The 115,343-nt window shown below is 36.4% G+C and carries 104 protein-coding genes and 1 pseudogene (1 of these 105 running past the window's edge); 54 read left to right on the top strand and 51 right to left on the bottom strand.

All coding sequences use genetic code 11. The features are described from left to right. A protein-coding gene (locus LC418_RS09945) for a PhzF family phenazine biosynthesis protein (protein ID WP_223558969.1) crosses the window boundary here: on the bottom strand, nucleotides 1-561 show its 5' portion. The gene continues 228 nt to the left of window position 1, outside the view; the window shows 561 of its 789 coding nt (coding positions 1-561); it begins with the start codon at nucleotides 559-561; its stop codon lies off the left edge, out of view. Nucleotides 562-886: 325 nt separating this feature from the next. Here LC418_RS09945 and LC418_RS21105 point away from each other — a divergent pair. Beyond that, a pseudogene (locus LC418_RS21105) lies at nucleotides 887-1,075 on the top strand (AraC family ligand binding domain-containing protein); the annotation flags it as partial. 9 nt (nucleotides 1,076-1,084) lie between these two features. On the opposite strand, the gene LC418_RS09935 reads toward LC418_RS21105, so the two are convergent. The 4 genes from LC418_RS09935 to LC418_RS09920 all read right to left on the bottom strand — a co-directional run bounded on the left by LC418_RS09935 (nucleotide 1,085) and on the right by LC418_RS09920 (nucleotide 5,080). Continuing rightward, nucleotides 1,085-2,590, bottom strand: a complete 1,506-nt coding sequence (locus LC418_RS09935) for a tetratricopeptide repeat protein (protein WP_223558968.1) — start codon at nucleotides 2,588-2,590, stop codon at nucleotides 1,085-1,087. A gap of 180 nt (nucleotides 2,591-2,770) precedes the next feature. Continuing rightward, complete coding sequence (locus LC418_RS09930; protein WP_223558967.1) at nucleotides 2,771-3,913, bottom strand: glycosyltransferase; 1,143 nt, start codon at nucleotides 3,911-3,913, stop codon at nucleotides 2,771-2,773. Between the two features lie 81 nt (nucleotides 3,914-3,994). Continuing rightward, complete coding sequence (locus LC418_RS09925) at nucleotides 3,995-4,429, bottom strand: transposase (protein WP_223558966.1); 435 nt, start codon at nucleotides 4,427-4,429, stop codon at nucleotides 3,995-3,997. Nucleotides 4,430-4,450: 21 nt separating this feature from the next. Further along, nucleotides 4,451-5,080 (bottom strand): LysE family translocator, encoded by a 630-nt coding sequence (locus LC418_RS09920; protein WP_223558965.1) that lies wholly within the window; start codon nucleotides 5,078-5,080, stop codon nucleotides 4,451-4,453. A 905-nt stretch (nucleotides 5,081-5,985) separates the two neighbouring features. Here LC418_RS09920 and LC418_RS09915 point away from each other — a divergent pair. From LC418_RS09915 to LC418_RS09880, 8 genes are all read left to right on the top strand, one after another. After that, the gene (locus LC418_RS09915) at nucleotides 5,986-6,810 is read left to right on the top strand and encodes a hypothetical protein (protein ID WP_223558964.1); all 825 of its coding nucleotides are present in this window, start codon (nucleotides 5,986-5,988) and stop codon (nucleotides 6,808-6,810) included. An 11-nt stretch (nucleotides 6,811-6,821) separates the two neighbouring features. Then, nucleotides 6,822-7,682: a hypothetical protein gene (locus tag LC418_RS09910; protein ID WP_223558963.1), complete on the top strand. Its 861-nt coding sequence runs from the start codon at nucleotides 6,822-6,824 to the stop codon at nucleotides 7,680-7,682. Nucleotides 7,683-7,700: 18 nt separating this feature from the next. Further along, a complete protein-coding gene (locus LC418_RS09905) occupies nucleotides 7,701-8,468 on the top strand; it encodes a hypothetical protein (protein ID WP_223558962.1) in 768 nt (255 codons plus the stop codon). 35 nt (nucleotides 8,469-8,503) lie between these two features. Beyond that, on the top strand, nucleotides 8,504-8,839 hold the full coding sequence (locus LC418_RS09900) for a helix-turn-helix domain-containing protein (protein WP_223558961.1): 336 nt from the start codon (nucleotides 8,504-8,506) through the stop codon (nucleotides 8,837-8,839). Nucleotides 8,840-9,804: 965 nt separating this feature from the next. Next, nucleotides 9,805-10,638 carry a helix-turn-helix domain-containing protein gene (locus tag LC418_RS09895; RefSeq protein ID WP_223558960.1) on the top strand — a complete coding sequence of 278 codons (834 nt, stop codon included), beginning with the start codon at nucleotides 9,805-9,807 and terminating at the stop codon, nucleotides 10,636-10,638. A gap of 74 nt (nucleotides 10,639-10,712) precedes the next feature. Continuing rightward, nucleotides 10,713-12,167 (top strand): serine hydrolase, encoded by a 1,455-nt coding sequence (locus tag LC418_RS09890; protein ID WP_223558959.1) that lies wholly within the window; start codon nucleotides 10,713-10,715, stop codon nucleotides 12,165-12,167. Nucleotides 12,168-12,417: 250 nt separating this feature from the next. Next, nucleotides 12,418-12,576, top strand: a complete 159-nt coding sequence (locus LC418_RS21100; protein ID WP_223558958.1) for a universal stress protein — start codon at nucleotides 12,418-12,420, stop codon at nucleotides 12,574-12,576. Between the two features lie 45 nt (nucleotides 12,577-12,621). Next, nucleotides 12,622-12,771, top strand: a complete 150-nt coding sequence (locus LC418_RS09880) for a hypothetical protein (protein WP_223558957.1) — start codon at nucleotides 12,622-12,624, stop codon at nucleotides 12,769-12,771. 444 nt (nucleotides 12,772-13,215) lie between these two features. Here LC418_RS09880 and LC418_RS09875 read toward each other — a convergent pair whose 3' ends face one another. The 9 genes from LC418_RS09875 to LC418_RS09835 all read right to left on the bottom strand — a co-directional run bounded on the left by LC418_RS09875 (nucleotide 13,216) and on the right by LC418_RS09835 (nucleotide 27,749). Next, nucleotides 13,216-13,746: a hypothetical protein gene (locus LC418_RS09875; protein WP_223558956.1), complete on the bottom strand. Its 531-nt coding sequence runs from the start codon at nucleotides 13,744-13,746 to the stop codon at nucleotides 13,216-13,218. Between the two features lie 76 nt (nucleotides 13,747-13,822). After that, on the bottom strand, nucleotides 13,823-18,064 hold the full coding sequence (locus LC418_RS09870) for a DUF8202 domain-containing protein (protein ID WP_223558955.1): 4,242 nt from the start codon (nucleotides 18,062-18,064) through the stop codon (nucleotides 13,823-13,825). 287 nt (nucleotides 18,065-18,351) lie between these two features. Continuing rightward, nucleotides 18,352-19,344, bottom strand: a complete 993-nt coding sequence (locus LC418_RS09865) for a hypothetical protein (RefSeq protein ID WP_223558954.1) — start codon at nucleotides 19,342-19,344, stop codon at nucleotides 18,352-18,354. 308 nt (nucleotides 19,345-19,652) lie between these two features. Then, entirely contained in the window at nucleotides 19,653-20,591 is a 939-nt protein-coding gene (locus LC418_RS09860; protein ID WP_223558953.1) for a helix-turn-helix transcriptional regulator, read from the bottom strand. A 1,019-nt stretch (nucleotides 20,592-21,610) separates the two neighbouring features. Continuing rightward, nucleotides 21,611-22,996 (bottom strand): tRNA uridine-5-carboxymethylaminomethyl(34) synthesis GTPase MnmE, encoded by a 1,386-nt coding sequence (gene mnmE / locus LC418_RS09855; protein ID WP_111959387.1) that lies wholly within the window; start codon nucleotides 22,994-22,996, stop codon nucleotides 21,611-21,613. Between the two features lie 282 nt (nucleotides 22,997-23,278). Further along, nucleotides 23,279-23,854, bottom strand: a complete 576-nt coding sequence (locus tag LC418_RS09850) for an NAD(P)H-dependent oxidoreductase (protein WP_223558952.1) — start codon at nucleotides 23,852-23,854, stop codon at nucleotides 23,279-23,281. Next, nucleotides 23,851-24,873: a saccharopine dehydrogenase family protein gene (locus LC418_RS09845; protein WP_223558951.1), complete on the bottom strand. Its 1,023-nt coding sequence runs from the start codon at nucleotides 24,871-24,873 to the stop codon at nucleotides 23,851-23,853. The genes LC418_RS09850 and LC418_RS09845 overlap by 4 nt, the downstream gene beginning before the upstream one ends. 60 nt (nucleotides 24,874-24,933) lie before the next feature. Next, nucleotides 24,934-25,500 carry a Crp/Fnr family transcriptional regulator gene (locus tag LC418_RS09840; RefSeq protein WP_223558950.1) on the bottom strand — a complete coding sequence of 189 codons (567 nt, stop codon included), beginning with the start codon at nucleotides 25,498-25,500 and terminating at the stop codon, nucleotides 24,934-24,936. Nucleotides 25,501-25,979: 479 nt separating this feature from the next. Further along, nucleotides 25,980-27,749: an aminopeptidase P family protein gene (locus LC418_RS09835; RefSeq protein WP_223558949.1), complete on the bottom strand. Its 1,770-nt coding sequence runs from the start codon at nucleotides 27,747-27,749 to the stop codon at nucleotides 25,980-25,982. A gap of 204 nt (nucleotides 27,750-27,953) precedes the next feature. On the opposite strand from LC418_RS09835, the gene LC418_RS09830 reads away from it, so the two are divergent. From LC418_RS09830 to LC418_RS09800, 7 genes are all read left to right on the top strand, one after another. Beyond that, nucleotides 27,954-28,391 (top strand): DUF6526 family protein, encoded by a 438-nt coding sequence (locus LC418_RS09830; RefSeq protein ID WP_223558948.1) that lies wholly within the window; start codon nucleotides 27,954-27,956, stop codon nucleotides 28,389-28,391. A gap of 23 nt (nucleotides 28,392-28,414) precedes the next feature. Continuing rightward, complete coding sequence (locus LC418_RS09825) at nucleotides 28,415-28,582, top strand: phosphatidate cytidylyltransferase (protein WP_111959374.1); 168 nt, start codon at nucleotides 28,415-28,417, stop codon at nucleotides 28,580-28,582. Between the two features lie 9 nt (nucleotides 28,583-28,591). Next, complete coding sequence (locus LC418_RS09820; RefSeq protein WP_223558947.1) at nucleotides 28,592-29,698, top strand: DNA topoisomerase IB; 1,107 nt, start codon at nucleotides 28,592-28,594, stop codon at nucleotides 29,696-29,698. Between the two features lie 196 nt (nucleotides 29,699-29,894). After that, nucleotides 29,895-31,520 (top strand): L-glutamate gamma-semialdehyde dehydrogenase, encoded by a 1,626-nt coding sequence (gene pruA / locus LC418_RS09815; protein WP_223558946.1) that lies wholly within the window; start codon nucleotides 29,895-29,897, stop codon nucleotides 31,518-31,520. 273 nt (nucleotides 31,521-31,793) lie between these two features. Next, nucleotides 31,794-32,006 (top strand): cytochrome C551, encoded by a 213-nt coding sequence (locus LC418_RS09810; protein ID WP_223558945.1) that lies wholly within the window; start codon nucleotides 31,794-31,796, stop codon nucleotides 32,004-32,006. 23 nt (nucleotides 32,007-32,029) lie between these two features. Then, a complete protein-coding gene (locus tag LC418_RS09805) occupies nucleotides 32,030-33,304 on the top strand; it encodes a thioredoxin family protein (RefSeq protein WP_223558944.1) in 1,275 nt (424 codons plus the stop codon). A gap of 118 nt (nucleotides 33,305-33,422) precedes the next feature. Further along, nucleotides 33,423-33,632 carry a hypothetical protein gene (locus LC418_RS09800; RefSeq protein ID WP_223558943.1) on the top strand — a complete coding sequence of 70 codons (210 nt, stop codon included), beginning with the start codon at nucleotides 33,423-33,425 and terminating at the stop codon, nucleotides 33,630-33,632. Between the two features lie 561 nt (nucleotides 33,633-34,193). On the opposite strand, the gene LC418_RS09795 is transcribed toward LC418_RS09800, so the two are convergent. Beyond that, complete coding sequence (locus tag LC418_RS09795) at nucleotides 34,194-35,786, bottom strand: helix-turn-helix domain-containing protein (RefSeq protein ID WP_223558942.1); 1,593 nt, start codon at nucleotides 35,784-35,786, stop codon at nucleotides 34,194-34,196. Between the two features lie 317 nt (nucleotides 35,787-36,103). Here LC418_RS09795 and LC418_RS09790 point away from each other — a divergent pair, with 317 nt between their 5' ends. Continuing rightward, nucleotides 36,104-37,264: a thioredoxin family protein gene (locus LC418_RS09790; RefSeq protein WP_223558941.1), complete on the top strand. Its 1,161-nt coding sequence runs from the start codon at nucleotides 36,104-36,106 to the stop codon at nucleotides 37,262-37,264. A 56-nt stretch (nucleotides 37,265-37,320) separates the two neighbouring features. On the opposite strand, the gene LC418_RS09785 is transcribed toward LC418_RS09790, so the two are convergent. Both LC418_RS09785 and LC418_RS09780 read right to left on the bottom strand, forming a co-directional pair. After that, nucleotides 37,321-38,607 (bottom strand): hypothetical protein, encoded by a 1,287-nt coding sequence (locus tag LC418_RS09785; RefSeq protein ID WP_223558940.1) that lies wholly within the window; start codon nucleotides 38,605-38,607, stop codon nucleotides 37,321-37,323. Nucleotides 38,608-38,752: 145 nt separating this feature from the next. Beyond that, nucleotides 38,753-39,775, bottom strand: coding sequence for a 3-oxoacyl-ACP synthase III family protein (locus LC418_RS09780; RefSeq protein ID WP_223558939.1), 1,023 nt, complete (start codon nucleotides 39,773-39,775; stop codon nucleotides 38,753-38,755). 73 nt (nucleotides 39,776-39,848) lie between these two features. On the opposite strand from LC418_RS09780, the gene LC418_RS09775 reads away from it, so the two are divergent. The 6 genes from LC418_RS09775 (at nucleotide 39,849) to LC418_RS09750 (ending at nucleotide 46,030) form a co-directional block, all read left to right on the top strand. Further along, a complete protein-coding gene (locus LC418_RS09775; protein WP_111960599.1) occupies nucleotides 39,849-40,748 on the top strand; it encodes a magnesium transporter CorA family protein in 900 nt (299 codons plus the stop codon). Between the two features lie 24 nt (nucleotides 40,749-40,772). Next, nucleotides 40,773-41,021 carry a hypothetical protein gene (locus LC418_RS09770; protein WP_111960601.1) on the top strand — a complete coding sequence of 83 codons (249 nt, stop codon included), beginning with the start codon at nucleotides 40,773-40,775 and terminating at the stop codon, nucleotides 41,019-41,021. 89 nt (nucleotides 41,022-41,110) lie between these two features. Continuing rightward, entirely contained in the window at nucleotides 41,111-42,697 is a 1,587-nt protein-coding gene (locus LC418_RS09765) for a patatin-like phospholipase family protein (protein ID WP_223558938.1), read from the top strand. 24 nt (nucleotides 42,698-42,721) lie between these two features. Next, nucleotides 42,722-45,037 (top strand): AAA family ATPase, encoded by a 2,316-nt coding sequence (locus LC418_RS09760; RefSeq protein ID WP_223558937.1) that lies wholly within the window; start codon nucleotides 42,722-42,724, stop codon nucleotides 45,035-45,037. Between the two features lie 11 nt (nucleotides 45,038-45,048). Beyond that, entirely contained in the window at nucleotides 45,049-45,549 is a 501-nt protein-coding gene (locus LC418_RS09755; protein WP_223558936.1) for a DUF2199 domain-containing protein, read from the top strand. Between the two features lie 19 nt (nucleotides 45,550-45,568). Beyond that, nucleotides 45,569-46,030 carry a hypothetical protein gene (locus LC418_RS09750; protein ID WP_223558935.1) on the top strand — a complete coding sequence of 154 codons (462 nt, stop codon included), beginning with the start codon at nucleotides 45,569-45,571 and terminating at the stop codon, nucleotides 46,028-46,030. Between the two features lie 46 nt (nucleotides 46,031-46,076). Here the strand turns inward: LC418_RS09750 and LC418_RS09745 are convergent, their stop codons facing one another. Continuing rightward, complete coding sequence (locus LC418_RS09745; protein ID WP_223558934.1) at nucleotides 46,077-46,607, bottom strand: NAD(P)H-dependent oxidoreductase; 531 nt, start codon at nucleotides 46,605-46,607, stop codon at nucleotides 46,077-46,079. Between the two features lie 92 nt (nucleotides 46,608-46,699). On the opposite strand from LC418_RS09745, the gene LC418_RS09740 reads away from it, so the two are divergent. Together LC418_RS09740 and LC418_RS09735 are read left to right on the top strand one after the other, a co-directional pair. Beyond that, nucleotides 46,700-47,092, top strand: a complete 393-nt coding sequence (locus tag LC418_RS09740; protein ID WP_111960615.1) for a winged helix-turn-helix transcriptional regulator — start codon at nucleotides 46,700-46,702, stop codon at nucleotides 47,090-47,092. Between the two features lie 250 nt (nucleotides 47,093-47,342). Next, complete coding sequence (locus LC418_RS09735) at nucleotides 47,343-47,852, top strand: hypothetical protein (protein WP_223558933.1); 510 nt, start codon at nucleotides 47,343-47,345, stop codon at nucleotides 47,850-47,852. Between the two features lie 39 nt (nucleotides 47,853-47,891). Here the strand turns inward: LC418_RS09735 and LC418_RS09730 are convergent, their stop codons facing one another. Then, nucleotides 47,892-48,440, bottom strand: coding sequence for a DNA-3-methyladenine glycosylase I (locus tag LC418_RS09730; protein ID WP_223558932.1), 549 nt, complete (start codon nucleotides 48,438-48,440; stop codon nucleotides 47,892-47,894). Further along, complete coding sequence (locus LC418_RS09725; protein WP_116013507.1) at nucleotides 48,437-48,757, bottom strand: nucleoside triphosphate pyrophosphohydrolase family protein; 321 nt, start codon at nucleotides 48,755-48,757, stop codon at nucleotides 48,437-48,439. The genes LC418_RS09730 and LC418_RS09725 overlap by 4 nt, the downstream gene beginning before the upstream one ends. Nucleotides 48,758-48,912: 155 nt before the next feature. On the opposite strand from LC418_RS09725, the gene LC418_RS09720 reads away from it, so the two are divergent. The 3 genes from LC418_RS09720 to LC418_RS09710 are packed head-to-tail and all read left to right on the top strand — an operon-like array spanning nucleotide 48,913 to nucleotide 51,306. Continuing rightward, nucleotides 48,913-49,827 (top strand): alpha/beta fold hydrolase, encoded by a 915-nt coding sequence (locus LC418_RS09720; protein ID WP_223558931.1) that lies wholly within the window; start codon nucleotides 48,913-48,915, stop codon nucleotides 49,825-49,827. Nucleotides 49,828-49,865: 38 nt separating this feature from the next. Next, nucleotides 49,866-50,225, top strand: coding sequence for a hypothetical protein (locus LC418_RS09715; protein WP_223558930.1), 360 nt, complete (start codon nucleotides 49,866-49,868; stop codon nucleotides 50,223-50,225). 52 nt (nucleotides 50,226-50,277) lie between these two features. Beyond that, nucleotides 50,278-51,306, top strand: coding sequence for a TQO small subunit DoxD (locus LC418_RS09710; RefSeq protein ID WP_223558929.1), 1,029 nt, complete (start codon nucleotides 50,278-50,280; stop codon nucleotides 51,304-51,306). Between the two features lie 221 nt (nucleotides 51,307-51,527). Here LC418_RS09710 and LC418_RS09705 read toward each other — a convergent pair whose 3' ends face one another. The 5 genes from LC418_RS09705 to LC418_RS09685 all read right to left on the bottom strand — a co-directional run bounded on the left by LC418_RS09705 (nucleotide 51,528) and on the right by LC418_RS09685 (nucleotide 57,649). Beyond that, the gene (locus LC418_RS09705; protein WP_111960629.1) at nucleotides 51,528-53,105 is read right to left on the bottom strand and encodes a DHA2 family efflux MFS transporter permease subunit; all 1,578 of its coding nucleotides are present in this window, start codon (nucleotides 53,103-53,105) and stop codon (nucleotides 51,528-51,530) included. A gap of 133 nt (nucleotides 53,106-53,238) precedes the next feature. Beyond that, complete coding sequence (locus tag LC418_RS09700; protein ID WP_223558928.1) at nucleotides 53,239-54,348, bottom strand: HlyD family secretion protein; 1,110 nt, start codon at nucleotides 54,346-54,348, stop codon at nucleotides 53,239-53,241. A 16-nt stretch (nucleotides 54,349-54,364) separates the two neighbouring features. Next, the gene (locus LC418_RS09695; RefSeq protein ID WP_223558927.1) at nucleotides 54,365-55,684 is read right to left on the bottom strand and encodes a TolC family protein; all 1,320 of its coding nucleotides are present in this window, start codon (nucleotides 55,682-55,684) and stop codon (nucleotides 54,365-54,367) included. Continuing rightward, nucleotides 55,668-56,294: a TetR/AcrR family transcriptional regulator gene (locus LC418_RS09690; RefSeq protein ID WP_223558926.1), complete on the bottom strand. Its 627-nt coding sequence runs from the start codon at nucleotides 56,292-56,294 to the stop codon at nucleotides 55,668-55,670. The genes LC418_RS09695 and LC418_RS09690 overlap by 17 nt, the downstream gene beginning before the upstream one ends. A gap of 236 nt (nucleotides 56,295-56,530) precedes the next feature. Further along, entirely contained in the window at nucleotides 56,531-57,649 is a 1,119-nt protein-coding gene (locus LC418_RS09685; protein WP_111960637.1) for a DNA polymerase III subunit, read from the bottom strand. A 245-nt stretch (nucleotides 57,650-57,894) separates the two neighbouring features. On the opposite strand from LC418_RS09685, the gene bamG reads away from it, so the two are divergent. From bamG to LC418_RS09670, 3 genes are read left to right on the top strand one after another with little or no spacing between them, the layout of a single operon-like run. Continuing rightward, a complete protein-coding gene (gene bamG / locus LC418_RS09680; RefSeq protein WP_223558925.1) occupies nucleotides 57,895-59,196 on the top strand; it encodes a BamG family beta-barrel-assembly machinery protein in 1,302 nt (433 codons plus the stop codon). A gap of 1 nt (nucleotide 59,197) precedes the next feature. After that, nucleotides 59,198-59,794, top strand: coding sequence for an LPS export ABC transporter periplasmic protein LptC (gene lptC / locus LC418_RS09675; RefSeq protein ID WP_111960641.1), 597 nt, complete (start codon nucleotides 59,198-59,200; stop codon nucleotides 59,792-59,794). A gap of 1 nt (nucleotide 59,795) precedes the next feature. Further along, nucleotides 59,796-60,839: an anhydro-N-acetylmuramic acid kinase gene (locus tag LC418_RS09670; RefSeq protein WP_223559403.1), complete on the top strand. Its 1,044-nt coding sequence runs from the start codon at nucleotides 59,796-59,798 to the stop codon at nucleotides 60,837-60,839. A gap of 29 nt (nucleotides 60,840-60,868) precedes the next feature. Here the strand turns inward: LC418_RS09670 and LC418_RS09665 are convergent, their stop codons facing one another. Next, nucleotides 60,869-61,258, bottom strand: a complete 390-nt coding sequence (locus LC418_RS09665) for an SRPBCC family protein (protein WP_111960645.1) — start codon at nucleotides 61,256-61,258, stop codon at nucleotides 60,869-60,871. A gap of 40 nt (nucleotides 61,259-61,298) precedes the next feature. Between LC418_RS09665 and LC418_RS09660 the strand changes: the two genes are divergently transcribed. Next, complete coding sequence (locus tag LC418_RS09660) at nucleotides 61,299-61,910, top strand: NUDIX hydrolase (protein WP_111960647.1); 612 nt, start codon at nucleotides 61,299-61,301, stop codon at nucleotides 61,908-61,910. Here LC418_RS09660 and LC418_RS09655 read toward each other — a convergent pair. After that, nucleotides 61,903-63,174, bottom strand: a complete 1,272-nt coding sequence (locus tag LC418_RS09655; protein ID WP_223558924.1) for a UDP-N-acetylmuramoyl-tripeptide--D-alanyl-D-alanine ligase — start codon at nucleotides 63,172-63,174, stop codon at nucleotides 61,903-61,905. The genes LC418_RS09660 and LC418_RS09655 overlap by 8 nt on opposite strands. Before the next feature lie 64 nt (nucleotides 63,175-63,238). Next, nucleotides 63,239-64,840 carry a gliding motility lipoprotein GldJ gene (gldJ, locus tag LC418_RS09650; protein WP_111960651.1) on the bottom strand — a complete coding sequence of 534 codons (1,602 nt, stop codon included), beginning with the start codon at nucleotides 64,838-64,840 and terminating at the stop codon, nucleotides 63,239-63,241. A 164-nt stretch (nucleotides 64,841-65,004) separates the two neighbouring features. On the opposite strand from gldJ, the gene porU reads away from it, so the two are divergent. From porU to LC418_RS09635, 3 genes are all read left to right on the top strand, one after another. Continuing rightward, nucleotides 65,005-68,904 carry a type IX secretion system sortase PorU gene (gene porU / locus LC418_RS09645; RefSeq protein ID WP_111960653.1) on the top strand — a complete coding sequence of 1,300 codons (3,900 nt, stop codon included), beginning with the start codon at nucleotides 65,005-65,007 and terminating at the stop codon, nucleotides 68,902-68,904. A gap of 60 nt (nucleotides 68,905-68,964) precedes the next feature. Next, nucleotides 68,965-70,128 (top strand): type IX secretion system outer membrane channel protein PorV, encoded by a 1,164-nt coding sequence (porV, locus tag LC418_RS09640; RefSeq protein WP_111960656.1) that lies wholly within the window; start codon nucleotides 68,965-68,967, stop codon nucleotides 70,126-70,128. A 327-nt stretch (nucleotides 70,129-70,455) separates the two neighbouring features. Beyond that, entirely contained in the window at nucleotides 70,456-72,720 is a 2,265-nt protein-coding gene (locus tag LC418_RS09635; protein WP_223558923.1) for an FUSC family protein, read from the top strand. On the opposite strand, the gene LC418_RS09630 is transcribed toward LC418_RS09635, so the two are convergent. Both LC418_RS09630 and LC418_RS09625 read right to left on the bottom strand, forming a co-directional pair. Beyond that, nucleotides 72,701-73,315 (bottom strand): 4'-phosphopantetheinyl transferase family protein, encoded by a 615-nt coding sequence (locus LC418_RS09630; protein WP_111960660.1) that lies wholly within the window; start codon nucleotides 73,313-73,315, stop codon nucleotides 72,701-72,703. The genes LC418_RS09635 and LC418_RS09630 overlap by 20 nt on opposite strands. A 195-nt stretch (nucleotides 73,316-73,510) precedes the next feature. Then, nucleotides 73,511-74,041 (bottom strand): HugZ family pyridoxamine 5'-phosphate oxidase, encoded by a 531-nt coding sequence (locus LC418_RS09625; protein WP_111960663.1) that lies wholly within the window; start codon nucleotides 74,039-74,041, stop codon nucleotides 73,511-73,513. Nucleotides 74,042-74,207: 166 nt separating this feature from the next. On the opposite strand from LC418_RS09625, the gene ahcY reads away from it, so the two are divergent. The 3 genes from ahcY (at nucleotide 74,208) to LC418_RS09610 (ending at nucleotide 78,319) form a co-directional block, all read left to right on the top strand. After that, nucleotides 74,208-75,524 (top strand): adenosylhomocysteinase, encoded by a 1,317-nt coding sequence (gene ahcY / locus LC418_RS09620; RefSeq protein ID WP_111960665.1) that lies wholly within the window; start codon nucleotides 74,208-74,210, stop codon nucleotides 75,522-75,524. Nucleotides 75,525-75,635: 111 nt separating this feature from the next. Continuing rightward, nucleotides 75,636-76,439 carry a hypothetical protein gene (locus LC418_RS09615; RefSeq protein WP_111960667.1) on the top strand — a complete coding sequence of 268 codons (804 nt, stop codon included), beginning with the start codon at nucleotides 75,636-75,638 and terminating at the stop codon, nucleotides 76,437-76,439. Between the two features lie 260 nt (nucleotides 76,440-76,699). Continuing rightward, nucleotides 76,700-78,319 carry a BspA family leucine-rich repeat surface protein gene (locus LC418_RS09610; RefSeq protein WP_223558922.1) on the top strand — a complete coding sequence of 540 codons (1,620 nt, stop codon included), beginning with the start codon at nucleotides 76,700-76,702 and terminating at the stop codon, nucleotides 78,317-78,319. 48 nt (nucleotides 78,320-78,367) lie between these two features. Here LC418_RS09610 and purE read toward each other — a convergent pair whose 3' ends face one another. Beyond that, entirely contained in the window at nucleotides 78,368-78,871 is a 504-nt protein-coding gene (gene purE, locus LC418_RS09605; protein ID WP_223558921.1) for a 5-(carboxyamino)imidazole ribonucleotide mutase, read from the bottom strand. A 198-nt stretch (nucleotides 78,872-79,069) separates the two neighbouring features. Here purE and LC418_RS09600 point away from each other — a divergent pair, with 198 nt between their 5' ends. The 4 genes from LC418_RS09600 (at nucleotide 79,070) to LC418_RS09585 (ending at nucleotide 83,120) form a co-directional block, all read left to right on the top strand. Then, nucleotides 79,070-79,210 carry a bacteriocin-like protein gene (locus LC418_RS09600; RefSeq protein ID WP_157963416.1) on the top strand — a complete coding sequence of 47 codons (141 nt, stop codon included), beginning with the start codon at nucleotides 79,070-79,072 and terminating at the stop codon, nucleotides 79,208-79,210. 145 nt (nucleotides 79,211-79,355) lie between these two features. Further along, on the top strand, nucleotides 79,356-80,261 hold the full coding sequence (locus LC418_RS09595) for a DMT family transporter (RefSeq protein ID WP_223558920.1): 906 nt from the start codon (nucleotides 79,356-79,358) through the stop codon (nucleotides 80,259-80,261). Nucleotides 80,262-80,421: 160 nt separating this feature from the next. Beyond that, complete coding sequence (locus LC418_RS09590) at nucleotides 80,422-80,988, top strand: hypothetical protein (RefSeq protein WP_223558919.1); 567 nt, start codon at nucleotides 80,422-80,424, stop codon at nucleotides 80,986-80,988. Between the two features lie 8 nt (nucleotides 80,989-80,996). Then, entirely contained in the window at nucleotides 80,997-83,120 is a 2,124-nt protein-coding gene (locus LC418_RS09585) for a cation:proton antiporter (RefSeq protein WP_223558918.1), read from the top strand. A gap of 62 nt (nucleotides 83,121-83,182) precedes the next feature. Here the strand turns inward: LC418_RS09585 and LC418_RS09580 are convergent, their stop codons facing one another. From LC418_RS09580 to LC418_RS09570, 3 genes are all read right to left on the bottom strand, one after another. Then, complete coding sequence (locus LC418_RS09580) at nucleotides 83,183-83,377, bottom strand: bacteriocin-like protein (protein ID WP_146897209.1); 195 nt, start codon at nucleotides 83,375-83,377, stop codon at nucleotides 83,183-83,185. A 410-nt stretch (nucleotides 83,378-83,787) separates the two neighbouring features. Next, on the bottom strand, nucleotides 83,788-84,900 hold the full coding sequence (locus LC418_RS09575; protein ID WP_223558917.1) for a 5-(carboxyamino)imidazole ribonucleotide synthase: 1,113 nt from the start codon (nucleotides 84,898-84,900) through the stop codon (nucleotides 83,788-83,790). A gap of 42 nt (nucleotides 84,901-84,942) precedes the next feature. Continuing rightward, complete coding sequence (locus tag LC418_RS09570) at nucleotides 84,943-85,494, bottom strand: DUF1543 domain-containing protein (RefSeq protein ID WP_223558916.1); 552 nt, start codon at nucleotides 85,492-85,494, stop codon at nucleotides 84,943-84,945. Between the two features lie 85 nt (nucleotides 85,495-85,579). Here LC418_RS09570 and LC418_RS09565 point away from each other — a divergent pair, with 85 nt between their 5' ends. Then, nucleotides 85,580-86,410: a sulfite exporter TauE/SafE family protein gene (locus tag LC418_RS09565; RefSeq protein ID WP_111960971.1), complete on the top strand. Its 831-nt coding sequence runs from the start codon at nucleotides 85,580-85,582 to the stop codon at nucleotides 86,408-86,410. Next, nucleotides 86,410-86,793, top strand: coding sequence for a DUF1634 domain-containing protein (locus LC418_RS09560; protein WP_111960970.1), 384 nt, complete (start codon nucleotides 86,410-86,412; stop codon nucleotides 86,791-86,793). Before LC418_RS09565 ends, LC418_RS09560 begins: the two co-directional genes overlap by 1 nt. Before the next feature lie 6 nt (nucleotides 86,794-86,799). Here the strand turns inward: LC418_RS09560 and gloA2 are convergent, their stop codons facing one another. Further along, complete coding sequence (gloA2, locus tag LC418_RS09555; protein ID WP_223558915.1) at nucleotides 86,800-87,177, bottom strand: SMU1112c/YaeR family gloxylase I-like metalloprotein; 378 nt, start codon at nucleotides 87,175-87,177, stop codon at nucleotides 86,800-86,802. Between the two features lie 67 nt (nucleotides 87,178-87,244). Further along, nucleotides 87,245-87,685, bottom strand: coding sequence for a nuclear transport factor 2 family protein (locus LC418_RS09550; RefSeq protein WP_223558914.1), 441 nt, complete (start codon nucleotides 87,683-87,685; stop codon nucleotides 87,245-87,247). 129 nt (nucleotides 87,686-87,814) lie between these two features. On the opposite strand from LC418_RS09550, the gene LC418_RS09545 reads away from it, so the two are divergent. Next, the gene (locus LC418_RS09545; RefSeq protein ID WP_223558913.1) at nucleotides 87,815-88,897 is read left to right on the top strand and encodes an endonuclease/exonuclease/phosphatase family protein; all 1,083 of its coding nucleotides are present in this window, start codon (nucleotides 87,815-87,817) and stop codon (nucleotides 88,895-88,897) included. A gap of 87 nt (nucleotides 88,898-88,984) precedes the next feature. Here the strand turns inward: LC418_RS09545 and LC418_RS09540 are convergent, their stop codons facing one another. Then, the gene (locus LC418_RS09540) at nucleotides 88,985-90,271 is read right to left on the bottom strand and encodes an adenylosuccinate synthase (protein WP_111960966.1); all 1,287 of its coding nucleotides are present in this window, start codon (nucleotides 90,269-90,271) and stop codon (nucleotides 88,985-88,987) included. A 214-nt stretch (nucleotides 90,272-90,485) separates the two neighbouring features. On the opposite strand from LC418_RS09540, the gene LC418_RS09535 reads away from it, so the two are divergent. Continuing rightward, nucleotides 90,486-91,418 carry an alpha/beta fold hydrolase gene (locus LC418_RS09535; protein WP_223558912.1) on the top strand — a complete coding sequence of 311 codons (933 nt, stop codon included), beginning with the start codon at nucleotides 90,486-90,488 and terminating at the stop codon, nucleotides 91,416-91,418. Nucleotides 91,419-91,554: 136 nt separating this feature from the next. Continuing rightward, complete coding sequence (locus LC418_RS09530) at nucleotides 91,555-92,145, top strand: hypothetical protein (protein ID WP_223558911.1); 591 nt, start codon at nucleotides 91,555-91,557, stop codon at nucleotides 92,143-92,145. A 353-nt stretch (nucleotides 92,146-92,498) separates the two neighbouring features. On the opposite strand, the gene LC418_RS09525 is transcribed toward LC418_RS09530, so the two are convergent. After that, on the bottom strand, nucleotides 92,499-94,088 hold the full coding sequence (locus tag LC418_RS09525) for an ABC-F family ATP-binding cassette domain-containing protein (protein WP_223558910.1): 1,590 nt from the start codon (nucleotides 94,086-94,088) through the stop codon (nucleotides 92,499-92,501). A gap of 414 nt (nucleotides 94,089-94,502) precedes the next feature. Here LC418_RS09525 and LC418_RS09520 point away from each other — a divergent pair, with 414 nt between their 5' ends. The 6 genes from LC418_RS09520 to LC418_RS09495 all read left to right on the top strand — a co-directional run bounded on the left by LC418_RS09520 (nucleotide 94,503) and on the right by LC418_RS09495 (nucleotide 99,543). After that, on the top strand, nucleotides 94,503-95,057 hold the full coding sequence (locus LC418_RS09520; protein ID WP_223558909.1) for a phosphoribosyltransferase: 555 nt from the start codon (nucleotides 94,503-94,505) through the stop codon (nucleotides 95,055-95,057). A gap of 126 nt (nucleotides 95,058-95,183) precedes the next feature. After that, nucleotides 95,184-95,762 carry an adenylate kinase gene (locus LC418_RS09515; protein ID WP_111960962.1) on the top strand — a complete coding sequence of 193 codons (579 nt, stop codon included), beginning with the start codon at nucleotides 95,184-95,186 and terminating at the stop codon, nucleotides 95,760-95,762. 67 nt (nucleotides 95,763-95,829) lie between these two features. After that, on the top strand, nucleotides 95,830-96,813 hold the full coding sequence (gene obgE / locus LC418_RS09510) for a GTPase ObgE (RefSeq protein ID WP_111960961.1): 984 nt from the start codon (nucleotides 95,830-95,832) through the stop codon (nucleotides 96,811-96,813). A gap of 3 nt (nucleotides 96,814-96,816) precedes the next feature. After that, a complete protein-coding gene (locus tag LC418_RS09505; protein ID WP_223558908.1) occupies nucleotides 96,817-97,608 on the top strand; it encodes a hypothetical protein in 792 nt (263 codons plus the stop codon). 63 nt (nucleotides 97,609-97,671) lie between these two features. After that, on the top strand, nucleotides 97,672-98,160 hold the full coding sequence (locus tag LC418_RS09500; RefSeq protein ID WP_223558907.1) for a DUF6438 domain-containing protein: 489 nt from the start codon (nucleotides 97,672-97,674) through the stop codon (nucleotides 98,158-98,160). A gap of 87 nt (nucleotides 98,161-98,247) precedes the next feature. After that, nucleotides 98,248-99,543, top strand: coding sequence for a DEAD/DEAH box helicase (locus tag LC418_RS09495; RefSeq protein WP_111960958.1), 1,296 nt, complete (start codon nucleotides 98,248-98,250; stop codon nucleotides 99,541-99,543). Nucleotides 99,544-99,827: 284 nt separating this feature from the next. On the opposite strand, the gene LC418_RS09490 is transcribed toward LC418_RS09495, so the two are convergent. The 8 genes from LC418_RS09490 to LC418_RS09455 form a co-directional block, all read right to left on the bottom strand. Then, nucleotides 99,828-100,982 carry a hypothetical protein gene (locus LC418_RS09490; protein ID WP_223558906.1) on the bottom strand — a complete coding sequence of 385 codons (1,155 nt, stop codon included), beginning with the start codon at nucleotides 100,980-100,982 and terminating at the stop codon, nucleotides 99,828-99,830. A 9-nt stretch (nucleotides 100,983-100,991) separates the two neighbouring features. Then, the gene (locus LC418_RS09485; protein ID WP_223558905.1) at nucleotides 100,992-101,756 is read right to left on the bottom strand and encodes a TatD family hydrolase; all 765 of its coding nucleotides are present in this window, start codon (nucleotides 101,754-101,756) and stop codon (nucleotides 100,992-100,994) included. 4 nt (nucleotides 101,757-101,760) lie between these two features. Beyond that, on the bottom strand, nucleotides 101,761-102,288 hold the full coding sequence (locus tag LC418_RS09480; protein ID WP_223558904.1) for a DUF4269 domain-containing protein: 528 nt from the start codon (nucleotides 102,286-102,288) through the stop codon (nucleotides 101,761-101,763). After that, a complete protein-coding gene (locus LC418_RS09475; RefSeq protein ID WP_223558903.1) occupies nucleotides 102,281-103,240 on the bottom strand; it encodes a GSCFA domain-containing protein in 960 nt (319 codons plus the stop codon). Before LC418_RS09475 ends, LC418_RS09480 begins: the two co-directional genes overlap by 8 nt. An 86-nt stretch (nucleotides 103,241-103,326) precedes the next feature. Then, a complete protein-coding gene (locus tag LC418_RS09470) occupies nucleotides 103,327-104,298 on the bottom strand; it encodes a polyprenyl synthetase family protein (RefSeq protein ID WP_223558902.1) in 972 nt (323 codons plus the stop codon). 103 nt (nucleotides 104,299-104,401) lie between these two features. Continuing rightward, complete coding sequence (locus LC418_RS09465) at nucleotides 104,402-105,544, bottom strand: inorganic phosphate transporter (RefSeq protein WP_111960952.1); 1,143 nt, start codon at nucleotides 105,542-105,544, stop codon at nucleotides 104,402-104,404. A gap of 19 nt (nucleotides 105,545-105,563) precedes the next feature. Further along, nucleotides 105,564-106,202 carry a DUF47 domain-containing protein gene (locus LC418_RS09460; RefSeq protein ID WP_040998750.1) on the bottom strand — a complete coding sequence of 213 codons (639 nt, stop codon included), beginning with the start codon at nucleotides 106,200-106,202 and terminating at the stop codon, nucleotides 105,564-105,566. A gap of 149 nt (nucleotides 106,203-106,351) precedes the next feature. Then, the gene (locus LC418_RS09455; protein WP_223558901.1) at nucleotides 106,352-108,061 is read right to left on the bottom strand and encodes a DEAD/DEAH box helicase; all 1,710 of its coding nucleotides are present in this window, start codon (nucleotides 108,059-108,061) and stop codon (nucleotides 106,352-106,354) included. Between the two features lie 503 nt (nucleotides 108,062-108,564). Between LC418_RS09455 and LC418_RS09450 the strand changes: the two genes are divergently transcribed. Beyond that, entirely contained in the window at nucleotides 108,565-109,227 is a 663-nt protein-coding gene (locus LC418_RS09450; RefSeq protein WP_223558900.1) for a DUF2461 domain-containing protein, read from the top strand. Between the two features lie 249 nt (nucleotides 109,228-109,476). Here LC418_RS09450 and LC418_RS09445 read toward each other — a convergent pair whose 3' ends face one another. The 5 genes from LC418_RS09445 to LC418_RS09425 all read right to left on the bottom strand — a co-directional run. After that, complete coding sequence (locus LC418_RS09445) at nucleotides 109,477-110,535, bottom strand: diphosphomevalonate decarboxylase (protein ID WP_223558899.1); 1,059 nt, start codon at nucleotides 110,533-110,535, stop codon at nucleotides 109,477-109,479. A gap of 182 nt (nucleotides 110,536-110,717) precedes the next feature. Next, the gene (locus LC418_RS09440; RefSeq protein WP_223558898.1) at nucleotides 110,718-112,487 is read right to left on the bottom strand and encodes an AMP-dependent synthetase/ligase; all 1,770 of its coding nucleotides are present in this window, start codon (nucleotides 112,485-112,487) and stop codon (nucleotides 110,718-110,720) included. After that, nucleotides 112,484-113,497, bottom strand: coding sequence for an NAD-dependent epimerase/dehydratase family protein (locus tag LC418_RS09435; protein WP_111960947.1), 1,014 nt, complete (start codon nucleotides 113,495-113,497; stop codon nucleotides 112,484-112,486). The genes LC418_RS09440 and LC418_RS09435 overlap by 4 nt, the downstream gene beginning before the upstream one ends. A gap of 8 nt (nucleotides 113,498-113,505) precedes the next feature. Continuing rightward, nucleotides 113,506-114,450 (bottom strand): BPSS1187 family protein, encoded by a 945-nt coding sequence (locus LC418_RS09430; protein WP_223558897.1) that lies wholly within the window; start codon nucleotides 114,448-114,450, stop codon nucleotides 113,506-113,508. Between the two features lie 114 nt (nucleotides 114,451-114,564). After that, nucleotides 114,565-115,343: ATP-grasp domain-containing protein (locus tag LC418_RS09425; RefSeq protein ID WP_223558896.1), on the bottom strand; the 779-nt coding region annotated here is incomplete at its 5' end.

The following is a 115,343-nucleotide window of genomic DNA, read 5'->3' as shown; positions in this document are numbered from 1 at the left end:
AAAATCACTGTCAGTACCTGCTGCTGTTACAATAACGCCTCCCGGGTCCAGATTGATAAGGTCAAAAACAGATCTTTCAATTTTGATTTTTTTTATCTCCTCCTCAGATTCGTATACCAGAACATAGTCTCTTGATTTGAAGACTTCCTTAGGCTGGATATTGAGAGATTGGGTGATAATATCCGGAAGAGCAGATTCTTCAGGCATTCTTGACGGGAAATCCATATAATAAAATCCATCTTTTACTTCGACTGTTAATTCACCGCTTTTAGTTTGAAAAACCATTCTGTTACTCTGATGGTTTAAGATGGAAACTAAGCAATGAGCCGCGGCAAGAGTAGCATGCCCGCACAGGTCCATTTCTATTTCAGGGGTAAACCATCTCAGGTGAATGGTATTGCCATTATCAATAAAGAAAGCTGTTTCTGCCACAGCATTTTCACTGGCTATTTTTAAAAGTATCTCATCAGGTAACCAGTTTTTTAACAGAACAACACAGGCAGGGTTCCCATGGAAGATCTCATCTGTAAAAGCATCTATTTGATATAATTCTAACTTCATGATAGACAAAATTTAGGTCTATAACAAAGATAATTTATTTCCTGAACCTGAACCCAATTGAGTTTATATAAAACATGAAGCTCAACATCGATGGTATCTAACCTTCCAAAAATTTCAATACAAAATTTTGCTTTTTTGATTTGAATATTTTGAGGTGTCTTGCAAAAATTGTAAGTTATCGAACTCATTATTTGATCAACATCCTATGTTTAAAATTTATAATATTGAAGATTTTAAGTCTGAGAAATCTATAGATAACGAATTCATGTTTGAAAGATTTGAGGATCTTAATCGCCCTCCTGATCTACAATAGCCTCATAAACATAGTTTTTATGAGATACTGTGGCTTACTTCAGGCAGTGCTGTCAATAGGGTTGATTATCACCAAACAGAAATTGGGCCCAATACTTTATTTTTTATTTCACCTGGCCAGCTTCATCAGATGTCAACGACAAAAAAAGTGAAGGATAATTTCCTTCACTTTTTTTGTTTGCAGTTATGTGAGATGCTATGAAAATAGTGATCAGATAACTTTCAGCATCCAGGTATAGATATCAATATTGGTAGGGATATTGAGTTTTTTCCTTAACCTGTATTTCTTACTCTCAACAGAGTTTATCGTAACATTTTTGTACTGTGCTATTTCTTTTGTTTCAAATTTTAATTTCATTAAAGCACAATACTCCAGATCTGAATGGGTAAGTGTCGGATTTATTGTCAAAAGCTTTTGATCAAATTCAGGAAATGCTTCAGAAAATTTTAAATGAAAAGATTTATCCTTACTCTGGACTAGTTCAATAAGCTCTCTTAAGATTTGAACCTCTTTTTCAGGTTTTTCTTTTCCCTGTTGAGAAGTTTCGTCAGAAAAATAAGATTTTTCATCGGCAACTGGTAATTCATTATTTTTGCTTGCTTTACCTTTAGTTTTTTGCCTCTCGACAAAAATATAAAGTATGCTGGCTGCTATTAATACTAGGACTACAGCAATAATATAATTGTAATTTTTACTACTTTGTGTCTCTTTTATACTTTTGTTTTGGGTAGATATTGCATTATTTAAGATTTTTTTTTCAGCAGTAGAAATACTGTCCGTAATATTCTGAACTTTTGAAAGGTATAATGCCTGATTTTTGAAATCATTAAGACCTAGATATGATTCCGCCATCCCCTTATATACATCTTTTAATTCTCGTGAGAACAATTTATACTCATGGATAAGTTGCAAAGATCTCTTAAAATATTCTATAGCTTCGGTATAATTCTTCTTTTTATTTTCTATAAGACCCTTAAGATTATAAAATTGAATAAAAAATGATTTATCTTTTTCATTTTTCATGATAAGCTCAAACTCATTAATAAATTTTTCTGCTTTTCCAATATCATTTCTTTCAACATATATTGATCCCAAATTCAAAGCAAATGTGGCCACACGAAGGTTTCTATATATATACTTCTTTTCTATTTTTTTTGATTCGACATAAGCCTTATGTAAATAAAAAACCATTGAATCATTATTTGCTTTCGGGGCAGTAGAAAAGTTTATTGCTATCGATTCATATATTGTTGATACTATAAAATGTCTATCATCTTTGACTGAAAAATTATTTACGATGTATAAGCTTTTATCCAAAGCTTCACGTGATCTTTTGCTATATCCTAAATTTGAATAGATAACTCCTTCAATCATAAGGAGTTTAGCCCACCATTTGTAGTCTTTAGATTCCTCAGCTAAAGTTAAACCTTCCGGAATTCTTTTTAAAGCTTCTTCATAATTCTGTTCATCAGCATAAATTCCACCCATTCCATAAATACTACTCAATATACCGTTATTATAATCAATGCTTTTCGACTGATAATATATCTCCGTACATAATCTTAGCATTTCTTTAGTTCCTTTATTAACAATAGCATTTTTGTCAGCTACAATTGCTATAAGACTGTCTATACTTTTTTGCTGTTGTATTTTATCTTGTGAATAGAATAAATTGCTAAAAAGGATAAGTATTAAAAATAAAATTTTAGTTTTCATTAGCATAGATTTTTGAAATAAATCCAAAAATTCGAGATTTCTCTTTAGGTACTAAACCTCTATGCATTAATCTAAGTTCACAACCCATTTATTTGCATTTTTACAATATAAATTTACAAATTAATTAGGTTTGGTGCATTTTAAAATAAAAAATTAAAGGATAGACGCAAAAAAAATACTTTATGATAGGATATTTTGTACTTTTTGATAGATTTGTTCATTATGCACATCAAAATCAAATTTCGTTTGATTCTTTTTGATGTACTCTACCAATCCCTTTTGCTCAATAAAAGATTTCATGGCTTCTTTTAAATCTTCTTTTGAAAAATTTACAATCAGGCCAGTCTCATTATGTATAATCATTTCCCTTATACCCCCTGAATCCGTACTTATGATAGGTTTATTAAGGGCTAGGGCTTCACCTATAGCCAAAGGATAAGCTTCGTAGCGAGATGGTTGGATGTAATAATCCGCAGCTGCCATATAAGGATAAGGATTTTCTTGATTGCCGAGCAGGATAAATGTACTATCTACCCTTTTTGTACTTATTTTTTCTTTTAATTTTTCATAATCAATGCCCTGTCCCACTATAAAAATATAATGGTCAACACCCTCCTTAATAAGTTCGGTATGAGCTTCGAGGAGTACATCATACCCTTTTTGGAAAACCAATCTCCCAGTAGATACAAAGATATGCTTTTTACCCATTAGCATTTTATAATCAGAAACTGATTCAGCTGCTTTCGATATAATCTTTTTATAATCAATTATATTATAGATACATATTCCATTAGAAATAGCATTGTTAGAATATAGTTCTACATTTTGATAAGTTGTTTCAGACACAAAAACTGAAATATCACATTGTTTCATATACATAATGATATTTTCCGCCTGTTTTTTGGATCTAAAAAAACGAATATCTGAATGAAACCAGTTAATTTTTTTTGAAGATTTAAAGGGACTATTAACAAGGCCTGGCAAATTGAAATGCATAAAAGCAATCTCTATATCTGGAACGTTGTTTAGTTTATTTCTTAATAGAATGGGGAAAAAATTATATAATTCAAGAATAAACCTTCTCAATATAAGCTGAAAAAAAAATAACACTCTACAATTGGATAGTTCTTCTCGTCCTTTTGTTATATAATATAAATTAATATGAGATGGAATTTCTTTCTTCAGATCCCCCTGATTAATGTTAAGTAATAAGGAAATATCAAATTTATCTTTATCTAACCGATTCAAGAGTTCTAGTAATACCTTTTGCACACCCCCCATTTCCATCGAGCGTAACCTGAATAAAATTTTCTTTTTTTTCATAAATGACAATTTAATAAAGAAAATAATTTTTAATAAAATTTTTAGGATAGTTCTTATCTGCTTTATGCTTATTCAACATACTTAAAAACCATTGTGATACTTGCTGATCCATTTATATAAAGTTGTTTTTGGGATTTTATATTCTTCTATAACCTGGCGCTTGGTTTTTTTTCCGGAACTGATAAGTTCAAGTATAAAATCAATAATTTCCTTGGTATAAAGACTCTTCTTTTTGAACTGTGGAAGAGATACTTTTTTATCAGAAATAGTAGAGCTAAGCTTGCTTGGGGGAGCATACAATATCAGATATTGGGAATAAATTCTAAAAAAATCATATTCAAGCAAAATACTGAATCTTAATATTAGATCACTCCCCAGAAATTCTCTGGAGAGTATTACTGCCAATTCTTCATCCGTACATTTGATGAATTTACAAACACGATCTGTTTCTATTTCACGGCCTTCAATGAGATGCTTAATTAAAGAGCCTATATGAATATTTTTAAAATCAGTCACGGTATTATTGTAATATATCTGTTATTTTTTTGATAATAATAAGGCCATACCTAAACTTGAAAGAACACCCACTTTGCTCCATTTGGTAATTTTCCAAAATTTATTATCATTTACATATTTTGTAAGTCTGCTCGCTAATATTGAAATTATGAAAAAGACTAAAAAAGCCTGTAGCGCAAAAATAATTCCCAACAGAAACATTTGTAATGTGATGTTAAAACCATTTTTACTAATAAACTGAGGTAAAAAAGCAATGAAGAATAAGGCAACTTTTGGATTTAAAACATTCATTAAAAAGCCCTTTTTAATTAAATAAGCTACATTGTTTTTATTTTGTACTTGATCATCAACCAGAGTCAATTCAATTTTTTTTTCTTTTAAAGACATAAAAGCCAGATAAAACAAATAAGCAGCACCTATATATTTAATAATGGAAAATGCCATCGCTGATTTTTGAATAATAATGGACAAACCAGTTGCAGCAGCAGCAGTATGCACTAAAACTCCCATTGCTAAACCTAACGAAATAGCAATTCCGTTTTTTTTACCTTTCGTTATACTTTCTGTTAAAACAAATATATTATCCGGACCTGGAATAATTGATAACAGTAATGATGCAGTCAAAAAGGAAATAATTAACTGTACTTCCATATGTAGTGTTTTTAATTTAATTTTTAAAAGTTAATATACATGCCATCTGATTTCAGCTTTCTTACAATAAGCAAAAGTGAGGCTCATTAGCTTGTCGATATACCTATCTGAGCTCAATATATTGTCATCACTGCAAATCTGTGATCTTGACTGCAAAATTACAAGAAACCTCCTGTCCTAAACGAAAAACAACACCATCGATTATCATCGATTATCATCACATATCCTATTTTCAAACTATTTTTAAAAGTTTCAGAACCTTTTAAAGTAAAGACTATTCAGTCACTTTTATTTTTAAGTTAACCATATATTTTAACGCAAAGCAAAAGTTCTGTTAAGACCAACCTTGTTTTCTTCAATTGTATTATATCATCCTGAACAATAAATTATTGGATCACAATTTTCAATGATTTTTAAATGAATCTCTTATTAACATACAAATCAAAAGGATAGTTATAATTTATGTATCTTAAATTTTAAACCTTCCCAAATATTTTCATTTAATAATCCGCATTATTAATTAAAATAACCCATTCTGATGATTTTCGACGACCATCAACGACTTATAACAACCCTATTATATAGACAGCTAGATACATTTAAGATAATTTTGTACAAGAATCAAATGATTAATGAAATAATTGCTAAAGCGTACTTATTAATACTGAAAGTTTAAAGGCTTTTTTATAAATCACCATTTAGCAGGTTTCGATTCTATTAACACAAATGTTAGTATATTTTGAAGGAAGGATATTTTCCCTCATATCCTTTCCTTCTAAATAATAACAACAAAGAATGTGATACAATGTCTCTCTTTGAAGGTGTTATGTTATATGTAAAGAATAGTCATCGTTTATAAAGCAATAGACTAATAAAATATATAATAACAATGTAAAAATTACACGATGAAAAAAACACATTACATTTTATTTTGCCTGCTGGCAATAGAAGGATATGGCCAGGTAGCTGTATCCAACGATCCCACAGATCATGAACCGCACCCCAATGCTATACTTGATGTAAAATCCACAGTTCCTGCCAAGGCCGTCCTGATACCTTCTGTATCCCAAATAAGCAATGCAGCAAACCCTTCAGGAGACAGTACATTTAAAGGAGCATTACTATACAGTAAGAATAATGCTTCTGTTTATGAACACGATGGAACACAATGGAAAAGTACCTATGATTATATCGTTGAAACCAAACCGCAATATCTTGCCCATTTTTCCAGACCTTCCAACGTTACTTTGTCATGTACCATTCCCTTTCTTGGAACAAATTGTACAGTACCTAACATAGCAATTCCTATTAGCAATTCGGGAGGTTCCAATTTTCAGGGTACTAATATCAACCTGTCACTTACCTCTAATATTATTACGGTAAATGAGGTAGCATTATATAGAATCACCTACAGATCCTATGCAGTATTAGGATCCTCCGCTCCTGTTGAAGTACGTTTAAAGCTTCAAAAAGCAAATGCAGCTACCCCAACTGTCTTTACAGATATTGATTCTCAATCATTTACTTCTGACAATGCCCGCCTAGGATATAATCCGGTTTTTAACGGGTCAATTGTTATCCTGCTCAATACGGGTGATAAAATTTCCCTGTCGGGCTATATGCAGTACTCTCCTACTGTTCCTGTTCCTGGGCTTTCAGCATCAGCAACCTTTCAGAACAACGGAACGAACGGTACCGGAGAACTCATTTTTGAAAAAGTAATCCTTTAATTATACAAATAATGAAAATACAAATATTGACCTTCCTTTTTTCCGTACTGCTTAGTATTTCAGCTTCTTCACAGGTTCTGATTTCCAAAACAGGAGGCAGTCCACACGTCAATGCACTACTTGATATAAAAGATCCTGTAAAAGGACTCATACTAACTAAGACTAATGGTATAGCAACTTTTCCATTATATAATACCTCAACAGAAGACCTTTTTGATGATCTCCCTTCTCTGGAAGGAGCTCTTCTATACAATAAAGAAGATAAACAGTATTACAAATATGATGGAACTGTATGGATCCCTGCATTACAACTGGGTGGATTTTACAATCCCTTTGAAACCCGTACAAAAGCAAGTGGAGCTCAAAACTGGACATGCGTTTCGATCCTAGGTATTAACACCTGTGCATTATCCCAATTGTTTGGAAGCAATAACAGGCAAACTATCCCTGTTTCAAATGCAACCAGCAGACCACAGCTACTTGTGAATAATTTAAATGCCCTGGTTGGAACTGATTATATTGTTATTCCTGCTGCAGGACTGTACCACGTTTCAGGTGTAGTAGGTTTTGCTGGAACAAGTTTACTGGGGTTTGGACAGGATGTATCGTATTGGGTAAATCTGGACGTAAGCTATGATAACGGAGCAAGCTGGTCTACCCTCGCCTTCAAGGAAACAAACCAAAGTGGAGGGATATTTCTGGACCTCGGACAATCAGGAAATAAAAGCGCCAGTGTATCTTCTACCATTACACTTCCTGCCAACAGCAGAATCAGATTGGCTGCGGCTGTATCGACAAGCTCTCTTATTTCTACTTACTCCAACTCTACCAATCATACTGATACATTTATTAATGTACAAAGAATAAAATAACTTTTACAAAGAAAAACGATGAAAAATTATATATTATTGTTCTTTATTCTGGGCGGTGCTTTTACAAACGCACAGGTAATAATAGGCGGAAGTACTTTACAAACTCCCTATACTCAATTAGAACTGCAGAATACAACAGGCCAGAAAGTACTCATTCAGCCTACAGCAAATGACAATACGACCCTGCCTAAGTATAATCCGGCACAAATTGATAGTTATGATGATGATCCTACTATGGATGCCATGCTTATGTACGATAAAAATGCATCTGTTTCCAAAGTATATGATGGCTCAACATGGAAACAGGCATTCATTCCACAAGGAAAAGCCACCACTTGGACCCGTGCAAGAATAGAGCCGTCCACTGCAGTATGCCTAAGTTTCTTCTGTACTTCAGGAAATCTTCCTTTATCGATCCCAAATAACAGCAATCAGTTTTCTGATTATCTGTCTGTCTTCAGGCCATCAGATACTTTCCGTATACGTCAGAAAGGGTTGTATAGAATCAACTTCAATATGCTTTTCAATGGAGGAAACATAGGTTTTGCAGGAGTAAAAGTAAATATAGCGATTGCTGTCAATGGAGTACAAAAAGCGTATATGTCAGCAAATGCTGCTTTTATCAGTTCAAATAGCTTTTCAGCTTCCGCAGACACCGTTTTGTTTCTTGATGTGAACAATGATGTCAATTTCAGGGTTAATATTAATACACCCGGATTATCCATTGCTGCCTTTACATTCGGAGGAACACCGGAAAGTACTGTCAGCCTAGAAAGAATATTGTAAAAAAAATATTCCTCGAATGTACTAATGATTAAATAATGAATAATCCAAATTACAAGAAAATTTATACAGATATTATTAAATATAAATATCCTTTGAAAGCAAAAACCTGTGAGTCCATTCTAAAAAAAGAAAGTTTAACAGGAATGGATGTTATTACTCTTAACAATCTTATTTTTGGATCACAAAGCAGTCACGAAACTAATCAATTTAACCAAAGACATCGTTTTTACGATAAACAATCAATACAACAAATATTAGATTATCAGAACAAGCATCAATTAAATAATACTCAAGTTGCTCAAAAATATAAACTCAGTAGAAATACTGTTGCCAAATGGAAAAAGCTAGACTTAGCTCAAGAAACTGAATAATTTTTTTTCATAGCGTACTTTACGCAATTTGTGTTTTTCACAGCCTTCTTATATTATGAGGGCTGTTTTCTTAAAATGTGTATTGTCTCTTTTATTCACACACAAAGTAGTCCTCCTGATCATTTAAGTAATCTTAATTATAATGTGAATACCAGTGGAAAGTTCTTTTTGACTTCATTCTTAGTGGTCAATTTAATCAGGAATTAAGTGGTCAATATCACTGGAATTTGCAGTATGGCAAAAGAAGAGCCCACCAAATAATATTATTATCTAGTTATGAGTAAAAAAGGATTTCCATAATACTTTAATTTAATATTAGGAATTGCTTTTGGGAATATTAGTTTTTTTATACAAATATTTAGAATTTAACATTCTAAGTATAATTAGAATAAAAACCATTATCTCCAATTGATAAAATCCAAACCTTAGACAGGCCATATCAAATAAACAGAGTCTGCGGATTTCTGGGGTTTGGATTATTCGATATATTTACAATTTCTTAAGCTCCTAAAATATGGTAAAACTATCAAATTGAGATTTCTATTTTTCTACAATGTCTCATTATCTCCATCTTCTAAAGTAACCAATATATTTTCATCATCTAATTGATCCTGAACTTTTTCCAGAAGCTTCGAGTTTACTTTTGGAGATACAAAAATATGATGATGAGGAGAAATTGATCCAAAATTAAGCCTGACCTAATTATGTATTAAAAGATGAAAATTGAAAATTTATTAGTTTTAACATTACTTCTTTTTATAAATTTGTAATTCTTGACCTTGATAAATACTTTGGTGCTAATATACTTGAATGTATCATAGTTAGAACGGATTAAAATCAAGAATTATACTTAATAAATGTTACTTAGTATTTCGTAAATTAAAAGTTCATTTTGTTATAGTTGGTACACACAAATATATAGTTACCCAAACAGTTAGTTGGGCCCTAACGTTCAATGACAGCCTATGAAAATAAAAGTTTATTCCCCTTCCAATCCTTTACTTAAAAAATATATAGAGTGTATTTATATACTCACACATACCTCTGAAGAAAAACCCGCCAAATACATCACCTTCCCATCTATTTTCACCATTGTTTCAAGCAGTGAAAGATCAAAATCGATCAATAAAGAAAATCAATTGATCATCGGTCAATGCGATGACAATGAGGTGGCGACCAATTTGGTATCTGATTTCAATAAGCCAGTGTATGTCCAGTACGAAGGGAAAATAAACGAAATTACGATCTATTTTAAACCGTTGGCTATTAATTCATTTTTGGAGCACGAATTAAACCATTACAACAGTTCAAGCTTTTCTGAATTTTCACCTTTTAAAGATTATAGAAAAGCTATGATCGAAATTCTTTCTTTGCAAAATGATACCGAAAAAATTGAAGCTGTTGAAAGGTATTGGTTATCAAAATTAGGTGGGTTTCAGCATCATTTCCTTGAAACTGTTTTGTCTGAAATGATGTGTGAAGAAAATGATGCTTTAACCATTACAGAACTATGCAAAAAAAATGCTATTTCGCGTACAACATTGAACAAACACTTTGACCGACATATCTGCAAAACACCATCTCAATTCAAAAAGATATTAAGATTTAGAAATGCGGTTAACAAATACTCATCAAATAAGGCAAGAAATAACTTAACGGATATTGCATATGGTGTTGATTACTTTGACCAGTCTCATATGATAAAAGAATTCAAATCAGTTACAGGGTTCTCTCCCAAAGTTTTTTTTAATAAAACGACTGCGCTGGAAAAAAAACAAATTCATTGGCTGTTTTTATAGATAGGTTTACAATTGTACAATTTTTCCTTTTCTGCTTAAAGTAGTTTTGTCGTTTAATCATAAATGAAACCCCTATGACCATCCGTCAAATTAATTTTATTACAGTTGTCTTTTTGATAGCTCTTTTGCAACCTATTGTGGCCCAATCACAAAATTCGAAAAATATTGTTGCTCCGATAAGGTCTCACTTAAAAAATCTTGAAAAAGAAAATAACTTAAGCGGGGTCGTTCTCATTGCAAAAGACGGCACGCCAATCTATAGAGAAGCCTTTGGTTTTGCCAATTTGCAGGACCGTGTTAAAAATAAACCGAACACGAAGTTCAATTTAGCTTCTATCAACAAGATGTTCACCGCAATAGCTATTATGCAATTGGTGGAATCCGGGAAAATTTCGCTTCAAGATAAAGTGGGCCAACATCTTTTAGATTATCCTAATAAAACTGTTGCGGACTCTGTGACAATCTACCAACTATTAACGCACACTTCAGGAATGAACAGTTTTTGGGAGGAATACGATAAGCTTGCAAAAGAAAAATTCAAAACAGTTTCTGATTACCTTCCATTGTTTGTTGATAAAAAACTAGCCTTTGATCCGGGTAGTGACTTCTTGTACAGCAACTCCGGATATATGGTTTTAGGATTAATTATTGAAAAGGTGTCGGGTCAAAATTATTTTGATTTCGTAAAAGAACATCTATATCAACCTGCAAAAATGATTAATACTGATGCTTACGAATTGGATAATGTGATTCCAAATTTAGCGACTGGTTATACAATGTCATTGGAAGAACCGGGACAATGGAAAAATAATATTTTATCGAATTTAGCAAAAGGAACTCCTGCTGGCGGAGGCTATTCCACAGCTGACGATTTGTTGAATTTCGCCAATGCTCTACAAAACAATATTTTACTTAGCAAAGAGAGTCTAACTCTTTGTACATCAGGCAAAGTTAAGTATAGAGAAGGAATGTACGGCTACGGGTTTGAAGAAAACACAATCAACGGACACCGCATCTTTGGACACACCGGTGGACACGATGGTATTGCTTGTGAAATAATGATTTATCCGGATTTGGGCTATACTGTTGTTATCCTAACCAATGGAGAAGTCGAAAATTATTGGGAAGTGAGTAATTTGATTAAAAAACAATTAGTGGGTTCAGCACCATCAATTGACAATTTCTTTTATACTAAAGATATAATTAAGACCGTATGCAATAAAGGTTACGAAGCTGGAATTAAGGAAATAGAACAAAATTCAAAGAAATATTCATTAAGAGAAAAGCTTATTGAAAGATATGGTTACAGGTTATTGTTCGAAAAAAAGACCAATCAGGCAATAGATTTATTTAAGTTAAATACTCACCTTTTCCCAAACTCAACCTATGGCTATTATCATATAAGTGAGGCATATAGGGTTTCAGGTCAAAAAAAACAAGCGATTGAATATCTAAAGTTATACCTTGAAAAAGAGCCAGAAGACAATGATGCTAAATTAAAATATAAACTGCTAATGAAATTTCTATAAGTGAAATTTTTTTCTTTATAATTTGTAAAGATAAACATTGCTTTATAATGTAGACATTGAATTTTTTGCGAACTAACAAAATTAAAGTGTGAAATGTATTTTATTGTATATGAAACGATTTCTCCGACACTTTACATTTTAACACTACAATTCCACAATTCAACCGCCTATTTTCCCGTGTGACTTAGATTCTTCAACTACTAAGCATAGTTCATCTTTATTTTTGCGAGGATTTTAAATTCTAGTAGTTATGAAAAAAATAATGATATGTATAGATTTTTCTCCCGAAGCAAAAAATGCAATGCATTATGGGGCTGCTTTAGCTAAAGAAAAAGGCTCAGATGTTTTGCTGTTCTCATTACAAAATACACGTACAAAATGCACAGTTGTCCGGCGAATATTTTTATGATCAGATACTCATCAAAAAAGACAACTGCTTGTTGAAGCTACTGCATTGGCCGGAGAATATCAGATTAATGTAGAATATCATTTAGCTTCAGGAAGCTTTTTTGAAGAAGCTCAAAAATCTATCACAGATAACGAGATCGATTTAGTGGTAATGGGTATGGGCGTAAAAAGCTTTGACCAAAGTTTATTGGGGTAATACCACTACAAAGGCAATTCATCGTTTTAAACCAATTCTAGTAATCCCCCCTGATATAGAATATGTAATCATTAAAAAAACTCTTTTTGCATATGATGCTCATAACGATCTGAACTGGCCGGTTTTGAATACCTTATTAATCAGTCACACTCTTTATTAAAATTGATCCTTCATTATCAGCTTTAAAGTTTGTCCATCATTTACAAATATTCTCTTTCATTATAGCCCAACTTAGTGACCAAGGTTCCTAAGGTACGTTAAGCTGATTCACAATAAAAGGTACTAAACTTAAGGTTTATTGCTAAAAGAAAATATTATTGTTCTAAGAAAAAATTAAGTTTGTACATCAATTTTTTACATAAAAAAACACAATAAACAATAAGTTTATTGTGTTTAAAGATGTGTTAAATAAGATAGAGAATCTCTTTCAAAACCATTATAGAATTAAGGTTTCCAGAAGGTCCAGACCTTTCCGTTATAAACAGCTAATTGTTTTTTAACCGTATCATACACCAGCATGCCAGCACTTGGCTCGATAATATTTAAGTGTGGACTTACTACTTTGGGTAAAACCATCGCCTTATTATCATCCGCAAGAACTAATATTCCTTTTATTGTATTTGTAGCACCTGCTATTGTTGTACTGATAGAAACTTTAGCTCCCGGCTGCTCTGCCCTATCACTTGCCTGAATGCTGAGATCTGCGGTTCCTGTTGTATCCACACTCAAATCAAACCATGTGTTTGTGTCTTTTAAATATTTCACTTTATTGTCCGAAGTATCAAAAAGAACAGTTCCGTTTTCTGTAATTCCTGTTTTATCTGTGACATACGGCAGCAAAAGACCTTTGTTTTCTGTGTCTCCAAACTGTAGAGATACTGATCCATTGCTTACGCTTTCCCGACTTATTCCTATTTGTGCGGACATTAGATTAGCCATCAAAAAGCCGCCTATTATTACTGTATTTTTAATCATTTCTATTAATGTTTTAATGAATACTGAGAACATGAATGAATGGATGATTCAATATTCATGTTCTCAAAAATTGTTATTACTCCGGACAGGTCTGTGTACTGATGCAGAACCATCCAAATGTACTTCCATTGTCCTGTGAAGTATACATTTTTAAACATTTATTTGTTGTATCATACACCAGCATTCCCTCAACAAAATCTGCAGGCGGAATGCTAACAGGGTTTCCTGAAGCATTAAAAGACATTCTGTTGACAACAAAACCTTTTGTTCTGGCTTCCAGTACCAGCCATGCTCCTTTACGTACTGCCGGCCAGTTATCAGCATTCTGAATTCCAGCTCTTGTTAATGAAGTGATTCCTACTTTACTGACCAATGCAGGATTTTCTGTTGTAGAAATTGCTCCCGGTTTGTAGCAAACCGTATTTTCAAGTGTGGCGAATGTGATGTAACGTTTTGAGTTTTCTGTGTTAAAATTATGATCAAAAACCCATTTACCTGATATTTTTGTGCCCTGAACCAATATTCTGTTAACTGTAAAATTAGCATCATCAGCTATAACCATATACGTTGAGTTAGGGTTATAAAACTGGCTTTCGTAGGTTGACAGATCAGCCTGGAAGTATACATCATCGGTGGTTCCGGTTCTTTGCAAAAGCCATTTTCTCTGAATAATTTTCGCATTGCCATTTCCAAAATTAATAGACTGCATTGGAACAGCTGAAATATTATTATCTCCCGCAATCAAAAATTCCTGATCATCAGAAATAGTTGGTCTGGATACCGCAAGGTTTTCCGAAATAAAATCATTATTAGTGGCCATTGTAAGGATAGTTCCAGCATTTACACTATTGGATACTTTTTGATGCAAGGCCGAAATATCATCACGTCCGATCCCGAAAATATTGTTGTTAAATATTGTATTTAATGTACCATCCCAAACAATCGCTTCTGTTGATGATAAGTAAGGGTTGATAGCTACACGTCCTAAAGTAATACCATATTTAATGGCCATATATGAATCTACCCTTCTTCTTTCTGTTTCTGTAAGATTGCCACCTGTACCATAAATAATAGTTTCACCAATATTTCCTAAAAAACTGTCATTATCACTTCCATTCCCCGAAAATATTGTAGAACCAAAAGCATGCCCCCCATTTAAATACCCCATTGCATGATGCGTACCGATGGCACCATTCATATTACCATTAAGCCCCTTAGATACTGAAGTATCATTATATCTATGATACATAATACTTGGAATAGTGGTTGAAAAGCTAATACCTCCGGTGTTGTTAATATATCTTCCTGCGTAATTAACATCCACTCTTTCAATTTCATCATTTGTATTAGCAAATCTTTTATTAATACCAATTCCATCCCAATATCCTATATTTCCTGATTGATTGGCATTATTTACCAGTGAGCTGAAAATTCTACAGTTATTACCGTTTCCAGGAAGAAGTCCTTCTTTTGTGAAAGTAAAAATATCATAGTTTAATTCTGATACTGTACGGACGTTAACATTGCCTAGAGACTGTTTAGCATTTGTAAAATTAATTCCCGGATTAAAATTAAAATAATTAGCAGCTCCAACTACATATTTTGGAAGCGGATTTGTCCCTAACTGAGTAGAAACTACTCCTGAAGCATAATCTTTCCAAGAAGTAACATCTGTATTATTTCCCGTATTTACAGCGTCTATATCCGCTCTATACCAATAGTTTAGCCCCTTAACAACTCCACCTGGAGCATGACCAAAAGCGCCAAAAGTAAAAAATTGCCCATTTGATAAAGTAACATCTGCATAGTTATAAACAACACCATTAACAGTAATAGTGTTTGCACTCATATCTGTGGATGGATCGGTTGCATCAAAAGTTTCGTCATCACTCTGCAGCAGTTTTAAATTTTGCAGACCTTTTGGCCATGCAATTCGTACTGTTCCTGTAGAATTAGTATTTTGTACTTTCCAGATCGATTCAAAACGATAATTAATATTGGCTATTCCACTGATTGCAACTGAAAGATTTTGTCGTAATCCGTTGTCTCCCCAAATTAAATATTGGTCATTTGCAAGAGAAACTGAGTTCAACAAATTCGTATTTGCTAATCCAGTCGTTCCGATAATTAACTTTTGACCTAGATTAACACTGATGGATTGTTTTTGATCTAGAGCTGAAGCAATATCATGGGCAATCCCTGCAATATTATTATTGTAAGCACTATTAATAGTACCATTCCAAACAATATTACTTTTTGAAGCAAGATAATGTTCTGCAGCTGTACGCTCTAAAGTAATCCCGTATTTAATTGCTAGATAAGAATCTACTCTTCTTCGTTCTGCTGCTGTAATACTTCCTGATCCGTAAATAATTGTTTCCCCAATATTTCCAATAAATCCCCAATCATCACCATTAGGTGGATTGACACCACCGTTAGCTCCGAAAATATGTCCACCAGTTACTGATCCAATAGCACCATGAGTGGCAGTTAATGCATTGCTTGTTCCATTCATACCTTTGCTTAGAGAGGTATCTGTAAAGTTATAATACATAATGCTCGGAATATTAGGGTCAAACGCTAAAGCTCCTGGATTAGCCAAATAAGACAACCCACCTGCATTATTCCGTCTTGCAATACGGCCATCATAGTATAATCCCGGTGAATCCCAGTTTGCTCCATCCAGAATAGTATTGTTTCGACCTATATTTAAATATCTGCTCGTTCCTTCGCCTGTCATTCCTTCTTTGGTAAGGGTGAAGATATCATAGTTAAGACTACTCAATGTTTGAACGGAAATATTCCCTATCATCTGCTGAATTGCTGTAAAGTTTACACCGGGATTAAAGTTGAAATAATTAGTAGCCCCAACTTTATATTTAGGCAAAGGGGCTGTAGATATTCTTGAAGATGAAATACCCGAAGTTTGATCCGTCCACGATGTAACATCCGTACCATCTCCTGAATTTATCGCTTCTTTATCTGCCCTGTACCAGTAACTTAAACCATTAACAACTCCACCAGGGGCTTGAGCATATCCTGCAAGTGTAAAATAGTCTCCACTACTGAAAGTAATCGTTGCTGTATTATAAACTACTCCGTTAATCGTCACCTCTGAAGTCATTGGAACAAAATCATCAGATGTATCGAAAGTTTCATTTGTAGAACGAACTAAATTTAAATTTATAATTCCTTTAGGCCATGCTACAATTACGCTACCTGTGTTGCCTGTATTCTGAACCTTCCATACAGAAGCAAATCTATAGTTGACTTCTCCTCCTGCTGCACCGGGATAAGGTAATGAAACAGATAAAGATTGTTTTAATCCGTTGTCTCCTGCTACAAGAAACTGACCGTTCGTAAGACTGTTCGTATTAGCTGAGTTCATATTAAATAATGAACTTCCGGTTCCGATAATTAATTTCTGATTATCATTAACGCTTTTTGATTGTTTTTGATATAAAGCGCCTGCATCATCACGGCCAATTCCAAAGACATTGTTGTGATATGTACTATTCGCCATACCATTCCAGACATTGACACTTGTTGATGAGAGATAATCAAATGTACCGGAATCAACCCCGCCTGTACGAAGCGTAAGACCGTATTTAATTCCCAAATAACTGCTGATTCTTTGATTTTCGTTGCCCGATTTTGGATTTGTATAAACAATAATCTCAGGAACCAGGCCTCTCCATGGCTGATTAACAGAGTTAACAAAATCATTACCTACAACAAAATTTCCTGCTGCAGAACTTTGATTTCCTCCTGTCCGGGCAGCAAATCCGTTAAGCTCAATACGGGCTGTACCTGCCGTTGCATGCTGCCAATGCCCTGACATCAGATAAGGTTTGGACATAGTGATGGCAGGATTATCAGCACTTCCGTATAAACTGGTATACATCATGAAAGTAGCATTTGGATAGGCTCCAAAATGCGGATTATCTCCGTTTGCCCCAATTCCTATCAATGTATTGGCTCCCGAATTCGTTTCAAGAGAGGCCACTGAATACAGTGATAAGCTGTTATTGACTCCACGGTTTGCCACCTGGTTATTACCCATTGCTTTATTGTCGAAATTGACAGCCGGGTTAAAATTAAATTTATCCGTGGTATTTACTAAAACAGGCTGTAAGCCTGCTGTACCTTGGGTAAGATGATAACCATTACCCGATTTATCTGACCATAATGAGGGCGTAAAGCCATCATCTGCCTTTACCCATAACCCTAAATCTGTACCTACTCCGCCCGGAGATTGTCCGTATGCTGAGAAAGAGCCAATAACTAAGACTATAAGAAATAGTTTAATTTTTTTCATTATTTAATTTAGATGTCTATTATTGATTTTACTGAATATTTTATGCCTGAAAATTTGAAGTTGTACAAAAGCTTACTGCAAAACTCCCCAACCCTCTGATATGATTCTTTATTTCTCTTCATAAGAGTGCTGGGACGAGTTTTCCAGCTTTTATATAGGACATTTATTATTTGCTTATCTAAACCTTTTGGAGTGACAAAATATTTATGTAACCTTCTGCGTTAAATGAATCTTACAAACTAAAAATATTTACTTCTTCGGTTTGGAAAATTTCTATTTCCCTATAACTACAGGTTCAATTTATCTAATGCGTATGCCATTATATTATGAAGATATTTTTCCTGGTCAGTATCTATATAGGTACTTGAAATGCTGGGATGTCTAAATACCCCTTCATCCCAGAAAAAGATTACTCTTCCGCCGGCTCCCGTAAGCCAAATACCGGCCTGGGTTGATGCTGTTCCCCCTTCTTTGGCCAAAATTTCAGAACCTGGAGCCAGTTGAGAATTTGACACTCTTCCTGCCGTTTGCGCCCCGGTAATAGGTGAATTTCCGGATACACTACCAAACACGCCATCGGAACCAGTAGTTCCTGCAACTGAATAAGAAACTCCGGTTCCGGATATCACATTTCCTGTTCCTCCAAAACCTTGGAGTGCCGTGGTATTTCTGTTAGCATCAAGCACAACAATAACTACTCCTCCGAGATCTGTAAAGTCTTTTATTTTTGCAATTGTAGATGCGCTTAAATCTACACCTACCTGGAGACCAATACAAAATACATCCACAATGCTTTTCAGCTGGGCTCCGGAGTAATTATCCAGCTGAGCTGTCTCAAACTGTAAAAAGTCGATCCCCTCTACTTTATTATAAATCCCGTGCGTTCCATAATTAAGCTTACTTTGAAGCTGAGAATTAAATGTTGGGAATCCTGTACCCCCAAGTGCATAGAGATTTCCATCCCATAATCCGGCCCAATATCCTATTGTAACTCTTTTGGATGTAGAAGGTGTTGTATTCGGAAGCCCATCCACGTATCCTAAAACGCCATTGGCATCTGCAACTACTATTCTGGAAGCATTGAAGGTCTGATCTTTATTATCCGATTTTGTACCGTCGGGTTTTGTAAAGATGGCATTAACAGCTCCATTTTTAGGAAGCTCTCTCACTCGTTCAGTGCCATTAACGTCAAGTACTTCAGTGGGAACGCTAGTTTTAATCCCAACTTGACCCGAAACGGTTATGGATAATAAAACCACAATTAAATTAATTTTTTTCATTTTTTATATTAAAGGTTAATGATTCAGGAGAGTTATGTATTTATAAATGTGTTTTAAAAACATCAAATTATAATTCAATTCTTTCCTCATAAGAGAGCTGGGAAAAATCCCAGCATTCCTATTATATAAAGACATTTGTGTAATAAGTATTTCTTAGAAACTCATCAATAGGGTACATTGAGTTTCTAATGGCTCTGCAATATTAAATACAAATTTTAAAGGAGGCTAAAAAAAAGCATTTCAGATATACTTTACTACCTACTTACATCTACTCAAAGCGTATATTGTACTATTAATCAACCTTTTATTTAAAATGAATTTATCATATATAAGTTTAAATCTGTTTCAGAAGGCAGATTAAATTTTCTGCGTATCCTGAATTTTTTATTCTCAACAGCCCGAACTGTAGTATTGGTTGCCGTGGCTATTTCCTTAGTACTGAGGTTTAATTTCAACAATGCACATATCTCCAATTCCGAAGAAACAAGGTTGGGGCAGGATTCTAAGATTTTATCAAAATAATCCGGAAATTGAGATTTAAAATAAGTTATAAATAATGAGTTTTTGCTCATTGCAAGTTCATATAATCCATCGGAGAAATTTATTTTATCTGTTTTGTTTATGAAATCATTTAATCTTTCTTTTTCTACGTAATATTTAATGATCATTTTTTCTTTTCTGTGGATAAAATACATCCCTACAAAAGTGCAGAAAGCTATTTCCATTACTTTATACACTCTTATATACCATTCCTTTACCGGTGAAAGATGCTGATGAAGAGAAGGCATCAGGGAATAATCTGTAATAATATTTATGAAGAAAAATGCTACATAAATGCTGACAAGTGTAAGAACAATGTATCTGTCTTTATCATAATCAAAAAAAAATGCTACAGCTACTGTTAATGATATATAGCTTAAATAGTTCATCACATTTTTTCCGCTTATTATGTCGCAATAGAAAATAACTGTTCCCAAAAACATAAAAAGCAGCATCAGTAAGTGTTTGTTGAACCTTATTCTGTCCGGCCATAAGATCGTGCAAAGCATAAACAGCCCTATCCCCAAAAAGACGACTGCATAAATGGGCTGTTCAAGGAAAACCATATTTAATAAAAAATTACAGCCTAAAATAAACACAAGAACAAGTGTATAAACGTCAAACAAAATGCTTTTTTCGTATTCTATTTCATCCTTTGCCAATTGCCTTTTCTCTGATATATAGGCAGAAATATATTTTATTATCATCAATATATTTTTTAATTGAGTTTGAATTTCATTTGATAAGAGACTATATTTAGATCAAAACTTGATTTTTCCGTTTCATTTACATCAATATTATAGACTACTTTATCTAAGATCAAGGTCTGCTGCTATTGACTGTTGTAAAGCTTATAGAAATACCAACTTGGGCATAAAATCAAAAAAATAATAATAAAAGCTTTCCATTTTCAGTTTTTTAAAAGACTCATTGAAATAAATACTATTTGTTTTTCAAAAGCAATACCCTCCGATTATTTAAACTTTACCTGTCTTTTATAAAACTTTAAGTATATAAAATAAAAGACTAAGCTCAATAATTTTATTGAACCATAGTAATATTAAGACTTTTTAAAAATTATTAAAAATAATGAAGGTTGTGAATTCGGAAATACTTACATATAAAAAAAAATAATATCTATATCATTATCAACTAAATACAAAAAAATTAAAGAAATCTATATGTTTGAATTTGAATTTTCAGAAAAATGATACACCAAATTAGGTTATAATTTCAGAATTACATATCTCCAAGCAAGAAGTTCAATGCTAACGATTTAGAATATGAAATAACTTGGCTGAAACGTTTTATTTTTGAAAAACAAAAAGCTTCAGCCGGCTTTTACGATGGCAAAGATTTTATGCTTAAGCATAATGCCGAAGCCGGAGTAGGTATAAATAAAACATATAACAATTCCAACAAACCTTATTACAGTTTAATATTCAATTCTGATATGAAATGTTATAATATTTATTTTAGAGGAGTTCAAACTTCACTTTAGATGCAATAAGGTACATTAAGGTACATTAAGGTACAATAAGATACACTAAGCGAAGTAATCTCTCCTTCATTTCAAAAAATAAATTATTATCAGTTTGAGGGACAAATGGGGGACAACAAATAAAAAAACAAACCAAAATAACAATAACCAATACAAAACTGAAAGTTTCGTAATTAGTTAATTATTAGATATTTGGTTTGTTTGAGTTTGTTTTACCTATCATATCTATTTCCCGATACAGAACTTGGAAAAAATATTCCCCAGCACCTCATCATTCGTCACCTCACCGGAAATTTCACCAAGATGTTCTAAAGCATTTCTCAGTTCATAGGCCAGCAGCTCTGTAGAAATCTGGAAAGAAATGGCTTCTTTTACTTTATGGGTGGCCTCCAAAGATTTCCGAAGGGCTTCAAAATGTCTTTGGTTGGTAATAACCACATTATTTTCCTGAGACTTTAACTGCTCAACGTAGGAAGACAGTTCATTTTTAAGGTCCTGGATATTTTGGTTTTCTACGGCGGATATTCTGATAAAATCAAATTCTTGGGTAATTTCATTTCTGAAAATGTCTTCTACAGCTTCATATTTCGGAGGCAGTACTTCGTCAATTTTTGTGGCACAGATAATCAGCTTCAGATCATCTCTCTGTAAAGATTTTATCATTTCAATATCCTCAGAATAATCTTCTGTAGCAGCATCTGCAAGGTAAACCAGAATATTAGCATTCTCCACTTTTTCCTTCGCTTTTTTCACTCCTATTGCTTCAATTTCATCCTGGGTTTCACGAAGTCCGGCCGTATCAATCAAACGAAATGCATGACCTTTGATGTGCAGTACTTCTTCGATGGTATCCCTTGTGGTTCCGGCAATATTACTGACGATCGCCCTTTCTTCTTTCAATAAAGCATTTAATAAGGTTGATTTTCCAGCGTTTGGTTTTCCGATGATGGCAACTGCTGTTCCGTTTTTGATGGCATTTCCATATTGGAAACTTTCAATAAGAGAGTCTAATTTTAATTCGATCTTATCCAGCAGTCCGTTAAGAGCCGATCGGTCAGCAAATTCTACATCCTCTTCAGCAAAATCCAGTTCGAGCTCAATCAGGGAAACAAAATTCAGAAGATCTGTTCTCAGGATCGATATTTCATTGGTAATTCCTCCTTTCAGCTGATTGATCGCTACTTTTCGGGAAGCTTCATTTTCAGACGCAATCACATCTGCAATGGCTTCCGCCTGCGAAAGATCTATTCTTCCGTTGATAAAGGCACGGAGGGTGAATTCTCCTGCTTTTGCCATTCTTGCCCCGTTCTTAGTCAGAGTTTCCAAAATACGTTTTCCGATATGCGGTGAGCCGTGAAAAGCTATTTCCACAGAATTTTCTGTAGTAAAACTTTTCGGAGCCAGAAAAATAGAAAGCATCACTTCATCAATAGCTTCCTCACCATCCATAAAATACCCGTAATGGATGGTATGAGACTTCTGCTTTTCCAGTTTTTTGCCCGGAAAACTCTTCTGGACAACCGGTAAAGCATCGTTCCCTGAAACTCTGATAATCCCTAAAGCTCCTACTCCATTGGCTGTGGCCAGCGCGCAAATCGTATCGTTATTCATGGTGCAAATTTACGTTTTTTCAGGCTAATTTCTGATGGAGTATTTTATACAGATTGTCTATGACTTTGATTGGAATTATTGGAGTTTTCAAGTCATTGCGAGGAACAAAGTGACGAAGCAATCTCAATTCGTGATCATTCGTGCTAAACATTTTATATTATTTGTGTTGAGATATCAATAATTCTGCAAAAACAAAAATCCTGTGTAATTAGTCTCCGGGAGATTAAAACATTCCCTTTTTAAAATAAGGCTACTCCGCCACTTGTTCCTTGCAATGACAACTTACTGTCTTCTTCCCAATTCCTTCACTTTCTGAAGCCATCCGACACGCTGTATCTCGGTAGAATTTCGTATAATACCTATATAAGTGACCTTCACCGGTTTTACACCACAGAATTCCAGCGTTGATTTTTTTAGCTGATTAATGCTCGGCCTTCCATAAAAAAGCCGGTAATACCATCCCGGCTGATCCAGTGTTGTAATGATGTGGGCGGTTTTCCCTTTCAGCAGCTTATCCCACCAAACTGAATTTTCTCTGTAGCGGTAGGCAAATCCCGGAAGAAAAAGTCTGTCAATAAACCCCTTCATCAGGGCAGGCAAACCGCCCCACCAGACCGGATGGATCCAGACCAGATGATCTGCCCACTGGATAATTTCCCAAGCCTTCAACAGATCGGGCTCCAGTTCCATTCTTTTCTGGTACCCAAAGTGAAGAACAGGATCAAATTCCAATTCTGCTATTATGATTTCTCTGACTTCAGCTCCTGATTGCTCGGCTCCTCTCTTGTAAGCTTCTGCCATTCCAAAATTGAAGGAATCCTTGTTGGGATGCCCGTTAATAATGGCTATTTTCTTCATCTTGATGTTTTTATATGTATGGATTCATAAGCTTTAAGCTTCTCCAGAAGTAAGGATGGCTGATGCAGCTGGTGGCTGAAATACGTATTATTTTCATGGAAATTATTCAATAGCTCTTCCGTATGAAGCACCGCAGAAAGCGCCGTTAATTCTGCCTGTCCCTTTGTGCTTTGAAGGCTTAGTTTTTCATTCCCGGATTTAGTTTTTATAATCATCTCAAATACGCTCTGATCGCCATTTCCACTTGACCCGAAAATCATTCTCCGTTCCTTAAGTGATAAAATATTGAAAATCCTCACCTTTTGAAATGCCCCTAAAAGCCATGTGATGAACTTCGAATTATAAGTCATCTTCACACTCACATTAGGTATGTTTTCTATCTGATTGAGAATATATAAATCCGGTACATCAAAGTTATAAGCTTCTCTTTTCCCTATTCCAAACGAAAAGTTAAAATCTTCGGAATCTAAAAAATGTTTTATGGGAACCTGTCGGTTATTTTCATACCTGATAAAAGGCTTAGCTACATTTTCAGCCATAAAATGCGCTGAACTTTCTCCTGCAAGGTCTTTCACGGAATAGTATACAAAAAGTTTCACTTCCTGAATATCGTCCGTATTACCTGAAAGTGTTTTTACCAATCCGTTGACAATACCTCCCATCCATCCTGAACTGAAAACAATCCTGCTATGGACATCTCTGTTTTTAGCAATTGCATAGGCTTTGACAAGATCGGGAGTCGGTTTGGTGATATCCAGATAATCTATTTTATTTTCGATGGCAAAACGAAGAATATGATCCTCTTTATCATTCACAGAAAGAATGACCAGATCTATTTTCTTTTCCAGAATCACCAGAAAAGTCCCGGGATCAGTAACATCAATTTTAAGATGATTGCCTGCTCCTCCCTTTCTTCCGCCAACGAAGATATTAACATGTGGATTTCTGGACTTTAAAATCCGGATAATTGTTTTACCTACAAGACCGTTTCCTCCAACGACCAGAATATTGTGCTCCATAATATTTTTTTACAAAATTATAGAGCTGTAATGCCGTGGCGTAGGACAAATGTCTAAAAATTATATGACCGTTTCTTTTCTGATTCTGCTGAGATGTCTCTGTGTAATTCCTAAATAAGAGGCCAAATACTGCAGAGGAATTTTCTGAACATAATCGGGCTGATTGCCAAGCAGCGTTTCATACCGCTGTGCTGCACTGTCTCTTTGGAGCTGAAAAAATCTTTTCTCGAGCTCAAGATATTCCTGTTCAGCTATCATCTTTAAAAATTTCGTCCAGTTGAGATCATCTTTTATCAGATCATCTATTGCATCTTTTTTTAAAACCAGCAAATCGGCATCGGTAATGGCCTGCATATTTTCCCTGCTGGGACAATCTGAAATAAATGAGGAATAACTGGCCATAAGCTGATTGGGAAACCTGAAGCAGTAAGTCATATCCTTTCCATTATCCGAAATATAATAGGAACGGAAAATTCCCGATATAATAAATGCTATTTCCCTGCATTTGTCACCTTCCTGCACAAAAAAGTCATTTTTATACACTTTTCTGGCTTCAAAAAGCTGTAAGAAATCTTTAATCTCATGGTCTGAGAATATATCAAAGCTCCGGAAATAGTTTTCTATCATATTTTTCAAATTGTACTTAAAACTCTGAAAGTTTTTCTTCAGCTTTGTTTTTTTACAAAATTAAACAAATACAAAAGCGGCTGCAAGCCTTTTCTTTGATGCTTATTTTAACTTTAGTCTTTTAAGTATGATTATATTCAAAATTTGAATGTACTCAACTACCTGTTAGAAATCTTATCCGATGATGAAAAATAAAACCATTTCAGAACGAAATGGTTTTACCTGCTTTGAATTTAATAAGTATATGAAGATATGAATGATGTTTTTATTGACACAAAGATAGATGGTCCCGTAAGATGTTCTGTCAGGGGAATCCCTAAAATTATATCCGTAAAAATACGGTTGTAGATATAAAAAAGCCCTGCGGATTTCTCTGCAGGGCTTCAGAATTATCTAACAATTATTAATGTTCAAAGTATGGAATTCAATGTTTAAAGTCTAAAATTGACCATTGACCATTGACTATTCACATTTACCTATTAAAGCGGACTTACCAAATCAAGGAACCATGTTTTAATGTCTCCCTCAAGGTAAGGCCCAATTTTTTCTTCACATGTTCTGTGATAGTCATTCAGCCATTTAATTTCTTCTTCTGAAAGAATTTCTTTTACAATAGTATCCTTAAAGAACGGGCAGAACGTAAGGGTTTCAAACTCATAGAAAGTTCCGTGAATTGTTTTTTCCGCTTCTTTTACAGCAATCAGGTTTTCGTGTCGGATTCCATATTCTCCTTCAAGATAATATCCGGGCTCATTGGAACATACCATTCCCGGTAGAAGATCCTGTGGATTCATATCTTTTCTGATGCTCTGCGGGCCTTCATGAACGTTCATGAAGCTTCCTACTCCATGGCCAGTTCCATGATTGAAGTCCTTTCCTTCCATCCAAAGTGGAAGCCTTGCAATGGCATCAAGGTGAACCCCTTTTGTTCCTTTCGGGAATTTCACCATGGATAAACGGATCAGACCCTGAAGCACTAAAGTGGAGTTTCTTTTGAACTCATCGGAAACAGCTCCTAACGCCAGGGTTCTTGTAATATCGGTCGTTCCTTCCAGGTACTGCCCCCCTGAATCTACCAGGATACTTGCATCGTTGGTAACATCTTTACTTCCTTCACTTTTTGCTGAATAGTGCATGATAGCTCCGTTATCCTTATATCCTACAATGCTGCCGAAGCTTTCCCCAACGAAGTTTTCTCCTTCTGCACGGAAGCCTCTCAGTTTTTCACCGATAGAATATTCGTTCATACTTTCTTTTCCTGCAGTATGGGTTAGCCAGTAAAGAAATTTCACCATGGCAACACCATCCCTTACCATTACTTTTCTGAACCCTTCCAGCTCGGTTTCGTTTTTCTGGGCTTTCATCAGGTTACCGGGAACCGGAGCTTTTATAAACTGGTTGTTTTCTTTTAAAGTTTCAATGATCATCTGGTTACTGTTTGGAGAAACCAGGATTTTTTCATTTTTGAATGCTTTCAGATAATTGTAAAACTCTTCATAAGGCATCATTTTTACAAACGAGTCATCCATTTGTTTTCTTGCCTCCACTTCCAGCTTTTCAAGATCTGTGAACAGTACTGCATCATTTTTGGTAATGACAACATATCCTAAAAACACAGGATTGCTCTGTACATCGCTTCCCCTTAAATTCAGTGTCCATGCTACATCATCAAGACTGGAAATAATATGAACAGTAGCTTCCTGGTCTTCCATTTTCTGACGGATAGCTCCCAGTTTATCTGTAACAGATTGTCCGGCTCTCTCTACAGGATGTACGAAAATAGGATTTTTTGAGGGTGTACCTCTGTCTTTCCAGATCTCTTTTAATAACGGAAGATCTGTTAAGGTAATATTTTTTGACTGCAATTTTTGTGAAATCAGCTCCCAATTGGCATTGGAAGTGGCAACAGCATTAACGGCTACTTTTCCGCCTGCAGGAATCTGGGAAATAATCCAGTCAATATAATTGGGTGTTCCTTCCATTCCGTCTTTGAAAAGATCGATTCCTGAACCTTCCAGCTCTATGGCAGCCTGAGTAAAGTATCTTCCGTCTGTCCAAAGCCCTGCTTTGTCTTTTGTAATTACCACAAAACCTGCAGAACCTAAAAACCCTGACAGCCAAGCTCTTTCCTGCCATTCTTCAGGTAAATATTCGCTCATATGCGGATCTGCAGAATATATTATAAATGCATCAACATTATTCTTTTGCATTTCTTCACGAAGTGCAGCCACTTTTTCCTTTGAAGTCATTCTTTTCTTTTTTAAACACCGAAAGTTACAAAAAAATTGAGGTTCAAAAGTGTATTCCATCCTGTATTTTCGTTAATAATCTGTTATTTTTTCTTTCATATGCATTAATCCTTAAAGGCAATAATATTTATAATTACATACCACAAAAACAACATTATTGCTAAACATATAAAGTTTTGGAGAGATTATTGCTATTATTCTGGCATGAGAGAGCAGAATTATAAAAATCACAGGAAATTTTATCCTCCCCATCATTTTATTTATCTTCCGCTACTGATCGTGCTGGAAATTCTTGGAATTTATAAAATCTGGGACGATCCTGAAAATAAGCTGATATGGATATTATTTTCAACCGTGATATTTCTGCTTTTCTACCTGGCTTTTATGACAAGACAGCATTATGCGCTGGGACTTCAGAACCGTATGGTAATGCTTGAATTTAAACAGCGGTATTTTGAAATTTTCGGACAGAGATCTGATGAAACGGCCTATAAGCTGAGATTTGACCAAATTGCAGCGTTAAGGTTCGCCTATGATGATGAATTCAGGGAACTTCTGTACCGGGCACTTCACGAAAATATATCAGGAGACGAGATCAAGCGTTCTATCAAGAACTGGAGAGCCGATCACCAGAGAATCTGATTTAACACCAAAAATATTATATCATGAGAAAGTTAACTTTATACAGTATGATCGTTTTCACATTGCTAACGTTAACAAGCTGTGAAGCAATTGAAACTATTTTTAAGGCTGGAATGTGGTGGGGAATTATCCTGGTCGTTGCAGTAGTAGTAATCCTTTTTCTAATCTTTTCGAGGGGTAAGAACTCTTAACCATTTTTTATGGAGAAGAATACGGATCTGGAAATTATTTCCCACTTAAAGCCTTCAAAAATTATCAAGATCATGAAGGATCCCGAAGCCTCCGCAAAGGCGGTACACCTTGTATATACCACCGATGCGGAAACTGCCGGGATTACCCGTAAAAAAACGGGAAAAAAGTATTCTTATTACAAAAACGGAGAAAAACTTAAAGATAAAGATGAGATTTCCAGAATCAATAAGCTGGTGATACCTCCTGCCTGGGAAAATGTATGGATTTGTGCATTGGACAATGGTCATCTTCAGGCCACAGGTTTTGATATAAAAAAAAGAAAACAATACCGGTATCATCCCTTATGGAATGCTTTAAGAAATCACACAAAATTTTACAGAATGCTTCAGTTCGGGTATGCATTGCCCAATATCCGGCTTCATGTGGAACAGGATCTCGCTTTAAGAAATTTTGAGAAGAGAAAAATCCTGGCATTAATTGTAAGTTTAATGCAGCATACGAACATCCGTATCGGTAATAATGCCTATGAAAAGCTATATGGCTCTTTTGGTTTAACGACCCTGAAAGGTAAACATGTGAAAATTAACGGTCAGAAAATTTCCTTTTCGTTTAAAGGGAAGAAAGGGATTATGCATAATATTGATCTCAAAAGTCGAAGATTATCAAGGCTTGTGCAGAAATGCAAGGATATTCCAGGAAAAGAACTTTTCCAGTATTTTGATGATGAAGGAAACCGTCATTCGATAGATTCGGGGATGGTAAATGAGTATATTAAGGAAATAAGCGGGGAAGATTTTACAGCCAAAGATTTCAGAACATGGTCGGGAACAGTAAGTGCTTTAATTGCTTTTAAAGAGATAGGCTACGCCGAAAATAACAGTCAATATAAAAAGAAAGTAAAGGAAGCCTTGGATATGGTTGCAGAACACCTGGGGAATACCAGTACGGTCTGCAGAAAATACTATGTGCATCCGCTGGTGATCAATCTTTATGAGAATAATTCGATCAAAAAATATCTTGATGAACTGGAACAGATCGAAGAAAATGACGGAAAAGCAGGCCTCACCCAGGAAGAAAAGCTAGTCCTGAAAATTCTGGAAAATGAAAAGATGTAAGTTGCCGATAAGAATTTAAAGATCAACAAGAAAACACCATATCTACTCATTTTGAATCATCAAAAAATAATATTTTTTGAATTTAAAACAGTATTAAATTTTATTTTATAAAGATGAGCTGCTTTTTTTCTTTGCGTTAATTATTGTAAATTTGTATACCAACATATTTATCAATTTTAAAATAATATAACATAATATGTCAAAAGCAATTTCGCAAGTACCATTTGCAGTAAACGAGCCGGTAAATTCTTACGTACCGGGATCTCCAGAAGTTAAAAGCCTTATCACTACTTACAAAAAGATGTGGGCTGAGAAGACAGAAATTCCAATGATTATCAATGGCAAGGAAGTAAAGTCTGATGAGAAAGTTCAGCTTCAGTCTCCTCAGGATCACGCTCACGATTTCGGGTTTTACTATAAAGGTACGATGCAGCATGTAGATGACGCTATCAACGCGGCACTGGCAGCTAAAAAAGAATGGAACGAACTGGGCTGGGAACAGCGTGCAGCTATTTTCCTGAAGGCAGCTGACCTTTTGGCCGGACCTTACAGAGACGTAATCAACGCAGCAACCATGATCGGACAGTCTAAAAACGTACACCAGGCTGAAATAGATTCTGCCTGTGAATTCATCGATTTCTTAAGATTCAATGTAGAATTCATGACTGAAATGTATTCTGAACAGCCGGTTTCCGACAGCGGAATCTGGAACCGTGTAGAGTACAGACCACTGGAAGGGTTCTGTTTTGCAGTAACTCCATTCAACTTTACAGCGATTTCCGGAAACTTACCTACTTGTATGGCAATGCTTGGAAACGTTGTCGTTTGGAAGCCTTCTGACAAGCAGGTTTATTCTGCTAAAGTAATCATGGATGTATTAATTGAAGCGGGTCTTCCTGCAGGCGTTATCAACATGGTTTTCACAGACGGAAAAGAAACTGCTGAGAAAGTATTGGCACATCCTGATTTTGCAGGTCTTCATTTCACAGGTTCTACGAAAGTATTCCAGGGAATGTGGAAAATGATCGGCGATAATATCCATAATTACAGAACATATCCAAGAATTGTTGGGGAAACCGGAGGAAAAGACTTCGTGATCGCTCATCCTTCTTCCAATGTGGAGGCCGTGGCTACTGCTTTGGTAAGGGGATCTTTCGAATATCAGGGACAAAAATGTTCTGCAGCTTCAAGAGCTTATATTCCTAAATCTCTTTGGGCTGATGTGAAAAAAGTAATGGAAACTCAGATGAATTCTATCAAAATAGGTTCTCCTGAAGATCCGTCAAACTTCGTTAACGCAGTTATTGACAAAAATTCTTTCGAAAAGTGTAAGGGATACATCGACAGAGCAACTGCTTCCGGTGAGGCTGAAATAGCAATTGGTGGAAAAGTTGATGATTCTAAAGGATGGTTTGTACATCCTACCGTAATTGAAACTACGAATCCTCATTACGAAAGTATGGTAGAAGAAATCTTCGGACCTATCTTATCTGTATATGTATATGAAGATCAGGACTGGAAAGAAACTTTAAAATTAGTAGATTCCACTTCTCCATATTCATTGACAGGTTCTGTTTTCTCACAAGACCGTTATGCAATCAATGAAGCCTTCAAAGCGTTGGAAAATGCATCAGGTAACTTCTATATCAATGACAAACCGACAGGTGCGGTAGTAGGCCAGCAGCCTTTCGGAGGAGGAAGAGCTTCCGGTACCAATGATAAAGCAGGTTCTAAAATGAACTTATTAAGATGGACCTCCGTAAGAAGTATCAAAGAAACTTTTGTTTCTCCAAAAGATTACAAATACCCATATCTGGGATAAAAGTTATAGTTATAAATTGTGAGTTATAGATAAAATAATCAGTAATAAGCAATGAATAATAATCATAGAGCCCCGAAATATAATTTCGGGGCTTTTTTATTAATGATCAGACCTAATTCATCACTCACAGCTTTCTTCTAATCATCTATAATCTTTTACCATTGTTTTTTTTCTAACAAAGTTTAACAAAGTTTATCTATGTTTTAATATTTTGAACGACCGGTTAGGAATAATTATTGAACTTTAAATAACAACATCAAAAATAAAATATTTATGAAAAAGTTTTTGTTAGCAGCCATAGGTTTAGGAATAATAGTTGTGAGCTGCGGAACCAAAGAATCTTCTATGTCATCCAACATTAAGGATTCCACTGCAGTAAGCAATACCCAAACCGTAACGCCTAGTGCAAAGGATTCAACAAAGATGACTACTGATACGGCCAAGATCAAAGTAGATTCGTCGGCAACCGTACCTCCATCTAAATAGATACAAACAAGTTTAATCCAAAAATGGAAAATCCGCAGATGAAAGCTCTGCGGATTTTTTTTGCTTTTTTCACAATGTCATTTCATTATCTTTGTAAAAACAAAACAAAAACAATGATAAAAAAACTTTTATATGCCGCTACTCTTGTAGCAGGTTCCTTTCTATTTGGACAGGGTGTCAAATTTGAAGAAGGTAAATTTTCCGAAATACTCGCTAAAGCAAAAAAAGAAAACAAATTGGTGTTTATTGATGCCTACACTTCTTGGTGTGCTCCCTGTAAGCTTATGGTTAAAAATATTTTTCCATTACAATCTGTTAGTGATTACTATAATACCCATTTCATTAGTGCAAAAATTGACATGGAAAAAGGTGAAGGTATTCAGTTAGCAAAAAAATATAAGGTAAATTCCTATCCCACTTATTTATTTATTGATGGAAATGGCGAAGTTATTCACCGAGGTTTAGGTTATTTTGAAGAAAAGGATTTTATCCAGCTCGCGAAAGATGCTGATGATCCCAATAAGAAGCTAGCTGTTTTAAAGAAGAAATTTGAAAAGGGTGAGAAAAGTCCAGAATTTCTAAACAGTCTTGCTTCACTTGCAGATTCTTATGGTGACAAAGAACTCGCAGTAAATGCATTAAGAAGATATTTTGAGGCTAAACAAGGAAAATATTTTACAGAAAAAGACTTTAATTTTATTTTGTTTAATACTAAAACTACGGATGCTCCCACCTATATCATTTTTCAAGAAAGAAAAGATGACATTCTTCAATATATTTCAGAAGAAGAATACAACAAATCAAATAACCGCTTCAAATTAAACACTATTTCTAAAAAATCCTATAATCAAGATACCAAATTATTTGATGAAAAATACTTTTTATCTGAAGTTGGAAAAATAGTTGGAAACGCAGAGGCAGAAAAATATCTTCAAAAAGAAAAAGCAGAAAAAGCACTAAAAAATAAAGATTTTGCTACCTATGAAAAAATCTCTTTAGATTTATATAAAGATCCTTCAAAAGAAGATTCCGGAGAACTGGCTATGGCTGCATGGAATTTCTATGAAAAGGCAACAGATAAATTTTCTCTGGAAAGAGCAACTCTTTGGGCTCAGGAAGCTGTGAACAAGGGTGAAGACCCTATGAATACAGGTACTTTAGCAAACCTTTACAATAAAATTGGAGATAAAAAAAATGCTAAAATCTGGGCCGAGAAATCTATAGAGATAGCTACTAAACAATACGGAAAGGAAGCTGTAGATCCAGATATGATAAAGCTATTAGACAGTTTAAAATAATAAAAGAATGCAGAAATTCATAGAACTATGGATTTCTTTATTTCGAAAAATATGTTTCTTTAAAATTGCACTAGGATTTCTTATATTTGATTAATACTAAACAATTAAAAGAATTACTATGAAAAAATTATGGATAGGAACTGCTCTCGGAATATTATTTTTAGGAAGCTGCGCCCAAAATAAAGAGAAAAGAGAAGCGTTTAAAGATGAGCACAATAAAGATTCACTGAGAAACAATATGGGAGATTCAGCGGTTGCCAACTCTGAGCCGGCTCCAGTAACTAAAGATACTGCCAAAGTAAAAGCCGACAGTCTGAAAACAAAATAAAAAAACAAATCCGCAGCATACTGCGGATTTGTACTTAAAAAAACTTGACTGAAAAAAACCGGGCAATCAACCCCGATTGTATTATAAATAATTATTGCACCAAGTCAGATTACTAATTCTGATCAATAAAAAAATATTTACTATTTGTTACAAGAAAGCTTGAAGAAATTCTCTCAGCTTTGGATCCGTTGTTTATTATAAATGATGCCGAGACCGCAACCGGCACAGCTGTATTGGATTCCTATCTTTTAAAAGTGTTGATAGAAAATATAAATTCCAATACGGCCGCTGAAGTTGCCATCCGTTTAATTTTTACTAGCTTAAAAGTTTTCATGGTTAGCATAAAAATCAGAGATATTTACACTTCTAGTAATTTTAGTGTTTAAATTTGAGCGCTGTTCTGCTTTATCGGAATGAAGATTAAAATATGAGTGACAAACCGCAGTATGTCTATTCCCATGAAGCTGGCGCAAAGATATAGATGTGAAGGCCTTACGTAAAACAATAGGTTAGCCATTTTCATGAAAATGAAAAGACAGAATACGTAAAAACATCTGCTTTTTAATTGTTTTCAGGAAAATGGGTATTTTTATCTGATTGATTTTCATCCAGATATTTAATATAGGCTGAAGGAGAAAAATCGGTCACCGCCTTAAATACTGAAGCGAATTTGCTGTGTGAGGAAAAACCGCATTCTTCAGCAAGGATACTTATTTTATACTGCCTGTATTTATCATCATTGATGAGCTTGTCTACAATATAATTAATTCTTAAACGGTTAACATATGTTTTGACATCCGTACATTTATGTCTATTGATCACATAGGACAGATACTTTGTATTGGTATTGAGTTCCGCAGCCAAAAATGATAAAGACATATTTTTGTTGTTGTATAACTCACCTTTTTCAAATTCCTCCAAAAGTTCCAGGAGCTTTGATTCGGTTTCGGAAGTCATCAGAGAGTCACTTCTTCGTTTATCACTTTCCCCTGCCCTGTCATCTACTTCCTCCACAGAAATATTTGGAAAATCAGAGTATTCCCTTTTTAAAGGTAAAGGCTCACTGCGTACACTGATCATCCGGAGTTGGGTCCTAATAATATTCCTGAATTTTGCACGCTGCTTTTTCTGTTTGGTTCTGAAGAAAACAACAATGGCAATCAGAGCCGCAAAGAGTACAATAATTGCTGCATTTTTAACAATACTGATCCGGGCACTTTTTTTACTGGGCTTAACTAGAATTTCTGAGCTTTTAAATGCAAACTCACGGTTTTTTGCGGTAAGGCTGTCATAGGCTCTTACATATTTTATGGCATACAGGGAAGCTTTAACGTTATCGCCTGTCCCTTCATAATAATCATTAATATTGGAATATACGGCTTTCTTAAGCTTAAGACTGCGTGAACTGTCCGCTATATTTTCTGCTTTTTTTAGATATATTTCAGCATCTTTCCAGTTTTTCTGCCTTAAGCGGATGCCGCCCAATCCATTATATACCAAACCCAGAACACAGCATTTATCTTTAAGGATTGATTCTGCTTTCCGGTAATTCTTTTCAGAAGTAACGTAATCTTTAAGCTTAAAATATATATCACCAAGAACTTGGTAAGAGGCTGCTACAGCCCGTTCATTATTCTGAATATTATCTTTTCCGAAAGAGTGTAATGAGTATTCGATATAATTAATGGCATCGGAATAATTCCCCTGTTCGATTTCATAATAGGCCATTTCCTGATTCAGCAGCCCCATTACCTCTCCTCTTTTTTGAGTATCGCTTATGCTTTTCGCTGCTTCCATACCCAGCAGCGTATATTTTTTCGATCTTTCAAAGAGACCAACCAGCCGGTACTCTTTAGCCAAAAACTCATTGACACGACAAAGCCATTCTGCATCATCAATCTGCCTGAGCAGGGAGTGAGCATTTTCACCATAACATATGGACTTTTTGAATTCACCCGCTGAGTGATAAAGTTCGGCAGAAAGTAAAAGGCTTTTCACTTTGTCCAGAGGTTTCAGCGCCTTCATGTATAAGGAATCTGCTGTTTTTAAAGCTTTGGGAATATCTTTTTGTGTCACCTGAACAGATGTTCTTTCACAGATCTGGTCAAAATTGTATTTTTTCTGTGCCCAGATGGGGACAGCGGTAATGAACAAAAACAAAAGTTTTAGCAGACTCCTGGACATAAAAAAATAAATTATTATTTTGACTTTATAATAATTCATCATTCTCATGGGGTGTCTTTTTGTTTTTACAAAGCTACTAATATTTTATATTTTATTAAAATATTCTTCTATTATTTAATTTTTTAAACTAAAAAGTTTAAAACTATTTATTTTAATAACATTTCATCAATGATTTTCACTTTAAATAGACTTATTACATTTTAAAATAAAATATCCGTAACTATTTTCTTTATACGCCGACTTATTTGTTAGCATAATTATTACATTTGTAATCAATAAAAAGTTTTATGAAAAAATTAGCACTATTTTCTTCTTTATTTATAGGAGCTCTGGCATTGGCGCAGGGAATTAAATTTGAAGACAGCAATTTTGCGGCTATCCTGGCAAAAGCAAAAAAAGAGAATAAACTGGTATTTGTAGATGCTTATGCATCATGGTGTGGGCCTTGCAAACTGATGGTAAAGAATATTTTTCCGCTTCAGACAGTTGGAGATTTTTATAATTCCCACTTCGTGAATGCAAAAATAGATATGGAAAAAGGTGAAGGAATAGGTCTTGCCAAGAAATACAATGTAAAGGCATTCCCAACTTATCTTTTCATCAACGGTGACGGGGAGGAAGTACACAGAACACTAGGCTATGTAGAGGAAAAAGATTTTATCCAGTTCGCTAAGGACGCTGAAGATCCGAATAAAAGGCTTACCGCATTGAAGCAAAAGTTTGAAAATGGAGAAAAAGATCCTGAGTTTTTAAAAAATCTTGCAGGATTGACAATCTATAATGATTCTGAATTTGCAGGAAAGGTACTTGACCGTTATTTTCAGCAGAAAACAACACTTGACCAGGAAGATGTACAAATGCTTCTTTCAGGAACACAAAGCACAGAAAGCCCACTATATAAAATATTCCAGGCAAAAAAATCTGAAATTATCAAGATTTTCCCGGAAGAAAAGTATGCAAAATTCGACAAAAATATTAAACTTAATACCGTTCTTAAGAAGTCTTACAATGCAGATACAAAATCCTGGAACGACAACTATTTTCTAGCTGAATCTCAAAAATTCATGACGAAAGATGAAGCTGAGAAAATATTAAAAAGAGCAAAAGCAAGCAGAGCTTTAAAGGATAAGGACATTCCGACCTACGAAAAATTAATGCTCGAGCTGTATAAGGATTCTTCTGCAGCCAGTTCTGAAGAATTAAATTCCCTGGCATGGAACTTTTTTGAAAACGTGAGCAACAAAGCTTCTCTGGAAAAAGCGGTAGCCTGGGCTCAGGAATCTGTAAAGAAAGATGAAAATTATGCGAATACAGATACTCTAGCTAATCTTTACAACAAAATCGGAGATAAGAAAAATGCTAAAATCTGGGCTGAAAAATCTGTTCAGCTGGCTAAAAGTACAGGACAGGATTCTACGGATACTGAAAAGTTATTGAAAAGCCTTTAATACAAAAAAGAATCGCCAGTAAAAACTGGCGATTCTTTTTTATCTATACTGTTTATTTAGTTATTGTATACTAAAACCTGCATTTTGGTAAGCATCGCTTCCGTATCGCCGTTATATCCTGCATAACTGGAAGGAACAAAGTTTACAGTAGCATTCCCACTCCATGCACTATATTGCACCTTAAAAGTGTATGTTCCGGCAGGTAAAGTAACAGACTTAAGAAAAGTTACCGGAACCGGCATACTGGATAAAGTAGTTCCCCCAGGGAAATTTCCGGCTTTAGAAGCAAAAGCCGAAGATATTTTAACCCCGTTTTGCAGTAAAGTAAATACGCCCTGAGAAGAATTCCCATCAACCAGGGTGGCATATCCTAAAATAGTAAACAAGAAAGTTTGAGTGAGCCCTGTCGGAACCGTCAATGTTATAGTAGCTCCCGGTACATCCGCGGTAGTTCCCTGATTGATTGTTAAAGCAGTAGTTCCCTGAACATAGTTGGCTGAAGAAATAGTTCCGCTGGAGGTATTCAATGTATTCCAAGTAGGTGCGGCGCCTGCTCCGTTGGATGTAAGAATCTGTCCCGTAGTCCCTGCACTTCCCGCTGTGTTTGTAGTCCCGCCCACATTCAGTTCGTTTGTGATCTGTAATGCTCCGTTAACATGCAGTTTTTTTTGTGGCGTTTGAGTTCCTATTCCTACATCACCAGTTCCGGTCACCGTCATTCTGTTGGTATTATTGGTCAATAAGTTGATAGGATTTGCTAAAATAGTATTCAGATTCATACTTGTACTATTTCCGGATGTGGTAATCTGAGCAGCTGAAGCATTATCTACAAACATATTTAAAACAGCTGAACCGCCGTTTGCCTGAAATGCTCCTCTTGAAGAGCCCGTTGCCGATACAAGCCCCATGGTTCCAGTAGTGCCAATTATTACACTATTTGTTCCGTTAGTGAAAGAAAGTTGATTTCCTGCCGTTGTTACGATTCTGCTTGTTGCAAGGGTACCATTAGAAGTATAAATATTAACAGGGGTATTTAGTTTAGTCCAGACCGTACCATCGTAATAATAATATCCTACAGCATCAATATTTGCAGCGGTTCCAGCTTGCGTTCCCGTTGCAATACTGTTCACATAAATTAACGTGGAAACAGGAGTTCCCGTCATACTTTGCGCTCTTTGCCTGTCAACTCTTGGAACCAGTAATCCATCCACTTCAGCAGTGGTACCGGTAGCATTTTTGGCTGTTATATCGAGGGTTGAAGCAGGATTTGGGGTATTTATCCCCACTTGTGCATAATAGAATAAGGGCAATAGAAAAGCCCCAGATAATAAATACTTTTTCATTTGTTTTTGTTTATAGTTAAGTATCTCAAAGCTAATAAAAAAAAATCAGTTTTTCTTATTTTTCAAACAAAACCAATATTATATTACTAAAAACAGAAAGCAGGTAGAAAACCACCTGCTTTTATTCACTTATAATTGAAAAACATTAATATTCAAACAATACACTCCCCCACGTAAATCCGCTTCCGAAAGCTGAAAGAAGGACAAGATCTCCTCTTTTGATTTTTCCTTCTTCAATTGCTTCACTTAATGCAATAGGAATAGAAGCTGCCGTTGTATTTCCGTATTTCTGAATATTATTATGAATTTTCTCATCCGGAAGTCCGAATTTCTGCTGTACAAACTGTGCAATTCTAAGATTGGCCTGGTGAGGAATGAACATATCAAGATCCTCTATTGTTTTTCCGGCTTTATTCAGAGCCTCCATCATAGTTTCAGGGAATCTTGTCACCGCATGCTTGAATACAAAATTACCGTTCATGATAGGATAAACCTCTTTATCGGTCACATTTTCAGGTTCTTTTCTCATTCTGTCGCTCCATCCGAATTTGGAACCCGGGAACTGTGTACACAGTTCATCGGCATATTTTCCTTCAGAATGCATATTTACCGCTAAAATATCTCCTGCATTTTCATCTTCCGTTGCTGAAAGTATGATGGCTCCTGCCCCATCTCCAAAGATCACCGAAACACCTCTTCCCTCATCAGAGAAATCAAGTCCGAAAGAATGGATCTCCGCACCTACTACAAGGATATTTTTATAGGTTCCTGATTTAATAAAAGCATTGGCAACACTCACCGCATACACAAATCCGGAACATTGGTTTCTTACGTCCAAAGCACCTATGGTGTCACAGCCCAGCATATCCTGAAGCAAAACACCACAACCCGGGAAATAATAGTCCGGAGAAAGCGTTGCAAAAACAATATAATCTATATCCTGAGCAGTGAGGTTTGCTTTTTCAAGGGCTTTTTGAGAAGCTTTGAAAGCTAAATAAGCAGTGGTTTCCTGAGAATCATTTCTGTTTTGTCTGTGTCTTCTTTCTTTGATGCCTGTTCTTTCTGTAATCCATTCATCATTGGTGGTCATCAGTTTTGCTAAATCATCATTCGTAACAACATTATCTGGAACATAAAATCCAATCCCTTTTATTGTACTTTTAATCATATAGTTTTTTTAATTTTGGCAAAGATAAAATTATTTAACACATAGTTTTTCAAAATATTAGTATTTTTATTGTATGCCAATCGACACGATATACAGAGACTCCCAATGTGAATGGGTAGATGTAGAGGCTCCCACTGCGGAAGACCTGAAATTTCTTCACGAAAGATATGAAATCAACAATCTTCTCCTGGAAGATACGATGGATCCTAACCACCTTCCGAAATATGAAGAGGATGGCAATATAAGATTCTTTCTCCTCCGGGAAAGTACAGAGCTGGAGCGTAAAAATCTCAATACCATAAGCGATATCAGCACCAAGATTGGGATTTTTCTCCTGGAAAATACTATTATCACCATCCACAGGATGAAGACCAAAAGTATTTCGGAGACGAAGAAGCAGATTGCCGGTATGCAGACAGAAGTCCCGCCTTCAAAAATAGCATTAATGATCAGCCTCCTGATCATGAAAAGTTTCGATGACGAATCGGTAAGCCTCCTGGAAACTATGGACAACATCGAAAACGAAATTTTTCTTAAAAACACCAACCATACCAATCAGATCAGAAGACTGTATAAGCTGAAAAGAAAATCAGGACTGAATTCAAGAGTACTGACTATTTCCACAGATGCTGTAGATAAGTTTAAATTATTAAACCTTCAGGATTCCGAGATCGTCGATTTAAAAGACAAGCATAAAGATGTAGTGGCAGATTTCGACCATTTGAATATCCAGATCACCAACCTTATTTCGATGTTCCTCGCATTATCGGATCAGAAGGCCAACCAGGTTATGAAAGTCTTGGCTATTTATTCAGTGTATTTCTTGCCGATCACCTTTATTGCCGGTGTTTACGGGATGAATTTCGATAATATGCCTGAGTTGCACCATAAGTATGGGTATTTTATAACCATAGGGATTATGGCATTGGTAGTGATCTGTACATTTATTTATGCGAGGAGAAAACAATGGTAATGGAATTAAAAAAAAATCAAATAAATGAAAACACTCAAGGAAAAAATGAAAGATTGGACGGATATTGACATTGCAATGCATGAGATTGCATTGAAATTAGAGCTCATACCTGAAGACAATTTTCCCAAATTTAAATCATATTATTGGTCAGGGACAGAAAAAAGCAAAGCTTTAAAAAATATATTATATGAATTAACAAATATTGGATTTTTGGACTTTAATTCAGATGAAAATATTGTCAAAGTAAATCAAGAGTTTTGTTTTGAAAAATAGTTTATAAGCTTATCAAGAAATGTTTTTTCGTTATGTAGAAGAAACTTTTTCAAGATTGACTGTTCAGTCACAATAAACACCAAACCACCATGAAAGCTGAAATTTTAAATAAAATCCTCACGGAAAATGTACTTTCCCGGGAATCTAAAGAGAAGCTCTCTGCTCTGCATGAGAATATATCTTCCAGGGAATTTTCTGACCTTCTGGATGCTCAGGGAAACCAATATGTAGAGTTTGTTCAGGAAGGAGGTGGCGTCTGGGGTAGTGCTCTGGTTGGTTATCTTTATGGTCTGGAAATTTTTGGGGTCCGTTTTCTGAAAGTAGCAGGAACCAGTGCCGGAGCAATCAATACCATGCTTATTGCCGCCTGTAAAACCAAAGAAGAGGCTAAAAGTGAAGTGATTAAAAATATTCTCTTCAGCTGGAATTTTGCAGATTTTATGGATGGAAAAACCTACGTTAAAACAACCATTCATGCCATTCTGAACAACAAAGATTTTTTTAAGATCAATGCTATTATTGCAGCAGTTGTTATGATTATCCTTGTAATCATCCCTTTTGCAGCTCAACCTGCAACAACCCTTAATACCAAACTGCTTTTCCTGATTCCTTTGATTCCTGTAATTATTACTTTTTTTTGCATTAAAAAGTTCTATAATGATTTCCGGAAACAGAACAGCGGATTTAATCCGGGCAATACATTCTTAAACACCATGCAAAATGTTCTGGACGGTTTCGGAATTAAAACAGTAGCTAATCTTAATGAAAAATTTATTCAGAAAGAACTGGATCTCAATCTTAAGTACCGTTACGGAAATGGCCAGGAATATTATACGATTGCACTGAAAAGCATAGAAGCCATTAAAGACAAAAATCTTGAACATATTGACCAGACACGTTACAGGATATTCTATGAAAGTGCCGTCAGCAACGATTATTATAAGAACAATCCCTTCTATCAGCTCCGCTCAGAATATGTTGTGATTACTACTGATATTAATGCAAAAATAAAAGTAGAGCTTCCTACAATGGCCAATTTATACTGGTCGGAAGAGGAGCTGAAGCATGTAAGTCCTGCTGAGTTTGTACGGGCATCCATGTCTGTCCCGTTCTTTTTCGAACCCTTCCAGAAAAGAATCAACAAGGATGATGATTCCGTGAAATATGCCTGGAAATTCTGGATGAATACGAAACCGGAAGGCATCTACCCTGCCGGGCTGTTCATTGATGGGGGAAGCATTTCCAATTTTCCCATTGATATTTTCCACGTCAGTGATGTATTTTATCCGAGAATGCCGCTTTTCGGGGTACAGCTTACAAGTGATTCTGATCTTCTTTCGGAAAAAGGAAAAACCAGTGAGGAAATCCTCAAAACTCCTTTCTCTTATGCGGGAAACATTATCAGCACATTAAAAGGGTTTAACGACAAATCATTTTTAACCAAGCACAGTTTTTACCGTCTTTACAGCATCCAGTCCGTTAATTGTGGCACAAGCAGCTGGCTGAATTTCTTCATGAAAAGAGAGGAAAAAGAGGATCTTTTCAACAGAGGTTTTCAGGCTGCCCTCGATTTTCTGAATCAATTCGACTGGGAAAAATACAAATACGAACGAATGATGCTTTCGATGAAGGAGGAAAAAATATTGAAGGAAGAGGATACGAAGACGGTGGGGTAATAAAATAATTAAAAACATATTAAAATGATAGAATTAATTCATACAGTTCCTTATTTATCTCTAAAAGATGAAGATTATATATTAAATGATTTCTCAGTAATTACTGGATTAAATGGATCCGGCAAAACACATTTATTAAACGCAATAGATCAAGGTATTATTAAAGTAACTGATATTAACAAGTCAGCTATTGCTTATTATAATTATAATGATTTTAGTCTAAATGAAAAAGCTTCAGAAAATGAAAAACTTAAATCTAAGGAAACAATGTTAATGGATAAATTTAATGATTTTAATGAGGAATTACAACTTGAAAGACGAACGATATTAAATAGTTATAAAGTTTGGAATGAATCCTTATTCGTTCCAAAAGATTTTTTTGAAAATGGTGAGCTAGCTGTGGACTCTTTTGACTGGACAAATGAAGAAATTGATTTTTTTAGAACTTATGAGAAAGAAAATAAATACCGCCCTCATTTAAGTCAGCAAAAAGATTTATTAGGCGGTTATATACTTCAAAATCAAAACCCAAATATTGAAAATTTGATATCTGAATTAAAACATTCTTTAATAAAACATCATCTCTTAATTTCTATAAGAAATATTAACATAGATTTTCTTTTAAATATAGATTGGGATGATTCTGAAATAGAAAAATATAATTTAAAAAAGAAAAACAATTCTAATTATAAGTTTTTACCCACTATAGTTGGAACTTTTTATTCTGATGGTTTTAACTCTGGCTTTGTAAATTTTATTGTTGCTATTGATTCTAATCCTTTCTTATGTCAAATAGAACAACAATTAGGGCTTAAAAAATTAAAGACATATTTACTCGAATTATCATCTGATATAAAAGAATATTTCAGAAAAAATATTTCCAGGGAATATCTAAAGCAAGCAATACAAATTCATGGTGAAGAAAATATATGTGATTATATTCAAGTAGATCATGGCTTTTTAAACTTACAGGAAATCGCAAATGCTGAAAAAAATTATCAATATTTAAAAATAGAAAATAATTACAGACAATTTATTACTACTCAAAATGAAACAATTAAATATTATAACGAAGAAGAGTTTCTTAAAATTTATGGATCATCCCCAGTAGATTTGCTTAATGAAGTTTTAAATGAATATGATTGTAACGGATATGAATTTAGAAAAAGTAATATTCATATTGATTTATATAATGGTATTGCAAGGCAAAGTGTTTCAATTGAACTTTACAATAAGCTTCAAAAATATACAACAAATTTAGATGCACTTTCTTCTGGAGAAAAAACTTTAATAGCACTATCTTTTTACCTCTATAAACTTCAACAAAATAAGGTCATTACCAGGCTACTTTTATTAGATGAAATTGATTCGACATTACATCCATCGATGTCTAAAAGATTATTAGATGTTTTATACAATATTTTTTACAAAAAAAAGGGTATTAAAATTATAATATCTACACATTCCCCTTCAACAGTAGCCCTTGCACCAGAGGAAAGTATTTTCGTTATGGATAAATATTCTACTCCTAAGATAATAAAATCTTCCAAAGATAAGGCATTAAAAAAATTAACCTTAGGTGTTCCATCTTTCAGTGTTAATTATGAAAACAGAAGACAAGTTTTTGTAGAAAGTGAATATGATGCTAGTTATTATGAGAGTTTGTATAATATTTATAATGACAAATTAAATCCTGAAATCTCTTTAAATTTCATATCATCTGGCAAAACTAAAATTAACGGAAATGGGATTGGTATAGCAAGTTGTGATCAAGTTGTTAATATAGTTGATATTCTCAGAAAGGCTGGCAACAATTTTAGTTGGGGAATTATTGACTGGGATCTAAAAAATAAATCTACGGATTACGTTAAAATTTTAGGTGATTCTGAAAGATATAGTGTTGAAAACTATTTACTTGATCCTTTACTGTTAGCAGTTTTACTTTGGAAAGAAAATATTCTAAACGCAGAACATTTTGGATTTGAAAAGAATGAAGTTTATTTCAATATACTGCATTTTAATCAATCGCAACTCCAACAAATTGTTGATAAGATAATTTCTGACATACAGATAAATTTAAAAAGTAATGCCTTATCTGAACTGGTTAACTATACTTTATGCAACGGAATAGTTTTACAAATACCAATTTGGTATTGTAAAACTCAAGGACATTCCTTGGAAGAGAATATTATAATGAAAACTTACCCTCAATTAGAAGCTATAAGAAAAAAAGATGAATCAGCTTTAAAAAAAGCTGTTATTAATAAAGTAATCTTAAATTTCAAAGATTTATCTTCTGTAGATTTATTAGATATTTTTAGAAGTATTCAAGAAGATTAAATAAAACTATTATGAAATACATTTGTGAATGTTGCGGCGAAGAAAGAGAAGATTGGCCGGCCATTGCCTACAATGCTCCTGTTTTTTACTCTGACTTAAATGAAGAAGATGCTGGTAACTCAGAACTTACTTCAGATTTATGCATTATTGAAAATCAGGAATATACCTACCTGTTTATTCGTACCGTCATGGTTCAGGAAGTATCAGATAGCTGCCAGGATCTTGAATATGGAATCTGGGTTTCTTTAAGTGAAAAGAGTTTCAATGAATACGTAGAAAATTATAATAATAAAGCTTTTGAAGCTGAATATTTCGGATGGCTTTCTACTTACCTTCCGGATTATGATTTTGAAGAAAGTATTCCGACTACCGTCGTTGTCAATAATAATATAGGAAGGCCTTTTGTTTTTCCTCACCAAAGTTATGAACATCCTTTTGTTCATGATTTCTATAATGGAATTACAAAGATTGAGGCAGAGAAAAGAATCAACAGGATTTTAAATAAAGAATAGATCAAAAAATGAGTCTCACATGTTGAAAATAAAAAAAATTATCTCAGAAAAGTTTCACATTATTATTTTAACACTCACTTTAATTTTTATCATATTTTGTTTAATTAGTACCTGTTTAGGAATTAATAACATACTCAAAAGCCCTAAATATACAATTGGAGAAGCCACATCAGACTGGCATTATAAAAACAATAATGGTGTAGGAATAGATTATAAATATAATGTTAATGGTATTACATATTCTAAAACTGCTAATTTTTCTTATCAAAAAGGAGACAAATTTCTTATCATTTTTGATTCTATAAAACCTGATAATTCGACGATACTTGATATCTACTCCATTGAGAACTATCTTATAGATTTAAAAGTTCCTTCAAAAGGCTGGAAATATCAGGATGTTCCCTTTAATATTGACAGTAATACGATAAAAAAATATGTACAGGACTGGAATGTGAAACCCTTTGAATATATTCAAAAGTAAGTTGAACTCATTTTAATTCAAGAGTCCAACTTTACTTTTCATATTGTTATAAATTATCCAAAAACTCCAGATACATCGGCACACTTCTTTCCACCCATTCCTCTGAAGGATCGTTTTCGATTCCGTAGTACACGAAAGGTTCCTTATAATCTGCCCTGATATAATCGAAAGTCAGTTCGTAAGGTCTGAAAAGCTCATTCATGGTATACTTATAATTTCCGGATGCGCTGTAGCCTTCTTCATCAATTCCAGCCGTAACCGCCAGGGTCATCTTCTTCCCTCCTGCTTTGAAACCACTTTTACTTCCGTAGGCCCAACCGTAAAGAAGCACCTCATCGAACCATTTTTTCAGAAGTGGCGGACTGCTGAACCAGTAAAACGGAAACTGAAAAACGATTCTGTCATAAGATTCTATCAGCTGCTGTTCTTTGGCTACGTCAATTTTTTCGTCCGGATAAGCACCATACAGTGAACAAACAGTATATTTTTCCGGATGTTTTTTCAATTCCTCCATCCATCTTTTATTGATCACTGATTTTTCTATATCCGGGTGAATGACTATAATTAATGTTTTCATTTCTATTTAAATTTCTTCAGCAAAAATAATATACGTAACTTACATTTTCAATAGTAGTGCCCAATTGTATGGTACTATAAAAAATGTAAGTAATGACTAAAATAAAGGAAACATCCACCAATTTTGCCAATAAAAAAGCCCTTTCCGATGAATGTCCCGAGATCTATGCATCCAATACTATCGGCGGACAGTGGGCGCTTGCCATCTGCTGCTACCTCATCAACGGAAAACTAAGATTCGGAGAGCTAAGAAAAAAGCTGAACAATATTACAGAACGAATGCTCACGCTGCAGCTCCGAAGACTGGAGGAAGACCGTATTATCACCAGAACGGTTTATGCCGAAGTTCCTCCCCGGGTAGAATATGAACTGACCGAGATCGGATATAAGCTGAAACCGATCATCCTGGAATTTGAAAAATGGGGGAAAGAGCATAAGGAAATTATGAATGATAAGCATTCTGTCTCTGAATCTGAAAAGGCATAGACATTGACGAATTTAAATTTTGAGCAAAGTCATTCCTCTGAATTTTCATTAAACGGTTAAGGCCCTTTTCTATTGAGAAAACAAATTTACCCCTTTCAGAAATGTAATGATGACTTAATGAATACGAGAAGGGTATTGATTTCGACTATTTTTATAAGGAAGGTGAAGAACATAATTTTCTCATTTATTTCAGTATACAGGGATAATAATTATTAAATTTAATCCGCCTTAAATCACCAAAAACTAAACTATGAAAAACTTAACCTTTTTAATCAGCTTATTAGCATTACTCTTTTTTGGAATTTCTGTAAAAGGACAGAAAATCTCCGATGGCCAGACCATAGAGGTCAACGGAATGAGTGTCACATTTAATATTTTAAACAAAGAAAGTGTTGAAGCAGGCGGAAAGCCATATGACCGTTATAAGGTTTCGGCATCTGTAAAAAATACCTCAGATAAAGCGTACAACATCCGTTTGGCTTCTTATCCTCAGATTGTTACCAATACCGGTCTTGTAGAATTAGACTGTATCAATGCAACCGGTGCAAAACTGACCTCTAAAAAGATCGAGCTTAAAATGAAAGCGCAGATGATCAACGTGACCTACTCAGCATATGACAAATCCGGAAAATTTGCAACCAGCACTATTCCCGTAATAGGAAGCTATTATTTCGATCAGGGAGATACCATCAGTGACAATGCTATTTTCATTGTTCCACAAGGCGAAAAACCAGATGTTTCAGTAAGAAGTCTGAGATAATCCTCATAAAATCCCGGAACTCTCAAACTCCTTTACCCCCTACTCCTTCCAAAGCGGCTTCTGTTCCAGTATCTGATGATAAACAGGGCAGCTTTCGGTATGAGCACCTTTCAGATATCCTGTACTCATTAAAAATTCATTAACAATTTCTCCGCCCGTAAACTTGAATGTTTTTTTGAACAGCTTCATCCATTCCGGAAGTGTTTTCGGATGATGATGTTCCAGCCATTTTTCAAATGAGCCAAATTCTCCCTGTAAAGCCAAAATGGTTTTAGCATTTTCAATGGCAGCATTCACTTTCAGCCGGTTTCGGATAATTCCGGGGTCATTCAGCAATCTTTCCCTGTCCTTTTCTGTATATGCTGCAATAGCCTGAATATCAAAATTATTGTAAGCTTTTCTGAAACTTTCCTCTTTCTTTAAAACGGTCTCCCAGTTCAGTCCTGCCTGATTGATCTCCAGGATAAGCCTTCCGAAAAGTTCGTTGTCATCATGAATCGGGAATCCATAATAATGGTCGTGGTAGTTTTTATGCAGTTCTTTTCTGCTTTCGGGCTGCATTCCTTCTATGGCTAAACAATAACTCATTTAAATAAATTTTCTGTCTTGGTTAAAAATTGCTCTAAAGCTACTTTGATATCAATTCCCGTACGATCTGCCAATACGATCAGCCACCAGATATTCTCTCCCAGTTTATGTTCCAGCTCTGCAGCAGAATCTTTTTTCAACCATCTTTTCTGATGCGACATAATATCTCTTCCTACCAATCCGGCGTCAGTAAGGTAAGCAAGCGCATCTTCTTCTAAGGTCCATTCTGTACCGTGGTGCTGACGTTCCAGCTCATGATACTTCTCCCTGATAGCCAAAGAACGTTTGATGATTTCGTCAAGATTATTTTGATCCATTGTTTTGTTTTCTTGAAATTGATGATTCTGAACAATTCAGGCAATAAAGATAAGACAGGTTTGTGACAACTGTTTGTCAGTGGCATTTTAATTTTGAAATTAATGATATAAAATTTTAAAGAAACATCATAAATTAGAGACTCCAAAAACAATCTATGAAATATCTTCTATCTCTGCTTTTTACCCTGCTTTTCATTTCCTTTAATGCCCAGAAAATCTATTCCAAGGCTTACGGCAATTCAAAAAACACACCCATTATTTTTATCCATGGCGGACCGAGTGGAAATGCCACTTTATTTGAAGGAACTACAGCTCAAAAGCTGGCAGAGAAAGGTTTTTATGTTATCGTATACGACAGACGCGGAGAAGGCAGATCTAAAGACGAGAATGCCTCTATGACTTTTAAAGAAAGTTTTGAAGATCTTAGTCAGATTTATAAAACCTATGGAATTAAAAAAGCAAACATCCTTGCCCACAGCTTCGGAGGAATCGTTGGAACACTCTTTACAAAACAGTTTCCTGAAAAGGTAAGCTCATTGACGTTAATCGGAGCTTTATTTTCCCAGCAGGAAACCTACGATCATATTTTAAAACAGGCTAAGGAAAAATTTAAAAACAATCCTTCTAAACTGAAAGAGATCTCTGAGATTGAACATTTGAGTAAAGACTCTGCAGATTACAGGAAAAGATGCTACAATCTAGCAAGTGATATGAATTTTTTCACCATGCCTTTCCCTACATCTGAAAGTCAGCAATTAAGGAAGGAATATGAATCCGGTGAGTTTTACGCAGTCAATTTCAGAAACCCGGAATCGCCTTTGAAATTTTATAAAAATGAAGTTCAGAACAATCTCGACAATACTGCCATTTTGAAAAGAATAAAAAAACATGGAATTCCCTTTTTTGCTATTTATGGAAAAGATGATGGCATATTTTCAGAGAAGCAGCTCAACGATATGAAAACGATTGCCGGAGAAAATCATTTTAAGGTTATTGACAACTGTTCGCACTACTTATTTGTAGACCAACAGGATGAATTTCTGCAATTCATAAGCTTACATCTAAAATAAAGTGTAGTTTTGTGAAAATGCCCATACCAGGAACCCATATGAAAAATTACAAAGCACTCATCATGATGCTTATTTTGGTGTTTTCATTATCACCGTGTTCCGTAAAAAGAGATTTTCTAGGTATTTTTGATATCCAACACATCAGTGGCTTAAATAAAATAAAAATAACAGCCGGGTCAGTATCTGCATGTGATCTTTCTGCAAGCGCTTCATCTGCCCGAAGCATCTTTTCAAAAGCTGGTGTAAAACGTAAATGGGAAGGGACTCTTTTCAATTCAAATACAGTTCTCAGTTTTAGAGGGACAAAAAATACTTTCAACAAATATTCAGGACAAGCTTCCGGGAACAGTCCTCCGAAATATATTCTATTTAAAAGATTGAAATTAAATTTGGCTTAAGTTTTAACGGATCAAATTTTAATTAACAATCTTTTAATACTATACAATTTCAATGAAACATATTTCAGACAGCCGGTCTTATGACCTGGCCGGACTCTATACATTATCACTCCGCCTCGTTATCGGATGGACCTATTTTTCAGCTTTCTGGCGAAGGCTGATTCTCGAAAACAAACTTATTCCGGATGAAGCCGGATATATCGGGGAGAAATTCAATCATTTCCTGCCAAATGCTTTAGGAATAAAACCTCTTATAGAGTATCTGGTTACTCATCCGGATGCTCTGCACACTTCCATGGTTATTTTTACTATCGTTGAAGCTGTTGTAGGGCTCTTTATTATTCTGGGATTATTTACAAGATTAATGAGTATCGGGGTTTTTGGTCTTGCAATGGGCATCTTATTAGGCTCCGGCTGGATCGGAACAACCTGTCTTGATGAATGGCAGATCGGTATCCTGGGAATTGCAGGAGGATTTGTTTTGTTCCTTACCGGTAGCGGGCCTTTTTCCCTCGATCATTATTTCATTAAGAATAATAAAAATTTCACCCGCAAAAAATGGTTTCCATGGCTGGGATCAGGTATTCTTTCTCTATCGAAGCCAAAAACAATTGTACTCGCAGGGTCAGCGTTCATTTTTGGACTTACGCTGTATACCAACCAGTATTTTCATGGTGGGGTCTGGGGAACGCTGCACAATAAATCTGTAAAACCTAAGATTGAAATTTCAAATATTTCTTTAGTTAACAGAGATTTAACCTTTGAGATTTACAGAACAGAAGGTGTGGATGTTTACGGCTCTTTCCTGATCGGCATTCATATTCTGGATAAAAACGGGAATATTGTGAAAGCTTTAAACCATGCAGAACTTTCAAAATTCCCAAAAGAAAACATCAGGAATCATTATGTGGCTAAAGTAAAGCCGGGAAAGCACAGCCTGGTTATTCCTCTTGGCTCAAAGGCTGATCTTACCCTGAATCTTAATGATATTTTAGTGGAAAAAGAAGAAATCCATACAGTAAAACTGATCGACATTAGTGGTATAGAGTGGACGGCGAGGATTATAACTTTTAACCATTAAGGGTTTTTAAGTTTTTAAGAATAATAAGTGAGATGCTTCGAACTCTGCTCAGCATGACAATGTTAAAAGAGATTGTTAAAAAAAGTTCATATTTGAAATGTCATGCTGAGCATAAACTGAAAGTTTACGAACGTAGTTCACGAAGCATCTTTAGTAAGAATATTTGTATTATTTCCACAAAAAACCTCCGGAATGTCCGGAGGTTTTGTATTGAATTCGATTTAGTGCATGGCTTCACTTAAATCTATTTTTTCTTTACTTTTCCTTTCTTTAATGAAAAGGATAAACGGTATACATACAAGGAATATGACTCCTAAATAAAGGAAGACATCCATATATGAAAGCACGGTAGCCTGTTTTGTGACTGACATATCCAGCATTTTATAAGCAGCATTCATGGCTGCGTCGGGAGTCATTCCTTTTGCAACAAAACTGGCTTTTAATGCGTTCAGACGTTGCTGTACATCAAAACTGTTTTCATCCAGATGGGAAATCAGATTGAGCCTGTACTTCTGGCCTGCATTGGCAATAAACGTAGTGATCGCCGCAATCCCGAATGAACCTCCGAGCTGCCTCATCATTCCTGTAAATGCTGCTCCCTGGCCAATCTCCTGCCCTTTCAGTGTACTTAATGACAGTGAAGTGATCGGGATAAACAGAAGTCCTAACCCGGCTCCCCTTACAATCAGCATCCAGAAAAAGGCGTCTTTACTCGTATCTGGCGTCAGGATCTTGTATCCCCAGAAGCTATAGACAAAGAAGATGAAGAGTCCTAAAGATACCAAGATCTGCTGTTTTGCCCCTTTTGAAAGGAGCCTTCCGATAATTGGCATCATAAAGGCCGTCGTCAGGGCTGCAGGAATCATCAAAGCTCCCGACTGCAAAGCGGTCCAACCTAAAATACTCTGCGTATACAGCGGTACAATAAATGTAGAGCCATACAGTCCGAATCCTAAAACGAACGACATCACCGTTCCGATTCTTAAGTTCCCGTTTTTCAGTACCCTGAGCTCCACAATGGGATATTTGAAGGTAAGTTCCCGCCATAGGAAAAGGATGAAACCTAAGATGGCCGATACGGTAAATGTTACAATCATTCCACTTTCAAACCAGTCTTCTTCGTGTCCCCTTTCCAGGATAAACTGTAAAGATCCAACGGTAACAGCCAGCAAGGCAATTCCGATCCAGTCTACATCCGAAGCCTTCCGTTTTTCAGCATATTTCGGACTTTTTACAAACTGTAAAGTCATCAGCGTTGCTGCAATCCCAATCGGAATATTAATATAGAAAATATATGGCCAGCTGAAATTATCTACGATATATCCTCCCAAAGGCGGACCTAAAGTTGGGCCAATAATTACCCCCAAACCATAAATCGCCTGTGCCATACTTCTTTTCTCAATAGGATACGATTCTGTAATAATCGTCTGTGAGGTTACCAAGAGTGCTCCCCCGCCTATTCCCTGCATCAGCCTGAAAAATACAAGCTCCCAGATATTGGTGGCATTTCCGCATAAGAACGAAAATATGGTAAATATAATAATGGAAGCCGCGAAGTAATTTCTACGTCCAAACTGCTGTGACAGCCAACTCGTCATCGGCACCACAATTACGTTACCAATTGCATAAGCTGTAATCACCCAGCCTACTTCAGAAAGTGTGGCTCCAAGGTTACCCTTCATCTCATTCAGGGCAACGTTCACAATCGTGGAATCCACAATTTCAAGCAGAGCACAAAGGATTGCCGTGATCGTGATGATCACTCTCCGGGCTCCATATTCTACTAATGAATCTTGCATAGTTTTTTACGATGTAAAAAGGTGAATTGTCAATAATTAATCATCTTCATTGTCAATTTTCAGCTTCATATTATTCTCATTCATTGACTTGCATCAGCAAAATTGACAATTCACTTATTTCACAGTTTTAATATTATTTAAGCGATACTTCTGCCTTCACGTTCATTCCTGTTCTCAGTCTTTTTGCAATATTCTTATCAAGATTTACAAAATCGATTTTTACAGGAAGTCTCTGAACCACTTTTACAAAGTTACCGCTGGCATTATCCGGAGGCAGAATTGAAAAAGTAGCTCCTGTTGCCGGAGAGAATGAGCTTACAACTCCATCAAATTCCTGGTCAGGGAAAGCATCAATCTCAATTTTCACTTTCTGACCTTCTACCATTTTATCTACCTGTGTTTCCTTGAAATTGGCTACTACCCATTTCTGGTCGTTTTTAACCAAAGCAAAAAGTTGTGATCCGGCCTGCAAGTACTGACCTGCCTGAGTGGAAACTTTTCCTACATATCCGTCTTCCGGAGCAAGAATCACTGTGTATGATAAGTTTAATTTAGCATTTTCCACATCTACTTCTCTCTGTTTTGCTACTGACCCTGCAACACTGATCTGTTGGGAGCTCGCTGCAGTCTGAGAAGACGCAATAGTAGTCTGTTGTGCAATCTGGTTTCTCTGATCCACCAAAACCTGAAGCTGTCTGTCCGCAGACTGTTTAGCCGCTAAAGCCTGTTCGTACTGCTGTTCTGTAATAGAATGGTCTTTTACCAGATTGGCATATCTTTTCAGATCCTGTGATGTTTTCCAAACGTTTACTTTTGCCGCTTCTATCTGGGCATTGGCCGTTGTTACCGCTGCTTGAGAAGAACTTATATTTTTTGAAGTTGCTGTAGTAGTTGCTTCCGCATTTGAAATGTTACTTTTAGCTGTTGATAAAGCAGCCTGAGCCTGCTCAAGGGCCATCTTCTGATCTCTGTTATCCAGAATCACCAAAGTATCTCCTTTTTTTACGAACTGATTGTCTTTTACTTTTACCTCTGCTACATATCCGGAAATTTTGGAAATTACCGGCGCCATATTGGATGTAATCTGTGCATCATCTGTTTCTTCGTGATACTGTCCGTAAGTAAAGGCTCTGTATCCATAGATCCCTCCACCGATTACTACAGCGGCTAAGATGATAGGAAAAACAAAACTTTTTTTCTTTTTAGGTTCAAGTTCAACGGTTGGTTTATTATTATTTTCCATTTTGGTTTCAGTCTGATTATTTAATTGTTAAAGTTCCTGTTGTCTGTAATAGTTTTCTGTACGCTAAAGCGGCATCTGCTTTCGCATTGATCACGCCTACGTTAGCTGATATCTGAGCTGCGTCCGCATCCAGAAGCTCTGTCATGGTTGCAAGACCGTTGTCGTATTTGTTTTTGGTAATTCTGTAGTTCTCGTTAGCCTGTTCAGCAGCTTTTTCATATACTGCGATTCTCTTTTTAGAGTAATCCGTATTCTGATATTCTCTGTTAACGTCAAGCTTAATGTTATCATTCAGTAATTCATCGTTTGCTGCTAACTGCTTTTCTCTTGCCTGAGACTGTCTCAATGAAGAGTTTTCTTTCCAGATATTGGATAAATTGTAAGAAATTCCAACTCCTACGTTTACAGCATTGTATATGGTAAGGAATTTTGGAATGTCTGCGGCTACATATCCTCCGGTAAATGCTATGGAAGGAAGGTTTTCAGCTTTTGCGGATTTTGTTCCCAGTTCTGCCGCTTTTCTTTGCTGAGCCAAAGCCTGCAAATCTTTACGGTTTTCTTTAGCTTCATTTACATAGTAATCAACTGTTTTTACTTCAGAACCTTCATCAATATAATTCTGGTCTACTTCAATTTCTGTAGTTTCCGGAATACCCAGCAGCAGATCCATATTGATGTTGGCAATATTGTAGTTGTTTTTAGCTTCCAATAGCTGCAACTCGATATTTGAGGTCTGAAGATTTGCTTTTAAACGGTCATTTCTAGCAATAACCCCATTATTTTCAAGTTTAAGAAAAGTCTCATCCCTTTTTTGAGAAGCTGTAAGGTTTTCTTCTAAAACTTTGATGGATTGGTTGGCTTTAAATAAATTATTATAAGCCTGGGCAACATTATAAGCGATGGCTATTTTATCATTTTCGGTGCTTAGCTTTGATGCTTCCACCAAATATTTTGCAGACTGGATACCGTATTTGATTCTTCCGCCACTGTAAATCGGTACACTAAGGTTAACCGATCCATAAGCAACCTGATGCACTTCCGGGCCTCCTGCTCCTGCTTCCGAAGCACTGGAAAGCTTTAGATCAACAGTGGGCTTAGTGGGTAGGTACATATAGCTCCCCGAAACTTTCAGTTCCGGAAGCTGCCTGTTTTTGGCTTCCAAAAGATCTGCCGTAGCTTCTTCGATCTTGGCGGCATCGATCTTAAGATTTTTACTGTTCTGGATTCCCAGCTGCACGGCTTCATCGAGGGTGAGCTGTTTTTTCTCCTGAGCATTTATGGTTGCAACTCCCATAAACAGGGATAATGCCAACACCGAGTTATTTATTCTCTTCATAACCTAAAAGGTCTTTTAGTAAATATTTTATATGTTTATTAAGTTCTGTGTAGTACTTTTCATCAAAAACTTCCTCATCATTTGTATCGTTGAGGAATTCTTTGTACATCTCTTTAGCATTGGATGCATAAAATAAAGTCCCGCTTACGGTAGCATGAAGTAAATAAATCGGAGGGTTTTTAGTGAAAATTCCTTTTTCCAGTCCGCTTTCAAGGACCTGCGAATACATGGAGATAAAGCCCATCTTGGTCTGCTTCAGATATTCCACGATCTGCGGGCTTTCCGTGTGAAGCTGCTCACGCTGCATGATTCTGTAAAAACATTTTTGATGTCTTACTCTTCCGGAAAACTGGTCTACGATCTTTTCTATCTTCTGCCATTCATTGATATCTATTCTTTCGAGAATATCTTTAGCAAAGAACTGACCTTCATTCATTCTGTATTCCACTAATTTCTCATACAGCTTTTCCTTGGATCCGAAATAATAAGAAATCATAGAGATATTTACATTCGCCGCTTTGGAAATCTCCCTCGTGGAAGTCCCTTCGAAGCCTTTTTCAGCAAAAAGCTTCTCTGCAGCAAATAATATATTTTCTTCTTTTGAAACCATAGCAATTCTATTTTTCAGGGCGCAAATTTACATAACATTTTGAATAAATCAAACGATTGATTGATTTTTTAATCAATATTTAATATTTGCTAATATAAACAGCTGAATATTAATTGCTTTTAAACAAAAATATTTTAAAGAAACTTAGGCCGCTATAGAATTCCATACACTATAAAGTCCGGAAAGGATCGGGACTTTATCATGTTATTTAAAATTTCAGAATGAATCTGTCTTAATTATGAGTTTTTGTGAATGTAACGTGATAGTTTGATTCCAAGGTCTGTCCATACAATTTTAGGATTTCCATTTCGGGTGAGGTGCAGATCCGCAGTGCTGATCTCTTCCAGAATACTTTCAATATTGGCCCCGCTGATGAATTTTGAGAATCCTGCCCAGTTGAAGCCGTCTGCATCAATCTTTTTATACACCAGATTTTCGGACTGGTAGTTTTGAAGCAGGGCAAGCCTGAAGATCTCGGAGCAGTAGTTCAGAAAGTTTTTCTGCTTTTCACGATTCCAGCCTGCAATTTCTCTGGCCCAGAGGATAATACTTTTCAGAAACTGAGGCTTCTTTTTTACCATGAATGCATCTCTTACCCATTGTATAAAAAGCTTTTCAAATTCATCGCTTTTATGTCCGGAATTTAAAATCTTCAGGGCTTCATTGAGATCTCCCTGTGCTTCATGAACAATTTCCCTAATCTTTTCTTCTGAAATTTGAAAATTCTTCTTAAAATAGTTTTCAAGATCTTCATCACTGATTCTTGGAACTTCCACAATCTGTGTCCTGGAAAGAATGGTGGGAAGAATATCATTGGCCGTTTCAGCAGTAAGAAGAATGAGCGTTTTTGCCGGTGGTTCTTCCAAAAATTTCAGAAACTTATTCGCGGCAGCTATATTCATTTTATCAGCTCTCCAAACGATCAGGATTTTGGTTCCGCCTTCAAAACTCTTTAAAGCGAACTTCTGGTTCTGGTCATCAATTTCATCTGCAGAGATAAAAAGCTGTTTGTTTTCAGATTCCAGAAAAGCGGTCCAGTCGTCATAGCTTGCATAGGGAGAAGCCATGATCATTTCCCTGAAATCCTCAAATTTATTTTTACTTAAAGAATTTTTGTTATCGGTAAAAACGGGGAAACTAAAGTGCAGATCAAGATGATTCAAGTGTTCCACTTTCGAAGCAGCATGCTCATTTTCCTGGCTGAAGATCTCTTTGGCATACGCCAAAACCATAGGAAATGTACCATATCCTTCTTTTCCTAAAAAAAGTTGGGCATGGCTTACCCTATTTTCAGCAATGCTTTCACGAAGAAGTTTTTTCAGATTTTCCTGTCCGGCGATGTTCTCCCAATTCATGGCTCAAAGATAAAGAATTTTTGGAACGGATGATTTGTGAGATGTGAATTTTGCTTCGCAAGTGAATGGCTAATTTTAGTAATATAATTTATAAATAAGACATAAAAATCATGAACAAAGCGGATTCACAATTGACAATTCATCATAATTATGGCTATTCATCCCCCTTAACAAACTTTAACCACATATAATTTTTACAATTCATTAATATTTAAGATATTTGCGCATTGTTTTAAAAATAAAGAATGAAAAAAATCTTTGCCGTATCATTCATATCAGTTGGATACTTCCTAAATGCACAGAGTATCAGTAACTCTCCGTATGCAGCTTATGGAATTGGAGATGTAAAATATGATAATACGATTGAAACTGCCTCTATGGGTGGTATATCTACTGCTTATATCAGTGATTTCACGAGCAGCTTCAATTTCGCAAACCCTGCGAATAACTCTAATTTCGAGCTTACAAGCATCAGGCTGGAAGCTACCAACGAAAACAATTACTTCAAAACCGATTATAACGATACGAAGTCTACCAAGCACTCTACGTATCTTTCTAATATTGCATTGGCTTTCCCTCTTTCTCCAAAGGTAAAGATGGGACTTTCCTATCAGCCTTACAGTTCCAAGAGCTATGAGATCATTAATAAAGATTTTAATGATGACGGAAGCTATTACACCAACCGTTTTAAGGGAAGCGGGACTTTGAACACTGCGCAGGCTGCGATTTCATACAAAATCGACCAAAACTTTGCGGTAGGTTTGAGAGCTAATCTTTATTTTGGAAATCTTTATGATCTGAACGAGCTTAGATCTTATGATAAAGACGGAGCTTCCAACGCTGAATACATCAACGGTTATGAAACCAAAAACAAGATCAAAAACTTTAACTTCACTCTTGGGGGTAGCTATCAAAGTCTGAATACCCGTACAGACAGAAAATTAACCATAGGGGCTACAGCTACATTTGGTAATACCAGCAATATGACTACTGATTACACCAACAGTACTTATGTATATGCTGATGCAGCACAAACGGTTAAAGCTTTGGAAACGATTATAGATCAGAAAAGCACAAGCTCTAAAAATCTTCTTCCATTACAGGCATCCTTAGGAGTTGGATATGGGAGTGAAAACCACTGGTTCTTTTCAGGACAGCTGGATTATAAAAAAGGAGAAGACATTTCTTATTTTGGAAAAACTTTTGACTTCCAGGATACCTACAGAATTTCTGCCGGGGGATGGTATCTGCCGAATTATAACAACTTCAGAAGCTATTTCTCAAGAGTAACCTACAGATACGGGGCGTTCTATGAAAGAGGAAATCTTAAAATAAACGGTACCAGCATCAATAAGTTCGGAGTATCTGCGGGAGTATTGCTTCCGTTCAAAACCAGCAGTATTACAAGAATGAGCGGTCTTGAACTTGGCTTGGAAGTTGGAAAAAGAGGAACTCTTAATAACAACCTGATCAACCAGAATTTCATCAACTTAAAAGTCGGCTTTAACTTTGCTGACAGATGGTTCAGAAAGACTCTGTACAACTAAAATGAATTTTTCAATAAAAATATCATATAAAAATATAGCATGCCTTTTTAGTTGTGCTATATTTTTTATACTGACATCCTGTGAAGAAGATCTCACCAAAGCCAATGGAAACAAAAGCAAGAACTTCCCATCGCAGATCATCAATAACGCTAATATTATACAGAGGGATTCAGGTTTTATATCTTTAAAGGCCAAGGCTCCGATCATTGAAAAATACGAGCTGATCGACAGCCCATATGTTGTGGCTAAAAGAGGGATCAACATAGAGTTTTATGATAAAAAAAAGCCAAAGGTACCTGGTAAAATTACCGCTAAATATGCCCGTATTTTTGAATACAAAAGATTTTACGAAGCTAAAGGCGATGTAAGGATTACGACCAATGAAGGGCAGCGATTTGCGATGCAGAGTATTTATTGGGATCAGAAAAAGAAAAGGATCTATACAAAAGATACGGTATATGTCACTATGGAAGACGGCTCTACCCTGGTTGGTGCCAATGGGATGACAGCCAAAGATGATTTCTCCGAATATACTTTCTTCAACAATTCAGGGGATTTCAGTACAAAAAGACTTGAAGAAAAAAAAACACCGCAGTAATATGAAAGTTCAGGCTATTGGACTCATGTCCGGAACCAGTCTGGATGGTCTGGATATCTGTTTTGCCGCTTTTGAAAAAAAGAAGGATTGGAATTTTCAGATCATAAAGGCTGAAACCCTTCCCTACTCTCAAAACTGGGAAGAAAAACTCAGAAATTCGATTCATTTACCTTCGGAAGAATTACTGGAACTTCATTCGGAATATGGTTTTTATCTAGGACAGAGTGTCAGGGAGTTTATTGACCGTAATCATCTTGAAAATATTGATCTGATCGCCTCTCATGGCCACACTGTTTTTCACCAGCCTAAAAAGAAATTCACCCTCCAGATTGGAGATGGAAGAGCCATCAAAATAGAAACAGGGCTTCCTGTTATTTATGATTTCAGAAGCCAGGACGTGTTGATGGGAGGAAATGGAGCACCTTTAGTTCCCATCGGGGACGAACTTCTTTTCTCTGAATATGATGCCTGCCTGAATCTTGGCGGATTTTCCAATATTTCTCTAAAGCAGGAAGGCAAAAGAATAGCTTTTGATATTGCTCCTGTCAATATTGTCCTGAACAGGCTTGCTCAGAAATTCAATAAAAACTTTGACGAAAATGGTGATTTTGCAAGAAAAGGCAAGCTCCACGATGATCTTTTAGCCAAGCTTAATTCCTTAGATTTTTACAAGCTGTATCATCCTAAATCTTTAGGAGTTGAATGGTGCAATGAGACTATCTTCCCACTTTTGGAAGGCATTAAAACTGAAGATGCCATAGCTACTTTCACTGAGCATGTGGCCCAGCAGATCTCAAATGTTATTAACTTAAACCGTTTACAAAACGTCCTATGCACCGGTGGAGGCAGCTATAATATCTGTCTTATCGAAAAGATCAGGGAAAAAACAGAATTTACGGTTATCATTCCGGAAAGACAGATCATTGACCACAAAGAAGCGCTGATCTTTGCCTTTATGGGTGTTTTAAGGATGAACAATGAAATCAATGTCCTTTCTTCTGCAACCGGCAGTACCAGAGATCACAGCTCAGGTGTATGGGCATAAAAAAACCTCCATTGCTGAAGGTCTTTATATTATTTGTAAGCTTCGATTTTATCTGTCAGTGTATTGATAAAGTTTTGAAGCGGTTTTTCTACCATCATTTTTATAAAAGGATTAAATTTCCCTTCAAAAAGCATCTGAACTTCAGTTTGACTTTCATTGATAGAGTTTAAAGCCGCTGTTAAGGTAAAATCCAGACTTGAGCTTGCAGACTTTAAAACGGCTTTCTGCTCATTCACTTCATCTATTTTCAGAGCAATTTCAGGCATTCCCTGAAGACCGAATTTGAATCCATTATCTCTGGTTTCAAATTTCTGAAGACCGTCCGGCATAAAATCTTTATAGTTTTCAGGCGATTTCAATATTTCAGACAAGTCTTTAGATGATTTATTGACAATAATCTTTCGTCCTTCTAAATTCATTTTTTATTTTTGTATTTAAATTCTTAATTCTTACAAATATATGTATAAAGTTTTTGTGAACGAAAAAAAATTATTAGTGTCTAAGCATCCCGAGCCTCTTGAAAAAGAACTTAGGTACGAAAGTTTCACAACTTTAGAGATTGCATTGGATCTTTTGGAAAATACTTCTGTGAAAGAACTTAATGTTTTCGGTGAGAATATTGAAGAAATCTGGAGCGAATTCCAGAAGCTTTTCAGAATCATAGAAGCGGCAGGTGGCCTGGTCAGCAACCCTGATGGAAAGCTACTTTTTATTAAAAGGTTAGGTAAATGGGATCTACCCAAGGGTAAAATGGAAAAAGGTGAATCCCGAGAAGAGTCGGCGGTAAGAGAGATTGAAGAAGAAACCGGACTAAAAGATGTGGAGCTGGTAAAATTCATCAATACAACTTACCACATCTATATTGAAAGAAACGGTGAAAAAATCCTTAAATGCACGCATTGGTTTGAAATGAACTTCAAGGGTGAAGACACCTCAAAACCTCAGATAGAAGAAGGAATTACAGAAGTTGCCTGGAAAAACACCACTCAGATCGAAAATGAAGTTTTCCCAAGCACTTTCCAAAATATTAAGCTGATTGTAAAAGAATTCTGGAATTCAAAGCTTAAATAAATTCGATAGACTTTTCAAGAGCAATTCCCCTTGAACCTTTTAACAGAATATTTTCAGCGTGGATTTTATTCTGTTTAAGGTATTCTATCAATTCTGCCGTATTTTCGAAAGACAGCGATGAAGAATTGACTGCTTTAAAATGCTTTCCTACCGTAATGATTTGGTCAAAAGCTAATTCCTGGGCAAGCTTTAAGATATTTCGATGTTCTTTTTCACTCTCCTCACCCAATTCAAGCATATCACCAATAATGATGGTCTTACTGCCTTCAAAAGTTACAAAATTATGCAGTGAGGCAGTCATAGAGCTTGGATTGGCATTGTAGGTATCCAGAACTAATGTTGTATTTTCTTTTTTTACAACCTGCGAACGCATATTGGTCGGAGTATAGTTTTCAACAGCATGTTTTATTCTTTCAAAGCTGATTCCAAAATGAAGACCAAGACTGGCTGCTGCACATAAATTGGTAAAGTTATATTCTCCAGTCAGTTTAGAAACAGCTTTTATACCCTGATAGTCTAGCCCTACAAAGTGTTCTTCGGAAAACAACCCGAACTGGTAATCGGAAGTACCTTTCCCAAAGGTAATTTTGGGTGTATAGTTTTCTGTTTTTTCTGCCTGTATCGGATCATTTTCATTGACAACAATAGTCTGATTATGATTTTTCAAATAATCATACAGCTCAGATTTCCCTTTAATCACGCCTTCAAATCCACCGAAGCCTTCCAGATGGGCTTTTCCAAAGTTGGTAATATATCCAAAATCCGGCTGTGCAATGGTACATAAAAGCTCAATCTCTTTCTGGTGATTGGCTCCCATTTCTACCACTGCCATCTCATGCTCAGGCTTAATGGAAAGAATCGTTAACGGAACTCCAATGTGGTTATTTAAATTTCCGGAAGTATACTGTACATTGAACTTCTCAGAAAGTACTGCATGGATAATCTCCTTGGTCGTTGTTTTTCCATTACTTCCCGTAAGTCCGATAACAGGGATTTTAAGCTGATTTCTATGGTGAACTGCAAGCTGCTGCAGAAACTCCAGCGTAGAAGGAACATAGAAAATATTTCTATCCTTATTTTCAAATTCCTGTTTCTCCACAATCACTGCCAGAGCTCCGTCATCAGCAGCTTTTTCTGCCAGGGTTGCAGCATTGAAATTTTCACCGGAAAAGGCAAAGAAAATATCATTCTTGCTGACTTTTCTGCTGTCGATCGTCACTTTATCTGACTGTAAAAATAAAGGATAAAACTGTTCTATATTCATAGTTCAAAAATAAAAAAACCTTCCGGAAATCCGGAAGGTTTTTTATAAGTATTTTTTGATAATATTATCTTCTAGTTCTGCCTTTATCGTTAGCTCTGGCATCCTGTGCAACACGGAAGCCAATCCATCCATAAGCCTTACCTTCGTTTTTATATCTTCTTTGTCCCGGATCCAACCAATATGCTGTATCCTGCCAAGAACCACCTTTTACCACTCTTACGTCATTAGACACTGCAGAGGTTCTGTCTCTGGTATCTTTCTGAAGTTTCACTCTTCCTCCTGCATCTACAACAAACCTTCTCTGAGGAGCATTGTACATATCAAATGAAGAAGCCGAATCTGAAGCTCTGTAATATTCTAAAGAAGACTGTCTGTCACCATCTCTGTAGTTTCTGTGATCAGCAACGGTTTCTCTTTCAAACTGTCCCGGAAGACCTCTGTATACTAATCTACCATCTGATAAGGTATCATACTTGATTGTACCTTCGTCGATCATTTTGTAAGTTCCGTCACCGTTTCTTACAATAGCCTGAGGCATATTTCCTCTATAGTAGTTGAAATCGTTGAAGTCTTCATCAATAATTGGTCTGTACACGTCAGCCGTCCATTCAGAAACGTTTCCATACATACCGTAGATTCCAAGATCATTAGAAGGATATTGTCTTACGTCTGCTGTTTGTGCAGCTCCGTCATTTTTCCATCCTGCAATACCGGAATAGTCACCTTTTCCCATTTTGAAGTTTTCAAGGAACATTCCTTTATCTCTTCCTTTGGTACCTCTTAATCTTTCGATTTCCGGTTTTTTACCAAGGTATTGATTGTATTCTCTGTTTTTAGCCATACCAAGAGCAGCATATTCCCATTCCACTTCTGTAGGAAGTCTGAATTTCTGAACCATTGAAGCATTTGGGGCTCTGTTTGCAGAAAGAAGTCTCTGGTTGGTTGTTTTCATACCAGATTTTTGCTGCATTCTTTTCTCGTTGATGTATCCCTGCATTTCCGGATCATTCGCTTTGAATTTATCCATATTGAATGCAGTTCCACCCTGGTTATTGGATTCGTTGATATACAAATCTTTAGCAATAACTCCGGCTTGCATTAAAGCTTTTTCATTCGCTCTGTCTGTAAGCCATTCACAGTATCTGTTCGCCTGAGTCCAGGAAACGCCTACTACCGGGTAGTAATCGAATTCCGGGGAACGAAGATACGTTTCATTATAATCGTTTCTAGCTAGTTTGTTGTCCCATAAGAGAGTATCTGGCAAAGCGCCGTTATAGATCTCCTTGAAGCTAGGGTCACTTGGTGGAAATACATACTTCAACCATGTAAGGTATTCGCGGTATTCGTAGTTAGTAATTTCTGTTTCTCCGATGAAGAATGAACTTACCTGCATTCTGCGCGGTGTGTTATTCCAATCATGCATAACATCATCTTTCACTAATCCCATTGTAAAAGTTCCACCTTCTACATATACCATTCCTGGCCACCCCTTCTGTTTTTGTTGCTTTCCTGCAAAAAACCAACCTTGTTTTTCGTTTGGTTTCCAACCCGTCTTGCTGACAAATTTTTTAGTACCGCCTCCTTTGCTGGTCCCGGATCCGCCACAGCTGGTTAATGCAAGTGTAGAACTTAATGCTATTAATGAAAACAACTTTAGTTTTTTCATAGTCGATATAAATATTTTCAAAGTACAAAGAAAAAATAAATTATTCAATAAATCAAGTAAACATTTGATTTTTTTGAAAAACGTTAACAAATTAATTTTATTGTATCACAATTTAATTCTAAAATTTTCATTTTATTTGTAATTCAGAAATTTCAATAATAAACATGAAACAAAAAATCACCTTTTTATTACTAATCTCTTTTGTGTCAACACTTTGGGCCCAGAGAAAAGCCATAGAATGGGAAGGCTCTAAAATCCAAGATTTTGGTGACACAAAATTAAATCTTCCAAATTTCAAAAATGAAGGTTTTTCGTTCAGCCAAAATAATGTTTTTATCATCACCAAACAAAAAATAGGAGAAAAGCAGCTGAAAGTTTCGGATCTAGCCTGGGAAAGTGTTTCCACTAAGGATTTATATGATCTTGACAAAGGCAGACTGCCGGATTATGACATTGCAGATGTTGCCTACTATACGCTGGAAGGAGAAAGATATGCGAGCATCAGTGTGTCCTTATTTAAGAATGTAAAGGGACGTATCCAGAGACTTTCTTCATTTAATATTTCTGAAACAGCAGCTCCCAACAATTTCACATCCGGAAATGCAAACAAAGTGGGAAGCACTGCAAATCCTCTTTCGAGTGGTGGCTTTTATAAGATTAAAGTAGACAAATCGGGAATATTTAAGATTACAACACAGTTTTTAAAAGATAACGGCATTAATCCGGCTTCTGTAAATCCGAAAAATTTCAGAATTTATGGAAACGGTGGTGTAATGCTTCCTGAATATAACCTGGACACCAAATACAGCGCACTTCAGGAAAATGCTATTCAGGTAGTGGGTGAAGAAGATGGTGTATGGAATGACGGGGATTATGCTCTGTTCTATGCTCAGGGGCCAAACGGATATAATCTTTATGACGCATCCAACGGAAATGGTTTCAAGAGAGTGGACAATAGAATGGACAGAAGCAATAATGTCAAAAATATATATGAAGATTTTTCTTACTATTTTATCAATTTTGACAAGGGTGCAGGCAAAAGAGTTCAGCCAGTCGACGTTAATCTTCCGGCCGGTAATTTAATAACAAGGTATGACAATTACCAGGTGATTAACAATGACCAGAAGAATCTTTTAAAAGTAGGACGAATCTGGGTAGAAGAAGCACCATTTACCACGGATAAAGCGGTAACTTTTACAACCAATTCACCAATACAGGCTGGTGATGTCATAAGATACAGGACACAGGTGATAGGCTATAGGTCTCAGCAGAATACCGTTGAATTTAAAATCAACAACCAAAATCCTATCCCTCAGACGGTTCCTGCCAATACCAATAATTATGTATTTGATTTTTATCAGCTAAGATATGACGGAACGATATCCAACCTGAGCGGAAATCAGATTACTCTTAATTACGCTCCCAATATTTCTGTAAACCCTAACGGAGTTTTCCATTTTGATTATGCGGAAGTACAGTATAAAGAAAATCTTGCCTTCAATGGATCTCAGATGAATTTCAGGGATTTCTCACTTACCAGCGGAACCAATATTAATTACGGCTTTGGTATTTCCAATGCAGCAAACCTTGAGCAGGTATGGGATGTAACTGATATTACGAATGCCAACAGAAGAGTAAATAAAGCGGGTGCCGGCAGTTTTAACTTCGGCTATTTTACTTCTGACCCAAATTTCAATAATGAATTTGTGGCTTTCCGTGCTGATGCAGCTTATAACCCTCAGTTTGTAGAAAGAGTTGCCAACCAGAATCTTTCCGGGCTGCAGAATGTGGATTACCTGATCATCACAGTTCCTGAAATGATGGGCCAGGCACAGAGACTGGCCAGCTACCACCAGACTAAAAACAATTATACGGTAGAGATCGTAGATGCGGCTAAGATTTATAATGAATTCGGAAGCGGAAGCAGAGACCTTACAGCAATAAGAGATTTTGTAACAAAACTTAATAACAGCGCAAGACTTAAATATGTATTTATTTTGGGAGACGCTTCTTATGACTACAAAAACAGGATCTCCGGCAATTCCAATATCGTTTCCGGCTATCATGGTGAAAATTCAGCAGATTTTGTCGGTTCTTTTATAACCGATGACTATATCGTAATGACGCAGCCGCAGACGGCTTCTTCTATTGAAAATAACCTGCCTGATATCCCTGTAGGAAGAATTCCTGCAGCCAATGTGACTGAAGCAGGAAATATGATCAGTAAAACCCTTGCCTATTACAATGCTCTTCCCGGCCAGTCTTCTCCTTTCGGAGAATGGCGTATGAAGCTTGATTTTGTAGTAGATGATGATAAAGATGGCGGAAGTCCTTTCCATGAGGTAATGAATAATACGCTATCCAGTGTTTTTGAAGCTCCCGGCCAGCAGGATCTGAAAGAATATAATGTGAGAAAATTATATCTGGATGCTTTCCCGGCCCAAAGTACAGCGGCTGGACAAAGGTTTCCTCAGGTGACTCAGGCCATTTCAAATGATATCGGGAACAGTCTTTATTTGTTCTATTTCGGACATGGAGGAATCAACGGATGGGCACAGGAAAGAGTGCTGACGAGTACTGAAATTCAAAATTCCAATAACTTCTCCAATGTATATAGCAGATTTCCGTTTGTATCTACCATTACCTGTGAATTTACATTATGGGATGAACCGGCTACTTCTTCTGCAGGGGAGCAGTTCATTAAGCTTAAGCAAGGAGGTGCTGCTGCCATGATTACATCAAGCCGTGCCATTGGCGTAGATTACGGACGTAACTTCACAGATCTTTATACGAAGAATATTTTCAAACTGACCAGCGACGATTTTGAAACTTTAGGATATGCTCATTTAAATGCTAAAAAACAAAAAGGAGCCAATATCGACCATCTGAAAGTAAATTTACTTGGGGATCCTGCAATGAAACTGAGCAGACCTCAAAGACAACTTGTTATCGACAATATTGAATCTCCGGTTCCGGGATTGATCAGAGGTCTGGATTTCATTAAAGTAAAAGGCCATATCAACAATCCTAACGGAACGGTTAATACAACCTTCAACGGAAGGGTTTCTATCAATATTTTTGATAAAAGATTAAACAAAAAAACCTTGAATAATGACGGAGCATTAGCGCCTGTCATGGATTACACAGAAGAAGGAAGTGCTATTGTTAAAGCTTCAGGCACCGCAGTAAACGGAGTATTCACTGTAGAATTCTATGTACCAAAGGATATCAACTATGCTGTGGGACAAGGAAGAATACTGGGCTACGCAGACAATAAAGTAACGGACGTATTCAATAACCAGGCAGTACAGGTGGGAGATATAAACCCTAACGGAATCAATGATAACGAACCTCCAAAAGTAAAATTGTACATGAATAATACAAATTTTGCTGACGGCGGAATCACGAACCAGAATCCAATGCTTTTAGCCTGTGTTACGGATGACACGGGAATCAACTCTACAGGATCCGGTGTGGGCCATGATATTACCGTTTATCTTGACGGACAGATCATCAACACGGTTGTTCTGAATGATTTCTTTGCATCAGGCGAAGGAAACGGATGTCTGAGCCCGAGTCTTGCTGATTATCAGAAAGGAAATGTAACCTACCCTTTCAGGAATTTAGCAATAGGACAACACCAGTTAACATTTAAAGTTTGGGACATAAACAATAATTCTACAACGTCTACGTTAAACTTTGAAGTTAAGGATGAAACCGATCAGCATTTGATCATTAACAGACCGCTGAACTGGCCGAATCCGTTTACCAATAAAACGTACATCCAGTTTGAACATAACTGCGATGATATTTTAGATGTAAATGTTCAGATCTATACAATAACAGGAAAATTAGTGAGAACATTATCTCAGCCTGTGGTTGCAGAACCGTTCCTACAGGGCTTTAGAACGCCTCGTCAGGCAATAGAATGGGACGGAAGAGACGATTTTGGGTCAACTGTTGCAAAAGGTACGTATATTTTTAAGATATTTGCAAAAAGTCAAAATCAAGAAAAATGCAAAGGAAGTGCTACAGCTGTAGAAAAAATGGTACTTTTGAAATAAATTAAATAATACATAGACAATAATTGTTATAAAAAACTGATAATATATAAAAGACAACATATGAATTTAACTACTAAACTGCTTTTGGGATTTGGTTTAAGTGCTGGTTTTTTAGGCTATTCGCAAGATTTAAGTAAAATAAATCCAGTATTAACCGGAGCTCCTTTTCTAAGAATTGCACCAGATGCAAGAGCTGGAGGTATGGGAGACCAAGGGGTGGTAACTTCACCGGATGCATTTTCACAATTCTGGAATGCGGCAAAATATCCTTTTAGCAGAACAAGTTCTTCCATAGGTCTTAACTATACGCCTTATATGGGGAAACTTACCAATGATGTATTTTTACTATATGGTGCATTCCATAAATTTTTAGGCCAGGAAGAAAGATCCACTATTTCTGCAAGTATCTATTATTTCAACATGGGTGAGGTAGATCTTACTCAGCTGGTAGGTTCAGAAGTCACTTCTATGGGGACGTCAAAGCCTAATGAATTTTCCATTGACGTTGCTTACGGTCTGAAACTTTCTGATTCTTACTCAATGGCCGTTACCGGAAGATTCATCCGTTCGGATTTAGCCGGAGGTTTCAACACAGATACTACCCTTAAAGCTGCTAACTCTTTTGCAGTTGACGTTTCAGGATACTATACCTCTCCAAGATTTTCAAGTTTCGGAGGATATGATGGTAAAGTGAATGCAGGTTTTGCTATTCAGAACCTAGGTCCGAAATTAGACTATACAGGAAATGAAGAATCAAGATCTTATTTGCCTACGATGGCAAGATTAGGACTTGGATATGATATGTATTTGGATGACATGAACAAGATCGGCATTAGTGTAGAAGGCTCTAAGATTTTGGTTCCGGGATCAGAATATGTAGGAATAGATCCTAACACAAGACAGCCAAGATATGAAGTCCCTAACGTAGGAGTAATGGCAGGGATCGGAAAGTCGTTCAAAAATAAAAACTCTATCATGATGAGTGGTGCTCTAGAATATTCTTATGACAATGCATTTGCCGTAAGAACAGGTTACTTCCACGAAAGTGAAGAGCAGGGAGCAAGACAGTTCGCTACAGCAGGTATCGGATTGAAATACCGTTCTTTCGGGCTTGATATTTCTTATCTGATCAATATGTCAAAAATCAATACTGCTTTAGATAATACCCTTCGTTTCGGTCTTACCTGGAACATCGGTGATGAAACATCTAATGTAGATTATTAAGATATTTAATACCCAAATACAAAAAGCCTCATTTTTATGGGGCTTTTTGTATGCATCGAATCGACAACCGGTCAATGGTGAATTTTGCTTCGCAAGTGAATAGTGAATTGAGGGATAAAGAAAATTCACTGCAAAGCAAATTGACAGCGCAGCTTATTCATCATTCACACTCCTTTGGCAAATAGTACAATCCCAGCACTAAATTTGTGTTAGACTCAACCACAATCCATTACCAATTGAAAAATTATTAAAGAAATATAATATATAAGTTTGCAAAAGTCTCATTTTTATAAGGCATTTCTTATTTTCAATAATTAATTTTGTAGTATGAACTATTCAGCAGAACTCAAAAAATTTGTTACCAGCCAATATGTATATTCTGCGATCAGAATTACGCTGGCAACCGTTCTGCCTTGTTTAGTCCTCGCCCACTTCGGAATCCTGAAAGAATACTTTTTATTTCCTCTAGGAACCAGCTTTGTAGCACTTTGTGACCAGCCCGGACCTTTTATCAGAAGGAGAAATGCGTTGACCTTTGCTATTTTTTGTTTTGTGTTCGTTGCATTTATTGCCAGCATGGTCATGAATTTTAAAGTCCTGGTCATCCTGGAGATTATTGTGTTCGGAATGTTTTTTTCCCTTATCGGGGTTTACGGACAGAGACTTGCCGCCGTGGGTTCGTTATCTCTTGTTGTGCTGGCGATATTTATTGACGGGCATCTTACAGGAGGTGATATTTTTAAAAGCCTGCTGATCTTTGCATCCGGCTGTATCTGGTTTTTATTGATTTTCCTTGTGGTTACCACCATCCAGCCTTATAAACTGGCAGGACAGATGATCGGGGAAAATTATCTGCAGCTCGCAGAATTTTTAAAAATCAAAGCTAATTATTACCAGAAAAATCCTGATTTTGATAAACTGACCACTCAGGTTATTGCCAAGCAGGTCGGGATCAAAAACCTTCAGGAAGAAACCAGGGAAACCGTTTTCAAGACGAGAACCATCGTTAATGAATCAACAACAACCAGCCGTCTGCTGATGTTGATGTTCTTGAATTCCATGGACCTTCATGAAAAGCTGATGACCTCTGAAAGTGATTATCAGAAATTGCAGCAGAGCTTTGAAGACAGTATGATCCTGGTCAATATCCATGATTACCTCAACCTGCTCGCTGAAGAAATTACCAATATTGGAATCTCGCTTCAGATCGGAACAAGGGCAAAATCCATTTTTGATCTGGAACATGAACTGAAAAACCTTAACGTTCATTATTTTGATTTACGCAATAAGCAGCTGACTCCAGATAATCTGGAAAATTTCATGATCCTCCGTCAGATCCTGATGCGCATCAATGAGATTACAAAAGAGATCAATGAAATTTATAAAGTATTTTCCCAAGATGTGAAACTGGCCAAAAGCCTTTCTACAGGGTTAGATTTAAAAAAATTCATGCCTAATGAAGAAAAACTCAACTTCAAAGTTTTAAGGAATAATATTTCACTTTCCTCCTCTCATTTCAGACATGCAATAAGAATTACAACTGCCCTGCTTGTGGGCTATCTTTTCTCTATGTTCGATTTTCTGGGCCTGGGTCATACTTATTGGATCCTGATCACGATTACAGCAATATTAAAACCCGCCTATTCCATTACGAAAAAAAGAAATCTACTCCGTTTATACGGAACCATTGCAGGCGCAGTTATTGCCTATACGATTCTACATTTTATACACTTCAATGGTCTTTTATTTACCATTCTGCTTTTGAGCATGATTATGTGTTTCAGCTTTCTGAAAGGCCGATATTTTTGGGCGGTGCTGTTTATGACGATCTATGTATTTCTGAGCTTTAACTTTTTAAATCCCGGAAATGTAAACGTGATCTTTAAGGACAGAATTCTGGATACCATTATAGCCGGAGTTATTGCTTTTGCCGTATCCTATATTGTTCTGCCTGTATGGGAGCATACTCAGAATCTTGATCTGATGAAAAAATCTGCGGCAGACAACCTGATCTATTTTGAAAGTGTCATTTCCAAGTTCTTACAGGGAAATTTTGACATTGAAGATTATAAAGTAAAGCGGAAAAATGCCATTATTTCGCTGGCCAACCTTTCCGACAACTTCCAGAGAATGATCTCTGAACCGAAGAACCAACAGAAAAAACTGGAAGTGGTACACCAGTTTGTCGCAACTTCACACCTGATCACAGCCTATACCGCTTCCCTTTCCCAATACTCTAAAAACAATGAAAAGTATCCTGAAATAGATGCCGAAAGCTGGAGCAGAAAGATTGAAGCCGAAATGCAGCAAACGTCCGTTTTACTACATGGAAACGAGATCAATGAAGCTTTAAAAATGGAAAGCCGCCTGGAACCGGAAGATTCTTCCATTGAAGATCTGATTTCGAAAAGAAAAACGGAGATAGAGGAAAATGATCTGGTTGACAGAAGAGATCCTGATAAAATTTCACATTTAACAGAACTTAAAAACATCCACGATATTCTGGAACTGATCTACGACGTAGCCAAAGAGCAGAGAAAAGTAATTGAAAAATACAGAAGCGAAGCTGATTCTATTCCTCCACGATCGTAAAGCAGTAGTCATCAAAAAATTCCACTCTCGCCTTGAATTCGTCCGAAAATTGTTCATCATAAACCCTGCAGCTTATTTTATAAAGATGCTTGAGCTCAAACGGCTTTACTTCGTAATTCTTCTTAAGAGACCAGTATTTGGAATGATGGATCTTGTACATGCTTTCCTTTACACTCCATATAATAGTATAGAAAGCGGGGGCATTATCTTCAGGAATAAATCCTCTTTCATTCTCGTAAGTGAATTTATCAATAACCCTTAAAATTTTTGGATTGAATTTTTCAATATCAATACCTATTTTATTTTTAGAAACTGCTATAGCTGCGAAAGGAAATGAATGAGTGATAGAAATTTCCGCATCTTTAGGAGAAAGGAAGGGTTCCCTTTCTTTATATAGTATTTTGGAATTGGGTTTTAAACCTTTCAAAAGTTTACGGACCATGAGTACCTCCAGAAGTTTTTTCGGATGGTAGTCTTTTACCTTTTCAGCATTTTCCGGTTCCAGAAGCTCATTGATGTCAAGTTTTTCGCTTTCATCATATTTCCATACAAGAATCGTGGCATTGTCATCTGAAAAATCTCGGTAAAGGGGCATCGTTTTTTTATTCGATAAAAGTAGTGAAAAGATGTGGAAGATAAAAGAGGATGGGAGAAGGAAGCGGGGAGATGGAAGTTACTATTCGTTTGTCCATTAACTTTAAAGTTTTGATTACAAAGAATCTATTAAAAAAGAATTCTTCTTTACTTAATCATTATAAACTTCCATCTCCCCTCTCCTATTCTTATCTATTTATTTCGGCTGATGGTTCACATCATTTCTATGCTCAAGAATTTCAAGATTCTCATCTACAAAATAAGCGCTTCCAAATCCGTTCACATAAGAACCCTTTACAGGCTGCAGAGCAATAAGAATAAAATCTCCCATTTCTGAAATAACTTCAACCACTTTTCCGTGATTTTCTTTAAGCTTAGTAACAACAGTGTTCCAGGTTTCAGAATCTCTTTCTATCTGGGAGGCTGATGCCTCGATGGTGAGACGTTCACGGGCATAGATCTGCTTGGTTGCAGATTCGTCTTCAATAAACATCACTGAAGTTTTTCTTCCGTCCGCAAGATTCTTAGTGTGTCTTGCCATAAAAGATACCAGAACATATAACGTGTTTCCTACCTGTACAAAGGGTGCATAGCTGGAATTAGGAGTTCCTTCCGCATCTACCGTGGCCAAAATCACACTTTTGGTACGTTCTATCAGTTCCTTTACTTTTGGAGCAACCGGCTTTGCTTTTCTGTTAGCCTCTCCCTGGATATTCGTATGGTTCATAGTATAAAATTTATCTGAACAAAAATAGCTATTTATATTAAGACTAAATAATATTAAATCATGTATAATCTCATAAACTCTAACCCTGTCTCTCGTTTTTTTATCTTAATTATTAATTGTAATTTTGCAGTTCGTTATCAATTGAATTTAAACTTATTCATTACATATGAGTACTACAACACAATACGTTCCTTACAAAGTGAAGGACATATCCCTAGCAGAATGGGGAAGAAAAGAAATTACCCTTGCCGAAGCAGAAATGCCAGGTTTGATGTCTATCCGTGAAGAATACGGACCATCTCAACCCTTAAAAGGTGCAAGAATTGCCGGATGTCTTCACATGACGATCCAGACAGCTGTTCTTATCGAGACATTGGTGGCCTTAGGAGCTGAAGTTACCTGGTCTTCTTGTAATATTTTCTCTACACAGGATCACGCTGCTGCGGCTATTGCTGCTGCAGGAATTCCGGTTTATGCCTGGAAAGGTCTGAACGAAGAGGAATTTGACTGGTGTATTGAGCAGACTTTATTCTTCGGTGAAGACAGAAAACCATTGAATATGATTTTGGATGATGGTGGAGATTTAACGAACATGGTTTTCGATAGATACCCTGAATTCACAAAAGATATCAAAGGACTTTCTGAAGAAACCACTACAGGTGTACACAGACTTTATGAAAGAATGAAGAATGGAACTTTAGTAATGCCTGCTATCAACGTAAACGATTCGGTAACTAAATCTAAATTCGACAACAAATACGGATGTAAAGAATCTGCAGTAGATGCTGTAAGAAGAGCTACAGACGTTATGCTTGCCGGAAAAAGAGTGGTAGTTTGCGGATACGGAGATGTTGGTAAAGGTACTGCTGCCTCTTTCAGAGGAGCTGGTTCTATCGTTACGGTTACTGAAATTGACCCAATCTGTGCACTTCAGGCTGCCATGGACGGTTATGAAGTAAAAAGACTGGATACAGTTGTAGACAATGCAGATATCATCATCACTACTACAGGTAACTTCAATATTGTAAGAGGAGAACATTTCCTTAAAATGAAAGATAAAGCGATCGTTTGTAACATCGGTCACTTCGACAATGAAATCGATATGGCCTGGTTAAACAAAAACTACGGTCAGACAAAATCTGAAGTTAAACCTCAGGTAGACATCTACACCTTAGAAGGCGGGAAAGAAGTAATTATTCTTGCTGAAGGGAGATTGGTAAACCTTGGTTGTGCAACAGGCCACCCAAGTTTTGTAATGTCTAACTCTTTCTCTAACCAGACTTTGGCTCAGATCGAATTGTGGAACAATTCTGCTGCTTACAAAAACGAAGTGTATATGCTTCCTAAGCATTTAGATGAAAAAGTAGCTGCTTTACACCTTAAAAAATTAAGCGTTGAACTGGAAACTCTTTCTCCGGAACAAGCTGAATATATCGGTGTAGATGTAAAAGGCCCATTCAAGCCTGAGTACTACAGATATTAAGATTTATTTTAATCTATATACAATCCCATTATTCAATATAGTGGGATTTTTTTATTGCTCTATTTTCAAACCTAACAAGTATTCCTTATTTTTGAAAAATAAAAAAAGAGAATGAAAAAATATTTATTTCTGGGGTTAATGGGCTCAGCGACAATTTTTACAAGCTGCAGCAGCGATGATAACGAAATTACAAATGATCCTTCAGAAAAAAAATTGTTATTAAGTAAAGTCACTACCATTTACTACGACAATCCTTCCAATCCTGAAACCACTGTATCTACATTCGAATACAACAGCCAGGGAGAGCTCATAAAAATGCTGTCCGGAGGGAGATCTTCCGTTTTCGAGTATAGCAACGGAAAACCGACAAAGGTAAATTACTACACAGCCACTCAGACTTTAGAGTATTATGCTGTATTTAATTATAATGGCGATCAATTAGTTGATATCAAAGCGATCTATACGAACCCGGATTTCAACAGAAAAAGCACTTATACATATAATTCAAACGGTAAACTCGTATCTTCCACCCTTTGCCAGTCAGAAGACTGCTCCAATCCCAGTACTTCCACATATGCTTATAACGGAGACAACATTTCCGTGGAAACTTCCACCATCGGAGGAACAATAAGCTCTGCTTATAAAAGAGAGTTGTCGTATGATGATAAATTAAGTCCGTTCACCAATACAAACAAGTACATGAGAATTATGATGGAAAGAGCCTATTCTTTAAGCAAAAACAATTATACAGCAGAAAAAATAAGCTACAGAAACAGTGACGGAAGCTGGACCCAAAATCAGAATATTACCTATACCATACAGTACAACAACGCTCAACTGCCCATTCAGGTGGTTGGAAAAGAAGCCAATGGAAACAATTACGTGCAATACAATTACGAATATATTACACAGTAACGGTTACAGAAAACTTTCCATTAGGAGAGTTTTTCTTTTTTGAAGCTATTCCCGCTATCCGCTTGTACTCCTCGCGCCAGACTTAAGCCTCACTGCTGTGGGGTAACCGCTTCTATCGGGGCTAATGGAATCCCAATTACTGCCGTATCCGTATTTTACCCATATTTTCATCAACAAAAATAGTTCTAAACCATGCAATTTGTTAAAAATTTGCAGAGTTTTATTTATCTATATATATTTATTTCTTAAAATATTGATTTATGATTAAAAAACTATTAACCTTTTCTCTGTTAATTTTTCTATTCCAAATTAAAGCCCAAAACGAGTTTATTACTATATGGAAACCCAGCAATACTTCCCCACCTGTTAGTGCTGCTTCGCAAACAAACTCAAATCAAATATGGTTTCCCGGTGTAGGAGAAAATTACACCGTTGCATGGGAAGAAGTAGGCTATCCGCAACATTCCGGAACGATGCAAAATGTAACTTCTACTCTACAAATCCTCATCGATTTCGGAGTCCCATTGAACCCCACCCCTTCTGCAGCAACCTACAGGATGAAAGTAAGCAATGGTAATGGAACTTTCAGACATCTGAAATTCGGAATTCCCAATCAAGTAGTTACACCCGGGATTGTATTGTCATGGACCTTATTTGGAAGTACAGAAAAACTGATTGATATTGAACAGTGGGGGAATATTCATTGGGATTCTATGAATGCTGCATTCGTCGAGTGTAAAAATATGCAGATGAATGCAACGGATACCCCTGATCTCTCAGGTGTTATCGACGCTTCTTACATGTTCCATAATGCTATGAAATTCTTTGGAAATTCTTCAATGGCCTTCTGGGATACCTCTGTGATCAAAAATTTCAGATCCATGTTCGCATACGGTCCCAATAATTTGGTTGTCCCCCCGGATTCCTTCAATCCTCCTATCAGCTCATGGAATACTTCGTCTGCAGAAAATATGAGTTTCATGTTTAATAGCAGAAAATCATTCAATCAAAATCTGAATAGCTGGAATGTCTCAAATGTAAAAGACTTCTCATACATGTTTGCTTCGTGCGATTCCTTCAACCAGCCTGTAGACCAATGGGATGTTTCCAATGCAGAAGATATATCTTATATGTTCCATTATATTCCTGATTTCAACCAACCACTCAGTACATGGAATACGTCTAATGTTATTAATATGGAGCACATATTTCATGGAGATTCGGCTTTCAACCAGCCTCTTGAAACCTGGGATGTAAGCAATGTCACCAACATGGATACGTCTTTCTCCAGTGCCTCCAGTTTCAATCAGCCCTTAAGTACCTGGGATACCCGAAAAGTAACCAATATGATGTCTTTATTTTCGGATGCCTCAAGTTTTAATCAGTCTCTTGAAACATGGAACCTGAAATCTTTAACCTCACCATTTTTGATGATTTATCAGACTGGACTGGATTGTGACAACTACAGCCGAACGCTTAGAGGATGGGCACAGAATCAGGAAACACCTAATAACCTTGTGCTGGGGCCACTCTCTCCCTATGTATATTCTCTTGATGTTTCTATATGGAGAGATACCCTTATCAGCAAAGGATGGACATTCACCGGTGATAATATAGGAGAGTGCAGAATGCTTGGAGTTTCGGATACATCTCCAGTCAATGCTCCTTCTATATTTCCCAATCCGGCAGAGAAATTCATTTATATTAAAAACATCCCGGATATGAAAAGCTATGTGATTCTGGATGCATCAGGCAGAATGATCGCCAAAGATTCTTTAACAAAAGATGTGATCAACATAGAAACCTTACCTCCCGGAAATTATTTTTTACAGATTATTACCAAAAATAAGATCCATACATTGAAATTGATCAAAAAGTAAATAAAAATAAGGCCTCACTATTTCATATCAATGGGGCCTTATTTTTATTTATTTATCATATTGGTTAGGATGCTTTGATTTAATGTCATCCACTGTTCCCAATACTTTATCTTTAAGAGAGTCCTGGTATTTCTGAAGGTTTTCAGCAATCGCTTCATCCGCACTTCCTAAGATTTTCACTGCTAATATTCCTGCATTCAAAGCTCCGTTTAAAGCTACTGTTGCCACAGGAATTCCACCCGGCATCTGAAGAATAGACAGTACAGAATCCCAACCGTCAATAGAATTGCTCGATAGAATCGGAACTCCTATCACGGGTAAAGTAGTACAGCTGGCTACCATTCCCGGAAGGTGTGCTGCCCCTCCTGCTCCTGCAATGATCACTTTAAGGCCTCTTTCCTTTGCCGTTTTTGCATAATCAAACATTCTTTCCGGTGTTCTGTGCGCCGAAACTACCGTCAGTTCGTATGGAATATCGAGGCTTTTCAAAAAATTTGCAGCCTGTTCCATGATCGGCAGATCGCTCTGGCTGCCCATTATAATTCCTACCATCTCAATTTTTATTAGATCGTCAAAGATAAAAAAATATAACCTTTTTTGAAGTATACATTTCTTCCTGCCTCTCAGTCTAAAAAAGATAAAAATATTTCGCTTTATAAATCAAAAAAAGTTAAATTGTGTTAATCTTGATTCACTGTTATCATTTTTTTACAATATTTGTTTCACTAACCAACATAAAATTTATTCAAAATGAAAAATTTAAAAAAGCTTAAAAAAGAAGAACTAAAAAAAGTTTTAGGAGGTATGGAGGCCTGCTCATTCCAGCTTTGCTTTAGAAACGGCAAATGGCAATGTGTTCCTTTTGACACATGCGGAGGATTCCAACCTTAAAAGCCAAAAGAGTACATTAAAAGTGTACTCTTTTTTATTGTTACATATTTTACCCGTTCTTCTGAGCCTTCAAAAAACACAGCAACTGTACCCATCCGCTTAATTTCATAACCTGTATATTTGCTTGGCCTATTTAATTTCTACATTGAAAGACTATAAACTTACTTTTGCAGTACTGACCGTTGCCATTGTATGGGGAACTACCTTTTTGTCGATCAGGGTAGCAGTCGAGACCATTCCCGCATGGTTTGTCGCCGGGATACGTCAGTTTCTGGCCGCTATTATTATGTTTCTGATTCTTCTGTACAGGAAAGAATTTAAATGGATTGGTTGGGAAAAGCTGAAATACCAGCTTATTTTTTCGTCATTAATGCTGATTATTGCAAACGGAATGACGACGGTAGCGGAAGAAGAGGTTACCAGCAGCCTTACATCCCTGATCAGTGCCTGCTCCCCCATTCTCGTTTTTCTGGGAAGCCTGGCATTTGGACTTCAGAAGTTCCATGCAAGGGCTTTTATCGGTATCATCCTGTCTTTCAGTGGGATTGTTTTCATATTTTGGGATGGTATTCATGATCTCAAAAATCCGGACTATGCCTTAGGGATCCTGTTTCTGTTTATTGCCATTGCAGGCTGGGCTTCAGGAACAATCTTTACGAAAAAAATGAATATCCAGAGTGGCAATATTTTTCTGAATCTGTTTTACCAATTTCTGTTTGCCGGGATCGTACAGATTATTTTTGCATTTCTGCTTTCAGAAAATTATAATTTTGAGAACTGGAGCTTAAAAAGCATATCTGCTATGCTTTATCTGGCCGTTTTTGGCTCTGTAGCAGCATTTTTTGCTTTTCATTATGCTTTAACAAAGATTTCGCCGGTGCAGATATCAATACTTGCCTACATCAATACCCTCATCTCTATATTTTTAAGCTGGCTGATTCTTAATGAGGAAATCAGCGTCAAATTTATCATTGCAGCCATACTGATCATCCTTGGTGTATTCATCATTAATTATAATCCGCAAATGTTCAAAAAACAAAAAATGGAATAATAATGAAATTAGACCGTCCAATGGGTGGATATTCCAATTCGTTGAAGTCAAAACTATTGATTTCAACGGCGTAATTTTTCCCGAATTTGAGCGGATAGAGGCAGGGAAATTTTATATTTTCCTTATTTTTCCTTATATTGTTTACACCAACACTGACAATATGCTTAAAAACACATTTTTTATCCTTCTTACCGGCTCATTTTTACTGATCAGCTGTGATTATAAGGAAAAAGAAAAAAATCTGACAGAAAGGGAAAAACAGTTGCTCGAAAAAGAAAAAACATTTGCTCAAAAAGAATCTGAATATCAGTCTCTTTTAAAAATGAGGGACAGTATTTTTGCAAAAAAAGATTCCGTTAGGATCGCTTTATGGCCGGAAGAAATCTCAGGACCATGGACCGGAAAAGTCATCTGTACAGAATCTAACTGCAGTGACTATGTAGTGGGTGATCAGCGTACGGATACCTGGGAATTCGACAGTGACTCTATTCACCTGTCAGCAAAAATCATCAATAACAATAACCTGGTAAGGGTTTATTCCGGAAAGTTTGAGCATAATGAGATTAAGCTTAATTTCAGGACAGATTCCACTTCTCAAAAGAAAGTAGAAATGAATGTCCTGCTTAACGATATTTCGGATACCAAACTGAAAGGCACAAGAACTATTATTGCCGACAATGGCTGTACAGCCAAATTTTCCGTCGAATTAGTACGTTCCACAAAATAAAAACACCTATGATTTTACTGAGTATACATAATCTGAATTTTCCTATAGAAGATCCGGTTCTAAAATTCCTGTTGGTACTGGTTATCATCCTTGCCGCTCCCCTGCTTCTGAATAAAATTAAAGTTCCGCACCTGTTGGGCCTTATCATTGCAGGAGCTGTAATAGGACCAAACGGTTTTAATGTGCTGGCAAGAGACAGCAGCATTGTTGTAACGGGAACTACAGGCCTTCTTTATATCATGTTTCTTGCAGGACTAGAAATTGATATGGGTGATTTTAAAAAAAATAAATGGAAAAGCCTTACTTTCGGAATCTACACATTTACCGTTCCGTTCGTTCTGGGTTATCTGGGCGGTTACTATCTGTTGCATTTCTCTATATTGACTTCCATTCTTTTTGCAAGCCTTTTTTCTTCACACACACTGATCGCCTACCCATTGGTCAGCAAATTGGGAATTGCCAAAAATAAAGCAGTAAATATTACAGTCGGCGGAACCATGATTACTGATATTCTGGCGCTTTTGGTGCTTGCCGTGATTGTAGGAATGTCGCAGGGTGATGTAGGTACGGAGTTTTGGGTTAAACTCTCTGTTTCCTTTATCGTTTTTGCTCTCATTGTTTTGATTGTATTCCCTATGATAGGACGATGGTTCTTCAAAAAGGTAGATGATAAGATTTCACAGTATATTTTTGTCCTTGTGATGATTTATCTGGCAGCAATGCTTGCTGAACTTGCCGGGGTGGAAGCTATTATCGGCGCGTTCTTTGCCGGACTTGCTCTAAACAGGCTGATTCCGCATACCTCATCTTTAATGAACAGAGTAGAATTTGTAGGAAATGCGATCTTCATTCCATTCTTCCTGATCAGTGTAGGAATGCTGATCGACTTTAAAGTTTTCTTTAAAAGTTGGGAAACACTGGAAGTAGCAGGAATCATGCTCGTTGCATCCATCGGAGGAAAGTATATCTCAGCGGTAATGACCCAAAAGACATTCCGGCTGTCCAAGGAGGAAGGAAAGCTTATTTTCGGACTGAGCTCCGCTTCTGCAGCAGCAACATTAGCCTCCGTAATGGTGGGATACAATATTATTCTTTCTGAAACTGAGACCGGCGAACCGGTAAGATTGCTAAATGAGCATGTACTGAACGGAAGTATTCTTCTGATCCTTATTTCCTGTACCATCTCTTCATTTATTTCAATGGCCAGTGCCCAAAAAATTGCAGAAAGTGACAATGAAGATACAGTTTCCGGCAACAGCCATGAAGAGGAAAATATCCTTCTGGCTATTAACCATGAGGAAACCGTGGAGAGAATGGTGAATCTGGGTATTTTAATCAAGGCCCATTCTAATACAGAAAACCTGTTCGCTTTGAATGTGATTAATGAGGATAAAAATGAATCTTCAGTGAAAAATGCTGAAAAACTTCTCCATCAAGCCGCCGATGCAGCAGCCGCCGCTGACGTTAAAATGCAGTCTCTTAAAAGGTATGACAATGATGTGATCAATGGGGTTAAAAATGTCATTAAGGAGCAGAATATTACCGATCTTATTATCGGTCTGGAGGATGAGAAAGGCTTTTCCCCCTCTTTTGTGTACAACCTTTACAGCGGTTATCTTCAGAATGATGATGTGAATGTACTGGTATATCATGCCGCACAGCCACTATCCACGATAAAGAAATATGCAGTGATGGTCCCGGAGAATGCCCATAAGGAAGCAGGATTTTTCCATGCGCTTCTGAGGGTATGGAATATTGCCAGAAATTCCGGTGCCAGTGTAGTTTTTTATGCTCCGGAAAATATTCTGGATATTCTTCAGAAGATTGTTAAAAAAGCCAATATAGAAGCAGAGTTTATCATTATGAGTACTTGGCAGGACGGCGAAAAAACAGCGGCTAAATTGAAAGAAGATGAAGCACTGATTGTCCTGATGGCCAAACGCGGCATGAAGTCCTATATTCCTCGGATGAGACTTATCCCGGAATTACTGAACAAATACTTAAATGATAATAATTATCTGTTAATCTTCCCGTTCTCAGAATTTGATGAAAACAGCCCGGAAATACGCTCAGTAGGGAACCATGGAGACTTTGTGGAAATCGGAAATGTGATCCAGAAGATTTTTAAATGACAGGAATAAATAAAAAAGCCGGAAGAAAAATCTTCCGACCTTAGGCTACCAAAGGGGTATCTTTATTGTATGTACCAACGTCCACAAGCATTATGACAACCCAAATTAATATCAGGGTCATAATTTGGAGATTGAAGACAGGCAGTCTGACTTGTATAATATGGCTGCCCTGAGCCCCACCATTGTGCACATTCCGGAGTAATTCCTCCTTTTACAGATTTTAAAGATTCTCTTGAAATTTTTTTTAAATTTTTCATAGTAAATAATATTTGATGTTTCTCCTCCTTTTATACTTTAGGATTCGTATTATGAAAATACATGTTTTATTTTAATTTCAATATATTTTTTTATTAAAATTACATAAAAAAGTAAAATAATATTACAAAGAGACACAAATCACCATCTAATGTAATATTCGAGAATATAACAAGGCATTGTAAATTGTTAATGGTTCTGAATAAATAAGAAAACTTTAATATTCCATAAAAAACTTCTCAATAAGAAAGATCTTTTCTACGCAAAAGCCTAATACTATATTGTAAATTTAAGGAATGTAAAGGTGGAATCAACAATTGGATTCGATGAAGCAGACAGATTGGAATCACATAAAAAGAGCTGTAATGATTTTACAGCTCTTTATCTTTTTTCTTTTTCTTTTATCTAAGTTTTATTCAGCGATAACCCTTATCATGCTTTTCACCTTCACCAGCTTTTCCATCAGCTCTTCTCTGGAGTCAGCCAGAACATTGATGTGTCCCATTTTTCGTCCTGGTTTGGTTTCGGTTTTCCCGTAGAGATGAATGTAGGTTTTCGGTAACTTAAGAACATCATCCATTCCTTCATAGATCACTTTTCCTGTATGTCCTTCTGCGCCAACAAGGTTAAGCATTCCGCTGTAAGTGAAAGCATCTGTGTCTGCCAATGGCAGGTTTTTTACAACCCGGTACATCTGCTCAAACTGGGAATTGGTATTTCCTTCCTGGCTTTGGTGACCTGAATTATGCAGCCTCGGAGCTGTCTCATTCACCCATACTTTTCCATTTTTATCAAGGAATAATTCGATGGCAAAAAGACCTGGAGAATTTACAGCATTTAGAAATTTCTCAGTAATGGAATCGATCTGTTTCTGGATATCGTCACTTAGAAATACGGGACAGATATTAAAATCCAGTAAATTCAACTTTGGATCAGCTACCATTTCTGTTACGGGAAAAGTTTTGGTTTCACCGTTTTCATTTCGGGCAACGATTACGGAAAGTTCCTTGTCTATATCGACCAGACTTTCGATCACGGAAGCGTCTTTCCATAAATGTTGATAGTCATCTTCGGTTTTAATTACCTGAACTCCTTTACCGTCATAACCTCCTGTATTCATTTTCTGCACAAACGGCAAAGGCATCATGATCTTTTCTTCGCTGTCCCAAACGACCTGAAATTCAGGGCTTGGAATATCGTATGTTTTATAGAATTCTTTCTGGAGGATCTTCTGCTGAATGGTTTTAATAATGGCCGCATTGGGAACTACTTTCACACCCTGTTGTTCAAGCTCGGCTAAAGCATCTGCATTTACGTGTTCTATTTCAATGGTTACCACGTCTTTATCTTTTCCGAAATTCAGTACCGTATCATATTCGTTGAAATTCCCCTGCGTAAAGTGGGAAATACTGCTGCACGGTGCATCGGAAGCTGGGTCCAGTGTATAAAATTGGTCATCGTATTTCAGTGCGCTTTGTATCAGCATTCTTCCGAGCTGTCCGCCTCCTAAAATTCCTATTTTCATTCTTACTTTTATTTTTTCTATTAGATTTTTTAATGGAAAGTTTTATTGAATTTTATCGATCTTTAAGTACCCAAGCCCTATTGGGTTTTCCTGATTCTCTGCCTCAGATTTTGAAAGGATGATGGAATATTTTTCTTTCATTTTTTCCGGCAGAATATCATTGACATTGAAGATATCATCAATATCAACACCGTGCTTATCATCAATATGGCTTACAGCTCCTTCAAAGCCCATTGTCGCATAAAATTCTGTAGCCTTTGCCCTTTTAATGATTTCTCCCATTGATTTCCCCACCATCAGGTGTTGTTCGTGAAATTCTTCAAAAAAGCCTTTTTTGTACCCTCCTAAATTAAGGAAGTACAGCTGGTCTTCGGATGGCAGATCTGTTTTTTCAACAATCTTCACCTCATATCCGTCTGCAAATCTCACTTCCTGATAACAGTCCACATGAATCTTTCCTTCTGCTTCTTTCCAGAAATCTTTCATATCGGGAACAAGATCTTTAAGGTTTTCTGCGATCCCGAAAAAAACGTCATGCTGCTCGATATTCCTGCCTTTGGGCGTTGCACCGAGAATGATATAAAATAATTTCATTTCAGTTTTCATAACTGCAAAAATACGTCAAATTTATCTTTTTTAAACGTTTGGCAGAGTACTACAATAGTTTTATATTTGTAGCATGTCAGAAATCATCATTCTGTTTCTCGGCGCAGTTTCCGCCGGTCTTTTGGGTTCACTTACAGGTTTGGGAGGAGGAGTTATTATTATTCCTTTATTGACGCTGGGTTTTGGCGTTCCGATGCATTATGCTATTGGTGCTTCTTTAATTTCTGTGATCGGTACTTCTTCGGGTGCTGCCGTAGCTTTCGTGAAGGAAGGTTTTACGAATATGCGGATAGGCATGTTTCTGGAAATCGGGACTACTGCCGGAGCGATTATCGGAGCATTAGTTTCCGGAATGCTTAATCCCAATACCATTGGAATTATTTTCGCAAGTATCCTTTTATTAACAGTTATTATCAATCTTAAGGGAAAGCCTGATCACCAGGAACCATTGATAAAAGGAAGCCTTGAAGAAAAACTGAAATTATACGGAACTTTCCCCGATAAAGGAGTTTTAAAAAGTTATTCTGCAAGAAATACGGTTTCGGGATTTCTGATGATGCTGTTTGCCGGTGCCATGTCCGGACTTTTAGGAATCGGTTCCGGTGCATTAAAGGTTTTGGCGATGGACAATATGATGAAGTTGCCGTTTAAGGTTTCTACAACGACGAGTAACTTTATGATTGGTGTAACGGCTGTGGCCAGTGCCCTGATCTACTTCCAGAGAGGCGAGATCATTCCTGTAATTGTGGCTCCGGTACTTATTGGTGTCGTAGTAGGAAGTTTCATAGGTTCAAAAACCCTGATGGTATCCAAAACGAAGAAATTAAAAGTATTCTTTGCGATTGTGATCACCATTTTATCAATATATATGATGTATAACGGTATCAATAAAAGTTTCAGATAATGAGAAAGAATTTTACAGATGTGGATCTGAACCGTTCGGTAGGAAATCTTCTGAGGCTTGGTGTTATTTTGTCTGTGGCCACATCATTGATCGGCTTTATTAAGCTTTTTATGGAAGGCTTTAAAATGCCTAAAAAATATACTTCTCTGGACATGGGTTCTTCTTCTGAAAAGGTATGGGGAATGTTTTGGAATTCTTTATGCAAGGGAGAAGGTATGGCCATCATCCAACTGGGAATATTGCTGCTGATCTTTACGCCTCTGGTTAGGATTATTTTTGCCCTGGTAGGGTATTTAAAAGAAAAAGACTACGTGTATGTAGTCATTTCTTCAATCGTGCTGGCTATTATGGCTGTTAGCTTCTTTACGGGTTATGCCCACTAATTTTTTTTACATTTCATAAAACTCCAGCGGAAGCTGATCCGGGTCCTGGGTAAAGAAAAATTCTTTTCCTGTATATTCATCTATGCGGATGGCTTCACAGGTGAGCCCTTTTGCTATGAGCTCATCTCTTTTGATTCCGACATTATCTACAGAGAATGCCAAATGCCTTAAGCCACACGACTCCGGGCGGGAAGGTCTTGGTGGCGGCTCAGGAAATGAGAACAGCTCAATAACGTAATGATCACCGATAGCAAGATCAAGCTTATATGACTGTCTTTCTTCACGGTAAACTTCACGGATAATAGTAAGGCCTAAAACTTCAGTGTAGAATTTCTTTGAAACTCTATAATCTGAACATATAATGGCAATGTGATGGATCTTCATTTAAAATGTTTTTAAATTCGTGTGTCAGATTTCTATAGATTTGAAAATGAAATCAGATTAATTCTCATTATTTTATTTCTCTGCAGTTCTCTTTTCTTCTGGTATCGATGATATACTGGATTTTCCAGTCATTTTGCTGCTTAACCAATTGAAAACTGTTCGCTCCGCAATGTGAGAATTTACCTTTGAAGAAGAAAGAATACGGCGTAAAAACACTGGCAAGTCCGCCATCTGTATGCACAGCATCAATGACAATTCTTTCATCCAGATCATCTTTTGAAAATTTGGAAACAGAGGCTATAAATTCCTGTACGTTTTCGTTTTTCACTGTTCCGTCTTTAGCTATGCTCTGGAGAATGGCTCCTTCTGCAAAAGCGGATTTCATCAGTTCAGGATCTGCATTCTTCATTCCTAAAAACAGATCACGGACCGGTTTTTCTATTTCCTGGTTATGCTGTCCGAAACAGAAAGTACCGAAGAGCAGGACAACTGCAATAAGTTTATTCATATGGTTTTATTAATCTGACAGAATAAAAATAGGGAAAATTATGCTAATCTAGTAAATTAGCATAGCTAAAAAGCGAATTGATTTGAATTGTATAAAAAATAAACTATTTTTATCCGTTGATTAAATTTTATGTGGGGTATTTATTTGTCTTTAATCGGATTGCTGGTGCTTTTGACACTATTGCCTAAAATTCAGAATTCCCATTGGATATTCAGGGTTCCGGAGTTTGGTAAGATTCAGATTACTTATGCTGTTTTGATCACTTTTGTTTTGGGGCTTTTACTTGATCAGTCTCAGCATCTCTGGTACTCACAGAGTCTTCTGTTGTTATTGTTCATTCACCACGGAGTTACCCTCGTGAAGTATACGCCGCTTTATCCGGTCAAAAAGCATAAGCAGCAGCATAAATCTTCTCAAAAACTGCATTTTATTTCTGCCAATGTTTATCAGTTTAATAAAGAATACGAAAGATTTATTCAACTTATTAAAAAATACAAACCTGAAGTCTTTATGACTATGGAAAGTAATGGAGATTGGGAACAGGCCTTGAAAGTTCTTGAAAAAGATTATCCGTTCCGGCATAAAGTAACTCTCGAAAACACCTACGGAATGCATTTCTACTCTAAACTTGAGATCAAGAGTGCACAGACTCATTATTTCGTGGCTGATGATATTCCGAGCATTGAAATACACCTAAAGACTGAAGACGGATTTTCATTTGTATTTTTCGGAGTGCATCCGCCTCCGCCAAGCCCTACTGAAGAAGAAACCTCTAAAGAAAGAGACGGTGATCTTTTAAGTACGGCAAAACGGGTAAAAGACATCCATGAACCGGTTATTGTTGTAGGAGATTTTAATAATGTAGCATGGTCGAAATCATCCATATTATTTAGAAAAACGAGTCATTTGATTGATCCCAGAATAGGACGTTCTTTTGTGTCTACCTTTCATGCGAAATACCGCCTGCTAAGATTTCCGATCGATCTGATGTTCCACAGTGAAGATATTTTTATCAAAGAGCTTAAAACCCTGGAAAATTTCGGTTCAGACCATCTTCCGGTATATTGTGAATTTTTCATAGACCATCACAACGATGAACAGGAAGAGCGGGTTCAGGAAGCGACTCCGGAAGAGAAAGCGGAAGCAGAAGAAATGATACAGGAAGGAAAAGAAGAAGACGGTAACCGCGATGAAGTGGTAACTGAAGGATAAATACGTCTGACAAAAACCAATAATTTATATAATAAAAAAGAGACTGTCAGGTGACAGTCTCTTTTTTATTATATTGTATTCCAAAATTTAGAATAATTCTTTTCTGATAATATTCTGGCTTCTTTCAGGACCTACAGAAACCAAATATACATTGATTCCCAGGTATTCCTCAATAAACTCTATATATTTCTGAGCATTATCCGGAAGTTCGTCATAGCTTCTTACTTTGGTAAGATCTTCGTTCCATCCCGGTAAATCGTGATAGATTGGTTCGTAGTTGTATAATTTCTCCGTTGAAGAAGTGAAATAATCAATGATCTTATCATCTTCAGTCTTATAATGTGTAACGATTTTCAGGTTTTCAATTCCTGTAAGTACGTCTAATTTTGTAATAACCAGGTTATTGATTCCGTTGATCATACAAGCGTGCTTTAAAGAAACAAGATCTAACCAGCCTGTTCTTCTTGGTCTACCGGTTGTAGCACCAAATTCACCGCCGATCTGTCTGATCTTTTCTCCTAATTCGTTATCCAGTTCGGAAGGGAAAGGTCCGTTTCCTACTCTTGTACAATATGCCTTGGCAACCCCGATAAGGTTTTGAAGTGAAGTCGGCGGAACACCGGCTCCTGTACAAACTCCTCCTGTAGAAGGTGAAGAAGAAGTTACGTATGGGTATGTTCCGAAGTCGATATCCAGCATCAATGCCTGAGCACCTTCGAATAAAACATTTTTACCGTCTCTGATCGCTTCATTCAACTCTACTTCCGTATCTACAATTCTGTCCTGAAGCTGCTTTCCGATGGCTAAAAATTCGTTATAAATTTCCTCTACATCCAGTGTTGGCTTTCCGTAGTATTTTTCAAAAAGAGAATTTTTAACTTTTAGGTTTTTCTCAATTTTGTCTCTTAAGATTTCAGGATTTAAAAGGTCTACCATTCTGATCCCGATTCTTGCGATCTTATCTTCATAGCATGGCCCGATTCCTTTTTTAGTAGTTCCGATCTGAGTTCCTCCATGTTCCTCTTCACGGTATGTATCCAAAAGAATGTGGTAAGGCATGATCACATGCGCTCTTCTGCTGATAAAAATGTGGTCAGTTCTCAAGCCTTTGCTCTCGATCTGGCCAACCTCTTTAATGAAAGATTTTGGGTTTACCACTACTCCATTAGCAATGATACACTTCCCTTTGCACTGCAGTACACCAGAAGGAAGAAGGTGAAGTACAAATTTTTCTTCGCCTACATAAACCGTGTGACCAGCGTTGTCTCCCCCTTGGAAACGAACAACATAATCCGATTTAGCCGATAAAACATCCGTGATTTTTCCTTTACCTTCATCTCCATACTGAAGACCTACAACTACGTAAGTTGACATATTTTACTTTTATTTTAGATTCATGCAAAATTACTTTTTAAAAATAGGGTGGGCAAATTATGAGGGAAATTTATTTTATGGGTGAGGTGGAAATCATGTGTTTATTATATAAAAATTTCTTTATCATGACAGACGGCCCCAAATATTTAATGTAAAAAAAGAAAATTATTAATTCCTATATTTGATTGTCTACTGAAATAATAAGGCAACCCATATGGCATCAAAAAAATCATCCCACTTCTCCCCAACAACTACCAGCGAGACAAAACTCTTCCATACCCTGTTCACTCCTGATACAGTTCCCGTAAAAGCTACTTTACTCATTATCCACGGCATGCAGGAACACAGCGGAAGATATGCTGAAATTGCCGGTTATTTTGCAGACCGGGGGCTGGCTGTACTCACTTATGATCATCTGGGACATGGAAAATCCGTAAAAGATAAAAAAGACATCGGGTTTTTCCAGCTGAACCAACCCGATGAAAAACTTGTTTCAGATGCTGAAGCAGTGAGTAAATATCTTCACCAACAATATCCGGAGGTCCCTCATTTTGTTCTTGGACATTCCATGGGATCTTTTGTTACCCGCTGTCTTCTACAGAGGGCTAGCGGCAAATTGAATGGAGCCATTATTACAGGAACCGGAGGTCCTTTGGCCGGCATCAGTCTGATAAAAGGTTATCTTTCATTAGCGAACAAAATAGCGCCTCATCATCTTACTTACCTCAATACTCTTTTCAATATTGTCAATAACAAACATTTCAAGAAAGATCCGGATTTCAGTGATACAAGCTGGCTCAGTCTGAATCAGGCTAACAGGAAAGCTTTTACGGAAGATGAGCTTTGCGGGCTTCCTTTTACCAATAATGCTTTTTATGCGCTGTTCAGTATTTACAAAAAAGCAACGGCAAGAAGCTGGGCTGCTTCTATTCCAAAATCCTTCCCTTTCCTTTTCATTAGCGGACAGAATGATCCTATCGGAGATTTCAGTAAAGGCGTGCTACAGACAATCAATCATTTGAAGCAGGATGGATTTAATGATGTACATACGAAAATCTATCCCGACATGCGCCACGAAATTCTCAATGAGGAAATCAGGAAAGATGTCTTCAATGAAATATACCAATGGATTCTAAAGCATTTATAACATTAATATCCGTGTTCATCTGTAAAATATGCGGGAGATCTTTATTTTTGAAGGCTGCAAGCTTACTTTCTTCTTTCATTTTTTTAATTATTATATATTTAAGCATTGATAATTATAACAAAAAACACAAAAAATTATGGCTAAAAAATTAAATTTTATTGTTGCTCTACTTTCCTTCGTAACATTTTCGCTACATGCTCAGAATAAAACGATTGAATATTTAAACATTCCCGGCCCAATTAAAATGGATGGCAAAACCTATAATTTGATCTGGAGTTCTCATCCCAATGAAAATTATTACAAGCAGGAATATTTGTGTTCCAATGAAAAGATTGAAAAATACAATACATTAGCTTTGATCGAATTTGTAAAGGGAGATTTCAATCTTAAAGATGTTGTTGATCAAAAAGTAAGCGAACTTGAAAAAATGAAGCAATCGAATCCGGTTGTAAATTATAAAATATATGAAAATGATGGTGAATATATTTTAGACTTTCTCATGAGTGAAAATTCGAAAGATGGAAAGGAAATATTAATTGCAGAAAGAAATATATACCGTTATAAACTGATTACTGTTAATGAAAGCAAAGGCGTTTTACTTTTCGCTATAAGTGAAAGAGGCTATAAAGAAAATATGGAGAAATTTTTCAATAATCTAAAAAATAACTCTACTCACTTAATAGAAGTTGTTGGGAATTATAAACTACCCAATGTTCAGTTAAAATAATATATAAAAACTCTTGCGAACTACAGAGAAACATCACTTCGACTCGAACCTTATAGGTTTCTAAAACCTATAAGGTTTACATCTGCATCCAATAAAAAATACAATGTATATATCTACATCATATGCAAAAATCTGCTTGAGATTCTTAGCTAATTTATCCTTTATATAATTCTTCAAAATGCAAATTGTGACTGTCATTGTGAACCATAGGTGAAGCAATCTGATCCTATTCTATTAAAATTATACGAGATTGCTTCGTCGCTGCGCTCCTCGCAATGACAAATACAACAAAAACATCTGCTCAATCAGCAAAATCTGCGGAGCATAAAATCATCATGTCATAACGGCTCAATTTAATCTAAAACAATCTCCCGCTCTACTCCGATCTCTTTCAGAAACACCTCATCATGAGAAATAACTAGCAAAGTCCCATGATAATCTTTAATAGATGCTGTTAAGATTTCTACGTTCTGGAGATCCAAATTATTCGTGGGTTCATCAAGGATAATCATATCAGGAGCTTTACTGCTTATAGAAAGCCCGCAAAGAAGGAGTCTTAAGCGCTCTCCTCCACTCAATACTCCACATTTCTTTTCCCAGGTTTCTTTTCCAAATAAAAATCTGGCCAACAGAGTTTTCACTTCAGATTCCTGCATTGCTCCGTCATTAAACTGCTTCACAAAATCATACACACTTATTTCGTGCCCGATCAGGGAATATTCCTGATCAATGTAAATCGTATTAAATTCTGACCTCGAAATATTACCAACATTCGGTTGTAAACCTCCCAACAACAGTTTTATCAAAGTTGTTTTCCCCGATCCGTTTGAGCCTTTGATAGAAATTTTGTCACCACTCCTGATCTCAAGACTGAGATTTTCCTTCCAGAGATTATGATGTCCATATTTGAAATTAATGTCTTCCGCACTGATCAGAATTTTTCCGGAATGCAGATTGGAATCGTTGAAATTCACTTTCATCTGATCAGAATTTTTCAGTGAAAAACGAAGATCGCGAAGATCGCCGGAAATACCGCTGATTTTTTCAGCATGAACGCCTTTTAATTTAGAAGTATTTTTTTCAGCACTATTCCGTAAGGTATTCATCATAATTCTCGCTACACCGGATTTCTCCTGCTTCTGTTTTCCTCTTGCATCCAGTTTCTGTTTGCGTTCTATAGTTTCCCGTTCCTTTTCTTTTGCTTTTTTCAGGGCCCTTTCCTTAGCATGAATATCATTCTGGAGTGCTTCCTGCTCTATTTCTTTCTGTTCAGCATAAAAGTCATAATTTCCACCATAAGTAGAAATTCCCTGATTGCTTAATTCAAAAATGGTATCGACCAAATTCAGCAAAGTACGGTCATGGCTCACAATCACAACAGTCGAATTTGTTTTTTCAATAAAATCATACAACAGATTTCGTCCTTCCAGATCGAGATGATTCGTAGGTTCATCCAGGATGATAATGTCTGGCTGACTAATCTGAATACCAGCCAGAAAAACTTTTGTTTTCTGTCCTCCGCTTAAGCTTTCCAGCTTTTGACTTAAGTCCAGGTCTTCAAGTTTCCAGTAACTTAATGCATTCTGACAGCGTTCCTCAATATCCCAGTCATCATTTAAAATTTCAAAATATTCTTCATCTACTTCCCCACTTGTGATCTTTTGAAGAGCATTCAGTTTTTTGTCAATTTTAAAACATTCTGCCACAGTCAGATGATCAAAATTTCCGAACATCTGCGGAACATAGTATACATCACCCTTAACGGTTACACTTCCTTCTAAAGGTTGAATCTCCTGATCCATAATCTTCAGGAGTGTAGATTTCCCAATACCGTTGCTTCCGGCTAATGCCGATACGGTGTGAGGTTGTATGGTTAAATTGATTGAATTAAAAAGGAGATCCCCTCCGGGAAACCCGTAAGATATATTTTGTAGTAAAATCATTATTTCTTTCTTAGTAATAGTTAAACATCAGCAGCACTTTGGCTACTGTTTGATAAATCGGAAAGAAACTGAATCCTACATGTTATAATTGGGTTTTAGAAATACAAAGATAGCAAATTATTAATTATTCATTTTTTTTAGTTAAAAAACATAAAATCTTCATATAAAAAACAAAGGTAAAAGCACAAAAAAAGCAATATTTTTACAATGGTTAAATTCATTGGATCAGAATTTCTTTTACGTAAAGGACTTGTAAAAACGAAGATTTTTTCGAATAGATTATGATAATTGAAGCTTTAAAAGGTGAATTATTTCAAGATATTCGTTTTAAATGATATGTTTATTAAATCCGGAATAAAAGTAGAAAAGATTTTAATCAAAAATCCGTAACTTTGCCGACTACTAAAATTTTTTATGGAAAGCATTAAAGTTCACGACAAAACTTTCGTTCCTTATCTGAAGGACGCCGAAATTCAGGAAATTGTAAAAGAAACAGCGTTAAGGATTTATGAAGATTACAAAGACGAGGTTCCTGTTTTCATCGGGGTTCTGAATGGGGTGATCATGTTCTTCTCAGATCTTTTAAAATACTATCCGGGCGAATGCGAAATTGCTTTTATCCAGATGAGCTCGTATGCAGGAACAGAGTCCACAGGGATTGTTTACCAAAAAATGGAACTGACTAAAGATGTGAAAGACCGTCACATTATTCTTGTAGAAGATATTGTAGATACCGGAAACACGGTTGAGAGTCTGTTCAAATATTTTACGGAAACACAGCGTCCTAAATCTGTAAAGCTGGCTTCATTCTTACTAAAGCCGGATGTTTACAAAAAAGATTTCAAGCTGGATTATATCGGAAAAGAGATTCCAAATAAATTTGTTCTTGGTTATGGTCTTGATTATGATGAATTGGGAAGAAACCTTTCAAACCTGTATCAACTGGAAGAGGGACAGATCAACCATTAATTACTGCTACTAGCTTTTGGCTATTAGCCATTAGCTTTAAATATTAAAATCGAAATAAAGTAAATATTAACTAAAAAAGCTAAAGGCTGAAAGCTTAGTGCCGGAAGCTGCAAGCGAATCAACATTATGATAAACATTGTTCTGTTCGGCCCTCCAGGAAGTGGAAAAGGAACACAAGCTCAAAACCTGATCGAAAAATTCAATTTAAAACAGATTTCAACAGGTGATCTTTTCAGATATAACATGAAAAATGATACGGAGCTTGGAAAACTGGCTAAGTCTTATATCGATAAGGGAGAACTGGTTCCGGATCAGGTAACAACGGATATGCTGGTCGACGAGCTCAGAAAACCTACCGATACCAACGGATTTATCTTTGACGGTTACCCAAGAACTACTGCCCAGACGGAAGCTTTGGAAAAAATTGTAGCAGAGGAATTGAACGATAAGATTGATATCTGTCTTTCGTTAGTAGTAGAAGACAAAATTTTAGTGGAAAGACTTCTGAAAAGAGGGGAAACCAGCGGAAGATCTGACGACAGTAATGTGGAGATCATTGAAAACAGAATTAAAGAATATTATACTAAAACAGCAGAAGTTGCCGAACTTTACAAGCAGCAGGGAAAATATGTTGAAGTAAACGGCGTAGGAGAAATTGAAGAAATTTCCCAAAAGCTTTTCGCTGAAGTCGAAAAAATTAAATAATCGGGACATGAGTTACAGGATTTGAAAAATTCAGATTCTGTAACCTACAACCCGCAACACAAACTATATGTCTAACTTTGTAGATTACGTAAAGATCCATTGTAAAAGCGGACACGGAGGTGCTGGTTCTGCCCACCTTCGCCGTGAAAAATATATTCCTAAAGGTGGTCCGGATGGAGGCGACGGAGGCCGTGGCGGACACGTCATCATGAGAGGAAATGCTCAGGAATGGACTTTACTTCCGCTTCGATACACCCGTCACATAAAAGCTGATCGTGGTGAAAACGGAGCGAAAAACCAGCTGACCGGTGCTGACGGTGACGATATTTATATTGATGTTCCGATTGGGACTATCGCTAAAAATGAAGAGGGAGAAATTATCGGTGAAATCCTTGAAGACAAGCAGGAAATTATCTTGATGCAGGGAGGAAAAGGAGGAAAAGGAAATGAGCATTTCAAATCTTCTACCAACCAGACTCCAAGATATGCACAGCCGGGAATGGATGGCGAGGAAGGTTTTGTTGTTTTCGAGCTTAAAATTTTGGCCGATGTAGGTTTAGTTGGTTTTCCAAATGCCGGAAAATCTACCCTTCTTGCATCCGTATCTGCTGCAAAGCCTAAAATCGCGAATTATGCATTTACAACTCTGACCCCCAATCTTGGTATTGTGGACTACAGAAATTACAAATCATTTGTAATGGCTGATATTCCGGGAATCATTGAAGGTGCTGCTGAAGGGAAAGGTTTGGGACACAGATTTTTAAGACATATTGAAAGAAATTCTATCTTATTATTTTTAATTCCGGCTGATTCTGAAAGTCATTTCCAGGAGTTTAAAATTTTGGAAAATGAATTAACGGAGTACAATCCTGAACTTTTGGATAAAGATTTCATCATTTCTATTTCAAAATCAGATCTTCTGGATGATGAGCTGAAAAAAGAAATTTCTGCTGAATTCCCTGAAAACAGAAAGCCATTATTTTTCTCTGGTGTAACGGGAGAAGGCCTTGTAGAACTGAAAGACGCAATCTGGAAAAAACTTCACGGATAAAAGATGATACACTCATTGAAGAAAATAACAGCACCCGCTGTTATTTTTGTTTCATTTCTCCTGCCTGCCCTGACTTATGCTCAGGACAGCTTTTCATTCATGGAAACATCCAAACAGGATGAACATGCTCCTTTAAATAGTAAGGCGTTCTTTAAGTATGAATTCAACAAGAGGTTAAAATATAAATTTACTTACGAAAAGGCAGAGGGTCAGGGTACAGATAATGAGGTGAGCGATATTATAGAATATTACACCAATGAAAGTGATTTTTCTGTGTTGTATTTTAACAACAGCAGAAATGGGATTATCTATAATTTAAATAAAGATACCAATCCTGTACTTCCTGTTTCGATCAAGGATCAAAGTAAAGAGATCAAACCCGGAAATTTTGATTATTTCACCGGCGATATTCCTTTGGAATCTGAAATTGCTGACATCAGAAAAAGGAAAAAATTGAAAACTGATCAGATATTAGAGTTGGTTGAAAAGAAAACGGAAAATGATCTTATCCATTATAAGTATAATCTTATCCGTAATAATAAATCAAAAACAAATCTGGGAATTATTGAACTGGATGTAACCAACGATGATCAGAATTTCAACAACAATATCCTGTACGATATGGAACCTTTGTTCTTCAAAAATAAGATCATGTTTGACAAAGGCGAAATAAAAAGCTATTCTTATTACAATACTGCCAAGAAGAGAACAAAGTACTATGAATCAATGAATAATGATTCTGTACTATTAAGATTATCATTTACCAAAGGCTGTTGTGTTTCATCTCTGGAATAGTTTCTATACTACGACAGTTCAGCATTTGGAATAATTATTGAAAGAAAACAGGAAACCATCGCTATGAAATATATATTAAGTCTTTGTGCATTTTTATTTTTATTTTCTTGTACAACCCAGAAAACCAATTCAAAATACGCTAAAATCGAATATGAAGCAGGAGCATGTTTCGGATCCTGCCCTATCTTCACCATGACCATTAATCCGGACAGAACAGCCATATTGGAAGCTGAGCATTTTAATTTCTCGAAAGATTTTTCAAAAGGGGAATTTTCAAAACCGCGTGAAGGAACTTTTAAAGGGGGAATCAAGGAAGCAGATTATAACAAATTGGTTTCTCTACTGAATGGTCTTGACGTGAAAAATCTAAAAGATAAATACGGAACAAGAAATATCACGGACCTCTCAACTTCATATCTGAGAATTAATTTTACGGACGGAACTTTCAAAAACGTAGAAGACTATGGCAAAAGAGGAAGTGAAAAACTGAGGGAAGTCTACATGTTCATTGAAGACCTGAGACATAACCAACAGTGGGCAAAAGTAAAATAATCCGTTTAAAAATATTTAGACTACCTTTGCATCGTATCATTCCTTCACATTGAGGGAATTTTATTTTAAATTAAAAAAACAGTTCATTTGAATTTTACAGACCTAAACTTAATAGAACCTATTGCAAAAGCAATTCAGGAACAAGGATATACGAATCCCACGCCCATTCAGGAGAGATCTATCCCTGAAATCTTAAAAGGCAGCGACTTTTTAGGATGCGCACAGACAGGAACAGGAAAGACAGCGGCGTTTGCTATTCCTATTCTTCAGAATTTATCAAAAAATAAGACCAAAAATAATCATATAAAAGCCCTGATCTTAACGCCAACAAGAGAACTTGCCATACAGATCGAGGAAAATATTAATGCATACGGAAAATACCTTCCGCTCAAACAGCTCGTAATTTTCGGAGGTGTAAAGCAGGGAAATCAGGAGGCCGCCTTAAGAAAAGGCATCGACATTCTGGTAGCAACTCCCGGCAGACTTCTGGATTTTATCGCTCAAGGTATTATCAGCTTAAAAAACATTGAGATCTTTGTTCTTGATGAGGCAGACAGAATGCTGGATATGGGCTTTGTACATGATGTAAAAAGAGTGATCAAACTTCTTCCACCAAGAAGGCAGACTTTATTCTTTTCAGCAACAATGCCTTCTGAAATCCAGAAACTGGCAGATTCTATCCTGAATAATCCTGTGAAGGTAGAAGTGACTCCGGTTTCTTCCACTGCAGAGACGATTAAGCAATCAGTTTATTTTGTAGAAAAAGACAATAAGCTTAATCTTCTTTCCCATATTCTAGAGAATGACATTGCAGATTCTGTACTGGTATTTTCGAGAACAAAACACGGTGCTGACAAAATTGCAAGGAAACTGCAAAAAGATAATATCTCAGCAGAGGCTATTCACGGGAATAAATCCCAGAATGCAAGACAAAATGCCCTCAGTAATTTTAAGTCCGGAAAAACAAGAATTCTGGTCGCCACAGACATCGCTGCAAGAGGTATTGACATCGATGAACTTAAATATGTAATCAATTTTGAGCTTTCCGATGTTTCTGAAACATATGTTCACAGAATCGGAAGAACAGGAAGAGCGGGAGCTGAAGGCTCTTCGATTTCTTTTGTAGACAGTCTTGACCTTTTAAATTTAAGGAATACGGAGAAACTTATCGGAAAGAAAATTCCAGTTATAAAAGACCATCCTTTCCACACGGATGATCTTGTAGCCCAGAAAAGAGATTCTAATAACAAGCCTATGGCAGCCGGTGGTGACAGAAGACCTCCGAGGTCTCCAAAGCCACAAAATAATAACAATAAGCCTGCAGGCAGCACCCCAACGAGTTTTAAAAAACCGAAGAATAAAAATTTCACCAGAAAAAAATAATACGAAAGTCCTTTCCAACGAAAGGGCTTTTTTATATAGAATTTTTAGATTTAAAAACGGTTATTCTACTCACGATCCTAAGATTTTTAAATATAAAGGAGTTGGGTTTTAAAGAAAAATTAGATTATAGGGCTGGAATTACTAATCTGATTTTTTACCCTTGTCAAGGTTTAAAACCTTGACAAGGGTAACCGAGACTTTTTGGATAGGGTGATATAAGAATTTGTCTTCGGCAAAATAAGCAGATTTAAGTAATTCATCTTTAAACTCAATCATCTGAATATTCAGACTTTCTCTGTTTCTTTCTGAACTGAAAAGCAGTAAGCAATAATACTGAAAGGCAGACAGGCCGCCAGATAAGTGGTTGAAAAAAGATTATGCTGGAAACCCAGCCCGAAAAGTAAATATTTTTCCAGTACAAAGCTGAGCATCACCAGAAAAACAATATATGCCGAAAAATAGAATACATCATGTATTGTTCTGACATAAAACGACATAACCAGAGTCGTCACCAGAAAACCCAGCATGACAAGTGTATTGCTCTGCCCCTGAAGAACCAATGGATTATGCTGTATAATATAATCAAGATTATCAGCAGGAAAAAAAACAGTCAATAGTAAAATACCTACGCTGAGTATAAATGCAACAGCTGTTTTTATTTTACGGTTTGTATCTGTTGCTAAAAAAGGCTTCAGTAAAAAAATAATCAATGGAATAACTGCCACACTCCTTGTCAGAAACAAAACACCAAGGCACACACCCAACAAGACCGGTTTCTGAAAATAATCTCCTTTAAACTTACTGTGCCAGAAAAGGATGAATGCGGCCACGAAAATAAAAGAAGAAATAAAATCACTCTTGCAGACCACTTCGTAAATGTAAGACAGCGATATTCCCAGCATCAGTATAGCTGTGAACCTGATGAGATTGCTTTTAAATTCCAGAAGAACAGCATATGAAAACAACAAAAAAGCGGCTACCTGAAGATAACCCACATTTCCCAGAAGATATGCAGGAAGAGCTAATAAAAGCTGTCCGGGAAGGTATGAGGATAAGTTCCCCATAAAATTCCGTGTGTTATAAATATATTTTCCGTGAATCCAGTAATCTAAAGAAAAATCCAGCGTCTGCCAACGGTCTATATTCATTTGATAAGGATCTTTTAAGATATGGCATAAAGCAATATATCCTACTCCTAAAATACCCGTCAAAAGATAGACGAGCTTTATATTAATCTTTTTTGTCAACAATTCATTCTTTCTCAGAAAAAACAAAAAAATATGTACAGCAATAAAGGCAACAATCAGAATACTAATCGGGACAAATGACTGTCGGATACCATATTTGGTCAGGAATAAAAAATTAATTACAAAATAAACTGCAAACAACATTAAACTGTTTGCCTTGCTATTTTTTACATTGGTTAAAATTTCTTTCATCTGATTAGATTAGCAACTGAAAATTCTCTTAGCGTTTTCAGTAGTGATTTTATCAATTTCAGAAAAATCCTTACCATAGATATTCACCAGCTTTCCGGCTACGAGGTCCAGGTAAGAGCTTTCATTTCTTTTTCCTCTGTGCGGAACAGGAGCCAGATAAGGTGAATCTGTTTCCAGAACAATCTTATCCAGAGGAATTTCATTCAGAAACTGATCAATCTTCCCATTCTTGAACGTCACAACTCCGCCTATTCCCAATATAAAATTCAGATCAATGGCATGTTTCGCCTGTTCGAGATCTCCCGAAAAGCAGTGAAAAATTCCACGAAGCTTCGAATGCTTTTTTCTTTCCAGAACCTCGAATGTTTCATCAAAACTTTCTCTTGTATGAATCACAATAGGAAGATCCTTTTCTATAGCCCAGTCGATTTGCTGTTCAAAGGCTTTAATCTGGATATCCAGTGTTGTTTTATCCCAGTAAAGGTCGATTCCGATCTCTCCTATTGCCGGAAAATCCTTTTCATCCAGATAATTTTTAACGATATCAAGCTCTTTTTCCCAGGATTCAGGCTTTACATAACACGGATGAAGCCCCATCATGGAAATGATCTGCCCTGGATATTCAGCTTCCAGCTGAAGCATCTTTTCATGGGATTCCGAATCAATGGCAGGAAGATAAAATTTTGTGATTCCTTTATCTACAGCTCTTTGAATAGCTTCTTTTCTGTCTTCATCAAATTCTTCAGCATATAAATGCGTATGGGTATCAATCATTGTCTTAAAATTTTAACAGATCTTCATACGGGTTTTTCAAGTCCATCAGTAAACCGAAAGCCGGTTCAGTCTTGATTCCCTGTTTCTTAAGTTCTATTATTTTATGTTTAAAATCTGCTCCTTTTTCTTTTAATATTCTATATTCAGCCAGCATATGCCGGTAAGCATTCTGTTCAATTGAGGGTTTGTTCTGCGCGAAAATCTCTATTGGAAATTCTTCCAGCATAAAGTTCAGAATAATGCTTTTTTCTCCGTTAATAATGATATTTTCAATTTTCACTTCAGTATCCGCAGGAACTAATCGGCTAGCCGTGATATTATCGAGAAAATCTTCTTCAAATTCAAGATCAACTTTACAAATGATATCCAGATCACTGTTTTCAATATCAATTTCAATCGGAATAGTTCCGGCAAGAACTGGAGAATAGGGCTTTAATTTCTCAAAGATCTGATATTTTTCAAGAACTTCATAAGTCCTTTTTTGCCTTTCGTTTCCGGATTTCAAATAATCAAGGTTCGTGAAATCAATCATTTATAAAAATTTTATGCCTTACTTTTTCCCTCTGAACTTCAATTCTTTGATTTAATTTTTCTCTAAATTCAATATACTTCGGATCCTTTTCATCATCAGTTCTATGTTCCAGTGCTTTACTGATCTTAAAATTTTCTTTAATAAAACTTTTTGTCTCATCTGAGAAATAGGCTTCTCCGAATTTATCAAAAATGTAACTGACAGCCTGCGATGTCGGATGGATCATATCTTCCTTATAAAAACGGTAATCACGCAGATCATCCATCAGTATTTCATAAATGGGCAGGTAATGGCAATTTTCCAGCTGCAAAAGTGCTTCATGAACAGCGGTGATCAGTTTGGATTTGCTGAGCTGATTCTCAATCATTCCATCCTTGGTATGACGTACAGGTGACACAGTAAAGAGGATCTGTACATCATCCCTGCAGATATCTTTCAGGTTTAAAACTGTATTATAAATGGAATCTGTAAGTTCCTGATGGGAAAGCAACCGTTTTTCAAAAAACTTCTGTGGGATTTTGTGGCAGTTGGCAGCCAGTTTTTTTTTCGGGATAAATTCATAAATAAATGAAGTTCCGTACGTAATGATCACCCACCCTGCATCCTGCAAAAACCTGTTTCCTACTTCTATCCCCGTATTAATCCTATCCAGAGTCTGATGGACATATCTTCTGTCGAAGCTGCTGTGATGGTCCAGGGAGATAAATTCATCGTTAAACGTAATCAGCTCATCTTCTGTATAAAACTCTGAATCATGGAGTCTTTTAACAGCGTTACTGATCGAAAACGGATTAAAAATAGTTCCGAACGGATTGTTGACCGTCTGAAGCTGCCCCTGACCCAGCAAATCTGCCATTTCTGAAGCAAAGCAAGAGCCTATTGAAAATATTTTATCTTCAATATCAATTTTTTTTTCTGACTCCGGAATGTCAACTTCAGTTCTGAATTTCATTAATAAGGGATTAGGGCTTAGAAATCAGGGGTTAGGAAGCTCCAATAAATAACTAATCCCTACACCCTAATTCCTACTACCTTTATTTAACTTTCTCTTCTTAACAGATAATTAGCCAGCTCTATGAAAGGTTTTTTCTTTTCTTCGGGAATATTGATCTTCTCAAGGTAGCTCTGCCCTATTTCATTGTGCTTTTCGATCAGACGCAATGCTTTTTCATCCACTTTGGTTCTTCTGAAGATCTTTTCAACACCATATACTTTATCAATATTATCAGTTTTCTTACCATACCAATGGTCCAGCTCTCTTCTTTCTTCATCTGTTGCATGTTCTCTGGCTAAAAGATACAGCACTGTTTTTTTATTTTCATAAATATCCCCGGCATGTTTCTTCCCAAACTGAGCCTGGTCTCCAAATACATCAAGATAATCATCCATAATCTGGAACGCAATACCAATATGCTTTCCAAAGTTGAATATAGCCTTGGCATCTTTAAAATTAGCTTTTGCAATAAGTGCCCCTATTTCAAAGGAAGATGCACTCAGAACTCCTGTTTTATAAGTAATCATTCTGATGTAGTCATCATACGTTACATTCTCCTGAGTTTCAAAATTGATGTCGTACTGTTGTCCTTCACACAGAAGAAGTCCTGTATGGGTAAAGATCCTGATACATGCTTTGAAAATTTCAGGCTCAAGGTCTTCGAAAAACTTATAAGCTTTCAGCATCAGCCCGTCTCCGGAAAGGATCCCAACATTGATCCCGTGAAGGGTATGGATGGTAGGTTTATTTCTTCTTAAAGGAGCCTCATCCATAATATCGTCATGGATAAGCGTGAAGTTATGGAAAAATTCAATGGCCAGCGCAGGTTTTATAGCCTGTTTAATGTCTCCCCCGAAAAGGTCGCAGGCCATTAGCACCATAATAGGACGAAGACGCTTCCCGCCATGGGAAATGATGTAGTTCATCGGATCGTAGAGTTCCGCAGGCTTGTCTTTGAAAGTATACTTAGTGATGGCTTCAGCAACGATCTGCTGGTATCTGTCTAAAAATTCCATAAAATTTAATAGTTTAAACAAAAATACAATTTTTCAAGGCTTTATAAAACAAAAAACTTTGTCCAGAGGGACAAAGTTTATATGATGTATTTGAACATTTAAATTAAGACAGAAACGTTACTGCAAGATAAGTAACCGCAGCCACAATTGCTGAAATTGGAATCGTTAATATCCAGGCCCAAAGAAGGCTTACCGTAATTCCCCATCTTACAGCAGAAATTCTCTTCGTTAATCCTACCCCAATGATAGAGCCGGTGATGGTATGTGTTGTAGATACAGGAATACTAAGCTGATCTGTAATAAAAAGCGTGATCGCCCCTGCAGTTTCAGCACTTACTCCTTCTAATGGAGTCACCTTTGTAATTTTCGTTCCCATTGTTTTGATGATCTTCCAACCGCCACTCATAGTTCCTAAACCAATTGCAAGGAATGACACCAAAGGAACCCAAAGATAATGCTGTGCAAAGTAGTCAAAACGACCGGCAGACGGAATGTTAAGATATACCGGATCATGAAGCATCTCCACGTGATAGTAAATAAGAGCTGCCCCAATAATTCCCATTACTTTCTGAGCATCATTCAGACCGTGTCCTACACTGAAAAGTGCTGAGGAAACAAGCTGCAATCTCTTGAAAGACTGGTCTGCTTTGTACGGGTTTGATCTTTTGTAAAGGTGAACAATAATTAATGTAATGATGATCGAGATTACCATCCCTATCACAGGAGCCATGAAAATGAACAGGAAAATAGGAATTACTTTATCAAATTTCACAACACTCTGAGTTGTTAACTGATGAAAAGCCTGTGATAATGTATCAAACAATCCCAGGTTAGGTTGTGTCGCTACTACATCGTGATAGTCCAGCATAAAAGCATGCATCAGAGCCGCTCCTAAAAATCCTCCGATAAGGGTATGGGAAGATGAAGACGGGATACCAAACCACCATGTTAAAAGATTCCATGCGATTGCCGCTAAAAGACCTGAAAATATTACTTCAAGCGTGATGAAATTCTCATTCACTGTTTTAGCAATTGTATTCCCTATCCTGAACTCACCTATCACATAGGCTGCTAAAAAGAAGGCTGCGAAGTTCCAGAGTGCTGCCCAAAGTACAGCCTGAAAAGGGCTTAAAACTTTTGTGGAAACAATGGTTGCAATTGAATTGGCCGCATCATGAAAACCATTAATATAATCGAAAATTAATGCCAAAGCAATAATAACCGTAAGTAAAATCGGAAATTCCATTTCTGTAAGTTATAATTGTTTAAGCGTATTTAATCATGATGTTCTCAATCGTGTTGGCAACATCTTCTGCTTTGTCAGTTACTATTTCAAGATAATTAAGTACAGATGAAACTTTGATAATGTTAATGGCATCATTAGTTTCAAAAAGATCTACCATTGAGTTGGAAAGCAGGTCATCTGCAATGTTTTCAATAGAGTTCACTTTGATACATGCTTCTTTTACCTGGTCCATATTTTTGAATCCTTTTAGGTTTTTCATTGCATTCTGGATCTCAAGACAAGCTTTGTGGATCAGTAATGAAAAATCTGAATAAGCCTTCATTTCAGGCGATTTGTATAGGAAGATGTATTTTGTGGAAGCGTAGATGTAATCAGCGATATCATCAAGGCCGGTTGCCAGGGTGTGAATATCTTCACGGTCGAACGGCGTAATGAAGTTTTTTCCTAATTCAACAAAGATCTCATGGGTAAGTTCGTCGTTTTTGTGCTCGTAGTCACTCATTCTTTTTAACATTGTATCATCATTAAGATCGAAATCTTTGATACCGTTATTAAAGTCTTCAGACATTGCCACTAGGTTCTCTGTTACTTTTTCAAAAAGCACAAAGAAGATTTTATCTTTTGGTTGAAAAGCGTGGAAAATATTACCAATTCCCATTTTTATGTATTTATAATTTGAGTGCAAATTTCCTAAAAAAGGATTTGCCCTGAAACAATATAACATTAAGTTTTGTTAACATTAGGTTAACACTTGATTATCAAATAAAAAAACCGGCCAAAAGCCGGTTTTATATATCTTGAGATGCCTTAGTTTGCTACTTCAGCTCTCATTTCTTTTCCTTTAAATTTCATTGAAGGAATATTGCTCATTACATTTTCCTGGAATGATTTTTCCACTTCAAAGAAAGAGAATTTCTCCAGGATTTCAATATCACCGATTTCCGCTCTTTTTTTGCTTTTTCCGGCTGTTGCTTTATTGATGATATCTAATACATCAAGTTTTTTCAACTGATCTTTTTTCCCAAGGTTGAAGAAGAATCTTACCATGTTTTCGTCCTTTCTTCTAGGTTTTCCACCACGGTCTCTGCTATCTCTGCTGCCTCTGGTATCACGATCTCCACGTTCTCTTCCTCTGTCTCTGTCCCTGTCGCGTCCTCTGTCTCTTCTTGAATAATCATCATCTCTGGTGCTGAACTTCTGCTCAACAAGGTCATGCTTATCTTTGTAGTACAGCGCAAGATCTTTCAACTGGAACTGTAACAATTTATGAACAAGTTCTTCTTTAGTGAAAGCACTTAGATCAGGAATCAAACTGTCGTTGAATTCAAATATATCTTCTTCGTGTTCTGTAAATAGTTTTTCAAAAACTCCTCCAACCTGAGCTTTGATAATATCATCACCCGTTGGAATAAATTTTTCTACAATATCAATCTTAGTTGCAGATTTGATCTGCTTCAGCTTTCTGCTTTCTTCCGGCTTTATTAATGCCATTGAAATACCGTCTTTTCCAGCTCTTCCGGTTCTTCCGCTTCTGTGAACGAATACTTCCGGATCATCAGGTAAAGAATAATGGATCACGTGCGTTAAAGAGTTCACATCTAAACCTCTTGCAGCAACATCGGTTGCAACAAGGATATCAATGTTTTTCAGTCTGAATTTCTTCATTACCGTATCTCTCTGTGCCTGGGAAAGATCTCCGTGAAGAGCATCTGCCGCATAACCATTCTGCATCAAGAAATCTGCGACTTCCTGAGTTTCCATTCTTGTTCTGCAGAAAAGAATAGAATACTGGTTAGGGTTTGCATCAATTAATCTCTTAAGAGCTTCTTTTTTCTGACGGTAACCCACTACATAGTATTCATGCTTAATGTTCTTTTTAACCTCGTTAATAGAACCTACAGAAATACGGTGCGGATTGGTAAGATAATTTTTAGAAATTCTCTCTACTTCTTTGTTCATCGTTGCCGAGAATAAGAAACTTTGCTTTGTGTCCGGTGTTTCGCTTAAAATTGTTTCCAATTCATCTTTGAAACCCATAGAAAGCATTTCATCAGCCTCGTCTAAAACTAACCAATGAATGGCAGAAAAATCAAGTGCTTTTCTGTTGATAAGGTCAATTACTCTACCAGGAGTACCTACAATAATTTGTGGCTTGTCCTTTAAAGAGCGAATTTGATCCATAATACTGCTTCCACCGTAAACCGCTGTGGTTTTGATGTCTTTCATGTATTTGGAATAATTTTTTATGTCTTTAGAAATCTGAAGACATAATTCCCGTGTCGGACAAAGGACCAAAAATTGGATTTTGCGACTCGTTTCGTCAATCATATCCAAAATCGGAAGCGAAAACGCTGCTGTTTTGCCTGTCCCTGTCTGCGCAAGTGCGATCAAATCGCGAATATCTGAAAGAATGAAAGGGATAGTCTGTTTTTGGATTTCTGTCGGGCTTTCATAACCCAGTTCGCCAACTGCCTTAAGGATGTCAGGACTTAAATTGGACTCCGTAAATAAATTCATTAAATATTTTAAAATTTTTGCAAAGATACAACAAATATTTGATTTGTTTTTGAATAAAGTTTTAAATATGTAAACTTTAATTCAGAATCCTTTAATAATTTCTTAATTTTTAAAAAATTAAATCTAAAAAAACACGGTCTGCATTAAAAACATGTTAAACATTATTTTTTTTTATTAAATTGGATTGATTTTTTCGGTATTATTTATGAATTTTCAAAAATAACATTATTCATGGTAAATTTTTCTTTAAAATTACCTTTCTTTCCCAACCGCGTTATTTCCTTTAGCTGCCGCAGTTTTTAGATATTGATCACTCAATAGTTAAGCATAATTTTCTTTACGTCCGGTTATTTTAAGTATTATATTTATTTTTTGAAACTGCAGGAATTGCCTGCTTTTATTTTAAGGCATGGACTGCAGTATATAAGTTTGGTCAGCATAACTTTATTTTTTAACTTGGTTTAAAATAAATTCAACAGCACATCATATTAAACATTAAAAACATGAATAGTATAAATCCGGAAACACTGACATTTCTAAAAAACCTAACCGTTAACAACAACCGTGAATGGTTTAATGAAAATAAAGCCGCTTATACCGAGGCACAGGAAAATGTTATTACCTTCCTTGATGAACTGATCAAAGAAATGTCCGGTTTTGATGAAGAATTAGGAAAAATTGATGGTAAAAAATCACTCTTTAGAATTTACAGGGATACAAGGTTTTCAAAAGACAAATCACCATACAAAACCAATTTTGGAGCATCTCTGGGAATGGGCAAAGGAAGCCAGAAAGGAGGCTGTTATCTTCATATGGAACCAGGAAAGTCTTTTCTTGCAGGCGGTATCTATATGCCGGAATCGTCTGTCCTGAAAGAAGTAAGGAAAGAAATTTCGTTATATGGCGACGATTTCCTTAAGATCATCAATCAAAAAGACTTCAAAAAGCATTTCCCAGAGCTGGATCAGGATGATAAACTGAAAAAAATTCCTCAGGGATTTGAGAAAGAAGATCCAATGGGCGAATATCTGAAATTAAAGAATTTTATTGTGATTTATTATTTAAAAGATGAAGAAATTCTGGATAAAAATGCCATAAAAAACATCACTAAGATCTTTAAGCTTATGAAGCCTTTTAATGATTTCCTGAATGCCCCCTTTCAATAAAATTTTGATTAATTTTCTTTACGTACTACATATTTTTTAACGCAAAGGATAATTTTTAACCTTGTAATTTTAAACCTGCAAAGAGGGAATCAATTGCATTGATTTGATGAAGCAGAGATATGATACCTTAATCAATACATTTTAATTAAGATTAGTATTAAAAAGAATCTGCTTGATCTGCTAAATCTGCGAGAAACTTTTTGCACTCGCAGATTTAGCAGATCAAACAGATATTGATATTCTTTATTCTTAAAACTTCATTACATCTTTCACTACTCCATTTTTCTGGGTATGCTGCAGTAATTCTGTTTCGATAAATGCTTTGATTGTATCTTCAGATCCATTGTCAGGGAATAGAAGATGAACATTAGCTCCTGCATCCAGTGTGAAGAATAGCGGAAGAGCCGTTTCTCTTCTAAAATCCCAGATCTTATTGATCACTTCCAGTGTTCCGGTTTTCATCAGGATAAAAGCAGGATCACTCATCATCATCATGGCGTGAAGAGTAAGTGCTTCATGTTCTACCAATGTGATGAACCGTTCCATATTCCCGCTTTTAAGAATTTCCTTCATCGGAACAAAATTGTCTCTTGCTTCCTGAAATCTTCTTTCAGCATAAGGATTGGTGTTCATCAGGCCGTGTCCTACCGTTGAGGAAACACTTTTCTGGCCTTCATGGATCAACAGCACCCAGTCGTTGAAGCTTTTAAATATATCATGAATTTCGGTATCAGGATATTTTACCGCAAACAGATCTGAACTTCCTGCTACCTCATCTGATGTTCCCCAGACCACCAGTCCATTGTATAGACTTCTGCATGCACTTCCGCTTCCTAATCTTGCTAAAAATGATGCTTTTCTTAATGATTCTTCTTCAGATTGATTTCCTGAAAATTCTGCATCCAGCTTCATCAGGCATTTGGCAATGGCTCCGAACCCAGAAGCAGAGCTCGCAATCCCGGAACTGTGGGGAAAGGTATTTTCTGTTTTGATGATGTATTTTCCTTTCAGAATCCATGGAAGATACTGTTCAATATTTTTAAAATATTTTTCTATTTTTTCAGCAAATTTCACCTCTTCATTTCCTGACAGGAAAGTTTGAACGGAGAAAGGTTCATCTGCCAGAAATTCTATAGAAGTATTGGTCTTACAATGATTCAATGTATAACTGATGCTTGGGTTTGCAGGAATCTGATTATCGTATTTGCCCCAGTATTTGATCAGGGCAATATTGGATGGACAGCTTTCTGAAACTGTCTGAGTATGAATGGTGAAATTTTGTTTTCCTAGGAATTCTTGTGTTGTCATAGTCTGATTTAAAATGGTAAAACGCTTTTATTTAACCACAAAAGTCACAAAAGAATCTTAACACTTGAGTTATTGATAAAGTTAAATAAAACGGTCTATTCTAGACCACTTAAGTTTTCAAAAATCTCTGATTTTTTATTGAAAAAGCCGTTTGCGCCTTTTGTGATTTAGATCGTTTTATTTTAATACATTTTTTCTATAATATCTGCATATTTTTTAAGAACCACATTTCTTTTGACCTTCAATGTAGGCGTAATTTCGCCTGTATTGATATCAAATTCAGCAGGCATTAATGTGAATTTTTTCACTTTTTCAAAATCCGCCAGGTGAACCTGCAGTTCTTTAATTTTTTCTTTGTATAAAGCAATGATTTTCTCATTTTCCACCGCTTTTTCCCAGTTGGTAAAAGGAATATTGTTTTTCTTCATAAAGTCCTGCAGAAACTCGAAGTTAGGAACGATAAGAGCTGACACGAACTGCCTGCCTTCTGCTACAAGCATGATCTGCTGGATAAAATTATTATTGGTAAGAAGATTCTCGATCTGCTGTGGGGCTACGTATTTTCCGTTGGACGTTTTCATCAGATCTTTGATCCTGTCTGTGATGATCAGGTTTCCTTTATCATCAAATTTTCCGGCATCCCCGGTTTTGAACCATCCGTCTTCCGTGAAAACTTTCTGTGTTTCTTCAGGTTTATTATAATAGCCTTTCATAATCCCGTTTCCTTTAGCCTGGATCTCGTCATTTTCTCCGATACGGATTTCTACACCCGGCAAAGGTTTTCCGCTTGTTCCGTGCTCGAAATGTGTTAATGGGAAAAGCGTCAGTGTAGCGGTAGTCTCCGTCAACCCATAGCCTACTGTTACGTGAATTCCCACCGAGTCAAAGAATTTTGTAACTTCCGGTGAAAGGGATGCTCCTCCGCAAGGTAGGAACCACAGCCTTCCGCCCATCTTTTCTTTAATTTTGCTGAACACCAGCATATCTGCCACGGATTCTTTTAGTTTTAATCCAAGGGGAGTTGGCCTTTCGTTTCTTCTCAGTTCTGCGGTCTGCCATCCTGTTGCCAATGCCCAGTCGAAGATTTTTTTCTTCAATGATGAACCTTCTTCTGCTTTTTCGAGAACACCGGCATATACTTTCTGGAAAAACCTCGGCACCGCACACATCATGGTAGGTTTCACTTCTTCCAGAGTTTTGGCAATATTTTTTGGATCTTCTAAGAAATAAACTCTCGCACCGCCATACAAACACAGCAGGCTCCAGCTTCTTTCGAAAACATGGCTTAATGGAAGAAATGCCAATGACAATTCTTCTTCAAAATTTTTGAATTTAAAAAATTCAAAATGGGAATCGAAAGCTTTGATGAAATTGCCATGAGTAAGCATTACGCCTTTTGGAGTTCCTGTAGTTCCGGAAGTATAGATCAGGGTTGCTGTATCGTCATATTCTTTTTTACAGATCTCCAGTTTAGGAGAAGATTTGGCAATGAAATCTTCGAGGTAAAAACTATTGAATTCTTTCTTGATCCAGACAGATTTTTTGGAAACAATAATGGTTTCCAATTGATTTTCTTCTTTCTGCAACAACTCCAGACAGGCATCATACTGCTCCTGGCTGCCAACAAGCACAGCCTTTGCAGAGGAATCATTAATGATATATTCTGCCTGCTCTGCATTATTGGTAGAGTAAACAGGTACTGTAACCGCACCAATGGCCATTGAGGCCAGATCAAAAATCATCCATTCAGAGGAATTATCTGAATAAATGGCTACTTTATCATTTTCCTGAATTCCTGCATTTTTTAGTGCATTGGCTGTTTTAAAAACGATTTCACCGAATTTTTTCCAGCTCAGTTCTTTCCACGCCTCATCTTTCTTTTTAAAGCCTATCGCTGATTTTACCGGATGCTTTTCTACATTTTTAAGGATAATTGCTGCTGCAAGATTCATGAATTCAGCTTTTTGTCGTTAATATAATTTTTAAGATGAAAATCAATACTGTCCTTCACAGGAATAAATTGATAATCAAGTTCTTTTTTAATTTTTTGGTTGGAAATGGTATTGAGCGATGATATGGATTCAACATTTGATTTGGTAATGATTCTCAGCTTCGGAATCAGCCATCCAAAAAGGATATTGGCAAATCTCCCCAGGCTCAATTGAGATTTTGTAAGGATTTTCGCTTCTTTCAGACCAAGCTGTGATCTGATCTGTTTTCCAAGCTCTGCATATCTTTTATTTTCGGAAATAAGAATAAAACGTTCTCCGAAAGCATTCTTTTCCATGAGCTCAATGGAAATCCGAGCAGCATCTCTAACGTCTATATAACTGGTTCCCCCTGAAAATGTAAAGCCGTTTTTTTCAAACGTAGGAAATATATCTCCACTGCTCTGTCCCCAGTTTCCACTTCCGATGATCATTCCCGGATTCACAATTATGGTGTTCAGCCCTTCAGCAGACGCTCTCCAGACTTCCATTTCAGCAAGATGTTTGGAAACAGCATAAGCAGAATGTTCTTCTTTGGGATTAAATTCTGAAGTTTCGTCCAGTTCTCCTTTTTCATTAAAAACATCCAAAACAGCAATTGTGCTTACGTGCAGAAATTTTTTCACTTCTGTACCTTCGCAGGCAAACAACAGATTTTCTGTACCTTTTACATTGGTATGGTACATTTCTTTTGCATCATGAGGATGGAAACTTACTTTTGCGGCGCAGTGATAAACCTCATCTACCCCTTTCAATGCATTTTGAAGGGAATCAAGATTATCAAAATCTACGTCTACCCACTCGATCTTATTAAAAAGATCTTCGGGATTCTCCGTATAGAAGCCGTAAGAATGTTTTACATCGTTCAAATTGCTGCCCGGTCTTTTGGAGGCACGTACGTCTCTTCCTCTTTTCAAAAGTTCCAAAACGATTACTCTACCCAAAATTCCCGTTGCTCCTGTTACAAATATCATTTACTGATTTAATTTATTTTTCCGCTCCCAAGCATTGTCTGCCATACAGGTTTATATATCGTATTTTTAATACCTTCTGTATGATAAGGATTCTTTTTATTTCCTTTATTGGGATTCTCTAATGAAAAGTCTATTTTTTTATCTAAGGCAAAGATATGATCTTTTGGGATTTTTAATGCGGTACATATTTCTATTAAAGATTTAGCAGCTACTTCATCAATATGATAGGCGGCATACCATTTCTCTACCGGTGTTTTGCTTTTATTAAAATACCAGCCGGCAATTTTTTTCTCTTTAGAATCTGAATAATCCCAACCCCCTGAAAAGCTAATGACCCTGTCTACAGAATTATTCTGAGCAATAAATTCTGCCATACCTCCGCCTTGTGACTGTCCGGCAATGGCAATTTTGTTCCAATCAGGATTTTCATTTTTCAGATAGACAGACCAGCCTCCCTGAAGATCAGATTTTGAAAGACTTTGTAATAGTTTTGTCAGCCTGGGTACTATTGCATCCTGAGGCTTATCCGGAATTAAAGAAAAAGCGGGTGTTCCGTAAATTCTCATCCTTCTAAATTCAGCAGCACAATCTGTATCTGAATTTAAAGTATCCCCTATGCAAACCTGAGAAACTCCCGGTTCAGAGATAAACGAAAGTGCAATTACTCTATACCCGCTTTCTAAAGCCGTATTGATAAATAATTCGGGAACATGTTTTGTTGTTCCTCCTGTTCCTGTAAGCCAAAGCAAAATTTTATTATTTTTTACTTTTGGATCATAAAAAACAATATGGGGATCGTCCGCCATCCGGACAGATTGATCTAGCTTGCTTGGTTTCACTTTAATTATTTTGTAAACAGCTGAATCTATATTTTTTTGTGCTGTTACCATTACAGGAACATACATTAAAGCTATAATTATAACCAGAATGTTCCTACTAATACCTTTTTTCATTCCTTTATGTGCTTATTTCACAAAGGTAGTATTTTAGCTAATGATAAAAGTATTTTTGCATGGCTGTTGCTTAAATTTTATGACTTTTTAGGAATTGTTGAAAATTAGATTTATTTATACCAAAATCCTATTATTTCTTCTTAGCGCTTTGTCGCAGAGAACGTCTGCGATACTTTTGGAAATCAGATTTTCCTCCGTTAAATTATCTAACCAGAAAAATTCTCCTGCAGCATTGATCTCGATGAAATAGTATTCGTCTTGGGGAGAAACAATGATATCTATAGCACCGTAATCTACATTGTAAACATCTAAAAGCTCCAGAAGCTTAGCTTCAATATCTGAAGGAAGTTCTGTTCTTGCCCATTTGGTAAGCAGATTTACCCCGTCTTTTCTCCAGTCCACCTTTGCATCTTCGGACTGCTGGGAATCTATTTCAAAAGCATAGACATCCTGCCCAACAATGGTAACCCGCAATTCTTTTTTCTTTTCTATTTTTTTCTGGAACTGCATCGGGCAGTATACCAATGAATCCAGTTCTTCAAGCTTGTCTTCACTAACCACATTGGTGAAAACCACATTTTCCACACCGTCTTCATAGATAGCAAAACCGGTCTGCATTTTAGCCACCACATTCTGATGCTTAAGGATGAATTGTCTGGCTTCTTCAGGATTATTGGTAAGGCAGGTTTCAGGAATATTAAGGCCTAGCTTAACGGCAATTTTCAACTGCTCTTCTTTACTGTCCAGCCTTCTGTAAATCCCCGGCTTCCCCAATGCATAAGCATCTACAGATTCTATAAATCCGAAAAGCGTGTTGCGGATCTCGCCCATTGCGGCGCTATAAAACTTTTTATCCATTTCTTCTTTCACCCCGTTCCCGATGTTATAAGCTC

Source organism: Chryseobacterium lathyri, from assembly GCF_019970085.1.
Taxonomy (GTDB): Bacteria; Bacteroidota; Bacteroidia; order Flavobacteriales; family Weeksellaceae; genus Chryseobacterium; species Chryseobacterium lathyri.
The sequence above is the reverse complement of the archived record's forward strand: the minus strand, read 5'-3'. Positions and strand labels throughout refer to the sequence as shown.

What these genes read in the sequence shown, in the direction of transcription:
- LC418_RS09935 (WP_223558968.1), bottom strand. Translation starts at nt 2,590, where the DNA reads ATGAAAACTAAAATTTTATTTTTAATACTTATCCTTTTTAGCAATTTA.
- LC418_RS09930 (WP_223558967.1), bottom strand. Translation starts at nt 3,913, where the DNA reads ATGAAAAAAAAGAAAATTTTATTCAGGTTACGCTCGATGGAAATGGGG.
- LC418_RS09920 (WP_223558965.1), bottom strand. Translation starts at nt 5,080, where the DNA reads ATGGAAGTACAGTTAATTATTTCCTTTTTGACTGCATCATTACTGTTA.
- LC418_RS09915 (WP_223558964.1), top strand. Translation starts at nt 5,986, where the DNA reads ATGAAAAAAACACATTACATTTTATTTTGCCTGCTGGCAATAGAAGGA.
- LC418_RS09910 (WP_223558963.1), top strand. Translation starts at nt 6,822, where the DNA reads ATGAAAATACAAATATTGACCTTCCTTTTTTCCGTACTGCTTAGTATT.
- LC418_RS09905 (WP_223558962.1), top strand. Translation starts at nt 7,701, where the DNA reads ATGAAAAATTATATATTATTGTTCTTTATTCTGGGCGGTGCTTTTACA.
- LC418_RS09900 (WP_223558961.1), top strand. Translation starts at nt 8,504, where the DNA reads ATGAATAATCCAAATTACAAGAAAATTTATACAGATATTATTAAATAT.
- LC418_RS09895 (WP_223558960.1), top strand. Translation starts at nt 9,805, where the DNA reads ATGAAAATAAAAGTTTATTCCCCTTCCAATCCTTTACTTAAAAAATAT.
- LC418_RS09890 (WP_223558959.1), top strand. Translation starts at nt 10,713, where the DNA reads ATGACCATCCGTCAAATTAATTTTATTACAGTTGTCTTTTTGATAGCT.
- LC418_RS21100 (WP_223558958.1), top strand. Translation starts at nt 12,418, where the DNA reads ATGAAAAAAATAATGATATGTATAGATTTTTCTCCCGAAGCAAAAAAT.
- LC418_RS09875 (WP_223558956.1), bottom strand. Translation starts at nt 13,746, where the DNA reads ATGATTAAAAATACAGTAATAATAGGCGGCTTTTTGATGGCTAATCTA.
- LC418_RS09870 (WP_223558955.1), bottom strand. Translation starts at nt 18,064, where the DNA reads ATGAAAAAAATTAAACTATTTCTTATAGTCTTAGTTATTGGCTCTTTC.
- LC418_RS09865 (WP_223558954.1), bottom strand. Translation starts at nt 19,344, where the DNA reads ATGAAAAAAATTAATTTAATTGTGGTTTTATTATCCATAACCGTTTCG.
- LC418_RS09860 (WP_223558953.1), bottom strand. Translation starts at nt 20,591, where the DNA reads ATGATAATAAAATATATTTCTGCCTATATATCAGAGAAAAGGCAATTG.
- mnmE (WP_111959387.1), bottom strand. Translation starts at nt 22,996, where the DNA reads ATGAATAACGATACGATTTGCGCGCTGGCCACAGCCAATGGAGTAGGA.
- LC418_RS09850 (WP_223558952.1), bottom strand. Translation starts at nt 23,854, where the DNA reads ATGAAGAAAATAGCCATTATTAACGGGCATCCCAACAAGGATTCCTTC.
- LC418_RS09845 (WP_223558951.1), bottom strand. Translation starts at nt 24,873, where the DNA reads ATGGAGCACAATATTCTGGTCGTTGGAGGAAACGGTCTTGTAGGTAAA.
- LC418_RS09840 (WP_223558950.1), bottom strand. Translation starts at nt 25,500, where the DNA reads ATGATAGAAAACTATTTCCGGAGCTTTGATATATTCTCAGACCATGAG.
- LC418_RS09835 (WP_223558949.1), bottom strand. Translation starts at nt 27,749, where the DNA reads ATGACTTCAAAGGAAAAAGTGGCTGCACTTCGTGAAGAAATGCAAAAG.
- LC418_RS09830 (WP_223558948.1), top strand. Translation starts at nt 27,954, where the DNA reads ATGAGAGAGCAGAATTATAAAAATCACAGGAAATTTTATCCTCCCCAT.
- LC418_RS09825 (WP_111959374.1), top strand. Translation starts at nt 28,415, where the DNA reads ATGAGAAAGTTAACTTTATACAGTATGATCGTTTTCACATTGCTAACG.
- LC418_RS09820 (WP_223558947.1), top strand. Translation starts at nt 28,592, where the DNA reads ATGGAGAAGAATACGGATCTGGAAATTATTTCCCACTTAAAGCCTTCA.
- pruA (WP_223558946.1), top strand. Translation starts at nt 29,895, where the DNA reads ATGTCAAAAGCAATTTCGCAAGTACCATTTGCAGTAAACGAGCCGGTA.
- LC418_RS09810 (WP_223558945.1), top strand. Translation starts at nt 31,794, where the DNA reads ATGAAAAAGTTTTTGTTAGCAGCCATAGGTTTAGGAATAATAGTTGTG.
- LC418_RS09805 (WP_223558944.1), top strand. Translation starts at nt 32,030, where the DNA reads ATGGAAAATCCGCAGATGAAAGCTCTGCGGATTTTTTTTGCTTTTTTC.
- LC418_RS09800 (WP_223558943.1), top strand. Translation starts at nt 33,423, where the DNA reads ATGAAAAAATTATGGATAGGAACTGCTCTCGGAATATTATTTTTAGGA.
- LC418_RS09790 (WP_223558941.1), top strand. Translation starts at nt 36,104, where the DNA reads ATGAAAAAATTAGCACTATTTTCTTCTTTATTTATAGGAGCTCTGGCA.
- LC418_RS09785 (WP_223558940.1), bottom strand. Translation starts at nt 38,607, where the DNA reads ATGAAAAAGTATTTATTATCTGGGGCTTTTCTATTGCCCTTATTCTAT.
- LC418_RS09780 (WP_223558939.1), bottom strand. Translation starts at nt 39,775, where the DNA reads ATGATTAAAAGTACAATAAAAGGGATTGGATTTTATGTTCCAGATAAT.
- LC418_RS09775 (WP_111960599.1), top strand. Translation starts at nt 39,849, where the DNA reads ATGCCAATCGACACGATATACAGAGACTCCCAATGTGAATGGGTAGAT.
- LC418_RS09770 (WP_111960601.1), top strand. Translation starts at nt 40,773, where the DNA reads ATGAAAACACTCAAGGAAAAAATGAAAGATTGGACGGATATTGACATT.
- LC418_RS09765 (WP_223558938.1), top strand. Translation starts at nt 41,111, where the DNA reads ATGAAAGCTGAAATTTTAAATAAAATCCTCACGGAAAATGTACTTTCC.
- LC418_RS09760 (WP_223558937.1), top strand. Translation starts at nt 42,722, where the DNA reads ATGATAGAATTAATTCATACAGTTCCTTATTTATCTCTAAAAGATGAA.
- LC418_RS09755 (WP_223558936.1), top strand. Translation starts at nt 45,049, where the DNA reads ATGAAATACATTTGTGAATGTTGCGGCGAAGAAAGAGAAGATTGGCCG.
- LC418_RS09750 (WP_223558935.1), top strand. Translation starts at nt 45,569, where the DNA reads ATGTTGAAAATAAAAAAAATTATCTCAGAAAAGTTTCACATTATTATT.
- LC418_RS09745 (WP_223558934.1), bottom strand. Translation starts at nt 46,607, where the DNA reads ATGAAAACATTAATTATAGTCATTCACCCGGATATAGAAAAATCAGTG.
- LC418_RS09740 (WP_111960615.1), top strand. Translation starts at nt 46,700, where the DNA reads ATGACTAAAATAAAGGAAACATCCACCAATTTTGCCAATAAAAAAGCC.
- LC418_RS09735 (WP_223558933.1), top strand. Translation starts at nt 47,343, where the DNA reads ATGAAAAACTTAACCTTTTTAATCAGCTTATTAGCATTACTCTTTTTT.
- LC418_RS09730 (WP_223558932.1), bottom strand. Translation starts at nt 48,440, where the DNA reads ATGAGTTATTGTTTAGCCATAGAAGGAATGCAGCCCGAAAGCAGAAAA.
- LC418_RS09725 (WP_116013507.1), bottom strand. Translation starts at nt 48,757, where the DNA reads ATGGATCAAAATAATCTTGACGAAATCATCAAACGTTCTTTGGCTATC.
- LC418_RS09720 (WP_223558931.1), top strand. Translation starts at nt 48,913, where the DNA reads ATGAAATATCTTCTATCTCTGCTTTTTACCCTGCTTTTCATTTCCTTT.
- LC418_RS09715 (WP_223558930.1), top strand. Translation starts at nt 49,866, where the DNA reads ATGAAAAATTACAAAGCACTCATCATGATGCTTATTTTGGTGTTTTCA.
- LC418_RS09710 (WP_223558929.1), top strand. Translation starts at nt 50,278, where the DNA reads ATGAAACATATTTCAGACAGCCGGTCTTATGACCTGGCCGGACTCTAT.
- LC418_RS09705 (WP_111960629.1), bottom strand. Translation starts at nt 53,105, where the DNA reads ATGCAAGATTCATTAGTAGAATATGGAGCCCGGAGAGTGATCATCACG.
- LC418_RS09700 (WP_223558928.1), bottom strand. Translation starts at nt 54,348, where the DNA reads ATGGAAAATAATAATAAACCAACCGTTGAACTTGAACCTAAAAAGAAA.
- LC418_RS09695 (WP_223558927.1), bottom strand. Translation starts at nt 55,684, where the DNA reads ATGAAGAGAATAAATAACTCGGTGTTGGCATTATCCCTGTTTATGGGA.
- LC418_RS09690 (WP_223558926.1), bottom strand. Translation starts at nt 56,294, where the DNA reads ATGGTTTCAAAAGAAGAAAATATATTATTTGCTGCAGAGAAGCTTTTT.
- LC418_RS09685 (WP_111960637.1), bottom strand. Translation starts at nt 57,649, where the DNA reads ATGAATTGGGAGAACATCGCCGGACAGGAAAATCTGAAAAAACTTCTT.
- bamG (WP_223558925.1), top strand. Translation starts at nt 57,895, where the DNA reads ATGAAAAAAATCTTTGCCGTATCATTCATATCAGTTGGATACTTCCTA.
- lptC (WP_111960641.1), top strand. Translation starts at nt 59,198, where the DNA reads ATGAATTTTTCAATAAAAATATCATATAAAAATATAGCATGCCTTTTT.
- LC418_RS09670 (WP_223559403.1), top strand. Translation starts at nt 59,796, where the DNA reads ATGAAAGTTCAGGCTATTGGACTCATGTCCGGAACCAGTCTGGATGGT.
- LC418_RS09665 (WP_111960645.1), bottom strand. Translation starts at nt 61,258, where the DNA reads ATGAATTTAGAAGGACGAAAGATTATTGTCAATAAATCATCTAAAGAC.
- LC418_RS09660 (WP_111960647.1), top strand. Translation starts at nt 61,299, where the DNA reads ATGTATAAAGTTTTTGTGAACGAAAAAAAATTATTAGTGTCTAAGCAT.
- LC418_RS09655 (WP_223558924.1), bottom strand. Translation starts at nt 63,174, where the DNA reads ATGAATATAGAACAGTTTTATCCTTTATTTTTACAGTCAGATAAAGTG.
- gldJ (WP_111960651.1), bottom strand. Translation starts at nt 64,840, where the DNA reads ATGAAAAAACTAAAGTTGTTTTCATTAATAGCATTAAGTTCTACACTT.
- porU (WP_111960653.1), top strand. Translation starts at nt 65,005, where the DNA reads ATGAAACAAAAAATCACCTTTTTATTACTAATCTCTTTTGTGTCAACA.
- porV (WP_111960656.1), top strand. Translation starts at nt 68,965, where the DNA reads ATGAATTTAACTACTAAACTGCTTTTGGGATTTGGTTTAAGTGCTGGT.
- LC418_RS09635 (WP_223558923.1), top strand. Translation starts at nt 70,456, where the DNA reads ATGAACTATTCAGCAGAACTCAAAAAATTTGTTACCAGCCAATATGTA.
- LC418_RS09630 (WP_111960660.1), bottom strand. Translation starts at nt 73,315, where the DNA reads ATGCCCCTTTACCGAGATTTTTCAGATGACAATGCCACGATTCTTGTA.
- LC418_RS09625 (WP_111960663.1), bottom strand. Translation starts at nt 74,041, where the DNA reads ATGAACCATACGAATATCCAGGGAGAGGCTAACAGAAAAGCAAAGCCG.
- ahcY (WP_111960665.1), top strand. Translation starts at nt 74,208, where the DNA reads ATGAGTACTACAACACAATACGTTCCTTACAAAGTGAAGGACATATCC.
- LC418_RS09615 (WP_111960667.1), top strand. Translation starts at nt 75,636, where the DNA reads ATGAAAAAATATTTATTTCTGGGGTTAATGGGCTCAGCGACAATTTTT.
- LC418_RS09610 (WP_223558922.1), top strand. Translation starts at nt 76,700, where the DNA reads ATGATTAAAAAACTATTAACCTTTTCTCTGTTAATTTTTCTATTCCAA.
- purE (WP_223558921.1), bottom strand. Translation starts at nt 78,871, where the DNA reads ATGGTAGGAATTATAATGGGCAGCCAGAGCGATCTGCCGATCATGGAA.
- LC418_RS09600 (WP_157963416.1), top strand. Translation starts at nt 79,070, where the DNA reads ATGAAAAATTTAAAAAAGCTTAAAAAAGAAGAACTAAAAAAAGTTTTA.
- LC418_RS09590 (WP_223558919.1), top strand. Translation starts at nt 80,422, where the DNA reads ATGCTTAAAAACACATTTTTTATCCTTCTTACCGGCTCATTTTTACTG.
- LC418_RS09585 (WP_223558918.1), top strand. Translation starts at nt 80,997, where the DNA reads ATGATTTTACTGAGTATACATAATCTGAATTTTCCTATAGAAGATCCG.
- LC418_RS09580 (WP_146897209.1), bottom strand. Translation starts at nt 83,377, where the DNA reads ATGAAAAATTTAAAAAAAATTTCAAGAGAATCTTTAAAATCTGTAAAA.
- LC418_RS09575 (WP_223558917.1), bottom strand. Translation starts at nt 84,900, where the DNA reads ATGAAAATAGGAATTTTAGGAGGCGGACAGCTCGGAAGAATGCTGATA.
- LC418_RS09570 (WP_223558916.1), bottom strand. Translation starts at nt 85,494, where the DNA reads ATGAAATTATTTTATATCATTCTCGGTGCAACGCCCAAAGGCAGGAAT.
- LC418_RS09565 (WP_111960971.1), top strand. Translation starts at nt 85,580, where the DNA reads ATGTCAGAAATCATCATTCTGTTTCTCGGCGCAGTTTCCGCCGGTCTT.
- LC418_RS09560 (WP_111960970.1), top strand. Translation starts at nt 86,410, where the DNA reads ATGAGAAAGAATTTTACAGATGTGGATCTGAACCGTTCGGTAGGAAAT.
- gloA2 (WP_223558915.1), bottom strand. Translation starts at nt 87,177, where the DNA reads ATGAAGATCCATCACATTGCCATTATATGTTCAGATTATAGAGTTTCA.
- LC418_RS09550 (WP_223558914.1), bottom strand. Translation starts at nt 87,685, where the DNA reads ATGAATAAACTTATTGCAGTTGTCCTGCTCTTCGGTACTTTCTGTTTC.
- LC418_RS09545 (WP_223558913.1), top strand. Translation starts at nt 87,815, where the DNA reads ATGTGGGGTATTTATTTGTCTTTAATCGGATTGCTGGTGCTTTTGACA.
- LC418_RS09540 (WP_111960966.1), bottom strand. Translation starts at nt 90,271, where the DNA reads ATGTCAACTTACGTAGTTGTAGGTCTTCAGTATGGAGATGAAGGTAAA.
- LC418_RS09535 (WP_223558912.1), top strand. Translation starts at nt 90,486, where the DNA reads ATGGCATCAAAAAAATCATCCCACTTCTCCCCAACAACTACCAGCGAG.
- LC418_RS09530 (WP_223558911.1), top strand. Translation starts at nt 91,555, where the DNA reads ATGGCTAAAAAATTAAATTTTATTGTTGCTCTACTTTCCTTCGTAACA.
- LC418_RS09525 (WP_223558910.1), bottom strand. Translation starts at nt 94,088, where the DNA reads ATGATTTTACTACAAAATATATCTTACGGGTTTCCCGGAGGGGATCTC.
- LC418_RS09520 (WP_223558909.1), top strand. Translation starts at nt 94,503, where the DNA reads ATGGAAAGCATTAAAGTTCACGACAAAACTTTCGTTCCTTATCTGAAG.
- LC418_RS09515 (WP_111960962.1), top strand. Translation starts at nt 95,184, where the DNA reads ATGATAAACATTGTTCTGTTCGGCCCTCCAGGAAGTGGAAAAGGAACA.
- obgE (WP_111960961.1), top strand. Translation starts at nt 95,830, where the DNA reads ATGTCTAACTTTGTAGATTACGTAAAGATCCATTGTAAAAGCGGACAC.
- LC418_RS09505 (WP_223558908.1), top strand. Translation starts at nt 96,817, where the DNA reads ATGATACACTCATTGAAGAAAATAACAGCACCCGCTGTTATTTTTGTT.
- LC418_RS09500 (WP_223558907.1), top strand. Translation starts at nt 97,672, where the DNA reads ATGAAATATATATTAAGTCTTTGTGCATTTTTATTTTTATTTTCTTGT.
- LC418_RS09490 (WP_223558906.1), bottom strand. Translation starts at nt 100,982, where the DNA reads ATGAAAGAAATTTTAACCAATGTAAAAAATAGCAAGGCAAACAGTTTA.
- LC418_RS09485 (WP_223558905.1), bottom strand. Translation starts at nt 101,756, where the DNA reads ATGATTGATACCCATACGCATTTATATGCTGAAGAATTTGATGAAGAC.
- LC418_RS09480 (WP_223558904.1), bottom strand. Translation starts at nt 102,288, where the DNA reads ATGATTGATTTCACGAACCTTGATTATTTGAAATCCGGAAACGAAAGG.
- LC418_RS09475 (WP_223558903.1), bottom strand. Translation starts at nt 103,240, where the DNA reads ATGAAATTCAGAACTGAAGTTGACATTCCGGAGTCAGAAAAAAAAATT.
- LC418_RS09470 (WP_223558902.1), bottom strand. Translation starts at nt 104,298, where the DNA reads ATGGAATTTTTAGACAGATACCAGCAGATCGTTGCTGAAGCCATCACT.
- LC418_RS09465 (WP_111960952.1), bottom strand. Translation starts at nt 105,544, where the DNA reads ATGGAATTTCCGATTTTACTTACGGTTATTATTGCTTTGGCATTAATT.
- LC418_RS09460 (WP_040998750.1), bottom strand. Translation starts at nt 106,202, where the DNA reads ATGGGAATTGGTAATATTTTCCACGCTTTTCAACCAAAAGATAAAATC.
- LC418_RS09455 (WP_223558901.1), bottom strand. Translation starts at nt 108,061, where the DNA reads ATGAATTTATTTACGGAGTCCAATTTAAGTCCTGACATCCTTAAGGCA.
- LC418_RS09450 (WP_223558900.1), top strand. Translation starts at nt 108,565, where the DNA reads ATGAATAGTATAAATCCGGAAACACTGACATTTCTAAAAAACCTAACC.
- LC418_RS09445 (WP_223558899.1), bottom strand. Translation starts at nt 110,535, where the DNA reads ATGACAACACAAGAATTCCTAGGAAAACAAAATTTCACCATTCATACT.
- LC418_RS09440 (WP_223558898.1), bottom strand. Translation starts at nt 112,487, where the DNA reads ATGAATCTTGCAGCAGCAATTATCCTTAAAAATGTAGAAAAGCATCCG.
- LC418_RS09435 (WP_111960947.1), bottom strand. Translation starts at nt 113,497, where the DNA reads ATGATATTTGTAACAGGAGCAACGGGAATTTTGGGTAGAGTAATCGTT.
- LC418_RS09430 (WP_223558897.1), bottom strand. Translation starts at nt 114,450, where the DNA reads ATGAAAAAAGGTATTAGTAGGAACATTCTGGTTATAATTATAGCTTTA.